This window comes from Kribbella sp. NPDC005582, assembly GCF_040605415.1.
GTDB lineage: Bacteria > Actinomycetota > Actinomycetes > Propionibacteriales > Kribbellaceae > Kribbella.
This window is the reverse complement of sequence record NZ_JBEXCU010000001.1, coordinates 112,842-224,447: the sequence shown is the minus strand read 5'-3', so window position 1 is coordinate 224,447 and position 111,606 is coordinate 112,842. Positions and strand designations below refer to the sequence as shown.

Here is a 111,606-nt window from a genome sequence, read left to right as displayed (position 1 = left end):
GATCGAGACGCGCTGACGCTGACCACCGGACAGCTCGTGCGGGAACTTGTCCAGGTAGCGCTCCGGGGGAGTGAGCTGGACACGCAGCAGCAGGTCGCGCAGGTTCTCCTCGAGCTCGGCGGCGTTCTTGCCGGCCCGGCCGTGGATCTTCAGCGCGCGGGTCAGGTGGTAGCGGATCGTGTGCGTCGGGTTGAGCGACGCGAACGGGTCCTGGAAGATCATCTGCACCCGGCGGCAATACGCGCGGAACGCGCGGCCACCGTGGACCTCGACCGACTCACCGCGCAGCCGGATGTCCCCGCCGGTACGGCGGTAGAGCTGGGCGAGCAGGCGGGCCACCGTGGACTTGCCCGAGCCGGACTCGCCGACCAGCGCGGTCACGCGACCGCGGCGCAGCGTCAGGTTGAGATCGTCCACCGCGTGAACGACCTTGCGGTCACGGGTCAGCAGGTCGCGCAGGCCGCGCCGTACGGGGAAATGCTTGGTGAGGCCTTCGGCCTCGAGAACGACATCAGGGACCACCGCTGGCTCGGTCACCGTCATGATGGGAAGACTCCTCGTCTCGTGGCACCGCGGCGCCGGGAGCACGGAGAGGCTCCCGGCGCCGCGGTCCGTCTCACTGAGAGCCGGCAGGCTTCAGGTTCAGGACGATCTGCAGCGCGTTCTGCTGGGTCGGCTGCCCGGGCGCGTACGAGTTCGCGTCGTCCGGCCAACCGGTCCAGTTCTTCGTGCTGTAGAGGCCGCCGATGTTCGAGGCCGAGGTCGGGATGACCGGCATCTGCTCGACCATGATCTTCTGCAGCGTGTTCAGCGCCGTGGTGCGGGTCGCGTCGTCGGCCGCGTTGGCGTACTCCTCGAGCGCCTTGGTCGCCTCGGGCGAGTTGAAGCGGCCGTAGTTGCCGCTGACGCCGCCCTTGCCGACGGGCTTCAGGATCTTGCCGTCCATGATGTTCTGGTAGATGTCGTACGGCGTCGCGCCGCCGTTGGTCCAGTGCATCGCGGCGTCGAAGTTGCCCTCGTCGATGTTCTTGAACCACGCGTCCTGGTTGGCCTTGTCGACGGTCGCCTTGATGCCGATCGTGGACAGGTTGTCCTTGATGATCTCCAGGTCGGTGACGTAGTCCGACCAGCCGGCCGGGTCGGTCAGCGTGATCGTGACCGGCTTGCCGGTCTTGTCCTTGAGGACGTCACCCTCGAGCTTGTAGCCCGCGGCGGCCAGGTCGCTCTTGGCGCCCTCGACGTCGACGACGTGCTTCTTGTCCTTGAACTCCGGGGCGATGAACGACTCACCGGCCGGGGTCGGGATGCCGGTGACGGACTCGACCTTCGGGTAGAAGTAGCCGGCCTCACCCTGCTGGAAGATGTCGTCGCGGTTGATCACCTTGTCCATCGCGCGCCGCAGAGCCGGGTCGTCGAAGGGCTTCTTGGTGGTGTTGATCCACAGCCCGTGGATGCCCAGGTTCGCCGGGAAGAACAGCTTGTGGTTCTTCGGGTCCTTGTCCTGGAAGACGGCCTTCACGTTCGGGACGAAGACGAAGCTCCACTCCGAGGCGCCGTTGGCCAGCGCGGTGGTCTGCGCGTTGTTGTCGTTGTAGGAGGTGTACCGCAGCTCCTTGACCTTCGGCAGGTCCTGCCAGTACGAGTCGCGCAGCTCCAGCGTGGTGGTCTGCGGGGTGAACGACTTGATCTTGTACGGGCCGGTGCCGACCGGGTTCTTCAGCGTGTCCTGGCTCGGGTCCTTGATCGTGGACCACTGCGCCTTCTGGATCACGAAGACGGTGAGGATCTTGTTCTGGTTGACGAACTGCGAGCGGGCGAAGGTCAGGTCGACCTTGTTGCCGGTCTGGGTGACCGTCTTGTACGGGATGGCGTCCGAGTTCAGCCCTTCGTTCTTCTGCCGCAGCTGGAACGTGTACGCCACGTCCTCCGCGGTCATCGGCGTACCGTCGGACCACTTCACGCCGTCGCGGATGGTGAACGACAGCTTGGTGAAGTTGGCGTCCCACTTCCACTCGGTGGCCAGCCAGGGCTTGCCGGGCTCGGTCGGCTTGATGCCGTTGATCATCACCAGCGGCTCGAAGATCATCCAGCGGTACCCGAGCGAGGCGCCCGAGGAGGAGCCGAGGAACGGGTTGTGGTTCTCGGTCTGCGGGCCGTTCGGCATGCCCACGTTGAGAACGGTGGCAGCGGTGCCGGAACCGCTTCCGGTGGTGCTCTTCCCGTCCCCGTTACTGCAGGCAGCCAGTGTGGCTGCCGCGAGCAAGCCCGTCAGGGCCAGCGCGACGCTCCGTCGTGCTCGCATCGGATTCCTCCTGTGTTTCTGTGTTGGCGGATGGTCCACCCCTGAGCCGGGTGGGCCAGTGCATAGTGGCGTGAAAGCGCTCTCATCGGAAGAGCAAACGCCTTAACGGATCGGTATCGAGGACTTCACCGGCGGCGGAGCAGGGGCAGCTGCCCCGCCGCCGGAGCCTCAGGAGTGGGACCGTGCAGCGGGGGCGGGCGCGCTGGTCCTCGGGGCGGGCTTGGGGGCAGTTGAACTGCGGACGATCAGCGTCGTCGGCAGCACTTGGGGTTCCTCGGGCAGCGGGGTCCCGCCGAAGTAGCCCATCAGCATCCGGGCCGCCGCCTGACCCATCTGGCGCATCGGCTGATGCACCGTGGTCAACGGCGGTTCGGTGTGCTGGGCGTACGGGATGTCGTCGAAACCGACGACCGACACGTCGTTCGGCACGTTCCGCCCGGTCTCCCGGACGGCCTGGATGGCGCCGCCGGCGGACAGGTCGTTGTGCGCGAACACCGCGTCGAACTCGAGCCGCTGGTCGAGCGCGTACTGGACGCCGCGACGGCCGCTCTCGTACGTGAAATCGCCTTCGAACACGAGTCTCGGGTCGAGCTCGATGCCGGCTTCGGCGTAGGTGTCGCGGAAGCCGTCCAGACGTTCGTGGGTGCAGCCGAACCGTTCGACGCCGGTGATCACCAGCGGCCGGTGCCGGCCGAGCTCGAGCAGGTGCCGGGCGGCGGACTGCCCGCCGGCGTAGTTGGTGGTGGCGACGGACGGGAACTGGGGGCGGTGGTCGCGGTCGTCGATCAGGACCACCGGGAGGCCGCGGGCGTGCAGCTGCTCGATGTAGGTGAGCGTGCCCTCGGGCTCGATCACCAGCAGGCCGTCGAACGACTGCGACGAGACCTGGGAGGCGAACTGGTGCATCGACTCCGCGCCGCGGTTGAACGTGAACAGCAGCAGGCCGTAGCCCTCGCTCTCGACCACGTCGACCGCGCCCTGCAGGACCTCGCCCATCCAGGGCCAGGTCAGCGACGGGACCAGCATGCCGACGACGCGCGTCCGGCCGCGGGCCAGGCCGACCGCCCGGGCGCTCGGCACGTAACCGAGCTCGGCGATCACGGCGCGGACCCGCTCGGCGGTGCGCAGGTCGAGCTCACCCTTGCCGTTCAGGACGCGTGACACGGTCGTCTTGCTGACGCCGGCACGGGCGGCGACGTCGGCGATGGTGATGGACACGCTGAATCTCCCCTCGGGCGGTGGGGTGGCGGATGTTACTTGCGTGTTGCGATGAAGTTCGGAACCGGTTTCGGAAGCGGTTCCGTAGAGTGAAGCCGAGTGACCCAGGTCTCGTCAATCACGGCGCGGTAACGAAACCGCACTTAATTCACATCTTGGAAAAAGTCTCCCCTTCCGGGTCGGCCGCCCGGCGTGATGAACTCTGGTTCAGCGGCCCACCGGAGGCCGGAGCAGGCAGGGGCTGGCAACGATGGAGTATCGGCGGACGACGGTGCGGGACATGCGCCGGTCCAACCGATCGGTGATTCTCACCGACATCTACCGCGACGGTCCGCTCAGCCGGCAGGAGCTGAGCGTGCGGACCTCGCTGAGTGCGGCCAGCGTCAGCAACCTGGTCACCGAGATGATTGCCGAAGGCATCGTCGAGGAGGCGGGCTCGGTCGAGTCCGAGGGCGGCCGGCCGCGCGTCCTGCTCCGGGTGGCTCCCGGCTTCCGGTACGTCGTCGGCGCCGAGGTCGGCGAGACGCTGGTCCGCGTCGAGCTGTTCGACCTCGCGCTGAAGGTGGTCGCCACGGTCGACCGTCCGATCGACGCCCCGGAGCCCGAGGTCGTCGTGCGGCACGTGCTGGAGGGACTGGCGAGTGTGCTCAGCACCTCCGGCGTACCGGCGGATCGTGTGCTGGGACTGGGCGTTGCGGTCTTCGGGATCGTCGACGCCAATGCCGTCGTCCACGCGCAGACGCTCGGGTGGGACGGCGTACCGCTCGGCCGAATGCTTGCCGAAGGCACCGACATCCCGATCCTGGTGGACAACGGCGCGAACACGCTCGGCCAGGCCGAGATGTGGTTCGGCGCCGGTCGTGGTGCGACGGACGCGGTGGTCGCGCTGGTCGGTTCCGGCGTCGGCGCCGCCCTGGTCGCCGGCGGATCCAGCTATCGCGGAACCCGCAGCAGTGCGGGCGAGTGGGGCCACACCACGATCATGTACGGCGGCCGCGAGTGCCGGTGTGGCGCGAAGGGCTGCCTGGAGGCGTACGTCGGCGCCGAGGACGTCCTCGACCGCTATCGCGAGGCGGGTGGCGCGGAGCTGACGGCCACCGACGAGGAGGCGGCGTTCGCCGAACTGCTGGTGGCGGCGGAGACGTCGGAGCCGGCGGCAACGATCATGGCCGACACCATCGGCTATCTCTCGGCGGGCTTCGCGAACCTGGTCAACCTGGTCAACCCCGAGCGGATCGTCCTCGGCGGCTGGGCCGGTCTGTTGCTGGGGGAGCGCTACCTGCCGCGCCTGCGCGAGGAGGTCGGCCGGCACGCGCTCCGGCAGCCGTACTCCCAGGTCTCGATCGTGCTGTGCGAACTGGGTCGCGACGCCGTCGCACTCGGCGCCGCGACCCTTCCGATTCTGCGGTTACTGCGGGACGGCGGCGTACTGCCGTCGGCCAGAGTCCTTACCTAGCTGACGTTCCACTTCTGGTTGCCGCCGCCGGTGCAGGTCCAGATCTGCGTCGGGGTGGCGTTCGCCGAATTGTTGCCGGTGACATCGAGACACTTGTTGCGGTTCACCAGGTCCTTGGCGCCGGTGTAGGTCCACTGCTGCGCCGTGTTGCCGTTGCAGGTGGCGATCTGGACTCTGGTGCCGTCCGCGGTTCCGGCGTTCGCGACGTCGAGACACTTGCCGAGGGCACGGATCGTCCCGTCGCCGGGACGGCTCCACGACTGGGCCGCCGTACCGTTGCAGTCGTAGAGCTGGACCGTCGTACCGTCGTTCGCGTTGGCGCCGGCGACGTCGAGACACTTGCCGGCCAGGCCGGTGATCTGTCCGTTGGTGCCGCTGCTGTCGAGGGTCGAGACCCGGACGTAGTCGATCGTCATCGTCTGCGGCATCACGGTGGAGCCGTCCGGGTAGCCCGGCCAGCTTCCGCCGACCGCGACGTTCATGATCATGAAGAACGGGTGGTTGAAGACCCACTGGTCGCCGCCGAGGTCGGCCGGCGTCCGGCGCTGGTACTGAACGCCGTCGACGAACCAGGTGATCGAGTCCGGCGCCCAGTCGACGCGGTAGGTGTGGAAGTCGTTGCGGAACGGCTGCCCGTTCGGCGAGTTGTACGCCGCGCCGATGCCCTCCGCACCGGAGTAGCCCGGGCCGTGGATCGTGCCGTGCACGGTGTTCGGCTCCCGGCCGATGTTCTCCATGATGTCGATCTCGCCGTTGTTCGGCCAGCCGCCGCCTTGGGCGCCGAGCATCCAGAACGCCGGCCAGACGCCTTGCGTGCCGGGGATCTTGATCCGGGCCTCGAAGCGGCCGTAGGTCTGGGTGAACGTCTGCGCGGTGAGCAGCCGGGCCGAGGTGTACTCACAGGTGCCGTAGTGGCACTGGAAGCCGCCGCTCTCACGGCGGGCGGTGATCACCAGGTTCCCGTTGCCGTCCTTGGCGGAGTTGCGGGTGCTGTTGGTGTAGTACTGGCGCTCGGCGTTGCCCCAGCCGGAGCCACCGATGTCGTAGCGCCACTTGTTCGAGTCCGGCGCCTGTCCGGCCGGACCGTCGAAGTTGTCCTCGAAGGTCGTCGCCAGGACCGCGGCGGCGGCCTGCGGAGCTTGTTGCTGAGCCTGTGCCGGTGCCTGCAGCAGGCTGGTGCCGATGATCGCGGCACCGGTCGCGACGACGGCCGCGACGCGGGAACGCTGGAACTTCATGCGTGCCTCAATTCTCACGGGGGCGGAGCAGGAAAAAGAGACCGGGATGTGGTCCCGCAGCTTGCTGTGAGAACGCTTTCACGTCAAGGCCGGGACTAAATAAAAGACCTGAAAAAAGTCCTGCCGTGGCGTTGACACGGGTCGGCACGGATGGTTCTCTCGTGCTGACACACCGTTGCGGCGCGGGCAGACGCCACAACACCGCCCCCTGTCTGAATTTCCTTGCGCACAAGGGAGACTGCCCATGCCCGCGAACGGGTTGTTCCGTCCTGCTCGCCGACGCCGCGCCGTACCGGTCGCGGTGGCCGCGCTGAGCGTGGTCGCCGCCGGCCTCGGCCTCGGTACGGCGACCGCCCCGGTGGCCCAGGCCGCCGGCGAACAGGTCAACGTCTATCTGACCACCACCAACGACTCGGCCGGCCAGAACGTGACCCGCGGTCTGCAGCAGCAGACGCCGGTCAACTTCGGCCCGGCCGGCGGTACGGCGAACCAGACGATCACGGTCAACGAGAACACGACGTACCAGTCCTGGGAGGGTGGCGGCGCGTCCTTCGCCGACAGCTCCGCGTGGCTGCTGAACAGCAGCAACACGATCTCGGCCACGACCCGCAATCAGGTGATGAAGGACCTGTTCGATCCGGTCAACGGGATCGGGCTGTCGTTCGTCCGGAACCCGATGGGCGCCTCCGACCTGGCCCGGTTCAACTACTCGTACGACGACACCTGCTGCGACCTGAACGACTTCACGATCAACCATGACCTAGCCGACGTCGTACCGCTGACCAAGCAGGCGCGGCAGCTGAACCCGTCGCTGAAGGTGATGGGGTCGCCGTGGAGCGCGCCGGCCTGGATGAAGGACAACAACAAGTTCACCAACCGCGGCTGGCTGAAGGCCGAGTACTACCCGATGTACGCGCAGTACTTCGTGAAGTACGTGCAGCAGAACGAGGCCCAGGGCAACCACATCGACTACGTCACGGTGCAGAACGAGCCGACCTGTTGCGGCACCGACGACACCGGCTACGCCTCGATGAACTGGAACGGCGCCGGTCTGCTGAACTTCACCAAGAACCACTTGTTCCCGGCGTTCCGGGCGGCCGGGATCACCACCAAGGTGATGGTGCTCGACTACAACTGGGGCAACTACAACGACCTCGGCTCGGTCCCGCTGGCCGACGCCGGCCTGCGCAACGATCCGCTGTTCGGCGGCATCGCCTGGCACGGGTACGGCGGTGACGTGAACCTGCAGACGCAGATCCACAACCAGTACCCGGCGGTCAACGCCTACATGACCGAGCACTCGGGAGGTACCTGGATCCCGAACCAGCAGGTCGAGGACATGAACAACCTGATCGACTACACCCGCAACTGGGACAAGTCATGGGTCAAGTGGGGGCTCGCCCTCGACCAGAATCACCTCCCGTACGTCGGTGCCGGGTGCAACGTGTGTACCGGCTTGGTGACGGTGCAGCGGGGCGGCAGCCGTGCGGGTCAGGTCGACAAGACGGTCGAGTACTACACGATGGGCCACCTGACGAAGTTCGTCCGGCCTGGTGCGCTGCGGATCGACTCGACGGCGAACAGTTCGGTGAAGAACGTGGCGTGGAAGAACCCGGACGGTTCGAAGGCCCTGATCGCCTTCAACACCACCGGTGGTTCGCAGTCGGTGCGGGTGAACTGGGGCTCGCAGTCCTTCGTCTACACGCTGCCCACGAAGACGTCGGCCACTTTCGTGTGGAGCGGTACGCAGGGTGGTGGCGGCACCGGCGGTCAGATCACCGGTCTGGCCGGGAAGTGCATCGACGTCGCCGGCGCGAACTCGGCCGACGGTACGGCGGTGCAGCTGTATGACTGCAACGGCACGGCCGCCCAGCAGTGGACGCGCTCGGGCAACACCCTCCAGGCGCTCGGCAAGTGCCTCGATGTGACCGGCGGCGGCACGGCTGACGGCACCCGGGTCCAGCTGTGGACCTGTGTCGCCGGGAGCCCGAATCAGCAATGGACGTACTCGAACAACGACCTGGTGAATCCACAGGCCGGGAAGTGTCTGGACGTGACCGGCAATACCTCGGCCAATGCGACCCCGCTGCAGATCTGGACTTGCAGTGGTGGAGCCAACCAGAAGTGGACGCTCTCCTGAGCTGAGGTCCTGCCAAGGCCCGCCCGGCCGCCCCCGGGCGGGCCTCGGTATTTGACCCTTGGCATTTGACCCTCCGGCTACCGGAGGGTCCAAGCTAGGTCGCATGACGGCGACAGTGACGGTCGGCGAGTTCTCTCGGATGACCTACCTCAGCGTGAAGACGCTGCACCACTACCACGAGATCGGGCTGCTCGCGCCCGCCTCGGTGGACCCGTCGACCGGGTACCGGCGCTACGGCACCGACCAGGTCGGCGTCGCGCTGCTGATCCGGCGGCTCCGCGATCTGCGGATGCCGATTCCCGACGTACGGGCTGTGGTGATGTCGACCGACGACACGCTGCGCGAGGAGACGCTGCGCGCGCACCTCGACCGGATGGAGCGTGAGCTCCAGGTGACGCGTGACGTGGTCACCTCACTGCGCAGTCTGCTGACGTCCGCGCCGGAGCCGTTGCAGGTCGAGTACCGGTATATCCCGCCGTTCCGGGCGTTCGGCGTACGGGATCGGGTCGAGCGGGAGGCGATCGGGCCGTGGTGCGTCGACGCGTTCGGCCGCCTGGACTCGTTGGCCGAACTGCATCAGATCCGCGCCACGGCGGGAGCGACGTACAGCGATCACTTCTTCACCGAGGACGCGGGTGAGGTGGTCGCGTTCCTGCCGGTCGCGCCGACCCAGGAGCCGGCCGACGGCTTCGAGTTGGTCGACCTGCCCGGCGGGTACTTCGCCATCGCCGTCCATGCCGGTGCGATGACCGACTTCGACCGCACGTACGGCGGACTCGGCTCGCATGTCGCCGAGCACTGCCAGGTCGCGCCCGGGCCGATCCGCGAGCTGTACGTCGTCGCGCCCGGGGACATCCCCGATGAGGCCGGCTACCGCACCGAGGTCTGCTGGCCGATCCAGCAGCTTCCTCCTTCCCTTGTATCGAAAGGCTGAACCATGTCCATCACGCTCGAGAACATCGCCTTCGACTGCGCCGACGCAGCCGGCCTGGCCGCCTTCTGGGCCGCCGTACTGTCGGCCGAAGTGGATGCCGACGGCAACCAGTTCTTCGCCACCGTCAACCGCGCCGCTGCCGGCCCGACGCTGATGTTCCTCCAGGTCCCCGAGCCGCGCACGGTCAAGAACCGCGTCCACCTCGACCTCGCCACCGCCGACTGGTCCACCGAACTCGACCGCCTGCTCAGCCTCGGCGCCCAGCGCCTCGAAGAGCACGACGAGTACGGCACGCACTGGATCACCCTCGCCGACCCCGAAGGCAACGTCTTCGACCTCGCCGAACACAAGCCCTAGTCGCCGGCCCACCTTGAGCACGGTTCAGCCAGCCGCGCAGCCGGAATGCGGTTGGTGGGTGCACAAAGCGCCCGGACCGGTGTTACTCGACGGGGTGCAGGTGGGTGGTCTCGTTGAGGGCGATGACCTGGTTGCTGTGGTGGGTGTCGTTGCGGCGAAGCGTGGTGATGCTGCCGGCCTTCAGGGGGAAGAAGCCCCGGTCGGTAGCGGTCATGGGCATGCCTAGCCAGGCGAGGATCAGGTAGCTCGTGGCGGAGCCGTGGGAGACGACGATCTGGGTCTCGGCGGGGCTGCTGAGGATGTCGTCGAGGGCCGGGTAGAGGCGTTCGACCAGAGCCAGCCGGGTCTCGGCGCCGGCCGGACCGTCGTGGTGGGCAAGGCGATCGCCGGACTCCGGGAGTGGGATCCGGCGATCGTCGAGCCACGACTGCGGGCGGCCGTCGGCTTCACCGTTGGTCCGCTCGCGCAGGCGCGGGTCGGTGTGGACGTCGACGCCAAATCTCTGCGCGAGGTGCTCCGCGGTCTGGGCGGTCCGGCGAAGGTCGGAGGAGTAGATCTCGACGGGGCGAGCGCCGATCCGGCTCGCCAGTACGTCGGCGATGCGCTCGGCCTGCTGGTGTCCGCGAGGCGTCAGCTCGGAGTCGTACCAGCCGCCGACGACCCCGTCGACGTGATGCTGCGCCTCAGGATGTGTCACGAGGTACAGGTGTCTCATAGCCCGACTCCTTCAACCGGCTGCGCGAGGTCCGAGCCTTTCATGCCTCGCACCACCAGCAGCCATCAGCACCAGCACCAACACCAGCGCCCAGCCGTCAGCTGCCGCACCAGCAGCCACCAGCACCAGCACCAGCCGTCAGCTGCCGCGACGCAGCCGCCGCCCCACACCTCCAGCCGCCCACCCCAGTGCGCATTTGAACGGATCTCCCCTGAAAGTGCTGGTTCTCCCCTCAATATTTGGGGGGGAGAACCAGCACAATGCGTGGATATCCCCTCAAATTGCGGGTGGGGGGCGGAGCGTGTGTGGGTGGTTAGAGGTGGGGGATTCGGGGGCGGTAGCGGGCGGCGGTTTGGGCGTTGTGGGTGTCGGCGCCGGGGGTGTAGGTGGAGCGCCAGACGGTGGTGGTTCGGGCTTGGTCGACCGCGGTGGCGAGGATCGCGTGCAGGGCGAAGGAGTTGAGGACGGTGGAGGCGCCGGCTACTCGGAGGGTGGGGGTGAGCTCGAGGAGGGCGTCGGCGGTGGGGACGTGGGTGTCGACGTGAATGTCGGCCAGGTCGGCGAGGGTGGTGGTGGGTTCGGCGCGGGCTGGGTGGTCGGCGGGGAGAGCGGCGGTGGCCGCGGGGGTGGTGAGGGCGATGACTTGGGCGCCTAGGGAGCGGGCGGTTCGAGCTGCGTTGAGGGCGGCCGCGTTGATGCCGAAGGCGTTGACGATGATGAGCGGGTCGCCGGGGGAGATGCCGGACGCGGCGATGACTGTGCTGCCGTGGTTGGTGGCGCGTTCGGCTTGTGTAGAGGCGAGTGCGCCGGCGGCGAGGGTGGTGCCGGTGTCACTGATCGGTACGACGTTCGCCGGGCAGCCTGCGCGATAGAACACGTCCTGTACGGCGATCGCCGAGTGAGCGCCGGGACCGTAGACGTAGATGAGTCCGTCGCGACGAAGCTGATCCGCGATGACGCCCGCCGCGCGGTTGATCGCCTCGGCCTCATCACGGGCGACAGCGTTGATCGCGGCAGTCAGCCGAGCGGCGTACTGCTCGAGCACCGTGCGGTCAGAGGAGGGCACGGTGGGTCCAATGGCCGGCGCGGAGGGTGGCTTGGACTGTTAGGTCGGGGGCGAGGACGGCTAGGTCGGCGTCGTAGCCGGGCGTCAGGCGGCCTTTGCGGTGGGCGAGGTTGAGGACTCGGGCTGGGCGGGTGCTGGTGGCGGCGACGGCTTCGGGGAGGGGCCAGCCGAGGTCTCGGTGGAGGTGGGCGAGCATGCCGTCGAGCGGAGTGGTGCTGCCGCCGAAGGCGTTGGCGCCGACGACCATGCCGACGCCGGCGGCGACTTCGCAGTCGATGATGCCGAGGCGGTATCGGTAGCCCTCGGGCATGCCGGCCCCGGCGGTGGCGTCGGAGACGGCGACCAGCCTGTCGCCGAGGCAGCGGCGGGCGATCTCGATCAAGGTCGGCGGGAGGTGGTGGCCGTCGGCAATGATCTCGCCGATCAGGTTGGTCGAGGCGAGGGACTCCTCGAGGAGACCGGGGACGCGCCATGGGCCTTCGCGGACGAGGCTGGACTGACAGCTCCACAGGTGGGTCAGGTGAGTCAGACCACTGTCGACGGCGGCGGCCAGCTCCGGGGCGCGGGCTTCACTGTGGCCGGCGGCAACTACTATCCCGGCCGCGGTGAGACGGCGAGTGAACTCCGGTACGCCGGGGAGCTCCGGCGCGACGGTGACCATGGTGATGAGACCGTTGCGGGCTAGCAGGCGGTCGGCCTCGTCCGTGGTGGGCGGGCGGAGAGCGGCCGGGTCGTGGGCGCCACATTGGGAGACTGCTAGGTACGGTCCCTCGAGGTGGACGCCGTACAGGGCTTCGTTGGTGTTGAGTGCGAGCGCGTCGAGCTGGCGGTCGAGTTCGTCGGGGTGAGCGGAGACGAGTGACGCCTGCAGGGTGGTGACGCCGTGCCGGGCGTGGAAGTCGAGCACCTGCTGATGGGCGGCCGGGTCGGGGTCATCGAAGGAGTGACCGCCGCCGCCATGGACGTGCAGATCGATCAGCCCGGGCACGATCGTGGAGCCGGTCAGGTCGTGCACCTCGGCACCGGCCGGTACGTCGGTCGCCGCGACGATCGCCTCGATCCGGCCATCGCGGATGAGCAGCGCCTTGCCCTCGACGAGATCGTCGTCGAGGACGAGGGTCGCTCCGGACAATGCGATCAACGGGGGTCCGACTCGTGGTCGAGGAAGAGGCGGACACGCGGGTGCGTGCGGAGCGCCGTACCGGGGTGGTGGGGGCCGATCGGGCGGGTGAGCGTGTCCTGGACGGCCTGGCGTTTCGCGGCGCCGGGGACGGAGGCGATCACGTCGCGCGCGTTCAGCAGACGGGGGATGGTGACGGTGACGGCATGCGTCGGTACGTCGGCGAGCCGGGCGAAGTGCCCTTCGTCGACCTGCTGGCGGCGACTGGTCTCGTCGAGCGCGACCACCTTGGCGGCGCGTGGGTCGTCGAGGTCGGCCGGCGGGTCGTTGAACGCGAGGTGACCGTTGACGCCGAGGCCGAGCAGGACGACGTCGAAGGGGGCGTCGCCCATCAGCTGCTCGTAGTGCTGGGCAGCTGCTTCCGGATCGGCGCCGGGAGCGACTGGGTGGAACGTTGCCTGAGACACCTTGTCGAGGAAGGTCTGATGCAGCCAGGTTCCGAATGCCTGCGGTGCTTCGGGCGCGAGGCCGACGTACTCGTCCATGTGGAAGAACTCGACCCGGCTCCAGTCGATCTCCGGTTCCGTGGCGAGCGCGACCAGCGTCTCGGCCTGGCTCGGCGCGGCGGCCAGCATCACCCGCGCACCGGACGTCCACTCGATCGCCTGCCGGATGCGCTCCGCCGCCCAAGCACCAGCGGCGCGCCCGAGCGCGGACCGGGTCGGGTGGGTGCTGATCTGCGGGGCATGGTCGATGCCGACGGTCATGCAGTTCTCCTCTGCGGGGTTCTCTCTAGCACAGTACGTCGAGTGCGGCGTGGACGGCGGCGTCGGTGACGATCTCGAACGCGTCCATGGCGGGGACGCTGATCACGCGGTCGGCCACATCGCCGAAGGTCTGGGCGGGGAGAGTCGAGTTCACGATCACCGCGGGGCAAGGGTGCGTGATTGCCGCTGCCACGTCTTTCCACTGCTGGGCCGCAGGGATCGGGCCCGGGCCGAAGATCGGGATCAGCTGTGCGCCGGGGTGGTGGGCGGCGACCCGATCTAGTACGCCGGGGGTGAGGGGCTCGGCGGCGAGCCGAATCGACAGCCCACGCTGGACTCCCAGCTCTGCGAATCGCCGTGCGAGCTGAGAATCCCCAACCACCACAAGAGATTCACCGAGACCGACCGCCGACCTGTTGGTGTGGAGGTCGACTGTGCTTGCGCGGTGGGGGTCGGTCCAGGGAGTGGGGATGTTGGGGAGGGAGGGGAGCGGGGGTTGCGGGAGGTGGAGGTTCAGGTGGGTTCGGGCGACGAGGAGGCGGCGGACGCTCGCGTTCAGCGCGGACTCGGTGAGGGCACCGTGCCGCAATGCTTCAACGAGGTGGTTGATGATGGGCGCGATCTCGTCAGGGGTGCACTTGACGTTGGCTACGTCGGCGCCGGCTTGGAGGGCCAGGAGCGCCGCGGCGGCGGGGGTGTGGTGGCGGGCGACGGCATCCATGTGGAGGGCGTCCGTGATGATGATGCCGTCGTAGCCCAGGTCTTGGCGGAGCCAGCTGCGGTTGACGGTGGGGGAGAGGCTGGCGGGGACGTCGATGCCCAGGGCGGGGTACGCGATGTGGGCGACCATGATGGAGGCGACGTCGGCGGCTACAGCGTCGGCGAAGGGTGGCAGGTGGATGGACTCGTGGTCGGCCGGGGTGCGGTTGACGACGGGTTGGGCGAGGTGGCTGTCGACGCTGCTGTCGCCGTGGCCGGGGTAGTGCTTGGCAGTCGCCAGTACGCCGTTCTCCTGGTAGCCGCGGATCTGGGCGGCACCGAGCTCACCGGTCGCCGCGGCCGGTACGCCGTACGCGCGGACACCGAGGATCGGGTCGTCGGGAACGCTGACGACATCGATGCACGGGCTGAAGGTCCAGTGGAAGCCGACGGCGCGGGCCTCGATCGCGGTCGCGGCGGCGACGCGGTAGGCGAGGTCGGGGTCGCCGGAGATGCCGATGCCGCGCGGGTAGGGGAAGTGGGTGCCGCTTCGACCCAGCGAGTACATGATCCCGGCCTCGAGGTTGCCGCTGATCAGCGCCGGCGGTAGGCCTGCGTCGGCGCAGATCCCGGCGACTCGCTCGTGGTAGGCGGTCGCCGTGGAGGCGGGGAGGTCGCGGACGCTGTGCAGGGTGCCGACGCCGAGCTCCAGCGCGCTCCGGGTCGCCGCATCCGGGAGGCCGTCCGGGCCGACAGCGGGCAAGACGAGCAGGCAGTGCGCGATCTTCCGGGCGGGGGTCAGCCGGTCGAGCCAGTCGTCGATCCAGCGGTCGGCGGTGGCGCTCAGCGGTGCGGGCATTCAGGTCACCTCGTGTCAAAGGTTTGCACAGAACCATGATCACGGAATGAATTCATGGGCGACTATCCGTTGACCAGTGGAGATCCCGAGCCTACTGTACGGCTACGGTTTGTCAAAGGTTTGCACAGACCGGCCATCCCGAGAGGAGTTGCCATGGCAGTGCGGGGACGAAACGCGCGGTTCGCAGCGATCACGGCCGGAGCCGCGCTGCTGCTCGCCGGCTGCGGTCTCGGTGGGTCCGCCCAGCCTGAGGCCGACACGTCGGGCGCGGTGACGGGGTCGATTACGTTCCAGACCATTCAGTTGTCGCCGACCTTCGACGACTACATCCACGGCCTGATCGCCGGCTTCGAGAAGGCGCATCCGGGCGCGAAGGTCGAGTGGACCGACATCCCGAGCGATGCCGCCGCCCGCAAGGTCAGCGCGGACTCCGTCACTCAGAAGCTGCCGGACGTGATGGACCTCGACGTCGCCACGCTCGCGCCGCTCGGTCGCCGGGAACTGGTCGTCGACATGGCAACCGCGGCCAACGACGTCAAGGACAGCTACGTTCCCTCGGCCTGGAACTCGTTCGCCTACACGGGCACCGCGATCGCCGCCCTGCCGTGGTACCTGAACACTCCGGTCCTCATCTCCAACCAGTCCGTGCTGAAGAAGGCCGGCCTCGACGGCCGACCGGCCCCGGCGAACTACGACGAACTGATCGAGCGCTCCCGGCAGATCGCCGCGAAGGCGAAGGTCGCCGGCTTCCAGCCGACCGAGAGCGCACTCACGAGTTCGTTGCTGACGATCGGCGTACCGCTGGTCAGCGAGGACGCGACGCAGGCGAAGGTGAACACGCCCGAGGCGCAGAAGTTCGTCGCGGCGCTGGCCGAGCTGTACCAGGTCGGCGGCATCCCGCAGGACAGCGTCAACGCCAAGGAGCGCAGCGAGATCGAGACCTTCTCCGACGCCAAGACGGCGTACCTGGAGGCGGGCGGCTCGCGCCTCAAGATCATCAAGCAGAACTCACCCGCCGTGTACGGCGAGGTTGCGGTCGGCAAACCGCTGGGCGACGCGGCGAAGCGGACCTGGGTCGTCGCGCACGGACTCGCCGTACCGAAGAAGTCGGCGAACCCGGCGACCGCCCTGGCGTTCGCGAAGTTCGTCACCTCGGCGGAGAATCAGCTTGCTCTGGGCAAACAGTCGAGTGTCTTCCCGAGCACGCTTGCCTCGCTCAACGATCCGTACTTCACCTCCGGCGACGACAAGGACCTGACGGTGGCGGCCCGCAAGATCGCGGCCGACAGCCTGCACAGCGACCGGACGATCGTGAAGTCGGCGGCCGTCGACACGGAGTACTCGAAGGCGCTGTGGGCGGCAGTCCAGCCGGCGATCATCGGCAAGGCCGATCCTGCTGCGGCACTGGCTGACGCCGAGACCAAGCTGACGAAGATTCTCAAGGACCGTCGCCAGTGACCGCCGTGGCGACCGGAGTCCGGGTGCAGGTGAGTCGCAAGGTGAAGACGCCGCGCAAGTACCGCTGGTACGTGCCGCTGTTCTTCGTCGGGCCCGCACTCGTCCTGCAGATCACGTTCTTGTTCGTACCGCTGGCGAACACGTTTATCCTGGCGTTCACCAACGCCAGCACGATCGGCGGTGGCACGTTCACCGGGCTCGCGAACTTCTCCGAGCTGATCGCGGACCCGGCGTTCTGGAATGCGGTCGGCCGGACGTTCCTCTACATGCTGATCGCGGTGCCGGCGCTCACGATCCTGTCGACGTGTCTCGCCGTACTGGTGAACACCCGGCTCCGCGGCTCAGGCGTCGTACGGTCGCTGTTGTTCTCGCCGATGGTGTTGCCGCTGGCCGTGATCGCGGTGGTGTTCCAGTACCTGTTGAACTCCGACGGCCTGGTCAACGAGGTCCTGCAGGGGCTGCACCTCGTCAGCGCGCCGGTGCCGTTCCTGAACGATCCGACGTTGGCGCTGATCAGCCTGACCATGGTGACGGTCTGGAAGGGCTGCGCGCTCTACACCCTGATCACCGTCGCCGCACTGCAGAACGTCTCACCCGAACTGGACGAAGCCGGCCAACTGGATGGCGCCGGCTGGCTGCGCCGAACGATCAGCGTGACGCTGCCGCAGATCCGCGGTACGACGATCATGATCGCGATCCTGGCCTCGGTCGCCACCCTGCGCGTCTTCACTGAGCCGTTCGTGATCACCGGCGGCGGGCCGGGCAACGCGACCGAGACGATCGTGGTCTACCTGTTCCAGAAGGGCATCGCGCCCGGCACGGACGCCGGCTACGCCTCCGCGATCAGCCTGGTGCTGTTCGCCTTCGTCCTGTCGGTCTCCGGGATCAGCTGGCTCATCTCGCGGAAGGGACGCGCATGACCAAGGAGAAGCTGATCCGTTGGCCGCTGATGATCCTTGCCGCCGGCACCGTTCTCGCGCCGTTGCTGTGGCAGGTGACGATGTCGCTGAAGAGCTCCGGCGAATCCGCGGTCGGCTTCCCCGGGACGTTGCTGCCGAAGCATCCGACGTTGGACAACTTCGCGACCGCCTTCACCGAGATCCCCCTGCTCCGGTACGTCGGGAACTCGCTGCAGATCGCGGGATTCGGGATGGTCACGAACCTCGTGCTCGCCACGCTGACCGGCTACGCGCTGGCCCGGATCCCGTTCCGCGGCCGGACGCTGTACACAACCTTGCTGTTGGCAACGGCTGCCTTGCCGTTCGAGGTGATCCTGGTCTCGACCCTGCTGGTGTCCCGCGGGCTGCACCTGAACGACACCTTGATCGGTGTCGTCCTGCCGCAGGCGGTCTCGATCGTGTCGATCTTCGTGATGCGCCAGGCGTTCGTGCGGATTCCCGGCGAGCTCGCCGAGGCCGCTGACATGGACGGTGCGGGACCGTTGCAGGTGTTCTGGCACATCATGCTGCCGTCGGTCCGCGGCTCGCTCGCGGTCATCGCCGTACTCGGGTTCCTCGACTCCTGGGACCACTTCATCTGGCCGCTGGTCTCGCTCAGCGATCCGTCGAAGTACCCGGTGAATGTCGGGGTGCAGTACCTGTCCGGGACGTTCTCGGCCGATCAGCGGGTGATCTCGGCCGCGGCGATCGTAGTGATGCTGCCGCCGCTGCTCGTGTACTTCGTGATGCAGAAGCAAGTCTTCCGCGGTCTGGCCGAAGGAGCGCTGAAGGGATGAGCGTCGACCTGAGCTTCGATGCCGGAACGCGGAGACTTGTCGACAAAGCGCAGGCGGATCAGGCCGGCTTTCAAGCGGCGACGACGCATCCGTTGCGCAAGGCACTCAAGGACGTCGACCGGGTCGTCGACACTGGTAGCCTCTTCGCCGAGCTGGGGTCCGGCTGGGCCCGTCGGGAGGCAAGCGCATGACACCCAGAACCAAGCCAGCGACTCTGAAGGACGTAGCGGAGGCAGCCGGGGTCTCGATCTCCACTGTGTCCCGCGTCTTCTCCAGTCCCGGCCGCATCTCTCCGGAGACGTCGGACCGGGTCCGCGAGGTCGCCCGTCGCCTGCGGTTCACCCCGAACGTAATGGCTCGCTCGCTGATCACCGGTACGTCGCCCAACATCGGACTGGTCGTCCCGGACATCTCCAACCCGTACATGACCACCCTGCTCAAGGCAGCGCAGAAGGTGTCGCGCGGGCACCAGACCGGCATCTTCGTCGCGGACACCGACGACGACGCTGACATCGAGCGTGAGGTGTGCGAGCAGTTCGCTCAGCAGAGCCGCGGAGTGATCCTGTGCGCGCCACGGATGACCGCCTCACACATCCGCGAGCTCAGCGGCATTGTGCCGCTGGTGCTGGTCAACCGGATCGTCGAAGGCATTCCGAGCGTCTACACCGACTCCCGGTCGGCACTGCGCGAGTTGCTGGACGAGTTGGTCGAGCAGGGTCACCGCCGGGTCGGGTACCTGCCGGGGCCGGCCGGTTCGTGGTCGAACAAGCAGCGGGCGCGCACAGTTGCCGACCGGGCCCGGGCGCTCGACATCGAGCTGGTGCGGCTGGATCCGACCGACGGTACGCACGCGGACGGCGTACTGGCTGCTGAGCAGGTACTCGCGCTCGGGATCACGGCGGTGATGGCGTTCGACGACGTACTGGCGGCCGGTCTGGTCGAGGGACTGCGTCGGCGCGGCAAGTCGGTGCCCGAGGACGTCAGTGTCACCGGGCACGACGACATCCTCTCCGAGCTCGTGCACCCCGGGCTCACCACTGTGACCGGGCAGAGCGCCCGGGTCGGTCAGCTGGCGATCTTGCGGCTGCTCGACAGTTCGGGACCGGTCGCGGGGTCGGGCCCGGAGCCGGGCGTGCTGTCGGACGAGTCGGTCGGCGTCAAAGCCACGGTCGTCCGCCGGCACTCGACGGCCGCACCGCGGACGCGTTCCGACTAGTCAGCGCTTTTGGGAGGCAACCATGTACCGACTCGCAGTTGCGGTGATCGCCTTGGTGTCGTTGCTCTCGCCCGGCACTGCTCATCCCACGCATCGCCCATGCGTCTCCGCCTACGACACCGCTGTGCTGCAGGACGGTCCGGTCGCCTTCTGGCGGTTGGCGCAGCCGGGATCGAGCAGTGAAGCCTCGGCCGTGGGTGGCTCCGCGCTGACCGGCACGTACGGCGGGACGCGGTCGGCGACCACCTTGCCGAACGGCGACCCGGCGACCGCCTTCGACGGTGCCACCGGGTACTTCCAGGTTGCGGACAACGCGAAACTCAGTCCGGCGACGACTGGCGTGTTCACGCTGGAGGCGTGGATGCGGCCGGACACGCTCGAGTTCCCGCATGTGCAGGGCAGTGGGTATGTGCACTGGATGGGCAAGGGCGAGGCGGGTCAGCACGAGTACGTGTCGCGGATGTACTCGCTGACCAACACGGAGAACCGGCCGAACCGGATCTCGGGCTACTTGTTCAACCACACCGGCGGGCTCGGCGCCGGCTCCTACTTCCAGGACGCGATCAGCGCCGGTACCTGGATCCACTATGTGCTCGTCATCAACGCTAACGCGAAGAGCGCGACGTACCCGAACGGCTACACCAAGATCTACCGGGACGGCGTACTGCGCGACACCGATGACCTGAGCATCTCCGGCACGGTGATCGTGCCGAGTGACGGTATGGCGCCGTTCCGGGTCGGGACGCGTGACTTCCTGTCCTACTTCCAGGGTGCGGTCGGCAAGGTCGCGGCCTATAACAAGGAGCTGACCGCAGCCCAGGTCGCTGCACACCACAGCGCGATGTGAGGTGACTCAGGGTTGTCCCTGATGGGTACTTTGGCCGCATGACTGCACTCCAAGCGGCTGAGGAACCGACCGGTATCGCGGGCTGGGCCATCGACCTGATGGAGAAGCTGGGCGCACCCGGCGCCGGTCTGGCAGTCGCTGCGGAGAACCTTTTTCCGCCTCTGCCCAGTGAAGTGATCCTCCCGCTGGCCGGGTTCGCGGCCAGCCGCGGCGGCCTCGGCCTCGCCGCCGCGATCGTCTTCACCACGCTCGGCTCGGTGGTCGGCGCCCTCGCCCTGTACGGCGTGGGCGCCGGCCTCGGCCGCAGCCGCACCCGCGCGCTGGCCGCGAAACTGCCGCTGGTGAAGGTCGAGGACGTCGACAAGGCCGAGGACTGGTTCAACCGTCATGGCGCGAAGGCGGTGCTGATCGGCCGTTTGGTCCCGGTCGTCCGCAGTCTGATCTCAGTGCCGGCCGGGGTCGAGCGACTCTCGGTGCCACTGTTCGTGCTGCTGACCACGATCGGCAGCGGTATCTGGAACACCTTGCTGATCGTCGCCGGCTATCAACTCGGCGAGCGCTGGCACGTGGTCGAGTCCTCGGTCGGCGTCCTCCAGTGGGCCGTGCTGGGTGGTGCGGTCGCCGCGGTGGCCTGGTTCGTGATTGTCAAGCTTCGGGCCCGTAGTTCAGCATCTGAGAAAGTCAAGTAGCGGGCCCGACTTTGATTACGCTCGCCCCATGCCCTCCATCGCGTTCGAACCCCAGGTTGTCCCGGATCCGCCGGTCTGGCCGCAGTCGGTAGTCACCGTCGTCGGCAACCCCAAACCCGCTTCCCGCACCGCAGCTGCCGCTGCCTCGGTCGCTGAATTGCTGGCCTCCGAGCTGGGAACGCCGTACCGGATCGACGAGCTGGTCGATCTGGTGACGATCGCCCCCGCGATCTTCCAAGGCGACGCTGCCAGCGAGGAGGATCGCGCTGCGCTGGAGAGCGCGATTGAACTCGCCGCCTCGGCGTCGGTGATCGTGGTCGCGACACCTGTCTACAAAGGCAGCTACACCGGATTGCTCAAGAGCTTCCTCGATGTGCTGCCCGCCCGCGCGCTGGCCGGGGCGGTCGTCGTACCGGTGACTGTGTCGGCTGCGCTCAGTCACAAGCTCCTCGCTGATCAGCACCTGCGCCCGGTGCTGGCCGAGCTGGGTGCGAGCGTCCCGGTCCCCGGCGTGATCCTCGAAGAGCGTGATCTGGAAGACCTCCAGGTAGTCCTGGCCACCTGGCTCCGCACCAACGCCAGCATCATCCAAGCCACCACCACCGCGCTTCAGCCCGTCGCCGAACCGACGCCGCTGCACTAACGGCAGTGCTCGGCCTACCGTGCAGGTATGGATGAGCGGGTGGAACGCAACCGGGCCGGGTGGGATCTGCGAGCCGCGGCGCACGCGGTCGGCACCTCTGACTTGTACGACGTGGACGGGTTTCGGGCCGGCGGGAGTTCGCTGCGACCGTTCGAGCTGGAGGCACTCGGCGACGTGCGCGGTTGGCGGTCGAGGTGGGATTGGCCGCACGGTTCGTCCAGGCCGACGTGTACGACGCGGCCACATCACCCGCCTCGACGAGTTCCCGGTGGACCTTCGCCAACGCCGCCCCACCATTCGCCCAACCCCCGAAGGCTTCTGGCGCCTCCCCGGCGACCCCATCCCCCTCCTCCTAACCTGCCAAGCCAAACGCTAGTCGTGAGTCTCTAGGGTCCATCCGACGAAAAACTGCCGACTAACGCACTCGCCTACTCAAACCGCAACCAAAGCCCGGCGACCCCAAGCAACGGCCACGCGATCGCCACCTAGCCACCCCCTCAGCCACCGCCCTGCTCAGCCACCCAGCCCTTTCAATCGGCCGGACGCGGCGGCCAGCCCGGCGCGGCCATAGCCGGCCGAGTCCCGCCCCAGCCCAAGTGGCGCTCAACCGAACCACCGGGAGGCCCACGCGCAGGGCTGCGAATGCGTTAGTCGTGAGTTTTTAGGGTCCAGGTGACGAAAAAGTACCGACTAGCGGGTGATTGGGCAGCTCGGGGAGCACGGGCGGGCAGGTAGGTCGGGGACTGTGCGGCGAAGGACGCTGAGGACCTGTACGGCGGCTTGGCACGGGCGGTTGGTGATGTCGAACCAGCCGTAGCGGAGGGTGGTTTCGGCGCGGAGGGTGGCGCGGTTGTCGCGGTCGAGGTCTCGCCAGCGTTGGTAGGGGACGAGGTGCAGGCGGCCGTCGAGTTCTACATCCAGGCCGAAGCCGTTGTAGTACACGTCGGTGAACTCGCGGTCGATGGCGCGTTGGCGGCGGCCGGTGGGGAGCGCGTGGCGGCGTTCGACGTCGCGGAGGTAGCGGAGTTCGAGGAGCGAGTGCGATCCGGCGGCGACGTCGGTGAGGATCGGGCGGAGTGAACGGCCGTGGCGCAGGCGGCCTCGGGTGGTGAGCGCGGCGAGGATTTCGGTGGGGTTGATTCGGCCGGTTTGGCAGGCTTCGGCGATGACGGCGGCGGCGTGGTCCAGGGTTGGGGCGATACCGACGATGTCGAGGATTGCTTGAGCCGGAGTACGGCGTGGTGGGACGGCTCGCGCGAGGCGGTCGGCCCAGTGGACATCGCGGTGAATCACCAGCCCGGGGCGTCGCCGTACTTGGCGGTGGTCCGGGATCGTCACGTGGACGGGACGGTCGGAGGAGGGTTTGAGCAGGCCGAGTTGTTCGGCGGCTGTGTAGTGGCTCCACGCGGCATCCGGGCCGGCGTACAGGAGGGCGGCGATCAGACGTTCGTCGTAGCCGAGGGGACCGGTGTGGGTGGAGTAAACGCCGGGATGGATGGTTCGCCAGCGACGGTTGCGGATCTGTTGGCGCACGCGGTCGCTGGACCAGCCTGCGGCGAGTAGCTGGACGCGCGAGACGATCCGGTCCTGAGACCGGATCAGCTCCTGGATGCCTTCGTCGGCCAGCTGTCGGTGCCACCACATCCACCCCAGCATGAGGCAGTTGGACGCCTCGTGCTGGAGGGGTTGTGGATAACCGCTTCAGTCGGCGTGGGTCGGTTGGGTGGGGGAGTGGCGGAGGGAGGCGACGGCGGGGACGAGGGTTGAGGCGAAGGTGAGCAGGCCGGCGGCGCCGATGACTACGAGGTAGATCCAGATCGGGCCGGTGGGGAGGGAGCCGGCGACTTTGGCGGCGAAGGGGAGGAGCGAGGCCAGGGCTACCAAGGTGCCGAGGGTGATGCCGGACAACGTGATGAGGGTGCTTTCGGTGGTGAGCATGCGGAGGACTTGGTTGCGGGTGGAGCCGGTGAGGCGTTGAAGGGCGAACTCGCGGCGGCGGCGCAGAGTCGTGGAGACGAGGGTGTTGACGACCGAGACTGCGGTGTAGGCGATGAGCATGCCGACGAGCATGTAGTTGACCCAGGCTTGGGTTTTCTGGTCTTCGGCGTTGGCGGCTACGAGGGCCTCGCGATCAGCAACCCGTACGCCGGGATGCGTCGCCGCGAGCTTGGTGAGCGCGGGACCGGGATCGGTGCCGGGCGTGGTGCGGACCAGGAGTTGGCGGACGAGGCGATCGGTGGTGTGGGCGGTCAGCAGGGCTGCGGGGAGCACGATGGACTCGTAGCCGCGTTCGGCGGCGAAGGTTGCGACCACTCGGAGCGGGATCGATGCGCCGTCGCCCAAGGTGACCGTGATGGTTGAGCCGACGCCGCGGTTGATCTTCTGTGCGACGTAGTCGGGGAGTGCCACGGTCGAGCCGGTCAGCCCGGACAGTGAGCCTGTGGTGAGGCGGACCGGAGCCGGGCCGTTCGCGGCTTGAGCGTCGACGCCGACCAGTGGGGCGCCGTCGTCGTCGAGCGGTGCGTTCCGCGGTTCGTCGATGACGCCGGTACTGCGAACGTACGCCGACGCTCCGGCCACACCGGGTACCGATCGAACCTGCTGCACGAGTTGCGGCGAAAGGCCAGTCTCGGAGGTGAGGACGATGTCAGCGGTGAGGTCGCGGGTGAAGGCGTGGGACGCGGCGTCGACCTGCGTTGTCTGCATGTAGAGGTTGGAGGTGGAGATGCCGACGGCAAGCATCACCGGCATCACGGCGGCCGACATCGCCACCGAACGGACGGAGACGTTGCGGATCGCCAGCCGGCCGTTGACCCGGCTCAGCGCCTGGACGGGCCAGCGCCACAACAGCAGTGCGGCCTTCGTCCAGAACGGACCCAGCAGTGCGACCCCGATCGCCCAGCAGAGGACGGACGGACCGGCGGTGGCACCGGCCAGCGGGCCGACCATCACCGTCGCGGTCACGATCATCAGCGCCATGCCGCCGCCGAGGAACAGCAGACCGGCGATCAGCCGCACCCAGCTGAACCACTTCCGCTGCAGCGAGGATTCCATCAGCGCCTGGACAGGCTTGATCTTGGCCGACTTGCGGGCCGCGATCAGGGCCGCACCGATCACTGCCAGGACCGCTGCGCCCGCACCAGCGGCGAACGGAATCAGCCCCTGATAAAAAGTGATCACCGACGAGGCGACACCGTGCGCAGCCAGCTGATCGAACAGGAACCGACCGAGCAGCATGCCAGGAATGATGCCGACGGCAACGGCCGGGAGGGCGACGAGCAGACCCTCGCCGAGGATCATCCGCCGGACCTGACCAGGCGTGGTGCCGATTCCGCGCAGCAGCGCGAACTCGCGCTCACGATGCTGAGCCGACAGCGCCAACGTCGACGCGACCACGAACATCATCGTCATCACCGCGATCCCGCCGAACGAACCGGCGATCGCGATCAGCGCCTCGCGCTGCACTCCGGTCCCGGCGTGCTCGGCCAGGCCGCGGTCGACCCCGGACGAGGCGGTCAGGTTCCCGAGTGCCTCGATCCGCTTCTTGACCGCGTCCAGATCAGTGCCCGGAGCAACGAGTACGCCGACATCGGCGTACCGGCCGGGCATCCGGCTGAGCCGGGTGGCGTCGGACTCGCTGAAGAAGGTGTGACCAGCCGGAGCGGCGGCGATCCCGCTCACGGTGAAGCTCTGCGCGACTCCGTTGACCAGCACTCGCACCTGGTCGCCGGTGCGGCCGCTGGTGGTGACAACTTCACCGACCGCGGGCGCGCGTCCCGCCGTCAGCTTGTACGGCGCCAGCGCGGCGCCGGCCCAGTTATGGCCTTGGGCAACGACTGCGCCGGTCCCGCCAACGATCGGCGCGGTGAACGTGCGGTCGCCGACCACTCCGGTGACGCCCTCGACGCCGCGGATCTTGGCGACCATCGCAGCCGGTACGCCGACGAGTTCGGGCAGCGGAAACGCATCGGTGTCCTCGTCGGCGCCGGCCGGTTTGTGGGACTGCTGGCCGGTGACGACGATCGGGGCGGCGGCCAGTCGCTGGGGTTCGACGTTCGAGCGGATACCGGTCTCCATCAGACCGCCGCAGGCCATCACGATCGCCGTACCGAAGACGACCGCGACGAAGGTGGCGACGAACCCGCCCTTGCGGAAGCGCAAGGTGCGGATAGCGAGTCGCATCATCCGGCCACCGCCAGCTTGCCGCGCGCACCGAGGTGCGTCATCCGGTCGGCGACCTGCTCGGCGGTCGGGGCGATCAGACTGCCCGCGAGCCGGCCGTCGGCGAGGAACACGACCTGATCGGCGTACGACGCCGCCACCGGGTCGTGGGTGACCATCACAACGGTCTGGCCCTGGGTGCGCACCGGTTCGCGGAGCAGCTCCAGGACGTCGGCCGCGGTCTGGGTGTCGAGGGCGCCGGTGGGCTCGTCGGCGAAGATCACCGCCGGGCGGGCGACCAGCGCGCGGGCGATCGCGACGCGCTGCTGCTGTCCGCCGGAGAGTTCGCCCGGACGGCTCTTCTGCTTGTCGCCGAGACCGACCCGCTCGAGCACCTCGCGGACCGCGGCCTTGTTCGGCCGGCGACCGTCGAGCTCCTGCGGCAGTACGACGTTCTGCCAGACAGTCAGCGCGGGGAGCAGGTTGAACGACTGGAAGACGAAGCCGATCCGCTCACGCCGGAGCTCGGTGAGCTCACGCTCCTTCATTCCGGCCAGCGGCTGACCGTCGATCAGCACCGAACCCGAGGTCGGCCGGTCCAGCCCCGCCGCACAGTGCAGGAACGTGCTCTTCCCGGAGCCCGACGGACCCATCACCGCGGTGAACGTGCCGCGACCGAAACCGATGCTCACCCCGTCGAGCGCGGCCACCGTGTTGGCGCCGCGGCCGTAGACCCGGCGTACGTCCTGGAGAACCACAGAATGCTCGCTGCGGAGCACGGCGTCCTGCCGCTTCTTCGTCATGCTCAGGACGCTACGGATCCGGCGCCCGTCCTCCCAGGGTGCTGAGTCGCGCTCAATGGTGGTGCAAACCCCACCCTCAGGGCAGGAGGTGGTTGCGCATGCCGGCGCACAGCTGTGACACCAGGGGCTCGGTCCAGTCGGTGCCGTCGCCGCTGAAGTGTCCGGTGAGGGCGTTGTCGGTGGTGGGGCGGAGGCGGATGCCGAGGATGTCGGCCAGGCCGGTGTCCTTGGGACCGGCGACGGCAGCGACGGTGGCGTGGACCGGCCCGAAGTGGTAGCCGAGCGGCCACTGCTGGGGGACATACTCGAAGAACGGAGATCTGCTGGGCACCTGTGCTTCAAGGATGGGGAAGCGGGCGTGGCGGCTACAGCCGACGACTGCTTCGCGGACCGCGGCGAGGTCGGCGTCGCGTGGGACGGCCAGGACCGATGGGACGATGCAAGGGCCGAGCACTCGCTGCCATTGCGGGCGGTCACGTTTGCTGAACAGGGTGTTGAACAGCAGGGTGTCGCCAGGGCCGACATGTGGTGCCATGCCAGCTGCCAACGCGGCCAGCAGGGTGACGAGCGGCGTACTGCGTTGTTGCAGGGTGCGCTGATTGACGGCTGCGAGCTCATCGGTGCTGAGGAGTTGAGCGCGGTAGGCGAACTGCTTGGCCGGTTGGGGAGGTGGTTGCGGGCAGGATTTGGCGTCGGTGATCCGGGCCTGCCACCAGTCACCGGCCGCACCGCGCTGGCGCTCGACCAGTTCGGCTTCGTTGCGCGTGTAGTCGGCGTACTGCGCTACTGGCGGCGGTACGTCGGTGCTGGAGTACAGCGCGGCCAATTCGTCCAGTGTGGTCCAGAGCGTCACCGGGTCGGCGATCATATGGTGCAGATGGAGTGCGAGCCGGTTGCCGGCCAAGCGCAGCCGGACCGGTGCTGCGAGTGGTACCTCGGCGTGCGTCTCGACCGCCTCCATCAACTCCAGCTCGGCCGTCGGGTTCGGGTGGATCAGCTGACTCTGGTCAACGATCTCAGTACGTAGTGCTTCATGGCGTTGCTGTAGCTCATGGAAGGCGCTGGCAAGCCTGCTGTGGTCGACGGGACCGTCCAGCTCGAGTACGGCGTTCATGGTGAACCATGGGCCGCGCGCGAACCCCGGACGGTTGTCGTCGAGGTGCAGTGCGAACGTCTGCCAGAGCGAGGTCGGGAGCGTCATAGCAGCGCCTCCGAGTACTCAGGCACCTCCGCCGTGAGCAGTGCTTCGTGGAGCTCTTGCAGTACCTCGACTGCGAAGTCCTTGCGAGCCCAGTCCTCGAAGGCGATGCCGTAGCCGAGTGAGATCCAGAGGTCGGCGTTGCGTTGCTCGTGAGCGCCGAAAGGTTCCAGTAGCACGAGCGGAGTCGCAGACCAGAGCGAGTCCAGCAGTGTGCCGCCGCCGGGCTTGCTCACGGTCGCCAGTGCCTGACGGCACAGGTCGAACGAGCCATGGTGGCCGGTGCGCTGCTCGTACGCCTCTCCGGCTAGTCCGAACGGCGGATAGCCGTCATCCAGCCAGGGATGCCAGTCCGGGTCGATCATGAAGTAGCGGACGCCGTCCGAGGTCAGGTCCTGCTTCTCGTAGGCGACCACGTCGAGAGCGAAGCCCACAGTGCCCAGCTCAGCGGCGTACTCGCGGTAGGTGCCCATGCCCCAGCCGCCGCCGTGCACGAGCAGTCTGCGCTCACGGTCCTTCCAGGAGATCGGTGCGTCGCGGCTGACCGGAATGCTGCACGGAATGGTCCCTGCGTCCGCATCCGCCAGTTTGACGTGCCGCACCGGGTACGGCGGCGTGCCTACCTTCTGGAAGGAGGGCGAGACGACGGAGTCGACGTGGCAGATGTCCACCTCGACCGGTCCGTGCTGTTCGAGGTAGTCGGTGAGCAGGGTGAGCCAGAAGCCGGAGAAGACGATGAAGCGGGTGACACCACGGCTCCGCCAGTCCGCGTAGAGCGCGGAGACTGCTGCGGGGTCTGCGGCACGAGAGGCGTTGCCCGCGAGCTTCTGGCCGGCCATAGCTACGCGGAAGTCGCGGTGGAACGCCAGCTTGGACTGCGCAGTGGTTTCCAGCGTCTTGGCCGGCATCAGCCGCTCCAGGACCGAGACGGAGACTTGGCCGCGCTGTTCACGGATGCGGTCAGCCAAGAGCAGCCCGGGGACATGGACGCCGAGCGCGACGCCGGACGTCAGGATCTCGATCACAGCGCCGCCAGCTCTTTGGCCAGGTGCCGCTCGACCAGCTTGACCAGACCTGCGTGCTCTGGACCGGTGTAACCACGCGGAGTGCCCTCGACCAGCATGATCAGGTAGAGGTAGACGCGGTAGAGCGACAGGCGTTCGCGATTGACGTCGGCGCCGTACCCGGCGATCAGGTCGGCGTCCACATCGCTGAACAGGGTCAGTGAGACGAACTCCGCGACCGGATCGCCCCAGAACGCGCGCTCGCCGTCGATGAGTCCGGTCACGCGGCCGTCCTCGACGAGGATGTTGCCGTCCCACAGGTCGAAGTGCACCAGCCGCGGCACGCGGACAGAGTCGAGTAGCGCGGTCCGGTCGGTCACCAGTTGCCGGGAGACCTTCGGCGGCAGCGGTACGTCGTACCGAGCGGCGTCGGCGAGGATGTCGTCGAACATGCCGAGGAAGGCCGCGCTCCACGAGCTCTTGAGGCCGCGCTGCGGGTAACCGAAGCCGTCGGTGCCGGTGACCTCGTGCAGGCTCGAGACGATCGCACCGAGCTCCCGCCGGTACTGCGCTCGGTCGGCGGGAGTGCTGTGGATCGTCACGCCGGGGAGTGCGGTCATCAGCAGGTGATCGGTGCCGGAGTGAACGACCTCTGGGACCGGGGCTTTGCCCAGTGCGGCCTGGTAGAACATGGCCTCGGTCTGGATGAGGTGCTGCTCATGGGTGAGGCCCGGGCCGGTCGGGGCGATCTTCAGCACCAGGTCGCCGGCAGTGTGGTTGAGCAGGTAGACGTGGTTGTAGGTGCCGTCAGCGAGCGGTGTCACCGCGGTGAGTGCTGACGGGTCCCAACCCGCTTGGGTGAGCAGGGTGGTGACGTAGGCGGGGTCCAGTGCGTGGGGCGGGGGCTGCTTCACGAGGTGGCCTTTCGGCGGCGGGCATCGGCGTAGATCGCTTCCATCAACTCGATCCGGGCCGCAGCCTCGGTCAGGCCTGGGCAGCCGTGTGCCGACGTGCTGTGGACGAAGTCGGCTAGCTGACGCTGGTAGTAGGCGACCGGGGCGAAACTGATGACCTCGCGCTCGCCGTCGGCCGGAGTGACGACAAGGTTGAGCGGCAGTGCGGCGACAACAGGGCGCAGGAAGTTGCGGAGCTTCACCGTGGCGCCGTCGAACTCAAAGAGATGCTCGCTGACGTGGTCGGGACCAGTGCTGCACTCCAGAGTGGCTGTCGTGTCCGGCCAGTGCAAGGTGGCCAGGAAGGACCGGTCCACGCCGTTGGGCCCGTCAAAAGCCGACTCGCCGGACACCTCGGTGACGTCCAGCCCTACTGTCGCCTGCAACGCCTGCAGCCAGTAGCTGGCGCAGTCGTAGAAGATCCCGCCGCCGAGCTCGGGGTGATCGCGGTACCCACCAGGAGTCGGCTCCGCGAACGTCATCCGGGTCCGCACCGACCGCAGTACGCCGTAGCGTCCCTCAGAGACGAAGGAGCGCACCGCGTGCTGCCACTCGTGGTGCGCGGTCGCGACCGCCTCGGTCACCTGCACAGCACCGTCGGCTGCGAACTCGAGCTCGGCGACCTCCTCGGCCGTGAGGCACAAGGGCTTCTCGACGATCACGTGTTTGCCGGCCACCGCCGCGCGGACCGCCCAGCGGTGGTGCGCCGAGTTGTGCAGCGAGATGTACACGGCGTCAACCAAGGGGTCCGCGAGCAGCGCCGCGTAGCTCTCGTGCACCACCTCGATGCCGTACTGGTTGGCGTACTCCTTCGCCCGTACGGCGTCGCTCGCGGCGACGGCGCGGACATGGGCGTTCGTCATGGCGGCCGGGGCCAGCATGGTGCGGCCGGCGATGCCGGTGGCTCCGATCAGCCCGATCTCAAGCGGCATCGGTCATTCCTCGCGGTGTCAGGCCGGCGGCGTTGACCGCGGCGGTGAGACGACGCTGCCACGGCCCGAGATCGTCGGGGTGGCAATAGATCGCCAGATACACCCGGCCGCCGGGCGCGGCGAGCGTGCTGCCGTTCAGCACCTGGATGCCCGGCTGGTCGCCGGTCGTGAGCAGACCGTCGAAGGCGGTCAGCACATCGGCAATTCCCTTGCCTGGAGCAATGTTCAGCTCGAGCTGCCACAGGTGTGCGGTCAGCTCGGTCCGTTGATCCAGATGCAGAGTGAGCAGGCCGAGCGACTGCCGGGCGTTGATCTCCAGGACCGGTACGACGGTGCCGTCGGCAAGCACCATCGCATCGACGCCGACCGGTCCCCAGTAGCCGGCCCGCGCGAGTGCGTCGACCACGCCGGCCAGGGAGTCGGCGTACCGGCTCTCGTCGATCAGTGCCGCGGGTGCACGGCGCGAGCCGAGGTGGCGGAAGCCCTTGTTGGTCATCTGCTGGATTCCGAGGAACTCCGCCGTACCGTCGCGGTTGAGCAGTAGATGGCCGGAGAAGTCATGGAGCTTCGGCAGCTTCTCCTGCACGAGCAGCTCGACCCGGCGGTCTTGTTTGCGCAGCACGCGCTCGACCGCGCGCAGTACGCCGGGTGTGGAGATTTCGAGCAGTGCGCGGCCGGAGACGCCGTACGGGTCCTTGACCAGTGCTCGGAACTCGAGTGCGGTAACCGCTTCGACGAGCTCCTCTGGTGAGCGCACTACGCGGCCCGCGCCGGGCAGACCGAGCTCGACCACGAGGTCGTTGGACCAGGTCTTGGAGTTGACGAGGGCAACGACCTCGCTCGGTGGCAGGCTCGCGCCGACCAGGCGTGCGGTGTCCGGAAGGACGGCGTACGGCGCAACTGAAGCGCCGCGCACCAGCTCGGGATCGATGTACCGCTCGATCGGTCCAGGTCCCGGGTCGTCCACCGAAATCGCGTGACAGGTGAGGAGGTCCGGGTGGATCGGATACCGGGTGATCAGCAGGTCGTCCGGTGCGCAGAAGCCCAGCAGCAGCTCGTCCATCGCGCCGACGGCCACGTCGCTGCCGCCGACCGACGGCAGCTCGGCCAGGTCGGCCGGCCGCCACCAGGCCTCCGCGTCGAAGGTGCCGAAGCGGACCGTCATTGCACGGGTGCGGCCAGCCGCTCCACGAAGGTGCTGAACTGCCGCACCGATCGCAGGTCGTCCAGCTGAAGGTTGGGGTAGTCGAGCTCCAGGTCGAACTCGTCCTCGATCGCGAGCAGGAACGTGATCGTCTGCAGCGAGTCCAGACCGTACTCCTCGACCAGGTCGGCGCCGGAGCCGATCTCCTCGGCGGTCGTGCCGTTGTCGAGCACCTTGGCCAGCACGAGCTTCACGCGGTCTTCGATGGTCACCTCAGACTCCGTTCAGGTAGAGAAGGATGCACTTGGAGCAGACCGGCATCATTCCGTTCTCGGACATGATCCGGCGGACCTCGCGGAACGGCCGGCTCTGCCAGAGCTCTTCGACCGACTGCTCGTAGAGGTTGCCGACGACGAACTCCGGGAAGAACTTGCACGAGCTGACCGCACCGTCGGCGTGGACCTCCATCCGGTTCGAGACCGCCAGGCACTTGCTGCGGTGCTGTGCCGGGCGCGACGTACCGAGGATGAAGTCGGTGACCTCGTCGTCCTCGAGTTGCGGCTGGTAGCGCAGACGGACGTTCCAGGCGCGGGACGCGAGCCGGGCCATCGACTCACGCAGCGCGGGCAGCTCCTCCTCGGGCAGCTGGTAGGTGTACGAGTGCCAGGTGGGCTTCTTCGTGTCGGTGTTCGGCTCCAGCCACGCGAACGACTTCTCGTACAGGCGGTCCATGGCCTCGGCGACCGACGGGCTGATGTACCAGGGGAACTGGAAGTAGACGGTGTTGACGCCAAGCTCCTCGGCCCACTCCATGAACTCGTACATCTTGTGCACGGTGACGTGCGAGACCATGCAGGACAGGGACAGCTCGCCGTCCCACTTGCCCTCGCGCTTGAGGTCCAGCATCAGCTGGATGTTCTCCATGGTGCGCTTGAACGTGCCGCGGCCGCGCAGTGCCTCGTGGTCCTCGCCGAGACCGTCCAGGCTGACCAGCAAGTTGAGGTTCTCGCCGATCCGCAGCAGGTCGTCCAGCTTGCGCTTGAACAGCAGTCCGTTGGTGCACATGTTGACGGTCCGCGGATACTTCTCCAGCAGCTTCGCCACCTCGTCGAACTTCGTGTGCATCAAGGGCTCGCCGCCCCAGAGGAACAGCTTGGACCGGACCTCGGCGGTCGTCTTCAGCACGTCCTCGATGACCGACAGGTCCAGCTCGGTGCGCTGCCGCTCGGAACTGAAGTCGCGGAAGAAGCCCTGCTCGTTCCACTGGTAGCAGTGTGTGCAGCGCAGGTTGCAGCGGTAGGTCAGTTGCAGACTGACCTCCTGCGGCAGCGGAGCGGCGTACTCGGGGTCGGTGAGCAGGTTCTTGCGAGCCTTGGACCGGATCGAGACGGTGTGCAGGATGTCGGCGAACTCTTTGCTGTTCAGGGTGCGGGTCGTGGTGGGGCGCATCAGACCTCCCGTGGAGTGGTTGCGACGAGCAGGGCACTGCTTCCGGCGATCACACCTCCCGTCGCCAGGACGAGGACGAGACCGGTCGCGGCCCCGAGCTGACTACTCAGTACGCCGCCGGCGAAGCCGCCGGTGAGCGCACCGAGTGGAACTGTCGACGAGGTGAGCGTGCGGGCGGTCGCATGCACTGTGCTCTGCAGTGCGGACGGAGTGACCTGCTGACGGACACTGGTCGTCACGACGTTCCACACCGGCAGCCAGCCGCCTGCCAGCACTCGGATCAGCACCAGCGTGATCGCGGGCTGAGTGACGAGACAGAGTGGAATCGCCAACCAGCACAGGGCTTCCACACTGGTCAGCAGCAGCACGCGGCGAGTGCCGAGCTTGCCGGCTAGGCGGTTGGCCAGGAACGCACCCAGTAGTCCGCCGACCGAGCCTGCCGCGATCAGCAGACCGCCGGCGAGGCTGGAGAGCCCGAGAACGCGGTACGCGAACAGGAGCAGGACAGCGTCGACCATGCCGGAGCCGAAACTCCGTACTGCTGCTGCGCTGACTTGGCGACGCAGTACTGGATGGCTTTGCACGAAGGCGAGACCGGTCCGGATGCGTTGCACGAACGGCGCTTGGGCGGGGTCTGCGGGAGGTTCGACCGCGGTGATCCGGGTGCGTCCGTACGCCGAGGCCAGGAACGGCAGGGCGCTCAGGAACAGGCCGATGGTCGATCCGGTGGTCCGCAGCAGCAGACCGGCCAGCGCGGGACCCACGAGTTTGGAGGCGCTGTCCGAGCTCTGGAGCTTGGCGTTGGCGCCGACAAGAGTGCCCGGGGCAACAATCGCGGGTAGATAGGTTTGGCCGGCGACATCGACGAACACCATCGCCACGCCCGCGACGGCGACGACCACGAACAGTTGCTCGATGCCGGCACCACCGAGTACGGCGGCCGCCGGAACAGTCGCGAAGGCGGCACAGCGAACCAGCTCGCCGCCGATCATCACGCGGCGCCGCGGGAGATGGGGGAGTGCTGCTCCGGCGACCAGGCCGAACGCCGGATAGGCGAACCAGCCGAGGGCGGACAGGACGCCGACTTCGGCGCTCGAGGCGTTCAGCGTCAGGATCGCGATGCTGGGAACGGCGAAACCGGTCAGCCGGTCGCCGACGAAGCTCGCCGTCTGGCTGCCCCAGTACCAGGACAGATCGGCGCTAGGCCGTGCCTGTGTCGTCGTTCGTCCGCGCACCCGTCGACTCCCCAGCGTCGTTGGCTGATTCCCCGGTCGAGCTCTCTTTCTTCAAGTCCTGAATGAAGTGCTCGGACAACTTAACCGGGTAGGTCGCGGGACTCAAGCCCTCCGTAGTGAATTCGTCGCTGAGAGAGACAAGTGGGACGAACTCTCAGTTTTGGGAGGTCTGATGACTTGCTCAGCGAAGGATCGCGCGCAGTCCGGCGGTGTAGGACTCCGGTGTCACGTCGCCGATCAGCAGGCGCTGGACCATGAAGCCGGGCACGAAACCGAACAGGGCTTGGGCGATGTGGTCGGGGTCGACAGCGGCGTCGATGGTGCCGTCGGCCTGGGCGCGGCGAGCGACCTCGGCGAAGCGGCTGCGCAACCTCCGGTACTTGTCGCCGGCAATCTCCAGCATGGCCGGATTGCGCAACGCCTCGGCCCAGGCCTGTAAGGCGATCCGGGTGACGTCGCCGCCGGGGCGCTCGGCGATCACGATGATGTGGTGGAGGACGCGCTCCAGCACCGCCACCGGCTGCAGTGGCTCTGAGGTGTCGTCGTCCAGGATCGACTCGAACAACTCGTCGACGTTGCTCAGGGCGTCCTCGGCGATCGCCCCGATGATTTCTTCCTTGCTCTTGAAGTAGCCGTAGACGGCGCCCGCGGACAGGCGGGAGGCGGCGATCACGTCGGCCATCGTCGTCTTGTGGAAACCCTGCTCGAGCACGCAGGACCGGGCGGCCGCGACGATCTGGGCGCGGCGGGCCACGCGATGTTCCTCGGTCACCTTCGGCATGGCTGGAACCTAAAACGAATGTCCGTTCTTGACAAGGCGACGCTCCTGCGCCACGCTCGAATCAATAAAGAACGGTCATTCGGTTTACTTGGAGAAGGGGTCCCCGCTCATGACTGCTGAGGCCGAGCGCCGCCAACCACCCCTGGTGGCAGTCGTTCTGCTGCTCACCGCCGTGCTCACCGTGTTGCTGATCGCGTTCGCGTGGCCCGCGGCCCGGTCCGCGCCGCGCGACGTACCGATCGCGGTCGCCGGCCCGAGTCAGACGGTCGGCCAGGTTCAGGCCGGTCTCGAGCAGGCCATGCCGGGCGGGTTCGAGATCACGCCGGTGGCAGACCGGGCGGCCGCTGTGCAGAAGATCAATGACCGCGACGTGTACGGCGCGATCGTGCTCGACCCGGCGCAGCCTGAGGTGCTGACCGCGTCGGCCGGCGGTCCGGTGATCGCTCAGCTGCTGACCCAGTTGGCCACCCGCTTGTCGCCGGATCACCCCGCGAAGGTGACCGACGTCGTACCGCTGCCTGCGGACGACCCACGTGGGTCGGGGCTCGCCGCCGGTTCGCTGCCGTTGGTGATCGGTGGCATCGCGGCCGCTTCGGTGCTGACCATGCAGATCCGGTCCGGTGCGCGGCGGATGGTCGGGGCCGTCGGGCTGGCGATCACTGGTGGGCTCGCGCTGACCGCCGTACTGCAGTTCTGGCTCGGGTCCTTCGAAGGTAACTACCTCGCGAACTCCGGCGTGGTCGCGCTGTCGATCGCTGCGATCAGTCTGACGTTGCTCGGGCTGGAGTGGCTGTTCGGACTGCCCGGGCTGGGTGCTGGCGCTGCGCTGATGATGCTGCTGGGCAATCCGCTGTCGGGGCTGACCAGTGCGCCGGAGATGCTGCCGAGCGGTTGGGGTGCGTTCGGTCAGCTCCTGCCGCCGGGAGCCGCCGGTACGGCGTTGCGCTCGGTGAGCTTCTTCGACGGAGCCGGGGCGGGGCCGGCCTTCGTCGTACTGAGTGCTTGGCTGGCGCTGGGACTGTTCCTCTGTGGTCTGGGCGCGATGCGGTCGCAACGTGTCGTCCCTGGCCGTCACCAGGTGGAAGCCGTTACGGTCTGAAGAAAGTCCCGGACGCGGTGACCTGATTGTTATGACAAGGCCACCGCGTCCGGGCGTTCCACCACGGACAACGTTGTCTCTCAACCATTGACTTCACGGCCGTCAGCCTCCTAAGTTCGCCAAAAGCCCGCTGTGTTTGGGTCGTGGTACCGGGATGACAACGATTGCCCGAAGGTGGACCTGATGGTGACAAGGAAACGTTTCAAGGCGGTTGGCGCGCTGGCCGCGTCCGCGCTGCTCCTGGCGGTCTCGGCCTGTAGTCAGGGCTCGACGACCAAACAGCCGGAGTCCGGTGGTGGTCAGAGCAGTGGCCCGGCGAACATCAAGATCGCCTACCAGCAATGGGGCCCGGGCACGACCATGAAGACCTTCCTCGGCGGCGTGAAGGCCGAGTACGAGGCGGCCAACCCCGGGTCGACGGTCGAGATCCTGCCGATCGTGGCGAGTGAGAACGACTACTACACCAAGCTGCAGCTGATGATGCGGTCGCCGAACACGGCGCCGGACGTGGTCTACGAGGACACCTTCCTGATCAACTCCGACATCACCGCGGGCTACCTGCGGCCGCTCGACGAGTACATCTCGAAGTGGGACCAGTGGAGCCAGTTCGAGGACACCGCCAAGGGCGCCGCGAAGGCGCTGGACGGCAAGACGTACGGCATTCCGGACGGCACGGACACTCGTGCCTTGTGGTACAACCGGGACATTTTCAAGAAGGCGGGACTGCCGGCCGATTGGCAGCCGAAGACGTGGGACGACGTCCTCAGCGCGGCCCGGACCATCAAGCAGAAGGTCCCCGGCGTGATGCCGTTCAACATCTACTCGGGCAAGCCGATGGGTGAGGCCTCGGCCATGCAGGGCTTCGAGATGCTGCTCTACGGCACGAAGGACACGCTCTACAACAACGAGCAGCAGAAGTGGGTCGTCGGCAGCAAGGGCTTCAAGGACTCGCTGAACTTCATCAAGACCGTCTTCTCCGAGGGCATCGGCCCGTCCCCCAAGCAGGCCCTGGACCCGAACATGGGCTCCAAGGTCGGCACCGAACTGCTCCCCGAGGGCAAGCTCGGAATCGCGCTGGACGGCTCCTGGATCTACGGCAACTGGCAGAAGACCGGCGCCAAGCCGTGGCCGCAGTGGACCGAGGTGATGGGCCAGACCGCGATGCCGACCCAGGACGGCGGCGGTAAGGGCAAGGTCAGCCTCTCCGGCGGCTGGACCTGGGCCATCCCGGCCAAGGCGAAGAACCCGGACGCGGCCTGGAACCTGATCAAGACCCTGCAGACGCAGAAGAACGCGGCGAAGTACGCGACCGACGGCGCGCAGATCGCCGTACGGAAGGACGTCGCGGCGGACGAGGGCTACAAGAGCTCGTCGAAGAGCACGCAGTTCTTCACCGACCTGGTGTCGGTCACCGTCTACCGGCCGGCCTACGCGGAGTACCCGAAGGTCTCCAACGAGCTGATCACCGCGATGGAGGCGGTGATGACCGGGCAGTCCTCGGTCGACGAGGCGGCGAAGAACTACGACGAAGCCGTCGAAGGCATTGTCGGCAAGGACAAGACGACCTCCGGCCAGTAGTCCCTCGGCGAAGGAACCCTCCCTGTGACGACGACTGTCGCCCCGACTCCCGTTGCGTCCGGCCGCAAGCCCGGACGCAACGGGAAGCCGCGGGCCGCGAACCTGTTCAAGATGCTGCCGCTCACCCCGGCCATCGGACTCATGCTGGTCTTCCTGGCCGGCCCGATCGTGTACTGCGTCTACGCCGCGTTCACGAACATGGCGCTGACCGGCAACGGCGCGGCGAACGTGACCTTCGTCGGCCTGGACAACTTCCGGAAGGCCTTCGGCAGCGGCGCGTTCACCAACGCGATCTGGCTGACCCTGCTGTTCACGCTGATCTCCGCGATCATCGGCCAGAACACACTCGGGCTCGGCCTGTCGCTGCTGATGCGCAGGTCCACGAAGGTGGTCCGCAACTTCGTCGGTACGGCGGTCATCGGGGCGTGGGTGCTGCCCGAGGTCGTCGCGGCGTACCTGCTGTCGGCCTTCTTCAACGACGAAGGCACGCTGAACGTGATGCTGCACGCGGTCGGCCTGCCCGGCCAGGACTGGTTGTACGCGGCACCGATCATCGCGGTGTCGCTGGCCAACATCTGGCGCGGTACGGCGTTCTCGATGCTGGTGTACTCGGCCGCGCTGAGTGAGGTGCCGAAGGAGATCGAGGAGTCGGCCGAGATGGACGGCGCCGGCGGCTGGCGGCGACTCGTCTTCGTCACGCTGCCGATGATCAGCCGGGCGATCATGACCAACCTGATGCTGATCACGCTGCAGACGCTGAGTGTGTTCGGTCTGATCTATGCGATGACTCGCGGTGGGCCCGGGACGAAGTCCCAGACGCTGCCGCTGTACATGTACGAGCAGGCGTTCAGCTTCTCCCAGATCGGCTACGGCACGGCGATCGCCTTGGTGATGCTGGCGATCGGCGCGGTCTTCTCGCTGATCTACCTGCGTGGACTCAACTCGGAGGCAGCGTGATTGCCCGCGACCGGATCAGCAAGCTGGCACAGAACCTGATCCTGCTGGCCATCGGCATCTTGTTCGTGCTGCCGTTGTTGTGGGTGCTGTTCGCGTCGATCAACCGGACCGCGGGACTGCGGGTCGAGTTCCCGACGCACCCGACGCTCGGCAACTTCAAAGCGGTGCTGAACACGGACACGACGTACCGGCCGGTGCTGAACGGCATCGTGCTGTGCGGCGGCTCGGCGTTGCTCACGATGGTGTGTGCGGTGCTGGCGGCGTACCCGTTGTCGCGGTTCAAGTCGCGGTTCAACCGGCCGTTCTTGCTGACTGTGCTGTTTTGTACGGGGTTGCCGATCACTGCGGTGATGGTGCCGGTCTACGGGTTGTTCGTGCAGCTGAACCTGGTGGACACGCTGGGCGGGACGATCATGTTCATGGCAACCAGTTCGTTGCCGTTCGCGATCTGGCTGACGAAGACGTTCATGGACGGCGTACCGATCTCGCTGGAAGAGGCGGCGTGGGTTGACGGCGCGAGCAACATGCGCGCGCTGAAGAGCATCGTGCTCCCGCTGATGTGGCCCGGGATCGCGGTCGTGCTGATCTTCACCTTCATCGGCATGTGGGGCAACTTCTTCGTTCCGTTCATGCTGTTGCTCTCGCCGGAACGCCTCCCGGCGTCGGTCAGCATCTTCACCTTCTTCGGTCAGTACGGCGAACCGAACTACGGCCAGCTGGCGGCGTACTCGCTGATCTACACGATGCCCGTGCTGCTGCTGTACCTGCTGCTGAGCAAGAAGCTCGGTGGTGCCTTCGCCCTCGGCGGCGCCATCAAGGGCTGACGCTCACATGCCGCCGCGCACGGAAAGGACACCGCTGCGCGGCGGCTCTTCTTTTGCCGCCTTCGGCGGGTGCATCTGTGGTTCGGTGGAGGGTTGTCCGGTGCACGGGCGGTTCAGCCGGCGTGCCCGGGCGGCGCACGGTGGCTTGGGGATGGGATTGGGCCGGGCGGGCCTAACATCCACCCCACCTTGCTGCCGACTCGGCCGGGGACGTTGGGCTGTGGCTGAGCTTGCGCGGCGGCCGATGAACAGCAGGGTGGCTCGGCTACGCACGGGGCTGAGGGGGATGGCGGGGTCGGCGGTCGCGTTGCCGTGGTCTGGGCTTCCGGGCTTCGGTTGGGGTTCGGGAGGCTGCTTCGTTGGTCGGGGATTTTTCGTCGCCTGGAGCCTCAAGATCCACGACTAACGACCTGTGGCGACTCGCCGGGGTGATTGCGGGGGGCAAGCGGTCGTTTTAGGCTCGCCGGAGGAGGCATGATGAAGGGGATTGTGCTCGCCGGTGGGTCGGGGACTCGCCTTTACCCGATGGCTCGGGGGATCTCGAAGCACCTGATGCCGATCTACGACAAGCCGATGATCTACTACCCGCTGGCGACGTTGATGAGTGCGGGGATCGACGAGATCCTGATCATCACGACGCCTGAGGACGAGGCGAGTTTCGAGCGGCTGCTGGGGGATGGGGCGCAGTTCGGGTGCACCTTCAGTTATGCGGTGCAGGCGCGGCCGAACGGGATCGCGGAGGCGTTCCTGGTGGGGGAGGAGTTCATCGGGGGCGGGAAGGTTGCGCTGATTCTGGGGGACAACCTGTTCTACGGGGACGGGTTCGGGGACGAGTTGAAGGCTTGTGCGGATCCCGACGGGGGAGTGGTTTTCGCTTACACCGTGGCGGATCCGCGGCGGTACGGCGTGGTGGAGTTCGATGCGGATCGACGGGCGATCGGGATCGAGGAGAAGCCGGCTGAGCCGCGGTCGAACTACGCGGTGGTCGGGTTGTACTTCTACGACAACGACGTGGTGGAGATCGCGCGGTCGTTGCGACCGAGCGCTCGCGGGGAGCTCGAGATCACCGACGTGAACCGGGAGTACCTGCGACGCGGCAAACTCCAGGTGGAGAAGCTGGATCGCGGGTCGGTCTGGCTGGACACCGGGACGATCGAGTCGCTCGCGGATGCGTCCGACTTCGTGCGGGTGCTGGAGAATCGCACCGGGCTCAAGGTCGGTTCCGTCGAGGAGGCGGCGTGGCGGCAGGGGTTCATCAGCGATGACGACCTTCGGCTGCTCGCCGAACCACTGCGCAACTCCGGGTACGGCGAGTATCTGCTGGGGTTGTTGAGCGGCCCGAGCCTGGTACGGCGCTAGATGAACCGGATCCTGGTCACCGGAGGAGCCGGCTTCATCGGCGCCAACTTCGTGCAGAGCGCCGTCCGGACGAGCCGGGTCACGGTGCTCGACGCGCTCACGTACGCCGGTGATCGACGCAACCTCGAGACGGTTGCCGATGACATCGAGTTCGTCCACGGCGACATCGGTGATGCTCAACTCGTGGATCGGCTCATCAAGCAGGTCGATACGGTGGTGCACTTCGCCGCCGAGTCGCACGTCGACAACTCGCTGACCGGTCCGGCGCCTTTCATCCGCACCAATATCCTCGGCACGTTCAATCTCCTCGAGGCAGTACGCCGGTACGACGTCCGCCTGCACCACATCTCCACCGACGAAGTGTTCGGCGCGCTGCCACTCGACACGGAGACCCGGTTCACCGAAGAGACGCGGTACGACCCCTCGTCGCCGTACTCGGCCAGTAAGGCGAGCTCCGATCATCTGGTCCGCGCGTGGACCCGTTCGTACGGGATCGCGGCCACGATCTCCAACTGCGCCAACAACTACGGCGCGTACCAGCATGTCGAGAAGCTCATTCCGCGGCACATCACCAGCGTGCTCACCGGCATCCGACCCAAGGTGTACGGCGCCGGCGCGAACGTGCGGGAGTGGACGCACGTCGACGACCACAATGCCGCCGTACAGCTGATCCTGGAGAAGGGCCGGCTGGGCGACACCTACCTGATCGGCTCCGCCCAGGAACGCTCCAACAAGCAAGTCACCGAAGCGATTCTGCGCCTTCTGGACCAACCGGAAGACGCGTACGACCTGGTCGCGGATCGCCCCGGCCACGACCTCCGCTACGCCACCGACTCCACCAAGCTGCGCACCGAGCTCGGCTGGACCCCGCAGTACGACGACTTCGAGTCAGGCCTGGCCGACACCATCACCTGGTACCGCGAACACCGCCCCTGGTGGGAAGCCGCGAAGGCCGTCACCGAGGCCCGCTACGCCGACAGCTGATCCCCGTTTGGTGGGTCAGCCCACCGCGTTGTGGGTGGGCCAGCCGCATCCAGTTGGCCCACCCCACTGAAGGCTCCTCTGCTCGATGTGTGGCTGGTACGACGCGGGTGGCGCCGCACGGTGGCTTCACTGGCGCGCCACCACGAGCAGTCCATCGCGACTGTGGCGAGTGTGCCGCCGGTAATCGATGGAGAGCAGCACACAGGCCACAGTCGAGCGCAGACTCATCGCACTCGGCACGGTGGCTTCGGTCGCGCTGGTACCGGCTCACCCGGCAGGCGCCCGGACAGCACACGAGCCCCATGTGGGGCTTGGTAGTCAGTTGGTGGTTAGGCGAGGTCTTCGTAGGTCTCTTGCCAGAACTCGAGTTTCTCGGCGAAGGGTTCGTCGACCTGCGGGTCGGGAGTGCCGTCGGCGAAGGCTTCGAGGGCGGCGGGGATGAGGGCGGCTGCCTCGGGGGCCTGGGTGAGGATGACGGCCAGGCGGACGATGAAGGTGACCAGGCGGGTGAGTTTGGCGTGGTCGATGGGGATGACGCGGGCCAGCGGGTCGGGGTGGCGTTCCTGGGACTTGAGTTGTTCGCGGATCGCCTTGAGGGTGCGGGCGGCTTCCTTGTGCTCGGCGCGGCCGGGGGTGGCGGAGACGGCGTCAGTGGGGAGGCCCAGCAGTTCGGCGAGGTCGGTGGAGGGCGGCTCGGTGGGAGCGCTCTTGCCGAAGAGGCCGGGTTTGGTGGACTGCAGGTGAGTGTCGATCTGGTCGACCAGTTCGGTCAGCGCCTGGAGAAGCGCTGGGACCTGGCGGTCGGCGGTCTTGGTGCGGTTGGTGGTGAGAGCGGTCGTCCGCTCGTAGTCCGCCTCGACCGCGGAGCGCAGGGCATCCGGCCAGTCGTCGAGCCCGGTCAGCCCGGCGTGCTGCGGCGCGGTGGGGTTCAAGTCCCCGGCCGACAACGGTTTGGCGCCGGAACGGGCGGCGTCGATCTCTTGTTCGAGCTTCTTCTGCGGACCCGGCACGATTGAACTCACGCGGTCAGCTTAGTGCTGTCCTGTTCCAGTCGCCGGAGGTTCCAGATCGACGGTACGACGAGAGTCGCGACGATGATCAGGACGTAGAGCGTGAGGCCGTAGAGTTCGACGGCCTTGATGGAGATGGCGGCGGCGACGTAGCCGACGGTGAGCTGGCCGACGGGGCTGGCGATGAACGAGCCGAGCATGTCGTACGACGAGACGCGGGACAGCTTGTCGAGGGGGACGTGCTGGCCGAGCGCGGTCTCCCAGCCGATGCCGAAGACCTCGAACCCTAGGCCCATCACGAACGCGGCGACGGCGACCGCGACGGCGTTGGGGAACAGAGCCAGGCAGAGGATCATCGGGGCCGCGAGCAACATGCCGGCCATGCCGGCGCGGAGCGGGTAGCGCGGTTTGAGGCGGAGCATGAGCAGACCGCCGACGATCAGTCCGGCGCCGAAGCAGGCGCTCACCACACCCCAGGCGGTGCGGCCGAAGGTGCGGTCGGCGATGACTGGGCCGAGGGTCTGGTAGCAGGCGACGTAGAGCACGTTGAGCAGACCGAACGCCAGGACGACGACCCACACCCATTGCCGGGAGGCGAACTCGGTCCAGCCTTCGCGGAGATCGGTGATCATCGAGGACGCCTCACGGACGACCGGTGGCAGCTTGAGCCGGGAGATCAGCAGCCCCGCGATCAGGAACGTCACGCCGTCGACCGCCAGCCCGACGCCTGGACCGGTCAGCCCGACGATGACACCGGCGATCGCACCGCCGCCGATCATCGCCACCGACCGCGCGAACCCGGAGATCGCCATCGCCTGTGGCAGGTCGGACTTGCTGACGATCGCGGGCAGGACACCGGCCATCGCCGGCATCACGAAGGCTGAGGCGGCGCCGTTGACCGCCTCGATCGCAGCCAGCTGCCAGATCGTCGCGTGGCCTGTCAGCACCAGGACGGCGGCGAGCGCCTGCGTGAGGCCGCTGATCGTGTTCGCGACCAGGATGACGAGGTGCCGGGGCAGCCGGTCGGAGATGACGCCGCCGACCAGCAGGAAGACGATGTTCGGGATGCTCCGGGCGGCGAGCACGAGACCGACCGAGCTCGGCGACGGTGACACGTCCAGTACGGCGAACACCAGCGCCACCGGAGCGATCGTCGACCCGAGGATCGAGATGAACCGCGACGTGACGAACAGCCGTACGTCGCGCTGCCGCAGTACGGCGAGATCCTGCCGCCAGCCCATCGTTCTCCCTCGCTCGTGCCGAACCCGGAGAGCTTACGGGCCGGGCGGCTCGCGCGCCCCTGAATATGTGAAGAGCTTCACCAACAGTCGGTGACAACGTCGTCACCCACGGTTTCTGAGATGAGACCTGCCGCGCAAGTGGTCTTTTCGCTACCTTGGGGTATTGGTCCCCCTCGATCTGCAGGAGGCTCCGTGAAGATCAACGACGTACTGCGCGGCAAGGGTCACGAGGTCGTCACCATCTCGCCAGAGGCGACGGTGACGGAACTGCTCGCTTTGCTTGCCGAGCGCAACATCGGTGCGGTGGTGGTGAGTTCCGACGGGACCTCCGTCGACGGCATCGTCTCTGAGCGCGACGTGGTCCGGCTCTGGAACGGGACACCGGAGGCCGGTGACGTCCGGGTCAGCGCGATCATGACGTCCGAGGTCCACACCTGTACGCCGGACGACCTGATCGACAACCTGATGCGGCTGATGACCGACCGCCGGATCCGGCACGTGCCGGTTGTCGTGGACGGTGGCCTGACCGGACTGGTCAGCATCGGTGACGTGGTCAAGTCGCGGATCGGCGAACTGGAGTTCGAGAAGGAGCAGCTGTCGAACTACATCTCCAGTTAATACCGGTCAGGCCATCATCCCGGCGGGACCGGTCGGCGGGGTTTACAGTCCGACCATGAGTCAGACACCACCCCCGGCCGGGCCTCCCGGTCCGCCCCCGGGCGGTCAGCCGCCCTACCCCGGTCCGCAGCAGCCCCCGCAGTACGGCGGCCAACCGCCGTACGGGCAGCAGGCGCCGTACGGGCAACCGCAGTACGGGCAACCGCAGTACGGCGCGCCGTACGGGCAACCGCCGATGCACGGCAACCCGTACCAGCAGGGGCCGCCGCAGGGCACCAACGGGCTCGCGATCGCGTCGCTGATCCTCGGCATCCTGAGCATGATCCTGTTCAGCGTCATCCTCGGGGTGATCGCGCTGAAGCAGATCAAGCAGCGCAACCAGAACGGCCGTGGCCTCGCGATCGCCGGCATCGCGATCTCTGGTGCCTGGGTGCTGTTGTTCGGCATCGGGATCGTGATCGCGCTGACCACCGACAACGAGCCGGACCGGGACGCGTCCGGCCAGGTGACCACGACGACGAACGTCCGGCCGAACAGGCTGAAGGTCGGTGACTGCGTCGAGAGCATCGACGAGGAGAACGTCATCCGCGGCATGAAGCTGGTGCCGTGCAGCGGGCCGAACGGCGGCGAGGTGTACGCCAACTACGAACTGCCGGCCGGCAAGTGGCCGGGCCTGACGTCGGTCCAGATCTCGGCCGAGACCGGCTGCACCGACCGCTGGAAGACCTCGAAGCGCGTGCTGGACGAGAAGTCGTCGATCTTCTACCTGCACCCGATCGAGAGCAGCTGGCGCCTGGGCGACCGCGGCGTCACCTGCCTGGTGGTGCCGCAGAAGTAGCTCAGACGGCCACGAAGGTGGTCAGCATGAGCACGAAGAAGAGCAGAGCGGCGGCCATCAGCGCCGTACCGATGATGCCGAGGATGCGGCCGGCCTGCGCCATGCCGCGGTTGTTGTAGACGCCAGGCGTCGCGTCGATCTGGGCCAGCGACTGGCTGCCGAGCCACCAGGCGACCGGGGACAGGAAGAGCAGGCCGGTGCAGAGGGCGATCGCTCCCAGGACGACCGCGACGGTCGCCTGGGAGTGGTCCTGAAGGATGCCGTACGCCGGCTGGTACGGCGAGCCGGGCTGGACCGGGTAGAACGTGTGCGTCCGGTCAGTGGCGTCGGTGTACGACATCGGGACTCCTCAGGTCAGTTCGATCAGGTCCCCCAGTCCGAGCCCGGTGAGCTGCGGCCTGACGTCCTTGGCTTCCCCTACGACGACGACCAGTAGCCCGTTGGTTCCCACCCACTCGCGGTACGCCGCGGTCGCCTGCTCGGCGGTGGTGGCGGCGATCCGCTGCATGTAGGTGTCGGCGAAGTCGATCGGGACGCCGTTGGCGATGTTGCTGCCCACCTGCTGGATGATCGAGTCCGCCTGCTCGTAGCGCAGCGGAGCGGTCAGCGTGAGGCTGTCCTTGGCCTCCTGGACCTCCTGCTCGGTCAGCCCGTCACGGGCCTCCCGGAGGATCCGCAGTGCGTCGGTGATCGCCGCACCGGTCACCTCGGTGCGCACTGCGCCGCCCAGCGTGAACGTGCCGCCCTTGCGCGGCGCGGAGAAGCTGCTGCGCGTGCCGTAGGTGTAGCCCTTCTCCTCGCGCAGCACAGTGTCGACGCGGGAGGTGATGGTGCCGCCGACCACGTGGTTCGCCACTGCGGCCGGACCCCAGGCCAGACTGCGCCGGTCCGGACCCGCGCAGCCGATCACCAGTTGGCTCTGCACCGAACCCGGCCGGTCGACCAGCACCAGGCGGTCACCCGGCAGGTAGATCGGCTCGGGAGCCTCCGGCGCCGGACCGACCTCGGCCCGCCAGTCGCCGAACGCATCGTCGACGATTGCGGCCACGTCCACACCGGTGGCGTCACCGGCGAACAGGATCTGCGCGCGCGCCGGACCGATGTTGCTGCGGTAGAACTCGGCCACCTGCACGTTGGTCAACGGCCGGATCGTGTCCGGCGTCCCCGCGGTCGGCCGCGAGCGCCGGGTCGAGGCGTCGAACAGATGTGCGGCGAAAGCCTCGCGGGCCCGGTAGCCGGCGTTCGCCTTCTCCTGGTTGATCTCACCGAGCCGGATCGTCACGTGCCGCCCGACATCGGCGACGTTGAACGCCGGCCGGGTGACTGCCTCGGCCAGCAGCTTCACGGCCGGGGCCAGGTGCGACACCGGGACCGAGATCTCCACGTGCAGCGCGTCCGAGCTGACATCCACCCCGTACGCCGCTCCGTGCCGCTCCAGCGCCGCAGCGAAGTCGTTCGCCGAGTGTAGCTCGGTGCCCTCGTCGAGGGTGCGCGACATGATCGTCGCGACGCCCTCGAGCTCCCGGGGCTCCGCGAACAGCGGCATCGCGACGGTGACCCGGACGGTGGCGACGTACTGGCCCGGGCGGTCGAAGATGTGCACCGGCGTACCGGCGCTGGTGGTCGTGGTGGTCGACTCCGGGAACTTCCACGGGCCCGGCGGGCTGACCGGCGGCGGAGTGGTGAGTTGGGTCATGCGTCCGCTCCAGCTTCTTCGGTACGGCGGTACGTCACCTGGGCGCGTCCGGCGGCCCGGATCCACTCCCGGGCCGCGGCCTGGACCTGCTCGGCCGTGACCGCGCGGATCTGGTCGATCCGGGTGTTGATCCGGTTCGGATCGCCGAACAGCAGCGCGTGGTGCGAGATCTCGTCGGCGCGACCGGCGCAGGTCGCCAGCTGCTCCAGCCAGTCCCGCTCGGCCTGTGCCTGCACGGTGGCCAGCTCGTCGGCGGTGATCCCGCCCTCGACCAGCTTCTCTACCTCTTCGAGCAGGGCGTCCTCGACCTTCTGCAGGTCGATGCCGTCGGAGGCGATGCCGGTCAGAGTGCCGAAAGAGACCCCGCCGATCAGGGGCAGCGCGCCACCGGAGACGGACTGGGCGATCTGCTCGTCGCGGACCAGCCGCCGGTTCAGCCGGCCACTCTGGCCGCCGGCCAGCACGTCGAGCGCCAGCGAGGCCGCATCCAGCTCGGGTGTCCCATCCGGCGGCAGCCGGAACATCATCGTGATCAGGTCGGACGGTACGTCGTCCAGCACGTCGTCGCGCAGCACCTCGGTGAGCGGCCCGATCGTGCCGTCCGGGGCGGGCGGCGGCGTCGGAATCGCCGGCAGGTGGCCGAAGTACCGCTTGGCGGCGTCGAAGGCGTCGTCGACCGACACGTCACCGACGATCGTCAGGACGGCGTTGTTCGGGCCGTAGTACGTGCGGAAGAACGCGTGCACGTCCTCCAGCGAGGCCGCGTCCAGGTCGGCCATCGAGCCGATCGTCATGTGCGCGTAGGGGTGGTTCTCGGGGAACAGCAGCCGGACCAGTCGCTCGTACGAATCGCCGTACGGGCGGTTGTCGTAGCTCTGCCGCTTCTCCTCCTTCACCACGTCGCGCTGGTTGTCCAGGTTCTCCTGATTGAGCGCGTCGAGCAGGTAACCCATCCGGTCGGCCTCCAGCCACAGGGCCAGGTCCAGACCGCCGCTCGGCAGCGACTCGAAGTAGTTGGTGCGGTCGAAGAACGTGCTCGCGTTCAGACTCGCGCCCACCGTCTCCAGCAGGCTGAAGTGCTGACCGGACTGGACGTTGCGCGACCCCTGGAACATCAAGTGCTCGAAGAGGTGGGCGAAACCGGTCAGGCCGGGCGGTTCGTGACGCGAACCCACGTCGTACCAGAGGTTGACGGCGACGATCGGCACGGCGCGGTCGGAGCTGACCACGACCCGCAGGCCGTTGTCGAGCGTCTGCTCCGCGAGGGGGTAGTTCAAGGGCATGCCGCCACCCTACGTGGTCACGCGAGGCGCTTCAGGACCTCGTCGTGCAGACGGCCGTTGGTGGCGAGGGCGTTCGGGCCGTTGGGGCCCGGAGTGCCGTCGACGGAGGTGAACGTGCCGCCGGCCTCCTCGACGATGATCGACAGGGCGGCCATGTCCCAGAGGTTGAGCTCGGGCTCGGCGGCGATGTCCACCGCGCCTTCGGCGACCAGCATGTAGGACCAGAAGTCGCCGTAGGCGCGAGTGCGCCAGCAGTCGTCCATCAAACTGTCGAACTGCGCGGACTTCTCGAGCTTGTCCCAGCCTTTGAGGGAGGAGTACGACAGCGAGGCGTCCTCGATCTTGCTCACGTCGCTGACCCGGCAGGGCTGCGACGAGTGCAGCGAGCGGCCGGTCCACGCGCCATCGCCGTACGACGCCCACCAGCGCCGGCCGAGTGCCGGAGCGGAGACCACGCCGACGACGACCTGGTCCTCGATCATCAGGCTGATCAGCGATGCCCAGACGGGAACGCCGCGGATGTAGTTCTTGGTTCCGTCGATCGGGTCGACGACCCAGCGCCGGGCGCCCCAGCCGCTGGTGCCCTCCTCCTCGCCCACGAACGCATCCCGCGGCCGCGCCCGGGACAGCGTCTTGCGCATCACGTCCTCGACCTTTTTGTCCGACTCGCTCACCGGCGTCAGGTCCGGCTTGGTGGCGACATGCAGGTCCAGCGCCTTGTAGCGGTCCATAGTGGTCGAGTCCGCATCATCGGCCAGGATGTGGGCGAGCCGCAGGTCATCCGTGTGCGAGGGCATAGCCGGAAGGCTAGCCTGCGCTCAGGGTGAACCGAATAGGGGTTCTGATCGTGTTGTGGATATCAGAAGTCCCATGACCGCCTGGAGGCGTCAATGTTCGAGCGCTTGGGGGATCTGCCCCTGCACGTGCTGGTGATCCACGCCGCTGTGCTGGTGCTCCCGGTATCCGCCCTGACCGCGATCGTCTTCGCACTGGTACCGCGCTGGCGGTGGTTGCTGCGGTGGCCGGTGCTGCTGCTCGGTCTGGGCTCAGTGGTGCTCGCGTTCGTCGCCAAGGAGAGTGGCGAGGCGTTCGTCGCAGCGGTGCCCACACTGGAGAAGGCCGTTGCACTGCACCAGGAGCGGGGTGACCTGCTCTTCTGGTTCTGCCTGATCTTCGCTGTGGTGGCGGTGGCCGCGTTCCTGCTGCTCGGCGGGCCCTCGGCCCTGGCCAGCGGCAAGGGCGCCAAGGAAGGACGCGGTCGGCCGCTGGAGCTGGTGACCAGCGCTGCTGTGGTCGTGATCGGCGTACTGGTGATCTACCAGACCATTCGCACCGGTGACGCGGGAGCGAAGGCGGTCTGGGACGGGCAGCTGCCTAAGTAGTTGCCTCAGGGTCCTTCTGCTCGCGGCCCTCGCGACTGGCGAGCAAGCGGCGGAAGGACGTCACCCGGTCGGCGTCGGCGCGGCCGGCTGCTACCGCCTCGTCGAGCGCGCAGTCAGGTGCCAGCTCGGTGTGGGTGCAGCCGCGCGGGCAGTCCACGGTGATGTCGGCCAGGTCCGGGAAGGCGTTGATGAGCTTGTCGGGCGAGACATGCGCCAGACCGAACGAGCGGATGCCCGGGGTGTCGATGATCCAGCCGCCCTCAGGCAGCCGCAGTACGACGGTGTTCGTGGAGGTGTGGCGGCCGCGGCCGGTGACGTCGTTGACGACACCGATGGCCCGGTTCGCCCCCTCGATGAGCCCGTTGACCAGAGTGGACTTGCCGACACCGGAGTGACCGACCAGAACGCTGGTGCGGTCGTCCAGCTGCTCCCGGAGCGCGTCCAGGTTGCCGCCCTGCTGGGTGGCAACCGACTCGACGCCCAAGGGGCGGTAGATCTCCAGGAGCGGTGTCGGGTCGGCTAGGTCGGTCTTGGTGAGACAGAGCAGCGGCCGCATGCCGGCGTCGTACGCGGCGACCAGGAAGCGGTCGATGAGGCCGGTGCGTGGTTCTGGGTTCGCCACGGCGACCACGATGACCAGCTGGTCGGCGTTGGCGACCAGGGGGCGCTCCACCGGGTCGTCGTCATCGGCGGAGCGGCGGAGGAGCGTCGTACGGGGGACTACCTCGACGATGCGGGCCAGCGTGCCTTCGTCACCGGTGGCGTTGCCGTCGAGCTTCACCTGGTCGCCGACGATCACTCCGGTGCGGCCGAGCTGCCGGGCCTTCATGGCGGTGACCTGACGGTCGCCCACCCAGCAGGTGTAGCGACCGCGGTCCCGCGTGGTGACGAAGCCGAGCACGGCGTCGTCGTACGACGGGCGGTCCTTGGTGCGGGGCCGGGTCCGTCGCTTGGGCCGGTCGTACTTGGCCTCCTCGTCGTACCGCGACATCAGCCGACGAGCCCCGACCAGAGCTCGGGGAACTCCGGCAGTGTCTTCGCCGTGGTCCCGATGTTCTCGATCAGCAGCCCGTCCACGAGCAGCCCGACCACAGCGGCCGCGTGCGCCATCCGGTGGTCGTTGTAGGTCGCGAAAAGCCCACCCTGCAAGGGCTTCGGGCGAATCTCCAACCCATCGGCCGTCTGGGTGACGTCACCGCCCAGCGCGTTGAACTCGCGCTCCAGTGCGGCCAGCCGGTCGGTCTCGTGACCGCGCAGGTGCGCGATGCCCCGCAGGTACGACGGTCCGTCCGCGAAGGCCGCGATGGCCAGCAGAGCCGGCGTGAGCTCGCCTACCTCGCTAAGGTCGAGGTCACAGCCGTTGACTCGCCCAGTGCCGCGCACCGTGAGGCCGTCTTCGGTGCGAGTCACCTCGGCGCCGAAGCGGGTGAAGATGTCGGGCAGCTGACCACCAGGCTGGGTGGTGTGCTCCGGCCAGCCGGTCACGGTCACCTCGCCGCCGGTCAGCACTGCCGCGGCCAGGAACGGCGCAGCGTTCGACAGGTCGGGCTCGATCGCGGTGTCCAGGGCCTGGATGGGGCCGGGGGCAACCACCCAGCGGTTCGGCTCGGAGTCGTCGACCTGGACGCCGCGCTCGCGCAGCATCGCCACCGACATGTCCAGGTGCGGCTGTGACGGCACCGGCTTGCCGTCGTGGCGGATGTCCACGCCCTCGTCGTACCGGGCGCCGGCCAGGAGTAGTGCGGAGACGAACTGGCTCGAGCCGGACGCGTCCAGCGTGACCTTGCCGCCACGCACCGCACCGGTGCCGGAAACGGCGTACGGCATCCGTCCGGTGCCACCGTCGTCGATCTGTACGCCGAGTGCCCGCAACGCGTCCAGGATGACGCTCATCGGGCGCTCCCGCGCGTACTCGTCGCCGTCGAACTCGACGACGCCGTCGGCCAGTGCGGCCACCGGTGGCACGAATCGCATCACCGTGCCGGCCAGCCCGCAGTCCACACGCGCCGGACCCTTGAGCGAGCCCGGGGTGACGGTGACGGTCGACCCGTTGTCGGTGATGCCGACGCCCAGCGCGGTGAGCGCCGAGCGCATCAGCGTGGTGTCACGAGCGGCGAGCAGACCCGTCAGGTGCGACGGGCCGTCCGCAATCGCCGCGAGGATCAGTGCGCGGTTGCTGATCGACTTGGATCCCGGCACCGTGATCCGGCCGCTGACCGGCCCTTCGGCCCGCGGTGCCGCCCAGCCCTGCTCCTGATTCATCCCACTCCCTACGCTCGTTCTGCCTGCCTTGAGCCTAGGGCATGTCGGCTACGGGACCTTCCAGCCTTCCGGCAGGGAGATCGTCAGCGTGCCGGCCCCCTTGGGCATCGTCGGCTGCGGCAGGGCCGGCGGGTAGCTGTAGTTGACCACCTGGATCGTGGTGCGCTTGACCGCCGGTTCGCCGTTGCCCGCCGGGGTGTCGATACCGCTCTGGAAGGCCGCGACCGGCAGCAGCGTCGCCGGGTCGAGGTAGTACACCATGTGGATGCCTTCGGTCAGGTTGAACGGGTTCGACCACGGCCAGGTCACCGGATCGAGGCCGGCCTCGCGCAGTCCCCACATCGCGATCGCCGAGCCCCAGTAGTTCTCGTCGGACAAGACGATCGGCTTGAAGTCGACCACCTGCTTGACATAGGTCTTCCCGCCGGCCGTCAGCAGCGTCGGCTGGGCGGCGTTCACGAAACCCTTGTTGGTGCGGAAGTAGGCGATCACCTTGTCGGCCTGCTCGGGGGTGAGGCCGGAGGAGACGATGGAGTCGGTGCCGCCCTGCGGGATCTTCGTGCAGGCGAGTTCGTCGAACGTGCTGCGCTGCCACGCCTGGTTGAACTTCGACCAGCGCATCGGCTTCGGTTCGCCGGTGCAGATCTGGTTGGTCGGCTCTTGGTCCGTCCGGCCGTCCAGGATGCTTTCGGCCAAGTAGTACTTGCCGCTCTGGTGGTCGACCGCGAGATCGTGGATGGACCAGATCGGCCGGCCGGTGCTGAACACCTTGGCGTCCCCGAAGACCGACGTCTTGAGCCGGGCGATCGGAGTCGTCATCTGACGCTTCATGACACTCTCGTGGAACGCCTGCGGGTTCACCTCGCTCAGCGCCTGCTCGGTGACCGGCTGGCCGGGCTCGATGATCTTGGCGTCCTTGGGCGGCGCACCGGCGGACGTACCGCCGCCACCGTCGCCGGAGGTGTTCTTCCAGATCACCACACCGCCGATGGCCAGGATCAGTACCAGGACGACGGCACCGGAGATGATCAGCGGGAGCGCACGGCTCTTCTTCCGCGGCTGCTGCGGCTGCTGGTAGAAGCCCTGCGGCCCACCCTGGTACGGCGGTTGTCCGCCGCCGTACTGCGGTTGCTGCGGGTACTGCTGACCCGGGTACTGCTGCTGCGGCGGAGCGACGTACTGCTGCTGCTGCTGCTGGGTGACGGGCTGCCAGCTACGGCCGTCCCACCACCACTGCCCGTCGTCACTGTAAGTAGGCACGGCTCCCAGATTAGAGCCGGGTCAGGTCAGCCGAGGTGCAATTCGGCCTTCGCGAGTCGAGCGGCCGCCTTCGCGTCCCGCGCCAGCTGCCGGGCCTCGCGCTTGGCCGCCTTGGTGCCGCGCTTGGTCTCCCGCTTCGCTGCCTTCGCGCCGTGGCTGGCCCGCCAGGCCACACCCGGCTTGCCCTCGGTGTCGACGGCCGCGAGCAGCAGACCGCCCATCAGACCCAGGTTCTTCATGAACTGGATCCGCTGCTGGGCCTTGGCGCCCTTCTCGTCCTCCTGCCAGAACGCATGTCCGGCCAGAGTCGTCGGGACCAGTGATGCGGCCAGCAGGGTCGCACCGAGGCGGCGGCCCTTGCCGGTGGCCAGGGCGAGACCGCCGAGCACCTGCGCGGCGCCGTTCAGCCGGATCAGGTTGACCGTCGTCTCCGGAAGCCGGTCGCCGAGCTGGGCCGGCGCGGCCTTCTTGAGCACCGGCACCAGCCGGTCGGTCACGGGCTGCGCCTTCGCCACCAGCGGCTCGGGGTTGCGCACCGAGTTCGCACCTTGGACGACGAAAATGACGGACAGCAACGGCCTGGCCAGTGCACGCACGACAGTCATGCCTCCTTCATACACCACGACTTGTGATGGCTCCGGTACCCCAGGCCTAACCCCGGATCAGATCGGGCAGCCGTCCGGTCCGCACGTGGCGTCGTCGGCGGCGGCACCCGGTGCCGTGATCAGCGTGACCGGCTTACGGTCGGCGTTCGCGCGCTTGAGCGCCTCGCGGAACACCTCGGTCGGCTGGGCGCCGCTCACGCCGTACTTCTCGTCGATGACGAAGAACGGCACGCCGTTGGCGCCGTACGCGAGGGCTTGCGCCTGGTCGGCGGCCACCTCTTCGGCGTACTCCGTTCCGGCCAGCACCTCAGCTACGCGGTCGGCGGGGAGGCCTACCTCGGCGGCCAGCGCGGTCAGGGTTGTGTGGTCGCCGACCGGGAGACCGTCGGTGAAGTATGCCTTCAGCAACCGTTCCTTGAGCCGGCCCTGCGTCTCCGGGCCCTGCTCCAGTGCCAGGTGCAGCAGCCGGTGCGCGTCGACGGTGTTGACCGACTTCGCCTGGTCCAGGTGGTACTCCAGACCGAGCTCCGCGGCCACCTCGGTCACGTGCTGGTTCGCCTGCACGCCCCACGCCCGGTCGCGACCGTACTTCTCGCCCAGTCGGGTCGGCAGGTCCCGCGGATCGTCGTTCGTCGACGACGGGTCCAGCTGGAAGCTGTGCCAAACGATTTCAGCGGTGTCGCCGCTCTCGGTCAGCGCCTCCTCGAGGCGGCGCTTCCCGATGTAGCACCACGGACAGACGACATCGGACCAGACATCAATACGCATGCTCTGGAGAACCTGTCCCAGTCCGAACCCATTCCCGGTGTGACGCGTCTGACGCCACATGGAGATCACTGACGACCTCGTCCGGAGTCTGCTGCGCGACCAGTTCCCCGACCTGGCCGAGCTGCCGCTGCGGGAAGTCATCGGCGGCTGGGGCAACCAGATGTGGCGTCTGGGCGACGAGTTGGCGGTCCGCATGCCCCGCCAGCCCGGTGCGGCGGTGCTGCAGGAGGTCGAGTACCGGTGGCTCCCGACCTTGGCTGACCTGCTCCCACTGCCAGTGCCGAGGCCGGTACGGCGGGGTGTGCCGTCGGAGCGGTTCCCGAACCACTGGCTGATCACCCAGTGGGTGCCCGGCGAACCAGCGGACCGGGAGTTCATCACGGCCGACGAGTCCGGGACCACTCTGGCGACCTTCCTGCGCGCACTGCATCAGCCCGCACCGGACGGCGTACCGGCGAGCTACCGCACCGGACCGCTGCAGCTGAGCCACATCGACCACTTCGCCGCGAGCATCGCTCCGGGCGACGACGTACGAGAGATCTGGGCGGACGCCGTCGCCGCACCGGCTTGGGACGGGCCGCCGGTGGTGGTGCACACCGACCTGCACCCGGCGAACATTGTGGTCGCCGACGGCCGGTTGGCCGGCGTGATCGACTTCGAGGACCTGGGGAGCGGTGACCCGGCCATCGACATCTCCACAGCCTGGGTGCTGCTGCCGGATGGCGCTGCCAAGCGGTTCTTCGAGAGCTATCCGATGGATGACGCGACCTTCCGGCGGGCTCGGGGCCACGCTGCGATGAAGGCGCTGTTCGTCCTCGCTATGGCGGTCAACGGTGAGCGGGGGCTGCCGGGCGGGAAGCCGACGTGGCGAGCGGCCGGGGAGCTGGCCCTGGAACGCGTCGTCGGCCGGTCCACCCGGTGAAGGGTGGCCCGGCCGCCAGGTGACTCAGTGAGCGGCCTGCTCGATGGTGCGGGTGACCAGGCTGGGCTCCGACAGCATCACGAGGTGTGAAGCGCCAGGTGCGTCGACGATCTTGGCGTGCGCCCGCTCGGCCATGAACCGCTCGGCCGCCGGCGGGATGGCGCGGTCCTTGCCCGGGATGACGGCGTACTTCGGGAGTCCGGCCGGGGCGCTGGCCTCAACCTCCTCGGCGAAGACCGAGGCGGAGACCGGGCGCTGCGACGAAGCGAGTACGGCGGCCTGCCGGCTGGGTAGGTCGGCGGCGAAGACCCACCGGAACGCGTCCGGCTTCATCACCAGGTCCACTCCACCCGGGTAGGTGATGGCGTTGGTGGTGTCCGGACCGATCTCGCTCCCGGGGTACTGCGCGTTCAGTGCGCCGATCGTCTCACCGGCCTGCGGGATGAACGCTGCCACGTAGACCAGCGACTTCACATCGGCCGCTCCGGCGAGCTGGGTGATCAGAGCGCCGCCGTACGAGTGGCCGACGAGGACCTTCGGTCCGGAGATGCCGGCCAGGACACCGTTGAGGTACGACGTGTCAGTGGCGATGCTGCGCAGCGGTACGGCCGGGGTGACGACGGTGTAGCCGTCGCGCTGCAGCTTCTTGGTCACCTCGGACCAGCTGCCACCGTCGGCGAACGCGCCGTGCACGAGGACGATGGTGGGCTTGGGCTTCGGCTGGTGGGTCGCGGCGGCTGTGGTGGCGCCGGTGACGGTGAGCAGGACGGTGGCGACTGCGGCGGTGAGGCGACGGATCTTCATTACTTCGCACCACCCTCGACTGCGGTCGCAATGAAGGCGGCAACGGCCTTGGGCTGGGAGACGGCGACCGCGTGCGAGCCGTCGACCTCGATCGTGGTGGCCTTGGCGCGGGCCGCCATGGTGCGCTGGCCCTCCGGGTGGATGGCCTGGTCGCCGGTGGCGATCAGCTGGTAGACGGGCAGCCGGGTCCAGCTGGCCGGACCGGACTTCTCCTCGAAGGCCGCGGCGGCGATCGGCCGCTGAGTGCGGCCCAGCAGCTCGGCGTCGGCGACGTCAGCGGCGAACAGGTCGCGGAACTTGGCCTGGTCGATGCTGAGGAAGGTCTCCTCGCCACCGTCGCCGGTCGGCAGCTGATGCGGGACCAGGCCGGAGCCGAAGTCGTTGGCGGGGAAGCTGCCGAGCAGGTCCTGCAGGCTCTCGCCCTCGTCCGGGGTGAACGCGGCGACGTACACGAGGGCGGTCACGTTGTCGGCGGCGTTGGCCACGTTGGTGATCACCGCGCCGCCGTACGAGTGCCCGACCAGGACGACCGGGCCGTCGATCTCCCGGACCTGAGCGGCGATCCGGCCGGCGTCGTACGCGATGCCGTGCAGCTCGTTGGACAGCGCCACCGCGGGGATGCCGCGGCCGGTCAGCTCGGCGATCACGCCGTTCCAGGACGAGTTCTCGGCGAACGCTCCGTGGACCAGGACGACGGTCGGGGTCTTGTCGGTCATCTGTCTCGCACTCCTTCAGTCGGTTCAGTAGGTGATGACTGAAGATTGCCGCGAGCAGCCGCTCCGCCGGATCGACCGATCATCTGAACTTCTGCGGAGCACATGAGGCCAGCTGGGGTGCCGGTGCACCCAAAACTCATGCGTTCGGGGGAGGCGCGAACCGCTCGAGCACCAGACGGGTCAGTTGGACCCGCGAATTGACCTCCAGCTTGCCGAAGACCGACCGCAGGTGTGTACCGACCGTGCTGGCCGAGATGACCAGCTCCTCGGCGGCCGACCGGTTGGTGTGCCCCTCCGCGACCAGCAGTGCGACCCGGCGCTCCATCGGAGTCAGCGCCTCCCACCCAGCCTCAGCACGTGGCTGTACGGCGGCCCAGCGGCGGCGCCGTACCCCGGCAGCTTGGAGCACTGCCTGGATCCGTGCGGCTGGTGCGGTGGCTCCTAGCTTGGTGAGTGACTCCAGCGCTCGCTCCAGCGTGGCTACCCCCGTTGCGCGGTCGCCTGTCTCCAGCTCCGCTCGGCCGTAGCGGTCCTCGGCCAGGGCCAGCAGCAGCGGCCGGTCCGCGGTTCGGAGCTGCTCGGTGGCCGCGGCGAGCCGCTTCAGGTCGTTGCCTGCGGCGACGAGCTCGTGCGCACCCAGTGCGGCGACTGACGGGCTGGCGGTCACCCGAGCAGCCAGGAGGTCCTCAGCATCTGCCCGCACCAGCAGATCGATCCGCTCCGGAAACCCCTGCGGTACGTCGCGCAGCCGGGCCACCGCCTTGTCGTCGCCATCGGCGATCGCCAGCAGCGTGTTGATGGTCGGGTCGGCTCCGGCCAGCTCTCGCGCCTTCGTGGGCTGATTACGCAGCAGTGCGATCAGTGCGAGCACCTGATGCATGCCCGGCGCCAGTCTGGTGTCGTGGAACTCGTTCATCCACCGCAGTCCGGTTCGCGCCTCTTCCTCAGCCGCTTCGAGGTTGCCTGCGGCAAATTCCATCCGGGCGTGCAGAACACTCAGGTGTGCAGCGGACTGCCAGTCACCTGCGGTCATGAGCTCACGACTGCGGTTCAGTGCGTCGAGGAGCTCGTCGGCCTCTGCGCGGCAGTAGAGCTCGCCGACCTCGAGCCGTGTGTTCGGAAGGCTGCCCAGATCACGGGGTGTTTGCCGAGCCTCGACGTAGTAGTCGCGAGCTGCGGTGTAGCGGCCTTCGGCCCGCGCGGTCTCGCCTGCTGCCGCCAGGACGATCGCACGGGCGACCGGGTCGGTCATGCGGGGGAGGAAATCTGTGGGTGGCAATTCGTCCGGGCTCAGCAGCGCGCGGTAGGCGGTGAGTCGTTCGGTCAGGTGCGGGGCGGCGCCCGGAGCGAACAGGTCCTGCCGCTCCAGCCGGCCGGCCACCCACTGCCTCGGTGCGAGGTGCAGCCGGATGGTCGCGCGCAGGTCCGGGGTGATCGGTCCGTGGTAGAGCGCCGTACCGCTGAGGAGGTCGTCGGCGAAGCTCTTCGCCCGGTCGTACTGGTAGGCGGTGAGCAGGACGGCGACCACATCGACGCCGACCTCGGCCCGTAGCGGGTCGTCAATACCGGTCAGGTCGAACGCGTGCTGAATCACCTCGGCCGCTGTCGTCGACATGGTGGCGAGCAGCTCCTGCGCCGCCTGCCGCAGAGTGGCGACCGCTGCGGTGTCGCCGGGCTGTGCGACCGCCAGAACGTGCGGCGCGGCGACAGCGGCGCCTCGACCGGCGGCGATCAGTTGCGCAGCGATTGCACCGTGCAGAGCCCGCTGCGCTGACGGCGGTACGTCGGCCAGCGTTGCGGAGCGCAGTAGCTCGTGCTGGAACCGCAGTGCCGACCCGGCGTCGGTGAGCAGACCAGCCTGAATGGCCTCATCCAGTGCGGTCGCCAGCTTGGCCACGGGCTCCGCCATCAGCGCTGCGACGTCCTCGAGCCGGAACTCGCTGCCGAACACTGCCGCTGTCCGGACCAGCGTCCGTGCGCTCTCCGACAAGCCAGTACTGCGGCGTCGAACGCCCTCGACCAGTCCGGGCGGCAGCGGGCCAGTGGGTGCTGGGGTCGTGAGCAGTGGGCCGACTGGTGTCGCTGACGCCTGAGTGCCCGGCAGTGCGTTGTCGAGATAGAGCCCGGCGATCAGCTGCTCGGCCAGGAACGGACTGCCCTGGACACCGGCCAACTGGAGAGCGAGTGCTGACTCGACCGGACCGTTCAGCCGGTCTCTCGCTATGTCTTGGATCGCTTCGGCGCTGAGCGGTCCCAGCTCGATGGTGTGCACCGGGACTTGAGTCTGGACTGCATTGACCAGCTGGTCGGCGACCCCGCCCGGAGCCGGCCGAGTAGCGACCAGCCACAGCACTTGGTGGCTGGCGAGCCGGGCGATCATAACGCGCAGCGCGAAGGCGGTCAGCGGGTCGGACCACTGCGCGTCGTCCAGGACGATCAGCGCTTTGATGCCGTCCAGTCGGCGTCCGACAAAGTCGGCCAGGCGCTCAGCCAGCCAGAGCGGCTGCGTGTTGAGCGCTGCCAGCTCCATGAAGTGCTCGGTGTCGATCAGCGGCTCGCGTCCGGCCCGCAGCGCTGGTGCAAGTGACGAGAGCGGGCTGATGTCGTCTGTCTGCTGAGCAGTCGCCTGCGCGACCAAGAAGCCGTGCCGCTCCGCCTGTTCGACGGCTGCGGCCAGCAACGCCGATTTCCCTAGTCCTGGTTCAGCGCTCACGACTGCTAGGGACGCCGTACCGGACTCAGCTGTGCGCAGTGCATCGAGCAGCCGCCCGAGCTCCTCCGAACGCCCCCGCAACGGCTGCATGCTGCTTTCTACCATTCAGGCGCAACGGCGGACGGCTAGGAGGGCGTAGGTGCGGGCTGTGTGGAGCACTTCGGCCAGGGGGACGTGTTCGTCGGCGGCGTGGGCGTAGCGGACGTCGCCAGGGCCGTACTGGAGGGTGGGGATGCCTGCCGCGGAGTACTGACGTAGGTCGGAGCCGTACGGCGCACCGTTGACCGCTGGGGTGGACACTCCGGCGTCAGTGGCGGCCTGGAGCGTGTCTCCGAGCAGCGGATCGTTGTCGGGAAGCAGGCCGGAGGCGAACTCACCACCGGGCCAGGTGACGACGACCGGGTGGTCGCGCAGCCAGTCATCCTTGGCACACGCTTCTGCGATCGCTGCCTCGAACGCCGTGCGCGCGGTGACGACGGACTCGCCCAGGCGGACGCCGTATCGGCCTTCGGCGATGAGCAGGTCGGGCACTGTGCTCGCCCAGTCGCCGGCGTGGATGGTGCCGACGGACAGTGGGTTCGCAAGGTCGAGGTGAGCGAGCAGCGGGTGCGGGTCTCGGTTGCGCTCTGCTTCCAGAGCCAGCAACGCGTTCTGCAGCACGGTGAACTTCTCGATCGCGCTCACGCCGCGGCTGCGGGTCGAGCCGTGCGTTGCGAGGCCAGGTACTTCCAGGCGGAAGGTGAGTGAGCCTGCGTTGGCCGGGATGACCGCACCGGCTGTCGGCTCGGCGATCAGACACGCCTCGCCGGTGTGCCCCCGCTGCAGCGTCGCGAACGCTCCTGCGCCGCCGTCCTCCTCGCCGAACACGGTGTGCACGGCCAGCGGCTTGCGCAGCTGCACACCAGCCGCAGCGATCGCCGCCACCGCACCCAGGATCGCTGCGACGCCACCCTTCATGTCACACGTCCCACGGCCCCACATCACGCCGTCCTCGATCCGCGCCGAGTACGGATCGCGGTCCGGCCACTGCGCCAGGTCACCAGGCGGTACGACGTCCACGTGGCCGTTGAAGATCAGTCCCGGCGTACCGTCTCCGCCCAGCACGCCCACACAGCCCCAGGCACGCTCCCGCTCCACCTCCCACCCCGGAAAGGCCGGATCCGCGGTCAGAGCCGGCAGATCGATCTCCCAGTGGTCGACCGTCAGCCCGAGTGCCCGGAGTCGCTCCGCGCACCACGACTGGATCTCGCCCTCGGCCGCCGTACCGTCAACACTCGGGATCTGGACCAGCTCCCGCAGCTCCGCGACCACGCGCTCGTCGTCAACAGCCGCCAGCACCTTCTGCTCGACCTCACTCAGCATGCGCCCATCATGCACCGAGCAACTCGAGCACGCGCCGTCCACCGACAGCGACCAGCTCCTCCATGCCCTCCTGCAGCTTGGCGCTGAACTCGGCGATGGTGATGTACGCCGTCGCCGCGCAGACCGCGACCGTCGCCCGGCCACCGGCTCGGAGGGCGGCCTCGAGGAACAACTCATCGATCCCGTGCGGTGCGCCGTCCCGCGCCGCCGAGGTGGCCAGCGAGACGAGGTCATACGCTCGCGATCCTGATCCGGCTGCCTCGAAGTCGATGATCCCGGTGACTTGTCCGTCCGCGACCAGCAGGTTGCCGATGTTCAGGTCGCCGTGCACGAGGTCATCGCTCGGCAGTACAACGTCACGGTACGGGCGGCAGAGGGCGTCGTACCGCTGGACCAGGTCGGCCGCTTCACCGCCGTACGCCAGCACTCGCTCGCGGGCACCGTCCCAGCCCTCGAAGACGACGCCGTGGACGTAGCCCGACCAGTTGATGATGTCCTCGGGCACGAGATCACGTTGCAGTTCGCAGATGCCGATCAAGTGCCGTGCGAGTTGCTCGTCCACCAGGGCGCCGCCGCGGATCGGCGTACCGGGGACGAATTCTTGAAGCTGGTATGGCGATCCGGCCGCAGTCGTGCCGACCGCCAGCCACTCGGGCGTGGGGTATCCGACGGCACGAGCACGGCGGACGAGCTCCGCCGCCCGCTGGACGCGGGGTGCCCAGTCGGGGTTGGCGGTCCACTTCAGCACGACGCCTTCGGTCAGTTCGAAGGCGCCGGACTGGAGACCACCGGTCAGTCGCCGCACGATCCTGTAGTCGGTGCCTAGGGCAACGTTCAGTTCGGCGACGACCGACTCGGTGGTGTCCGTCATTACGGCGTCAGCCGGTGCAGGTCGCGCGGGAAGAGCGTGACCTCACGGACGTTCTCGGCTCCGGTCAGCCGTGCGACGAAGCGCTCGAGACCGATTGCGAAACCGCCGTGCGGTGGCATGCCGTGCTTGAACGCCTGCAGGTACGAGCTGTACGCCGGTGCGTCCGCGGACTCGCCTCGTGCCTCCAGCGCGGCCGCATAGTCGCTGTAGCGATGCAAGCGCTGACCACCGGTGACCAGCTCGACGCCCCGGAACAGCAGGTCGAACGAGTTGGACCACCGCGGGTCCGACGGCTGTGAATGCGTGTAGAACGGCCGCTTCACCATCGGATAGCCCTCGACCGCGACGAACGCGCTGCCGTGCTCCCGCAGTGCCCACTCGCCGATCGCACGCTCGTCGGCCGGTGCCAGGTCCGGCTCGTCCGGGTTCGCACCGGCGAGCTTGAGCGCCTCGGTGAAGTGCAGAACAGGCACCTCCGACGGGATCTCCGGTAGCTCCACTCCGAGCCGCTCCAGCGCACCGGACGCCCGCTCACCCACGGTCGACAGCATGGTGGCCAGCACAGAACGCAGTACGGCGAGAACGTCGCGGTGGTCCTGAATGAACCCGAACTCCGCGTCGAGTGACACGTACTCGGCCAGGTGCCGCACAGTGTCGTGCGGCTCGGCCCGGAAGACCGGACCGACCTCGTAGACCCGTTCGAACACTCCGACCATCGTCTGCTTGTAGAACTGCGGTGACTGCGCCAGGTACGCCGGTCCGCCGAAGTAGTCCAGTGCGAACACGTTGGCCCCGGACTCGGTCGCCGTACCGACGATCTTCGGCGTCTGGATCTCCGTGAAGCCCTGACTGTCCAGAGCCGACCGGAAACCGTGCAGCGCCGCCGCAGCGATCTCCCAGCCCGCCCGCACCGCAGGGTGCCGCAGCGCGACCGGTGCGTTGTCCAGTACGACGGGCAGTCCGGCACCGACTGTGGGACGCCAGAGCTCGATCGGCGGGGTCACGGCCGGTTCGGTGAGCGGCTCGATCACCGGGTCGACCAGCTCCGCACCACCGGGCGCCTGTGCGTTCGCGGCGACCGTACCGGTCACCTGAACCACCGTCTCCTCGCCGAGTTCGTCCAGCTGGGCTTGGGTTTCCGGTGCCTTCACGACGATCTGGCTGAGGCCGGACCGGTCGCGCAGGATCAGGAAACTGACGGCCGCCAGCCGTCGTCTTCGGTGCACCCAGCCGGCCACCGTCACGGTCTGGCCTACTGCTGAGGGGATCTCTTGGTTGAGAATTCGCATCACTGTTTCACCTCCAGGTCTGTACTCGAACCCCGGAGGTGTGGGCGAAGGGGAATCTCGCGGTGCCACCACACCTTCACCAGGACGCGACGTCCTGGCCTCTTGCCGTGCAGTCGCTCGGGAGTGTCTTCACGACCGCTCCACGTGCCGCCTTCACAGCTACCGGCGACTCTCTCGGACGTGGCGTACGGCGCTACTTGGTTCCGTCAGCGCGAACAAGACCAGACTAAGGCAGGTGGCAACCAGATTTATCAGCGGCTTCCGCCGGCCGGCGGGATCTGCACCGAGTCGGTGTCCTGGCGGCCACCGACCCGGGCGTGCACGGTGACCGTGTTCGCCGCGCCGGTACCGGGCCACGCACTCCACTCCGAGTTGAACGCCTTGCGGTAGTTGTCCGTCCAGCACGTCGCCCGCCGTACGTCGGTCGACCGGGAGCACGTCCAGCCGCGGTCCAGCGCGTTCAGGAACGACAGGTTGCGGCCCCAGGAGATGTCCAGGGTGACCCGGCGGTCGGTGACGCCGTTGACCTTCAGGAACCGGTTGTAGACGAACGGGTTCGGGTCCTCGTGCGGTGAGGGCGTGAGGATCTGCAGCAGTCCCTCGTCGTTCCGCACGCCCGGGAGCGTCTCGGAGTCGACGTCGCTGACCAGTCCGGCCGTGGCACTCACCGTGTACGTCCGGTCGGCCACAGAGCCGCCCTCAGGCACGTTGAACACGGCAGGCAACGGCACTGGCTTCAGCGGAGTGAGCGACGTACAGGTCTTGGTGGTGGGTGAGCACTTCCAGCCCAGCGGGTTCTTGGCGAACGGCCACTGCAGGCTCGAGCCATAGCTGATCTTCAGCGTGACCGAGGGCCGGTCCAGGCCGGGCATGACGGTGAGCACCCGGTGGTGGACATCCGCGTCGCGCGGGCCGTTGAGGATCTTCAGCAGGTTCTCGTCGGTCCGCGGTGGCGCTTCGAGCGTCCGCGAGTCGTCGTCGTAGAACCGGCCCGCCTTGGCGGAGACGGTGAAGGTGCGGTCCGGGGCGGTGCCTCCGGTCGGGTTCGTGAACGAGACCGTCATCGGCTCCGGCTTGGCCGGGTTGGTCGCCGTACAGGTCCCGGCGGCCTTGTCACAGGTCCAGCCGCGCGGGTTGCCGCTGAGCGGCCACTGCAGCGACTTGCCGAACTTGAGGCCGACCACGACCGGCTCCTTGTTGCCGGACGGACTCTTGATGGTGATCACGAAGCTCATGCCACCGGCTGCGTCGGCTGCGGCGGCTGGTGCGCTGCCGCCGTTCCCGCCGATCCGCTTGGCCGGCGGGATGCTGATCGTCAGCAGTCCCTCATCCAGCACCGGTGTCGTCGGTACCGGCGGAGTGGGAGTCGGCTTGGTCGGAATCGGTGTCGTCGGCTGTGTGGTGGTCGGTGCCGTCGTCGGAGCTGTCGTAGGAGCCGTGGTCGGCGCAGTCGTCGGCTTGGGAGGCGGCGGCTGCGTCGGAGGCTTCACAGGTGGGACTGTGGGCGGCTTGGCTGGTGGCTGGGTCGGCTGAGACACCGAGGGCTTGTCGATTGCTGCCGGAGGAGTCTCATTGCCGGTCAGAGCCATGGCTGCGATCACCGCGGCCACTGCTACCACCACGACCGCACCGGCACCGACTGCCGTCCGCGTGCTGTTCTCCGTGGCCTTGCGCCACACGGTGACGAACAGACCGGCCAGTCCGACCTTGGTGCCCGAGGCTGCGGCCAGGTAGCCAAGGCCTGCGGTGCCCAGCAGAGCCGGGGCGAGCAGTGCCGGCAGTGCGCTGTTGACCTCGACCAGCTCGAGGTAGACCGCGGTGCACTTGGCGCAGTCGTCCAGGTGCTCGCGGACGTTGCGGTTCTCCCGCTTGGTGAGACCGCCACGGACGTAGGCGCCCAGACGCTCGGTGGTCCAGCGGCAACGGTCGCCGGCCACATCTGCCAGGTGCTGCTGCAGGTAGGCCTGCCGTAGCCCCTCACGGGCCCGGTAGGCGAGGGCGGACACGCCGTTGGCCGTCAGCCCGAGCAGGGGAGCGATGGCGGCCGGCTTCTCACCCTCGACCTCGGTGTGCCACAGCACTGCCTGCCAGCGCTCCGGCAGGCTGGCGAACGCCTTGGCCGCCGCACCGCTCTCGAAGCCGGTCACGGTCGGGTCGTCGAAGGTCTCCGGCTCCCGCTCGTACGCCGCGATGTCGTCGGTGGTCTGCACCTTCTTGCCGGAGCGGATCCGGTCGACGTGCACCCGCCGTACCGTGGTGAGCAGGTAGGCGCGGAAGGAGATGTCGGGACCACCGCCGGCGCGCAGCGCGTCCAGGACCTTGGCGAACGCATCACTGGCCAGGTCGTCGGCGTCCCCGGCCGGAACCAGCTGGCGCGCCATCCGCTCCGCTGCGTGGTGGTGCCGGCCGAACAGCTCGCCGTACGCCTCCAGGTCCCCGTTGCGGACGCGCGCGATCAGCTCGCCGTCGCTCGGCCCTTCCGGCGTCTCCATGGTGCCCCCGTGCTCTCGTTCACTGTACTGACCTGCGTTGTCACCGTGTGTCACATCGTTGCCGGAGACAAGGCTCCCACGAGAGACGCGTCCACGCATCTGTTCTCACGCGGACTGTGCCTCTTTCCTGACGAGATGACCAGCCCGGAAGTTACGCGAAAAAAGTTTTGCGAATCCGCGTCATGAACTCCGCCCCCGGCTGTCTCACTGCTGGAACGACGCTTCCGGCCACCCGGTCGGGAGACTGAAGGGACGCCTTGAGGAGGGCCATGTCACTGTTCGCGGACATCCGCCGACGGTTCGACCTGCGTCCGCCGAAGTCCCTCAACCTGGCGGGGTCGCTCGCCCGGAGTACGCCGGAGGCGTCGTCCCCTGATCTGGGGTCATCAGGTGGACCGCGCGGGAGGAGGGACCCGCACGGGGCACAAGAGCACGGGGGAATTCACGGGGGCTTGGGTATCGACCGCAGCGCCTATCTCGCGATCGCCGAGGCGCTGCACGACGGTACCGATGTCGTGCCTGCGAGTGACGAGGTCGGACGCCGGTTGGCGGCCGACGGAGTCTCACTGCTCGAGGCACTCGATGGGCTGAGTGCGCTGTACCGCTCGATCGCCGGGGGCGAGCCGGCTTTCGCCGCGGTACGCGCACTCAGTTCCAGCTGGGCCGAGGCCTCGCTGATCTATCTCCACACGCTGTCCTGCGAGGACCCGCTGACCGGGCTGTCCAGCCTGGCGCACCTGCGGTCCCGGCTGGGCGAGCTCTATCGAGAGGCGGAGTTCCGTGGAACTTCCGTACCGCAGACCCACGCACTGGTGGTTGTCGAACCGCTCAATCCCCCGGGCACGTCGCCGTTCGAGCGCGAACTCCGCCTCGTCGACGTCGCGGAGTGCCTGCGGATCGTCTTCTGCGGCGGTGACGTACTGGGCCGCGTCGGCACACGCCGCGCGGCGGCGCTCGTCGGCCGCGACCCGAACCTGCCGGAGCAGGTCGAGACGGTACGAGCCCTGATCACCCAGTGGCGGCTGGACACCGACGTACCGCAGCTGGCCCGCGTCTGGATCGAGGGCCTGCCCGGCTCCGAGGCGATGGGTGAGCGGGTGCTCGACGAACTGGCCAGACCTTAGAACTCGCGTCCGGGCGCAAACAGGGGAGTGCCCGGACGCCTCAGCCGGCGGCGGATCGCTCATCACGGGGTGAGCGATCCGCCGTCGCTTGTCCGCTCGTTTTGTCGGCGGCCTTGTCTAGGCTGGTCCCATGTGCGGTAGGTATGCGTCCAGCCGGAACCCGTCCGATCTCGTCGAGGAGTTCGAGATCGAGATCGGTAACGTCCGCGAGTCGGTCCAGGAGGCCGAGCCGAACTACAACGTTGCCCCGACCAACGAGGTGATCGCGGTCGTCGAGCGGAAGAACCGCGAGGTCCCCGACGAGACGATCCGTAAGCTCACCACGGTCAAATGGGGCCTGGTCCCGTCCTGGGCCAAGGACACGTCGATCGGCTCCCGCCTGATCAACGCCCGGATGGAGACCGTCGCCGAGAAGCCCGCCTTCAAGAAGGCGTTCGCCTCTCGCCGCTGCATCCTCCCGGCCGACGGCTACTACGAGTGGTACACGGCCGAGGAGAAGAAGGACGGCAAGCCGGTCAAACAGCCCTACTTCATCCATCCCGCCGACGGCGGCATCCTCGCCATGGCCGGCCTCTACGAGATCTGGCGCGACAAGTCCGTCGCCGACCCCGAATCCGACGAAGCCTGGCTCTGGACCTGCACAGTCCTCACCACCTCCGCCACCGACGACCTGGGCCGCATCCACGACCGCATGCCCCTCCTCGTCGAGCGCGACCGCTACAACGCCTGGCTCGACCCGCTGTCCTCCGACCCCGACGACCTCCTCAGCCTCCTGGTCCCCGCCGCCCCCGGCCGGTTGGAGGCGTACGCCGTCTCCACCGCCGTCGGATCGGTCCGCAATAACGGCCCCCACCTGCTCGACCCGCTCCCGCCCGACGGCTCCCCGCCAGTCGGCGGCGAAGACGGTACGACGCTGTTCTAACGCCGGCGCCGGCATCACGCCGTACCGGCTCCCAGCTCCCAGCCGCCCGGTGCCGCCGCACGCCCGTACGCCGCCGCTCCGTGCCCGCGCGCATTTGATGGGTTCACCCATGGGCTTGTGGGTTCCCTACCCGCATGCGGTGGGGGAACCCACCACCGCATGGGTCCACCCACCAGATGGCGGGCGCCCGCGAGTGAACCCACTGTGCGCACGCTGCGGGTCGCAGATGCGCGGCGGGTTCAGCGGGGCGAGGACGGCACCACGCTCTTCTGACCACCCGTACTGCGGCCATCCGCGATCACGGCCGATCGCCGAAGCTGATCCGCATCAGCCGGCTGTCGGCCCAGTCTTCGAGCCGGGTCGGCCGGATGGTGCCGGGGTCGTGCGGTTGATTGAGATCCGCGACGATCTCCGCCAGCACGGCCTGACGTTTAGCTGGGTCGGTGACAGGTGTGGCCCATGCAGGCAGATCCGCGACGATCCCGTTCTTGAGGTGGAAGGTGAAGCCGGCATTGGCGAGAAGGTTCGCATGCCAGTCGGTCGCGGCGCCGCCGGCACCGCTGCACAGGTAAGTGGCACCCGCGGCTCGGTAGAAGAAGATCTCGATGCGGCGTGCTCGCCCGGTACGGCGCCCTACCGTCGTGATGTCGATGATCCGTTCCCTGGTGCCTGCGGCGGGGGTGATCTCGATGGCTTTCCGGATGTGGTCGGGCAGGTGGGACAAAGAGTCCGGGGTGCTCATGCGGCGTCGGCTTGAAGGGCGGGGCCGAGCAGGAGTCCACCGTCGATCACGTACTCCGCTCCAGTGATGAACGACGCGTCCGATGAGGTGAGGAACAGGAGCAGTCGGCTGACGTCGATCGGCTCGCCGAGCCGTGGGATGGCGAACGGCTCGGGGGAGTAGAAGTCGGCGATCGCCGCGACTGCGCCGGCTGCTGGTTCGTGGATGAAAGGGGTCGCGATCACGCCAGGGTGGATGGTGTTCACCCGGATGTGGTCGCGGCCGAGCTCGAGTGCCGCCGTTCGCGTGAGGCCCCGGACGGCCCACTTGCTGGCGACGTACGGCGCGTAGTGAGCCGTGCCGCCAACGCCCATCGTCGAGGCGATGTTGACGATGGCTCCTCCTGCCGCGCGGCGCAGAGCGGGTACGGCGGCCTTGATACCGAGGAAGGTCCCGGTGAGGTTGATGTCGAGGATGCGGGACCACGTGGCCTGGTCCGTGGTCTCGATCGTTGCCGGCGGATTCTGCACGCCCGCGTTGTTGACGAGCACGTTCAGGGCACCGAACGCGCTCTCGGCGGCCTGAACGGCGGCGGACCACGAACTCTCGTCGGCAACGTCGAGGCGGACGAAGCGAGCGCGGGACCCGAGCTCGTCCGCGAGAGCGGCGCCGCGGTGCGCGTCGATGTCGCCGATCACCACGTTGGCTCCCTCCGCGTGAAAGGCGCGGACGTGGCTCGAGCCCTGCCCGCCGGTTCCACCGGTCACGAGCACGGTCTGGTCGTCGAAGTGAGGCATCAGCTGTTCCTTCGGTCTGGCGATCGATGGTGAGTCGGTCGACTCACCACTCCGTCGACAGTAGGTCGGCCTCGATGGTGAGTCAAGCCACTCACCTCGTATGCTCGGCTCATGAGCAAGGTCGTCACGACGTACCACCAGCGCGTCGCCCAGGAGAAGCGCGCGCTGATCGTGACGGCCGCGACCGCACTGTTTCTCGAGCTGGGCTACGACCGGACGTCGCTCGCGCGGATCGCCGAGTCCTCGGGAGTTTCGCGCGCCACCTTGTTCAAGCAGTTTCCGACCAAAGCCGCGCTGTTCGACGCCATCGTCACCGAGTCCTGGTCGACCGGTGACGAGGAACATCCGCCGCCGCCGGGCAATCTCGTCGACGGGCTCACCAGCATCGGTCGCCGGTACGCCGAACTGCTGGGCCGCCCCCAGATGACCGACCTGTTCCGGATCGTCATCGCCGAACTGCCGCGGTTTCCCGAGCTGGCCCATGCGCAGTTCGCGCACGGGAAGATGCCCTACTTCGAGTCCGTCCGCAGCTACCTCCTGGCTGAGCACGAGGCGGGAACTGTGCAGGTCGAGGACGTGGACCTCGCAGCCACCCAGTTCCTGGGCATGATCTCCAACTACATCTTCTGGCCGACACTCCTGGTCCCGGGCTGGGAGGTCAGCCCCGACCGCGTCACTCAGGTGGTCGACGAGGCCGTCCGCACCACCGCCGCCCGGTACGCCGCACCAGCGGCCTCCCGCACCGACTAAGCCCGCCGCCGTCAGCCACAGCTCGTGCCGCCCCACGCGGCCGCTCTCGCCTTCGTCGGCAACTTTTCGGGTCCAGGCGACGAAAAGTTGCCGCTCAGCGCACCAGCCACCCCGGCAGCGCCCACCTTGGGCTCCCACCAACCACCGTCCGGCCGCCCACATGACTGACCGGTGCACAACGTCGTACCGGCTTGCGGGCCGAACCTCCCGCCCGCTTCGCCCTGAGCATTTGAGGGGATATCCCATCGAAGTGCTGGTTATCTGCTCGTTTTTTGGACGGAGAAGGGGCGAACTGCGGGGATCTCCCCTGAAATTGGCGGGTGGGGGGCGTGCGGATGACAGGATGGGGCGGGTGACCGACGAACGGATTGTGGGGACGCCGCACGGGGAAGCGCGGATCGTGGCGCATCGGGCTCGGCGGCCGGTGGCGACGCTGGCGCTCGGTCATGGGGCCGGCGGAGGGATCGAAGCGCCGGACCTGGCCGCGTTGGCGGCGCGGTTGCCGAAGCAGGACATCAATGTGTTCCTGATCGAGCAGCCCTGGAAGCGAGCCGGCAAGAAGCTCGCGCCGGCGCCGAAGACGCTCGACGAAGCGTGGATCGCGATCGTCGGCCAACTACGCATCCGTACGCCGCTCGTGATCGGCGGCCGGAGTGCGGGCGCCCGGGTCGCGTGCCGGACCGCGAGCAGTTTGGGGGCATCCGGCGTACTGGCTCTGGCGTTTCCGCTGCATGCGCCGGGCAAGCCGGAGAAGTCGCGGGTCGCCGAGCTGCAGGGCGCCGGGCTGCCGACACTCGTCGTCCAGGGTGAGCGGGACACCTTCGGGACGCCCGAGGAGTTCCCGCCGCTGACCGAGATGGCCGTCGTACCGGACGCCGACCACTCCTTCAAGGTCCCGAAGAAGGCGGAGCTCAGCCAGGACGAGTCCTACGACCTCCTCGTCGAAGCTGTGTTCGAGTGGGTCGTCCGGGAAGTGTCCGGATAGTGGTCGCCGGCTGAGCTGCCGGAGCCGGGAATTACCCAGCGTGCGGGCGTGTTGTGATGAGCATGACGGCAACGAGTCTGGCTCCGGCGCGGAACACTGGACTGAGCATTGGGCGGGGCCCGGTATTCTCGATCACGATGCCGACACCGACGACCACCGAGACACCCGAGCAGCGGACCGCGCGCTTCGAGCGCGAGGCGCTGCCGTTCCTCGATCAGATGTACGCCGCCGCGATGCGGATGACCCGGAATCCGGCCGACGCCGAGGACCTGGTCCAGGACACCTTCGCGAAGGCGTACAGCTCATTCCACCAGTTCACGCCCGGTACCAACCTGAAGGCGTGGCTGTACCGGATCCTGACCAACACGTTCATCAACGGGTACCGCAAGCGGCAGCGTCAGCCCACGCAGTCGCCGACCGAGGAGATCGAGGACTGGCAGCTCACCGCCGCCGAGTCCCACACCCCGGGTGGCCTGAAGTCGGCCGAGGCAGTGGCTCTCGAGCACCTGCCCGACTCCGACGTGAAGTCGGCCCTGCAGTCGATCCCCGAAGACTTCCGCCTGGCCGTCTACCTGGCCGACGTCGAAGGCTTTGCCTACAAGGAGATCGCCGACATCATGGGTACGCCGGTCGGCACCGTGATGTCACGGCTGCACCGTGGCCGGCGCCAGCTGCGCGAGCTGCTGGCCGACTACGCCCGCGACCGCGGCCTGATCGCGGGCTCGGACGACGACGCGACCGCCAAGAAGGAGGAGTCGTGAGCTGCGGCGAGGACCACGACGTCGACTGCAACGAGATCCTCCAACGGGTCTACGTCTTCATCGACAACGAGATCGAAGGCGCCAGCACCGAGGAGATCCGTCAGCACCTCGAGGAATGCGCCCCCTGCCTCGACGAGTACGACCTCGAGCGCTGCATCAAGAAGCTGGTCCACCGCTCCTGCGGTTCCGACCACGCCCCCGACGCCCTGCGCCAGAAGATCCTCCTCCGCCTCACCCAGGTCCAGGTCGAAACCACCATCACCACCACCGACTGAACCGGTCCGTAGACCGGTTCAGATGGCGTGGTCGGTAAAGGAGTAGATGTAGGGGTCTCCGCGGCGCAATTGGTCGAGCAGTTGCCGAGCGAATTGTTCGTGCACCGGTGAGATGCGAGCGAGCTTGGAGACGGCCTGAGCCGCATTGGCGATGGCCGCGGTACGGTCGCCGGCGGCGGCCTGAATACGAGCGAGTTCCAGGTACAGACGGCCTTCACGAATGCTGTCGGCGGACCGTCTGGCGAAATGGATCCCCATCTCGGCCTCCTGGATAGCCTCGGCGTACTTGCCCTGCGCGGCGAAGATGAGCGTGCGCGTCTGATAGGACTCGGTGCGATTGACATCGTCGCCGGTCTCTTCGGCGACGCGATCGGCCTCGAGGTTGTATTTCCGGGCATCCTCCCAGCGACCGGCCACGAGATGCGAGAACGCTGCGTTGGCATTTCGCTTGTAGACCGAGCGGCTGTCCCCGACCTGCTGAGCGAGCTCGATGCCGCGATCGAAGTTGAGATCGGCCTGAGCGTGATCGCCGACCCGGTTGTACAGAACACCCAGGGCTGTGTGGGCGACACCTTCCAGGACCAGATCACCGATCTTCTCACTGAGCTCGAGGGACAGCTTGCCGAACTCGAGTGCCTCGTCGATGCGGTCGACGCCCGAGAGTGCATAGGTCAGCGATGAGCAGCATCGCGACTGCCCGGTCAGGTCGCCGGCCTCCTGGAACATGCGCAGCGCCTTGGACAAGTCGGGAACGGCCGCCTCGAGTCGCCCGTTCTCGACAGTGGGAATCGCCCGATCGTGCTGCAGCCACGCTGCCACCAGGGGAAGATCGAGCTTCGTCGCCAGCTCGACCGCTCCGCGGGACATCTCCTCCATCTCCATCCAGCGTCGGCGTGACTCGTGATAGCCGAACATCGCGAGCGCCAGCTCAGGCAACAGGGTGGAGCCGGCCAGGACAGTTGTGGCCTGGGCGAAGCGGTCCATGAGGTTTCGTTGCTCCGCATCGAACCATTGGAGCGCTGAATGCCGACTGGCCATCTGGGGGATCCGGAGCGGCGGGACACTGGCAAGAGCGATGCGTGGGCTGGACGTGTGTGTCAACGTTTGGCACTGCCAGGCACAGCCGATGTAGAAGCGCAGCAGACGCTCCAGGGCGGCATTCGTGGCGGAGATCGTCAGGGTCTCGTCGGCGAGCTCGCGGCCGTACGCGCGAATCAGGTCGTGGAACCGATAACGCTCGGGAGCGATCGGTTCCATCAGATTGAGGTCGGCGAGCCGCTCGAGGATCGCGTTCGCCTTCCTCGTCGGTACGTCGAGCAGGTGAGCTGCCACGCTGGTCAGCAGATCTGCGCCGTCCGGGATGCTCAACAGTGGCAGAGCCCTGGCGGCTTCGCGGTCGAGGGAGCGCTCGCTGGTCCGGAGGAAGTCGACTGAGCTCGCGATGTTGGCCCGCACCCCGGTCTCGTCGGAGCCGAGCGTGTCGAGCCGGCGGTCCTCGTCTTCGAGCAGCTCGACGAGGTGCTGGATCGGCCAGCTCGGTCGCGCAGCGAGACGGCCGCCGATCAGCCGGACGGCCAATGGCAGTCGGCCGGTGAACGACGCCAGTGCTTCGGCCGCGGCCGGCTCGGCTGCGATGCGCGACTGACCGATGACACCTGACAGCAATTCGACCGACTCGGACTGCGACAACGCGTCGAGCCGCACCTGCCGCGCACCGGGAAGGTGTGCCAACGACCCGCGGCTGGTGATGATTGCGGCCGATCCCGGGTTACCGGGCAGCAACGGCACGACATGAGCAGCATCGGCAGCATTGTCGAGGAACAACAGCACGCGTCGCCCAGCCAGCTGGGAGCGCAGAAGCCCCGCCGCCTCCTCGACGTCGTCAGGAATGAGCTGTGGCTCGGTCCCCAACGACCGAAGAAGCTGTCGCAACGCATCTGCGACTGACACGGGCTTACCGGGGCCGTATCCGCGGAGATTCAGATACAGGTGGCCGTCTGGATAGCTGTCGACCAGCTTGTGGGCGGCCTGAACGGCGAGCGTCGTCTTGCCGATCCCGCCCATACCGGTCACCGCGACGAGGCCGACCGTCGTCGTGGCCGTGCCCTCGGCAACCCGAAGTACGTCGAGGATCGCCTCGATCTGCGCAGTTCGGCCGGTGAAGTCCGACACAGCCGGCGGCAGTTGCCAGGGCATGGGGAGGGCTTCGGCGGCGGGCGCGTCCTCCTGGTCAGGGGCCTCGGCCGGCAGGCTCTTGCCTCGTGCAACGGCGAGGAACTCGTCGGCTTCGGCTTTGTCCAGGCGAAGCACCTTGATCAGGGCGCGGACCGTGTCGATGCGGGGGCGGGTGCGGGTGCCGCGTTCGAGGACGCTGATGGCCTGGTCGCTCAATCCGGCCTTGGCCGCAAGTGCGGCCTGGGTCAGCCCGGCCCGTCCGCGGTACTTGCGCAGCAAGTCGCTCAAGCTCTCGCCGGTCAGCTGACCCACCTCCCTCCTGCAATCAGCCGCGCCTGGGGGACGGCCAGGGCGGGTGGTCCGGAGCTAACAATAGGAGGCTCCGCCGACGGACGGCGGAAGTTATCCACACCCGGGTCGCTGAGCAGTCCGCTGCGGGTCCGCTGCGGGCGACGGACCTCCCGCACGAGTTCGTGCAAAGAATAACCCAACGAGCGTTTGAAGATCGCATTCAGTGGTCATTCGGAGACGCTCTGATTACAGAACCTGTGCGAATGCTGGTCTGGTCGGCGTTGTGACCAAATTGCAAAGACCCCGGCTTTTGGCCGGGGTCCTCGCTTTGCGTAGTCGCCTGGGGTCAGGCGTTGGGGCGCTTACCGTGGTTCGCGCCCTTCTTCTTGCGCGCACGACGCTTGCGGCCGGTCTTGCCCATTTCAAAGCCTCCTAGAAACAACTGCAAAGAGTCACAGTCTCTCATACCATGCCGAGTTGCTCGCGTCCGGCGGTGGGTCACGGTCTGGCTTACAGTGTTTCGGCGCACCGGGTACGAGCAAAATTCAGTCGAGTCAGCGACGCGCTGTCTAGCCCCCCTGAACCCGCATCGGGTTCGAGACTTCGCCGCTGATCGGAGGTGACTTATCATGGGCACGTCTATCTGGGAGTGGTGACACTTAATCTGAAGGCGCGTGATGACGACGAAGTTGCACCGCTCGGCGCTCCGCCTTCTGGTGACAGCAGCTTCGGTCATCGCGCTCGCAGTCTGGCTGATCGCGATCCGCAAGGTCGACGACGTAGCAGCTGCCGCGCAGCTTTGCGTTGTGGCTCTCGTCGCAAGCACTCTGAGGTTTCCGCACGGCCCTGCACGTGGCGCCAGCATGGCGACCATCGTCATCATGTCGGTCTACGTGATCTGTGGGCCCGCGACCGCCATCGTCGTGGCCGGCGTGGCATCGCTGGCGCAGCCTCGCAGTGTCCCGCCGATGAAGCGTTTCTACAACAGCTCGCAATGGATCCTGACTGCCGCGGCCGGCGCTCTGGGGTACACGTTGCTGGACGGGCCGACCGGAGACGCCGCGCTCGAGCATGCGCCCAAAGCCATCCTGGCCGTGGTTGTGGCCGGCGTGCTGCACCAAGGCGCCAACGCCCTCATGATGGCCGCTGTGCTGGGTCTGGAGCGTGGCGCCAAGGTTGTGGTGTTCTTCTTCCGCGACGTCGTCGGATCCACAGCCTTACCGATGCTCGGCTACAGCTTCCTCGGTGTGCTGATGGCGATGGCCTGGATCGGCGGGCTACGTGTCGTTGCGGGTCTGCTGGTCATGGTGCCGCTGATCGTGGCTCGCTGGGCGCTGACTCAGGACGAGGCGGAGCGGCGGGCGCAGGAGGCCGCGATGCGGGCCTTCATCCAGGTGATCGAGACCAAGGATCTCTACACTCGCGGCCATTCCGAGCGGGTCAGCCAGGGCGTCGGCATGGTGGGCCGGTTCCTCAAGCTGCCGGAGGACCGGCAGCAGGCACTGGAGCACGCGGGTCTGCTGCATGACGTCGGCAAGGTCGGCGTACCGACGAGCATCATTCGTAAACCGGGACGGCTGGACGATTCCGAGATGGACGCCGTACGGCTGCATCCGGCCCGGGGCGTCGAACTGATCGGGAACATTCCTTTTCTGGAGGAAGTGAAGTCGGCAGTTCTTCACCATCATGAAAAGTACGACGGGACGGGATACCCGGCCGGGCTCAGCGGGACGAACATTCCGTACTTCGCCCGGATCATCGGGATCGTGGACGCCTTCGACGCGTTGACGTCGACCCGCTCGTACCGGCCGGCGCGCAGCGTCGAGGAGACGTTGGCGATTCTCGACAAGGATCGGACGACCCATTTCGACCCGCAGCTCGTCGACGCGTTCCTGACGGTGATCCGCACGCAGGGGTGGACGGCAGCGCGCAAGGAGCAGCCGGCTCCCGACGAGACGGTCGAGGCGGGCGTGGACCACGACGATCTCAGCCTGGACAGCGGCGGCGGCGCGTCCGGCTCGGCGGCGGGTCCCGCATGAGCTTGGTCACCGACGAGAGCTTCGACCCCCGGAAGCTCGGCAGTGGTGCTGTGATCCTCTGCGCCGGATCGGTCATCGGCGTGGCCGGGCTGCTGATCACTGTGCGGCACGGTGTCACGGAGTGGGCTTTTGCGGTCGTCTTCGGATTGCTGATCGCGATCGGCGAGATGGTGCAGTTCCGGGTCGACCGCAGCAAGAACCGGGCGCCGATCGCCACCAGCGCCGCCCTCGCGTACGCGATGCTGCGTGGGCCGTCGCTGGCGGAACCGCCGGAGATGGCTCAGATCATCGCCGTCACCTGGCTGGCCACGCTGGCCGGTATCGCGCCGCTGGCGATCGCCGGCCTCCGGTGGGACCTGGTGGTCTCGAATCGACGCGTCATCTCGGTCTGGTGCGCGGCTGCGGTGTTCACGGCGGTGACGCCGAGCGATCTGGACTGGGACAGCTCCTGGCGCCACGGGATTCCGTTGATCGGAGCCATGGTTCTCGGCGTACTGGCAGCAGGTTTCGTTGACGCCTTGGTGGGCGCGGGTCAGGCGACCGAGCGGCTCAACATCCCCTTCCCCGCGGCGCTGCGCGACGAGCTCGGCGTCATGGGGCGGATCGGCATGGCGATGGGGCTGAGCGGTGTGATGCTGGCCGCTGGTACGTCGTTGATCGGGTTGTGGGCGGTTCCGTTGGTGGTGGTGCCGTTGCTGCTGACGCAGTTCGCGTTCCGGCGGTTCGCTTCGGCGCAGCGGACTTATCGGGCGACGGTTCGGTCGATGGCACGCAGTACGGAGATTGCGGGGTTCAGCAGTCCGGGGCAGAACGCCAGGACGGCGCAGCTGGCTGTTGCCATGGGCTATGACTTGGGGCTGACGCCGGGGCGGATGGAAGCTTTGGAGTACGCCGCTCTGTTGTCGGGCGTGGGGCAGTTGGCGCTGGCGGATCCTTCGCCGGGTGGGGCGTCGCTGCTGCGGACGCGGGAGGAGCGGCAGCGAGCGGCGGAGATCGGGGCTTCCGTGATCGAGCGGTCGGGGGTGCTGGATCATGTGGCGGAGATTGTGCGGCACTCCAACGATCCTTATCGGCAGGGGCGGGCGAACAATGCCGAGATTCCGGTGGAGAGCGGGATCGTGAATGTGGCGCTGGCTTATGAGCAGTTGGTGGGGGAGAGCGGCGGGCAGTCGCCGGGCAAGGCGATGGAGTCGATCGGGTTGGGGATCGGGGCGGAGTACGACCCGGTGGTGGTGGATTCGCTGCGGCGGGTGATCGGGCGCGGCTTCAGGTTCTGAGGTCGTCCCAGGACGGTGCTGAGTCGGCGGGGATGCGGCCGGAGCCGCCGATGCCGACGTACAGGAGCAGGCCGGCGCCGGCGGCGATCAGGACGTCGCCGGGGCTGACGGCTTGACCGAGGCCGGGCAGGGCGACCGGTACGACGTCGCCCAGCCACGGCCACGTGGCGGCCGCTGTGATGAGTTCGTGGCGCGGGTCGTCGACCAGAGCCGGGGAGAGGCCGGCGCGGGCCAGGGCGGCCGCTGAGACGGGCATGGCGCCGTTCAGGGCGACGACGGCGGCGTTGGAGAAGAAGCCGAGGGCGAGCAGGGCGACGCCGGGGCGGCGGAGGTTCTCGCGGAGGAAGACGGCGATGCAGACCGCGGAGCCGATCAGGCCGACCGGGTACGCCGTACCGCCGAACAGCGAGCCGAGGAGCTGGCCGATGGCGGCCGCGGCGAGCCAGTGCAGGCCGGACAGGGGCTGGTCGGCGAGGCGGCCGAGGCGGCCGCCGGTGGCGAGCGCCGCGAGGGCGGCGAGCGCCATGACGAGGAGGACCAGCAACACCCTCGCGATTCTGCCGCTCTGGTGGCCCGAATTCGGGCAAGCTGACCGCGCAGCGTGTCAATACGGTGGCAAACTGTAACGTCAGAACAAAGAAAGGCGGCGGCCCCCGAAGGGACCGCCGCCGAAACCAGCTAGGACTTCGCTGCTGCCGCGCCGCCCTCGTCGAGCAGTTCGGGCAGGTCGTGCACGCCGGGGTCGCCGCGGTCCGCGGTGTAGTCCGACGGGTGGGTGACGTCGTCGCCGGCCGCGACCTTGAGGGCGCGGAAGATCAGCGTCAGCACGATCACGATCACCAGGTTGAGGCTGAAGGCGATCAGGCCGATGTAGGCCTGGGTGTCGGTGAACGGGATGTTCGTGACCGATCCGCCGAAGTGCTTCTTGGTCGCCGGGTTGACCACGTTGTAGGCCTCGATGGTGCCGTAGACCATCGCGACCGCCCAGCCGGCCAGCAGCGCCCACTTGTGGAACCAGCGGGTGAACAGGCCGACCACGATCGCCGGGAACGTCTGCAGGATCCAGATGCCGCCCAGCAGTTGCAGGTTGAGCGAGATCGTCTTGTCCATCCCCAGCACGAAGACCAGCGCCCCGAACTTCACCAGCAGCGAGGCCAGCTTGGAGACCTTGGCCTCCTGGCCCGGGGTCGCGTCCTTCTTCAGGAACTCCTTGTAGATGTTGCGGGTGAACAGGTTCGCGGCCGCGATCGACATGATCGCCGCCGGCACCAGCGCACCGACCGCGATCGCCGCGAACGCGATGCCCGCGAACCAGGAGGGGAACTCCTGGTCGAACAGCCGCGGGATCGCCAGCTGCGGGTTCGGCAGCCCGTCGAGACCCTTGATGTTGACGTTCGCCTTGATCGCCATGAAGCCGAGCAGGGCCAGCAGACCGAGGAGCAGCGAGTACGCCGGCAGGATCGCCGCGTTCCGCCGTACGACGTTCCGGCTCTTCGTGGACAGCACCGCGGTCACCGAGTGCGGGTACATGAACAGCGCCAGCGCCGAACCCAGCGCCAGCGTCCAGTACGCCGAATGCCCGGTCGCGCCCGGGATGAAGGAGCCGGCGGGTTTGCCGGTGGCCGGGTTGGGCTTGGCCAGCTTCTCCTGAGCGGCGCCGAAGATCGCGTCCCAGCCGCCGAGTGCGTGCGGCAGGTAGATGACCGCGACGCCGATCACCAGGTAGATCAGGCCGTCCTTGACGAACGCGATCATCGCCGGCGCGCGCAGCCCCGAGGAGTACGTGTACGCCGCGAGTACGGCGAACGCGATCAGCAGCGGCAGGTCCTTGGCCAGCAGGTTGTCGCCGCCGAGACCCATCGTCTCGAAGACGGCCTGCATGCCGACCAGCTGCAGCGCGATGTACGGCATCGTGGCGAGGATGCCGGTCAGGGCGACCGCCAGCGACAGCCAGCGGCTGCCGTAGCGACCGCGGACGAAGTCGGCCGGCGTCACGTAGCCGTGCCGGTGCGAGACCGACCAGAGCCGCGCCATGAAGACGAAGATCAGTGGGTAGACCACGATCGTGTACGGCACCGCGAAGAAGCCGGTGACGGCGCCGGTGGCGTACATCGCGGCCGGTACCGCGATGAACGTGTACGCCGTGTAGAGGTCGCCGCCGAGCAGGAACCAGGTGATGAAGGTGCCGAAGCCCCGACCGCCCAGACCCCACTCGTCGAGGTTGTCCATCGAGCCGGTGGCCCGCCAGCGGGACGCCATGAAGCCCATCACCGTGACGGCGACGAAGATCACGACGACGACGATCAACTGCACCCAGTCGACTGAGTGGTTCACCCTTCGGCTCCCTTCGCCGGCTTGTCCGGGTCACCGAGACCCTGGGCAGCTCGTCGCTTACGTTCCTCGCCCATCACCAGCTTGTACGCGATACCGACGGTGAAGACCGACAGCACGACCCAGAGCAGCTGGTACCAGTAGAAGAACGGGAAGCCCCACAGCCGGGGCTCGGCCTTGGCGTAGGTCGAGACGATCAGTGGTGCGATGACTGTGGCCGCCAGCAGGACGCCGGCAATCCAGTACGCGGGTTTGACCGCGGACAATCGGGACACTGCGAACCTCCTCGGGACAGTGCAGGCGCAACCGAGCACGCTACCGTTTCGTCCGGACAAGCGACTAGACCTTCAAGGTGCTGCATGGATAACGAAAAGGCATGGCTGGTACGCCGGGTCGTGTTGTCCGTGCTCTTCGTGGTGATCGTTGCCCTCCCGCTCTATCCGGAGCTCTACGGGCTGGACGAGGTCACGCCCTTCACCCAGCTGGTCGCGTTCCGTCCGCAGGGGCTCGTCCTGGTGTTCGGACTGGCGCTGCTGATGCTCCTCCGCAAGGGCTGGCGGATAGCGGCCGGACTGGTCGCCGTACTGGCTCTGATCGGCGCTGGGCTGACCCTGCCCCGGCTGATGAGTGATCCCAAGCCTCCGGCGGCTGACACTCGGGTGCTGACCATCATGGTCGCCAATGTGCTGGGCGGCGGCGCCAACGCCGGTGCGGTCGCGGAGCTCATCCGGAAGCACAAACCGGACCTGGTCTCGTTGCCGGAGGCACAGGTCGATGTGCGCGAGGAGATCCGCGCACAGCTCCAGGACCTCCCGTACGCCGGTTATACCGAACAGCCCGCGAAAGCCGTCGAAAGCGCGACTAGCGTGCTCGTAGCCGGCACTCTGGGCGCAGTGCAGGTCAAGGCCGACCTGCCGACCCGCTTCGGCAATCTGATGGTCACCGGCGGCAACTTGGGCTCCCTGCGGCTGGTGGCCTATCACGGCTTCCCGCCGCTTCCGGACGACGTACCGCCGTGGAAGCAGGACCTGACGCAGCTGCGGCGGTGGTGTGCCCAGGACCCGCCGACGATCGTGGCCGGTGACTTCAATGCGACGTTGGATCACGCGGACTTCCGCTGGGCGCTTGCATCGAACTGTCACAGTGTCGGGCCGTCGGTGGGCGGCGGGCTGAAGGGCACCTGGCCGTCGGACCAGCCGGCGATCGCTCGGACCCAGATCGATCATGTGCTGGCAACTCGGACGATCCGTCCGCTCCGCTTCGATACCTACAAGGTCGAGGGCACTGACCATCTGGCCGTGATCGCGACCGTCGCGGTCCCTAAGGAGTAGCGAACAGGTTGACGAGGTTGCCGTCGGGGTCGCGGAGGAGCGCGGACCTGTTGCCCCACGGCATCGTGGTCGGCTTCTGAACGAACTCCAGCTCGGACAGCCGGGCGAATTCGGCGTCGACGTCGGGGACCTGGAACTCCAGGAATGTCGAGTGGTTGGCCGCCGGTCGGACGACGTCTGCGCCGTACAACTGGTTGGTTAGTTGGTTGCTGGAGATTGCGAGGGTTCCCGCGGTGGTGCGGAGCTCGGCGAAGACCGGTGCCGGGCGCGTCGCGGTCAGGCCGGTGACGAGTTCGTAGAAGGCGACCAGGCGGTCGACGTTCTCGGTGACGATGCGGATCGAAGCAAACGTTGTGGTCATACTCCGACCGTAGAGCCAATACCGGGCAGGTTCCGCCCGGTATTCTTGGTGAATGTCCACAGCACGGGTTCTCGCGCTGCTCGAACTGCTCCAAGCGGGCGGCACTCGGCGCGTAGGAGACCTTGCCGAGCGGCTTGGCGTCGACGAGCGCACCGTCCGGCGATACGCCGAGCACCTGGCCGAGCTCGACATCCCCGTCCGCTCGGTCCGGGGCCGGTACGGCGGTTATCGCCTCGCGCCGGGGTTCCGGATGCCGCCGCTGATGCTCACCGACGACGAGGCCGTCGCCGTGGCTATCGGGCTGCACGCCGGCCCTGATTCCCTTGCCGCCGACAACGCGTTGTCCAAGCTCCGCCGGGTACTCCCCGCGCAACTGGCCGACCGCCTCGGTGCGTTCCTCGAGACCGCCTCGTTCACCACGCCCCAGCGTCCCGCTCCCGCTGACACCGGCGTACTCCTCACCATCGCCCAAGCCGCCCGCGACCAGCTATCCGTCGACATCACGTACACAGATCGCCTGGGGCAGACCACCAGCCGGAGGATCAAGCCGTACGGCGTGGTCGGTCACGGCGACCGCTGGTACGTCGCCACCGCCGACCGCACCTTCCGCCTGGACCGGATAGCTAAGGCATCGTTGCCGAAGGCCACAGCCTCCGGGAGGGGAGGCAAGCCTGCACCTGCCGAACAAGGGGCGGAAGCCGGACGAGGGCCAGAGGCGCGGGATGGCGACCCGGCTGGTGCGGTCCTGCATGCGCTCGCGACCACTCCATGGGCTCACCACGTCTCCGTCCGCGTGCAGGCGACGGTGGAGGTGCTGCAGCGGCGGCTGCCACCTGGTCTGGCCGTGCTCACTCCGCTGAAGAACGAAGTACGGGTCGAGCTCAGAGCCGAGCGGCTCGATTGGGTGCCTGCTCTGCTCGCCGGGCTCGACCTGCCGTTCGTGATCGAAGCACCCGACGAGCTACATGAGCACGTGCGTCAATTGGCCGAGCGGCTACGACGGATTGCTGGCGGGCCGGTAGATGTAGGGCTGTGAGCCCTGCACTGCCTCAGTGAGCATCAGCAGCAAGTCGGCACGAGCTTCGATCGGCCGTCCGAACAGTTCGTCGTCACCGGGGATCGGGAAGCCCTTGACGCCGATCGCCAGCTGGCTCAGCAGCACGTGGAGCACGCCGCGGGCGTTGAAGACCGGGGGAGTCGGCCACTCGGGCAGTGTCTCGTGCATCAGGGGCTGCTGGGCCGCAGTCGTCGCGATCGGCTTCAGCCAGCGCTCCAGCTCGTCGCTGGTGAGCATGTTGCGGTGCAGGATCGTCATGACCGCATGCGCCACGCGGTCGTGCTCCTCGTGCACCCAGCGGTACGGGGTGTCCTTGACGATCCGGTCCGCCAGTACGTCGAGCAGTGCGCGGAGCACTCCGACGTCGCAGTGCCGGGACCGGGCCAGCGCGCCGATCGCGTCGGCGCCGTGGGCAACTGCATGGGCCCAGCCGCAGTCCGGCACGTAGCCGCGCAGGTCGCGCTCGCGGAGCAGCCAGGTGGCCAGCCGGTCGCCCCAGCGCATCACCACCTCGTCGTGGACGAGGAACTCGGCGTTGTCGCGGTGGATGACCTCAGCCAGCGTCAGTGCGGTGAAGGAGCGCCGGAAGACGCTGTCGGTCCCGTCCTCGCCCAGCCCGTAGGACAGACCGGCGCAGAGGCCGTCACCGAAGCCCGGCAGCAGGTCGTCGTACACACCGCGCTCGAGCCAGGTCGCCAAAGTGGGATAGGCCAGTGCGTCCCGGACGTGCGGGTTCGTCGACGCCAGCCCGCGGACGAGCTCTTCGGTGAGGTCGGTCAGCGCACGATCGTGGGGTACCGCGTAGTCCGCGGCCATCACGTCCCGCCAGTACGTCGACTCCACCAAAACGTCCTTCCTTCCGTCTGAGATCAAACACCTGTCCGTACCCAAATGTCGAGCGGTACGACGTCAGTACTATCAGGGCTGTGCCGTCTTTGAGCGACGTGGCCAGAAACCACACGACCCTCGACCAGGCCGACCTGGATCGCCTGCAGCTGCTCGTCTCGGACTGGCAGATGCTGGCGGACCTGTCGTTCGCCGATCTGGTCCTCTGGCTGCCCGACACCGAGGGCCTCGGCTTCTGGGCCGGCGCCCAGATGCGGCCGACCACCGGACCGACGGCGTACCTGGACGACATCGTCGGCAGCTTCATCCCGCGCGGCCGTCGGCACCTGCTCGACCAGGCGTACGACGGCGGCCGGATCTGCCGCGAAGGCGACCCGGAGTGGCGCGACGACGTACCGGTGCGGGTCGAGACCATCCCCGTCCGGCGTGGCTCCCGGGTGATCGCGGTGATCGCCCGGAACACGAACCTGCTCGGCGTCCGGACCCCGTCCCGGCTCGAGATCGCCTACCTGCAAAGCGCCACCGACCTGGCCCGGATGATCACCGACGGCATCTTCCCGTACGGCGGGGAGCGGCTGCTGTCCACGTCGCCCCGCGTCGGGGACGGGTGTATCCGGGTCGATCGGCACGCCATGGTGACGTTCGCGAGCCCGAACGCGTTGTCGGCGTACCGGCGGATGGGTCTGGTCACCGACCTGGTCGGCAGCCGGCTGAAGGAGGTCACGGCCGAGCTGCTGCACGCCGGGACGAAGGTCGACGACGTCCTGGCGACCGTGCTGACCGGACGCGCGGCGCAGGAGATCGAGATCGAGAACGCCGACGCGACGCTGTTCCTGCGCGCGATCCCGTTGCGGGCCGACGGTCAGCATGTTGGTGCTCTCATCCTGCTCCGGGACGTGACGGAGCTGCGCAGCCGGGAACGGGAACTGGTCACCAAAGAGGCGACCATCCGGGAGATTCATCATCGCGTCAAGAACAACTTGCAGACCGTCGCCGCGTTACTGCGGATGCAGGGCCGGCGGATCACCGTGCCGGAAGCGCAGGAGGCACTGGCCGAAGCGGTCCGGCGGGTGGGCTCGATCGCGATCGTCCACGAGACGCTGTCGGAGTCGTTCGACGAGCACGTGGACTTCGACGATGTGGCCGACCGGGTCGCGGCGATGGTGGCCGATGTGTCGACCGTCGCGACCGCCGTACAGATCCGGCGGACCGGGAGTTTCGGCATCCTGGACTCGGACGAGGCGACTCCGCTGGCGATGGTGCTGACGGAGCTGATGCAGAACTCGGTGGAGCACGCCTTCGGGGTCCGCGACGACGAAGCGGCGTCCGGAACCATTGAGCTGCTGGCCGAACGCTCGGTCGGCCGGCTCCGGGTCGACGTGATCGACGACGGTCAGGGCCTGCCGGCGAACTTCGACTCCGAGCTGTCCGGGAACCTGGGGCTCTCGATCGTCCGCACCCTGGTGATCGGGGAGCTGGACGGGACGCTGGAGTTCGGGTCGCGTCATGACGGTAAGGCCGGAACCCAGGTCACCCTGGACATTCCGGTCCCCGATTAGAAGAACCGCCTGAAAAGCAAAGGCCCCGCGGATCCCGCGGGGCCTCGACGAAGTTCTCTCAGGCGGTGCGGATGCGCTGGCGGGCGTTACGGCGCTTCAGCGCACGTCGCTCGTCCTCGCTCAGGCCGCCCCAGACACCGTGGTCCTGGCCGGCTTCCAGTGCCCACGCAAGGCACTGCTCACGCACGTCACACCGGCGGCACACCTGCTTGGCCTCTTCGATCTGCATGATCGCGGGCCCGGTGTTGCCGATGGGGAAGAACAGTTCCGGGTCCTCATCGAGGCAAATGGCCCGGTGGCGCCAATCCATGGCGAATCCCATCTCTCTCAGTAGTGGAAATACGCTGTCGGTTAGGTCTGTGCCCGATCAGCGGGTGCTGTACTCGTCGTACTTCTCGCGACGGAGGGGTCCGTCCTGCGAGGTCTCACTGTTCGCGGCAAGTTGTGAACGCTTTCACGAACGTCTCCATGTTCCCAATCTCAGGCGTGTGAAACAAGGGTTCTGGAGTTGTCGATCAGATCACAACACTTCCTTAACACTCCGAACCGGTGCGTGACGGTGCCCGGCGTCCGTTTACCGGACTGAGGCGCCCTGTCGCAATCACCCGTTCACTGCAAGTAACCGATCGGCGAACGCTTTGGTTACGCACAACCTCGAATCCCTGTAGGGCCGGGGTTCTGCGCCCAAGACACCGGCACAACGCGCACTAAGCTGACGGAGTGCCGACCGACTCCCCAGCTGCCGTAGTACCGAGACCACTGAAGCTAGCCGCGGCGGTGGTCGCAGCGGAAGGGCTTGCGCTCCTCGTTCTCGGAATTGCCGAAGCATTTACGATTCAGGGCTCACGCCTCGTGCTCGGGCTGACCACGACCGTGTTCTTCCTGCTGTACGGCGTGGGTCTGGGCGCCGTCGCGCGCGGATTGTCCCGCGCGTCGACGTGGAGCCGGGGGCCGGCCGTGTTCAGCCAGTTGATCCAGTTGCTGATCGCCTACAGCTTCTGGGGCGGCGGAACCAAGGCCGTCGCGATCGCGCTCGTGGTGGCAGCGATCGCCGTACTGGTTGGGGTTTTCCGTAAAGAATCCACCGAAGCACTGGCGGACAACCCCGAAAAAGACCACCCGGTTCTTTAGGCGTTATTCCTTGAGTAAACCGGCGCGGAGTTCGGTCAGCGTGCGGGCGAGCAGCCGGGAGACGTGCATCTGCGAGATGCCGATCTCCTCGGCGATCTGGGACTGCGTCATGCCGCGGAAGAACCGCAGCGTGAGGATTCGCTTCTCCCGCGTGTCCAGCTGGGCCAGGAGCGGTTTGAGCGACTCGCGGTACTCCACGCTCTCCAGCGCCTCGTCTTCGCCTCCCAGCCCGTCCAGGACGGTGGTCGCGTCCGACTCGTTCTGATCGGGAGCGTCCAGAGACAAGGTGTTGTAGGCGTTCGCGGACTCGAGCCCCTCGATCACCAGGTCGGTCGGCAGGCTCAGACGCACGGACAGCTCGGCCACCGTGGGCGCCCGGCCCAGCTCCTGGGTCAGCTCGGCGGTGGCCGCGGTCAGCGACAACCGCAACTCCTGCAGCCGCCGCGGCACCCGGATCGCCCAGCCCTTGTCCCGGAAGTACCGCTTGATCTCGCCGAGAATCGTCGGGGTCGCGTACGTCGAGAACTCCACCCCGCGGTCCGAGTCGAACCGGTCGATCGCCTTGATCAGCCCGATCGTGGCGACCTGGACCAGATCGTCGTACGGCTCACCGCGGTTCCGGAAGCGGCGGGCCAGGTGCTCGACCAGCGGCATGTGCAGCGACACCAGGCCGTCCCGAGCCGCGTTGTGCTCCGGACTCCCGGGCTCGGCCGCCGCCATCGCGGCGAAGAAGGTGGCTGTCCGCGTGCGTAGATCAGGATGTTCCTGGGAGCCACCGCCCAGGGTTCTCTCGTCCGTCACGCGTTCTCCGTGGCGGTGGCGGTCGCCGTCACGGTGATGGTGAGCCGGCCGTCGACGGTCTCGACGGCGGCGGTCTCGACCAGAGCGGTCAGCACGGTCCAGCCGAACGACGTCGTGTCCGGCGTCCAGCCATCCGGTACGACGGCGCTCGTGCGGACCGTCAGTTGCGGCGGATCCAGCTGGAAGACGCACTCCAGCAGGCCGTCGGTGGCCTGCGGCAGCAGCAGCGAACACGCCTCGTCGACGGCGATCCGCAGATCGTCGATGGCGTCGACGGTGAAGTCGTTGCGGGCCGCGAGGTTGCCCACCACCGACCGCGGTACGGCGATGTACGCACCGTCGGCCGGGATACTCAGGCGGACCTCGGCGGAATGCCCCGTGCTGCTCACTTCGTCTCCCTTTGTTGGCCTGACGCCGTACTTCTACCACTCTCACCGCATTTGAAGCACGGCGCCAACCCTCAGGCCCCCTCAGGAGTCTTCGGACCTCAACCGAGACAAGAAGCTCTTGGTGCGCTGGTGTTGCGGGTTGCCGATCACGTCGGCCGGGGAGCCGGCCTCGACGACGACGCCGGCGTCCATGAAGACGACGGTGTCGGCGACCTCGCGGGCGAACGACATCTCGTGGGTGACCACGATCATCGTCATCCCGTCGGCCGCGAGCTCGCGCATCACGGCCAGCACCTCGCCGACCAGTTCCGGGTCGAGGGCGGAGGTCGGCTCGTCGAAGAGCATCAGCTTCGGCTGCATGGCCAGGGCCCGGGCGATCGCGACTCGTTGCTGCTGGCCACCGGACAACTGCGCCGGGTACGCCGCGCAGCGGTCACCCAGTCCGACCCGGTCGAGCAGCGCCCGGGCACGCTCGCGGGCGGCCTTCTTCGACTCGCCCTTGACCTGGATCGGTGCCTCGGCGACGTTGTCGATCGCGGTCATGTGCGGGAACAGGTTGAACCGCTGGAAGACCATGCCGATCTCACGGCGCTGAGCTGCGATCTCCTTGTCCTTCAGGCGATACAGCTTGCCGCCGCGGTCGGCGTACCCCATCAGATCGCCGTCGACCCAGATCCGGCCGCCGTCGATCGTCTCGAGCTGGTTGATACAGCGCAGGAACGTCGTCTTCCCGGAACCGGACGGCCCGAGCAGGCAGACCACCTGGCCGGCGTCGACATCGAGGTCGATGCCCTTCAGTACTTCGTTGTGGTGGAACGACTTGGTCACGTTGACCGCATGGACGAGTGGCATCACGCACCCCCTGCCCCGGCCGGACGAGCGGCGCGCGGCGCCGTCGTACCGAAGCCCTTGCCGAAGTGCCGTTCGAGGAAGTACTGCCCGACCATCAGCACGCTGGTCGCGGCCAGGTAGTACAGCGTCGCGGCGACCGCGATCGGGAACGTCTTGTAGTACGTGCTGCCGATCGACTGCAGCTGGTAGAACAGCTCGCCGATCACCGGCACCGCCAGCAGCAGCGAGGTGTCTTTCAGCATCGCGATCGTCTCGTTGCCGGTCGGCGGCACGATCACCCGCATCGCCTGCGGCAGCACGACCCGGCGCATCGCCTTGCCCTTGTTCATCCCGAGCGCCTCGGCGGCCTCGGCCTGGCCCTTGTCGACCGACATGATCCCGGCCCGGGCGATCTCGGCCATGTACGCCGCCTCGGACAGTCCGAGACCGATGACACCGGCAACGAGTCCGGTGAACACCTGGTTGGCGTCCAGGGTCAGGAACCGCCAGTCACCCGACATCCCCAGCCAGTCGATGATCTTCCAGTCGAACGGGATGCCGAGGGAGACACCGGTCGGGAAGAGCACGCCGAGCGTGCCCATCGTGAACAGCAGCAGGTACCGCGGGATGCTGCGGAAGAACCACGTGAACGCCCAGGACACCCCGGACAGGATCGGGTTGTCCGACAGCCGCATCACCGCCAGCACGACCCCGCCGCCGACACCGACCACCATCGCCAGCACCGTGACCAGCAGCGTGCCCTTGAGGAAGCCGCTGATCACCGGCTTCTGGTTCATCGCCTGGAAGACGAAGCTCCAGTCGAACGCCTTGTTGGTGACCAGGAGGTGCACCAGCATCGCGACCAGGACCGCGATCACCGCGATCGCGACCCACCGGCCGGGATGCCGCACCGGTACGGCGTGGATCGCGCCCGGCCGATCGCTCGTCGTACCGGCTGGTGTGGTCTCCGCACTCATCAGGGGTTGACCGCGAAGTCGGTGATCGCTCCCGACTCGTTGCCCCACTTGGCCAGCGCCGCCTTGTAGGAGCCGTCGGCGGCGGCCGACTTCAGCGCCTCGACGACGGCGTTCGCGAACTCGGTCTGGGCCTTCGGGATCACGTACCCGTACGGCGCGGCGTCGTAGATCTCACCGAGCTGCTCGAGAGCGCCGTTGGTCTGCTTGACGGCGTACAGCGAGATGGGGGAGTCGGCCAGCATCGCGTCGGCCTTACCGGCCACCAGGTCCGCGGTCGCCTGGTCCTGCTTCTCGCGAACGACCAGCTTGATCTCCGGCTTGCCCTCGGACTTGCACTTGGCCTGCCGCTTCGGCAGGTCGTCCTCGAGCTGCGTGGTGCCCTTCTGGACTGCGACCGTCTTGCCGCAGGCGTCGTCGGCGTTGACGCCCTTCGGGTTGCCCTTGGCGGTCACCCACAGGGTGCCGGCGCTGAAGTAGCTGACCATGTTGACCTGCTGCTTGCGCTTGTCGTTGATCGTGAACGACGAGATGCCCATGTCGTACTTGCCGCCCTGGACACCGGTGATGATGGTGTCGAAGCCGGCCGGCTGCCAGTCGACGGTGACGCCGAACTTGGCCGCGACGGCGTTGAACAGGTCGACGTCCATGCCGACCACGGTCTTGCCGCCCTGGAGCGACTCGTTCGGCGGGTAGCTCGCGTCGACGCCGACGACGATCTTTCCTGCCGACTTGATCTTCGGCGGCAGAGCGCCGCTCAGGTCCGGCCCGCCACTGGACGGCACGCTCGAGGGTGCACTACTGGGTGCACTCGGGCTCGAGCCGGATCCGAGCGAGTCCGAACCGCAACCCGCCGCCGCCAGAACCAGGACACCCGACAGGACGAGCGTCCTCCGCAGGACAGACATCTAGTCCTCCAAGACCGAGCGCCGGCCGTTCCGGCGCATTCGTCCGCATCTTGACACAGAGCGACACCCGGTACGCAGCGGCAACTCCCGAATGGAGACTCATTCGTAGCCGATGAGAACCGCACGCGTGCGGCCCGTCCGGGGACGGGCACGCAGCGTGACGAAGACAGGCTCAGACGTCCTGGACGTGGGTCGGGTCGAGGACCCGGCGCAGGAACAGCTTGGTGCGCTCCTCCTGCGGATTGCCGATCACCTCGGCCGGCGGGCCCTGCTCGACGATGACGCCGCCGTCCATGAAGACGACCCGATCCGCGACCTCCCGGGCGAACGCCATCTCGTGCGTGACGACGAGCATCGTCATGCCCTCGAGCGCCAGTTTGCGCATCACCGTCAGGACGTCGCCGACCAGCTCGGGGTCGAGTGCGGACGTCGGCTCGTCGAACAGCATCAGCGCCGGGTCCATCGACAGCGCTCGCGCGATCGCGACCCGTTGCTGCTGACCGCCGGAGAGCTGGGCCGGGAAGGCATGGACCTTGTCGTTGAGGCCGACCCGGTCGAGGTTGGCCCGGGCGATCCGGTCCGCTTCGGCGGCCGGCCGCTTCAGGACGGTGGTCTGGGCGACCGTGCAGTTGGTCAGCACGCTCAGGTGCGGGAACAGGTTGAACTGCTGGAACACCATCCCGATACTCGCCCGGGCGGCGTCCAGGTGACAGTCGGGGTCGGTGATGTCCTCACCGCGGACGATCACCTGACCCTCCTGCGGCACCTCGAGCAGGTTCACACAGCGCAGCAGGGTGGACTTGCCCGAGCCGGACGGCCCGATCACGCAGACGACCTCGCCCTGCTCGACGGTGAAGTCGATGCCGCGCAGGACGTGGTTGCTGCCGAACGACTTGTGCAGGTTCTTGATCTCTACAAGTGCCATCTCAGCGGCTCTTCTCTGCGCGCGCCTCGAGCCGGCGGACCAGGATGCCGAGCGGGAGGGTGATGATCAGGTAGCAGAAGCCACAGACCACGATCGGGGTCAGGTTCGAGTAGGTGTTGGCCAGGTCCCGGCCGAAGCCGGTCAGCTCGTAGCCGTCGGCGGCGACGCCGATCATGAAGACCAGCGACGAGTCCTTGACCAGCAGGATCAGGTCGTTGGTCAACGGCGGCAGCACGATCCGGAAGGCCTGCGGCAGGACGATCTTGCGCAGCGCCAGCCCGGGCGGCATGCCGAGCGAGCGGGCCGCCTCGATCTGGCCCTTCGGCACCGCCTGGATCCCGGCCCGGATCACCTCGGCCATGTACGCCGCCGCGACGATCCCGAGCGCGAGCCAGACCACGCCGTACGGGTCCCAGGGGATCGTCATGCCCTCGAACGCCAGCGGCAGCAGACTGAACGCGATGAAGACGACAATCGCCGGCAGCCCACGGAAGAACTCGATGTAGGCGGTCGCGATCCACCGGTACGGACCGACGCTGCTGAGTCGCATCAGCGCCAGCACCGTGCCACCGGCGAGGCCGATCACGAACGCACCAGCCGTGTATTCGAGCGTCTTGACCAGCGCCTGCAGTACGCCGTCGGAGAACGTCGACTTGATGAACTCCGGCTTGAAGAACACGGAGCCGATCTGGCCCCAGTCGGCGCTGAACAGCGCGACCACGACCACGACGACGAGTACGGCGTACTGGATCAGGCGGGAGCGCTGAGCCCGCTTGCGCGGGCTCAGCCCCTTACGGACGACGGTGTCGGAAGAAGTAGTACTCACTTCTTCGGCTCAACCCCGAACCAGGTCTTGTAGATCTCGTTGTACTTGCCGTCGGACTTCGCCTTGGCCAGCAACTCGTTGAACTTCTTCACGATCGCCGGGCCGCTGCCGTCCTTCAGCGCGGCGAAACCGTACTGCTCGCCGGTGTCGAACTCGGTCACCACGGCCATGTCCGGGTTCTCCTTGACGAAGTCGTAGAGGACGCCGTTGTCGTTGATCGCGGCGGCGACCCGGCCGGACTTCACGTTGTTCTCCTGCAGCGCCAGGTCGTTGAACGGGATCACCGTGTAGCCGTTGGCGGCCGCGTTCTTGTCGGCGTAGTCCTTACCGGTGGTGTCCGCCTGGGCGCCGAGCTTCTTGCCCTTGAGGTCGGCCAGGCCCTTGATGCCGGAGTCCTTCTTAGCCATCAGCACCTGGGTGGCGTCCATGTACGGATCGGTGATGCTGATCGCGGCCTTGCGGGCGTCGGTGATCGTCATCGCGCCCATGCCGACATCGCACTTCTTCGCCTTGAAGGCGGCGCCCGAGGTGACCTGGGCCCATTCGATGTTGACCACGTCGGTCTTCAGGCCGAGGTCCTCGGCGAGCAGGTTCAGCAGATCGACATCGAAGCCGACGACCTTGGTGCCGTCCTTGTACTGGAACGGCTTGTACGGCAGGTGCGTGCAGATCGTCAGCGTGCCGGACTTCACCAGCGTGATGCCGGCCGCCTTGGCCTTGTCCTCGGATCCACCGCTGCCGGAGTCACTGCCGCAGGCGGCCAGTGAGAACGCGAGGACGGCGGCCGATGCAGCTGCCACGGTCCGGCGATGCGTACGGAGAGTGCGGACGATGTTCATCGCGATTACTCCTCGACAGGGGTCTGGATTCCCGCATCCTGGCACAGCGGGCAGTTCGTGGCCCGGACCTCGCGGCGATCGTTATCTGTGTGGGGCCGCTCACAGCAGACCAGTGAGCGCTGTGGTTTACTCGATCCGCACGGGTGACCCCCTGGAAACAGCGCCGTTTCGACGCATCAACGTCGGGCGCACTCAGTTCTGTACGCACACTCTTCTGAGGGGCTTTGTCATGGTCGCCCAACCTGTTTCTGCTGCCGTCTCCGATCGTTATGAAGGCGATCCGGTCTTCGACCTGCATCGCGGCGGCAAGATCGAGGTGACGTCCTCGATCCACGTCACCGACGCCGCCGAGCTGTCCAAGGCCTACACGCCCGGCGTCGCCCGCGTCTGTACGGCGATCGCCGAGGACCCGTCCCTGGCCCGGCGCTACACGTGGCGGTCCAACGTCGTCGCGGTCGTCACCGACGGCACCGCCGTACTGGGACTCGGGGACATCGGCCCGACCGCGTCGCTGCCGGTGATGGAGGGCAAGGCGCTGCTGTTCAAGGAGTTCGGCGGCGTCGACTCGGTGCCGATCGCGCTCGACTGCACCGACGTGGACGAGTTCGTCGAGACGGTCGCGCGGATGGCGCCGTCGTTCGGCGGGATCAACCTCGAGGACATCTCCGCACCGCGCTGCTTCGAGATCGAGCGCCGGCTGAAGGAGCGCCTCGACATCCCGGTCTTCCACGACGACCAGCACGGTACGGCGGTCGTCGTACTGGCGGCGTTGCGGAACGCGCTCCGGGTGACGTCGAAGTCGATCGGGGAGATCCGCGTGGTGATCTCGGGCGCCGGGGCTGCCGGGGTGGCATGTGCTCGGATCCTGCTGCAGGCCGGTGTCGGCGATCTTGCCGTGGTGGACAGCAAGGGCGTCCTGCACGAGGACCGCGCCGACCTGAACCCGGTCAAGTTGTCGCTGGCGCGTGACACCAACACCGGCGGGCTGTCCGGCCGGTTGGTGGACGCTCTCGACGGCGCTGATGTCTTCATCGGTGTTTCCGGCGGGACTGTTCCCGAGGAGGCGATCGCCCGGATGGCTCCCGGCGCGATGATCTTCGCCCTCGCCAACCCGAACCCCGAGGTGCACCCGGACATCGCCCACCGGCACGCCGCGGTGGTCGCGACCGGCCGCTCGGACTTCCCGAACCAGATCAACAACGTCCTCGCGTTCCCCGGCATCTTCCGCGGCGCCTTCGACTCCAACGCCTCCCGGATCACCGAAGGCATGAAGCTGGCCGCCGCCGACGCGCTGGCCGCCTTGATCAGTCCCGCCGACCTGCGCCCCGACTACATCATCGCCTCGCCCTTCGACGAGCGCGTCGCCCCTGCCGTTGCCGGTGCAGTCGCCGAAGCAGCCCGCCGCGACGGCGTAGCCCGCCCATAACCCCCTAACCACCCCACCACCGAAGCCACCGTTGCCCCGCCACCGAAGCCACCGTGGCGAGTGTGGGATGTGTGCTGCCGAGTGTGGGGAATATGTTGCTGGTAAGGGTTCTCCGGCGGCATTCTCCTCACATTCGCGGCTCGGTGCTCAAGGTGCGGCCACTGAAGCCACTGTGCCCCGCCACTGAAGCCACCGTGGCTCGCGACCGAAGCCACCGTGCGAGTGTGGGAGTAGGTCGTCGACAAGCGCTTTCCGGCGACTCACCTCTCACAGTGGGGGATGGACGGAGGCGGTGGCGACCTGGTTTGCGCCGCGGCGCGACCCGGTGGTCCAGCGGGTACGACGACCTCGGCTGGATCCAGGTATCGACCGACGGATCCAACGGGAACACCCCGTACGGCGATGCCGCGGCCAGCGGTGGACTCGACGACCTGACTGGCCTCGCGGGCTCCGGCCGCGATGTGCGCACGCTCGGCACCGCTACATGTTGTGGTCGGTCGAGGTGTATTCGTGAGACGCGTGTCCTACTGACCAACACATTGCGCGTCCTAACCTGGTTTCATGCTTGCCGCGTATGCCGCCAGGTTCGATCCGGACAACCCTGTGGACGCTCTCGAGGTGGGGGAGCGGCCGGAGCCGGAGGCGCGGGAGGGGTGGGTGACGGTCGACGTGAAGGCGTCGGCACTCAACCACCACGACCTGTGGTCGCTGAAGGGCGTGGGACTGGCCGAGGCGAACCTGCCGATGATCCTCGGCTGCGACGCGGCCGGAGTCGACCCGGACGGCAACGAGGTGGTCGTGCATGCGGTTGTGTCCGATCCGGAGTGGCGCGGTGACGAGACGCTGGACCCGAAGCGGTCGCTGCTGAGTGAGCGGTACGACGGGACGCTGGCCGCGAAGGTGTCCGTGCCGGCGCGGAACGTCGTCCCGAAGCCGGCTGGGATGAGCTTCGAGCAGGCTGCGTGCCTGCCGACCGCGTGGCTGACGGCGTACCGGATGTTGTTCACGCAGTCGGACCTCAAGCCTGGAGACACCGTGCTCGTGCAGGGTGCGGGCGGTGGCGTGGCGACGTCACTGATCACGCTGGCGCGGGCGGCCGGGATCCGGGTCTGGGCGACCAGCCGGGACGAGGCCAAGCGGGCCAAGGCGCTGGAGATCGGTGCGCACGAGGTCTTCGGGTCCGGGGCGCGGTTGCCGGAGCGGGTCGACGCCGTGATGGAGACGGTCGGGCAGGCCACCTGGTCGCACTCGCTGAAGTCGCTGAAGCAGGGCGGGACCGTGGTGATCTCGGGGGCGACGAGTGGGCAGGCGCCGAAGTCGGCCGAGCTGAACCGGATCTTCTTCCTGCAGCTTCGGGTGCAGGGTTCGACGATGGGCACCCGGACCGAGCTGGCCGAGCTGCTGCAGTTCATGGCGAACGCCGGAATCGAGCCGCACATCGACACCGTGCTGCCGCTGGCGGACGCGCGCGAGGGCTTCGCGAAGATGAATGCGGGTGACGTGTTCGGGAAGATCGTCTTCACTGTCTGACATGACTCCCGAGATCCGCCTCGCAACGGTCGAGGATGCCGAAGCCGCCGCCTGGTGTCACCTGCAGTGCTGGCAGGAGGCGTACGCCGGCCTCGCGCCGGCCGACCTGCTCGCTCAACGCACCGCCAATGTGGAGCAGCGCATCGAGCGCTGGACGCAGGCGATCGAGGCGGGGTCGACGCGCTGGCTCGCGATCGATCCGGCAGCCGAGTCGGTGCGGGAGCGGGTGGCCGGGTTCGCGAACAGCAGCTCGGGCCGGGACGAGGACTCGCCGGTGCCGCTGGAGCTGCAGGCGATCTACACCCGTGCGTCCTGGTGGGGGACCGGGCTCGGCCGCCGGTTGCTGGAGGTTGCCGTCGGCAAGGATCCGGCGTACCTGTGGGTGTTCGAGGACAACGAGCGGGCGCTGGGCTTCTACCGCCGGCACGGCTTCGCGCCGGACGGGACCCGCAAGCACGACGACTTCTTCGACCTGTGGGAGATCCGCCTGCTCCGGACATGACGTTTCATGCCGGAAACATTCGCGTCGCACCGGGGCAACGCACGTGACGCACGCTGTTCCTACCGCCAGGAAACCCCTAGTGGATTCGATCCGCCCGATCGATGAGGAGCAGGAGTGCCCATGAGGCCGCTTTTGACGGTGATCGTCGACCCCGCCGACAACTGGATGACCCGTGCCGCGTGCGTCGGCCAGGCCCCGTCGTACGACGAGAGCGCCAGCCAGTGGGAGCAGCGCAAGGCGCAGGCGATCTGCCTGACCGCGTGCCCGGTAGTCGACGAGTGCCGCGAATGGGCCCGCCGGACCAAGTTCACCGGTACCGCCGCCGGCGAGAAGTTCCTCTCCGGTCGCCGCCGCGGCCGCCCCGGCCCGCAGGAACGCCGTACCCGCATCGTCACCGTCGAAGAGCAGCAGGCCAGCTAACCTCCCGCCGCCCCCATCTCATGGGTGGACCCACGAGCTTGTGGGTTCCCCACCCGCATGCGGGTACAGAACCCACCATCTGATGGGTGAACCCAGCAGATGAGGTCGGGCGTGGCGGGGTGGTCAGGCGTTGACTAGTTCGCGCTCGGCTTCCGCGGGGGCCGCCGGCTTGTGGAAGCGTGCTCGCAGGGTGGCGGCGACGTGGTGGCGGTTGCGGATGACGGCGATGATCGCCAGCACCAGGTAGAGCGCGCTCAGGATGTAGCGACCGGTCTGACCCGGTACGGCGAACTGGATCGCGAACAGCCCGAGCAGCGTCCACGCGGCCCAGCGGGGGAAGCGCAGGCTGAGCAGGACCGCGATGCCGAGCAGGGTCTGGGTGGCGGTGAGCAGGAACTCCTCGATCTGCCGGCCGTCGAGGTGCAGCGCGGCCGGGCCGCCACCGAGGCCGTAGGCGATCGGCAGGCTGCCGATCAGCAGGGTCCACTGGTTCACCTTGGCCGAGATCAGCAGGCCGAGGGCCGCCGCGCCCTTGCCGCGCCAGGCGAACAGGATCGCGATGATGAACTCCGGCGCCTCGGAGGCCAGCGGCGCCAGCCACTGGACGAGCAGGAACTGGTCGATTCCGAGCGCCCGGCCGCCCTCGACGAGCGAGTCGGCGAAGGGCTCGGCGGAGGCCAGGATGATGCCGGCCGCGACCAGAAACATGCTGACCACCGTGATCCGCCGCTGGACGGTCGGCAGCCCGCCGATCTTCGCCGCCGGACCGATCAGCTCCGGCTCCTCGTCGTGTCCGGAGACGGCGGCGCGATACAGGTAGAAGGCGAAGAACCCGAGCAGTGCGGCGCCCAGCAGGAGGTGAATCTGGCCGGTCAGCGGGATCACGAACGCGACCACACCGGCGATCGCCAGGAAGCCCAGCTCACGGCGGTAGCCCGACTCGAGGACGAGCTCTTTGACCGTCCGCCCGCTTCGCCGGGAGGCGACGTACAGGCTGATCAGTACGACGCTGGACCAGCCGAGGCCGAGCAGCAGCCGGTTGGAACCGGTCATGTTGGCGGCGGCGTACTGGACGTAGTCGGGGTTGCTGCCTGCCGTGTGCGCGAAGTAGAGGTCAACCGCGTACTCCGGCAGGACGGCGATGACCGCGAGCAACGCGATCGCCAGGCCGCCGGAAATGTCCACCTCCGCGGCCTCGGCCGCCCAGGCCAGCACGAACGACGCGGCCACCACGGCGATCCCGAACACCAGGATCGACGCGAGGGCCGGCGGGTGGGTGCCGGTGAGGCGCAGCGCCACGGCGGGAACCGCCAGCGGCAGCAGCATCAGCACTGGGCGAAGCGCTCTGAACATACCTCCAGGCTGCCACCGTTTTGATACTTTCGCAATTGCGAAAGTGTGAGACCGTCCTCACTCCGGCCCGGCGGGCTGCCTCACGGCCCGTTCAGCGGTCACAATGACTGCGCGATGACGACGTATCCCGAACCGACGAAGGCCCAGCTGGAATCCGCCGCCGGCACCTTCGCGATGCTCTCCGCCCCGGTGCGGCTGCATCTGGTCTCCCTGGCGGCCCAAGGCGAGTACGACGTCGGCACGCTCGCCGACCGCGTCGGCGTCAGCATCGCCACCGCCAGCCAGCACCTCGGCAAACTCCGCCTGGCCGGCATCATCACCGCCCGCCGCGAGGGCCGCCGGCACATCTACACCGTCGACGACCCGCACGTCCTCAACCTCGTCGACCAGATCTTCGAACACATCGCCCCGGACGGCTCGCTCGCGCCCGACCCACCCCGCCGTACGAGGCCGCCGCACACGGACTGAAGCTGGTCTGAAGGCTGGGTGAAGGTTCCGCCGGAGCATCGGTGGCATGAACAGAGGACGCATCGCAGGAATCGTCGTGGCCGTCGGGCTGATCGGAGCCGGCAGCATCGCGTACGCCGCCATCCCGGATCCGGCCGGCGTGATCCACGGCTGCTACAACAAGGGCGGTCTGCTCCAGGACAAGGGCAACCTCCGCGTGGTCGAGGCCGGTGAGAAGTGTCGCGCCACCGAGCTCGCGATGACCTGGAACCACACCGGACCGCAAGGCCCGGCCGGGCCGGTCGGAGCCACCGGGGAACCCGGCGCCACGGGGGCGCCGGGTCAGCAGGGAGCCACCGGGCCGGCGGGGCCTAGTGATTCCTACGAGGTGAAGGTCACCCAGGTTCTGCTGACGACCACGACGCAGGTTGCCGAACTCGACCTGCCGGCGGGTACCTACCTGCTGATGGGCAAGGCGGATCTGATCAACCGCGACGACACGGTCCAGCCGGCGTCGTGCTCCATCGAATACGACTACAGCTACACGTACCTGCCGAGCGGCAAGGCACTCGGCTCGGAGTCGCTGACCGTCACCAGTCAGACGCGGCTGGAAGTACCACAGAAGGTCAGGATGCTGTGTGACGGCTACAACGTCGCAGCGGAACAGGTGAAGTTCACCGCGCTGAAGGTCGGACAGATCCACTTCCAATAACGTGCCGCGGATCACCGGACAGACCGATGCCCTCCGCCGCGGCGGAGGGCATCTGGGGTCAGTCGTCTTCGTCGTCCAGGCGGGCGAGCCAGGTGGCGAAGCGCTCGATCGGGGTCTCGAAGTCGGGGTTCAGGTCGACGAACTCGCGGAGCCGCTCGGCGACCCAGGCCAGCGAGACGTCTTCCTCGCCTCGCCGGCCCTCGAGTTCCTCGATCCCTCGGTCGGTGAAGTACACGTCAGCTGAAGGCCTGCTTCAGCAGGGTCTGCTGCTCCGCCGTGTGGGCGCCCATCGAGCCGACCGAGGTGGCCGACATGGCCGGGCGGGAGACCCGGTAGAAGGGCTTGCCGCCGAGGTGCTCGGTCAGGTTGAGCGCCATGAACGGCCACGGGCCCTGGTTCGCGGGCTCGTCCTGGACCCAGCGGATCTCGGTCGCGTTCGGGTACTTGGCCAGCTCGGCGACGATCTCCTCCGCGGGCAGCGGGTAGAGCTGCTCGACCCGGACGACCGCCGTACCGAGCTTGTCCGGCTCGGCCTTCTTGCGCTCGGCCAGCAGGTCGTAGCAGATCCGGCCAGAGGCCAGGATGACGCGCTCGACTCCTGCCGCGCTGGCCTCCGCCTCGGCGTCGCCCAGGACCGGACGGAAGGTGCCGTGGGTGAGCTCCTCCGGCTGCGACACCGCCTCCTTGCGCCGCAGCAGCTGCTTCGGCGTGAAGACGATCATCGGGTTGTGCTCCTCGCCGAGCGTGTGCCGGCGCAGGAGGTGGAAGTACGACGCCGGCGTCGACGGCTGGGCCACGGTCATCGCGTCCTCGGCGCAGAGCGCCAGGAACCGCTCGATCCGCGCGGACGAGTGGTCCGGGCCCTGACCCTCGTAGCCGTGTGGCAGCAGCAGCACGACACCCGACTTCTGGCCCCACTTCGCCTCACCGGCCGAGATGTACTCGTCGATGATCGACTGGGCGCCGTTCACGAAGTCACCGAACTGCGCCTCCCACAGGGTCAGCGCGTCCGGCCGTGCCACCGAGTAGCCGTACTCGAAGCCGAGGGCGGCGTACTCGCTGAGCAGTGAGTCGTAGACGTAGAAGTTCGCCTGGTTCTCGTCCAGGTTCTGCAGCGGGACGTAGTCCTGCCCGTTGACCCGGTCGATGATCGCGGCGAACCGCTGGACGAACGTGCCCCGGCGGCTGTCCTGGCCCGCGAGCCGGACAGGCCGGCCGGCCAGCAGCAGCGAACCGAGCGCGGTGATCTCCGCGGAGGCCCAGTCGATCGGGCCCTGGGTGATCGCGGTGGCCCGGCGCTGCAGCTGCGGCAGCACCTTCGGGTGCACGGTGAAGCCCTCCGGCAGCGTGGTGTACGCGTCGGCGATCTTCTTCAGCACCTCGGGCGTGGTCGCGGTCGCGTCCGGGCCTTCCGGCTTGTCCGGGTAGACCGGGACGGTGACGTACGGCGCGGGGGTGTCCGGCTGGCTCTTCGCCTCGCGGACCTCGGTGAAGACCCGCTCGAGGCGCTGCTGGAAGTCCCGCATCGCCTGCTCGGCCTCTTCGACCGTGATGTCGCCACGGCCGATCAGGGCCTCGGTGTAGAGCTTGCGCACCGAGCGCTTCTGCTCGATCAGGTCGTACATCAGCGGCTGGGTGAACGACGGGTCGTCGCCCTCGTTGTGACCGCGGCGGCGGTAGCAGACCAGGTCGATCACGACGTCCTTGTTGAACGCCTGGCGGTACTCGAAGGCCAGGTCGGCGACCCGGACACAGGCCTCGGGGTCATCGCCGTTCACGTGGAAGATCGGCGCCTGGACCATCCGGGCGACGTCGGTGCAGTACATCGACGAGCGCGACGAGGCCGGCGAGGTGGTGAAGCCGACCTGGTTGTTGACGATCACGTGCACGGTGCCGCCGGTGCGGTAGCCGCGCAGCTGGGACAGGTTCAGCGTCTCGGCCACCACGCCCTGACCGGCGAAGGCCGCGTCACCGTGGACCAGGACCGGGAGCACCGGGAAGGCCGCACCGCGGTCGAGGATGTCCTGCTTGGCCCGGACGATGCCCTCGAGCACCGGGTCGACGGTCTCCAGGTGCGACGGGTTGGCCGCCACCGAGACCTTGATCTTGTCGCCGAACTCGGAGACGAACTCGCCCTCGGCGCCCAGGTGGTACTTGACGTCACCGGAGCCCTGCACGGTCCGCGGGTCGATGTTGCCGTCGAACTCGCGGAAGATCTGGCCGTAGGACTTGCCGACGATGTTGGCCAGCACGTTCAGCCGGCCGCGGTGCGCCATCCCGATCACGACCTCGTCCAGACCGGCGCCGGCCGCCTCCTCGCAGAGCTCGTCGAGCAGCGGGATCGTGGTCTCGCCACCCTCGAGCGAGAAGCGCTTCTGGCCGACGTACTTGGTCTGCAGGAAGGTCTCGAACGCCTCGGCCTCGTTCAGCTTGGCCAGGATCCGGAGCTGCTCCTCGCGCGGCGGCTTGGTGTGCGGCCGCTCGATCCGCTCCTGCAGCCACTTGCGCTGCTCGGGGTCCTGGATGTGCATGTACTCGATACCGGTGGTCCGGCAGTACGAGTCGCGCAGGATGCCGAGGATCTCGCGCAGCTTCATGAACCGCCGGTCGCCGCCGAACGAGCCGGTGGCGAACTCGCGGTCCAGGTCCCACAGCGTCAGGCCGTGGGTGGCGACGTCGAGGTCGGGGTGGCTGCGCTGCTTGTACTCCAGCGGGTCGGTGTCGGCCATGATGTGGCCGCGGACCCGGAAGGCGTGGATCAGCTCGAGGATCCGGGCCTGCTTGTTGATGTCCTCTTCGTGGCTGTGCGGCAGGTCCGTGGCCCAGCGGATCGGCTCGTACGGAATCCGCAGGCTCTGGAAGATCTCGTCGTAGAAACCCTCCTGGCCGAGCAGCAGCTGGTGGATCCGGCGCAGGAACTCACCCGACTGGGCGCCCTGGATGATCCGGTGGTCGTACGTCGAGGTCAGCGTCATGACCTTGCTCACCGCGAGCTTGGCCATCGTCTCCTCGGCCGCGCCCTGGTACTCGGTCGGGTACTCCATCGCGCCGACGCCGATGATGCAGCCCTGCCCGGTCATCAGCCGCGGCACCGAGTGCTGGGTGCCGATCGTGCCCGGGTTGGTCAGGCTGATCGTGGTGCCCTGGAAGTCCGGCAGCGCGAGCTTGTTGTCGCGGGCCCGCCGGACGACGTCCTCGTAGGCCATCCAGAAGTCGGCGAACGTCATCGTCTCGGTCGCCTTGATGGAGGGCACCAGCAGCTGCCGGGTGCCGTCCGGCTTCGCCATGTCGATGGCCAGGCCCAGGTTGATGTGGGCCGGCTGGACGTGCGTCGGCTTGCCGTCGGTCTCGTCGTACGACGCGTTCATCTCGGGCAGCGTCTTGAGCGCCTTCACCAGCGCCCACCCGATCAGGTGGGTGAAGGAGATCTTGCCGCCGCGAGCGCGCTTGAGGTGGTTGTTGATGACGATGCGGTTGTCGATCAGCAGCTTGACCGGCACCTGGCGGACGCTGGTCGCAGTCGGGACCGTGAGGCTGGTCTCCATGTTCTGCGCGGTCCGGGCCGGCGCGCCGCGGAGGATCTGCCGCTCGGCGTCGGTGCTGGTGGCGGGCGCGGGCTTGGCCTGCGCCTTCGGCGGCTGGTTCACCGTTCCTCCGGTGGGGGCGGCGGGCGCGGCCGGAGCCGGCGCGGGCTGCGTGGCCGGCTTGGCCACCGGCGCGGAGGCCTGGGCAGCCGCTGCCGCGGGCTGGTTCGAGGCGGGCACGGTCGGCGCGGAGCCGCGGCTCGGGGCCTCAGGGGTCTTGTTGTCCGACACGGCATCCGGCCTCGGAGCGTCGGCCGGGGTCGTCGTCACCGGCTTCGCTTCTGCCTCAGGCTTGTACGTCTTGAAGAAGTCCAGCCACGCGGGATCCACCGACTTCGGGTCCTGGAGGTACTTCTCGTACAGCTCGTCGACCAGCCATTCGTTAGCACCGAAGGCTGCAAGGGGATTTGAGTCTGATGGCTCGGTGGCCACTGGGCAGTTCGCCTCTTCCGATCTCGGGTCAGATACCGCGGGTTATGACTTGTGAAGCTATGGGTTGGTTCCCGAGGGCAAGGCTAATAGCACGGCGGTAAGTTCCACAGCCCGGGATCACCGGACCAGTGTGCCAAGTGGTCGGGACCCGGCACCCCGATCGGCCGATGGCTGGAACACAGTGCACGCAGGTGTTTCAGCGGTGCCCGTACTCCGCTTCCTCTGGACGGCCGGGCCGATGCTGTGATCAACTGCGGGACCCGTTGTACAGGTGGGATTCCGGCCGTCGGGCCGGTCACTTCCGGTGACGCCGGTGAGCCTGAATGGCCACTGTATGCAACCGCGACGGTGCTCGGGGTGAATGTTTACTTCTGATGAAAATGTGGTGAAGCTCACCCTCCGCGTCAGTCCACTTGGGCCCTATTGGCCTTCCGCCGGACCAGCTTCAGCCCCGACCAGATCGCGTCGATCGCGCACACCTTCACGTCGACGACCCCGAGCGGCAGCGCCAGTTCGCGGATCCCGTTCTCGTCCAGATCCGTCGGTACGCCGGACGACCGCTTCGGCCACGCGATCCAGATCATCCCGGCCGTCTCGGTCCGCTCCAGCAACACCGGCAACCGCTTCGCCAGTCGCGCCCGATCCGGGCAGAAGCTCACCACCACCGGGTACGCCGTTCGCCCGGCCCGCCGCACGATCGCCGTACCGGCGGGGAGGCCCTCGATCGCGAACCCCTCGGGCGCGTTGTCCAGGAGCACGGTGTGGTCCGGCTTGAGGCCGAGCTTGGCGGCGAGTGGCTTGCCGGAGTACCCAGGGGTGGTCATACCGGCATACTGACGCAATGGCATTGACGGACGAGGCGATCGTCAAGATCAAAGGCATGATCACCTCGGGGGAGCTCGGGCCGGGGGACCGGTTGCCGAAAGAGGCGGATCTGGCCGCGCGGCTGGGGTTGTCGCGGAACTCGTTGCGCGAGGCGGTCAAGGCGCTGACGCTGGTCAACGTGCTCGACGTGCGGCACGGCGACGGGACGTACGTGACGAGTCTGGACTCGGCGCACCTGCTGGACGCGCTGAACTTCATGGTCGACCTGCACCGCGACGACTCGGTCCTGCAGTTCTTCGAGGTACGGCGGTTGCTCGAGCCCGGCGTGGCCGCGTTGGCAGCGGCTCGGATCGGGGCAGAGCAGTTGTCGGCCCTGCGGCAGTTGTGTGCGGACCTGCCAGCGGATGCGGGTGTCGAGGAGTTGGTCGCGAACGACCTCAAGTTCCACCGGGGGATCGCGGAGGCGACCGGCAATCAGGTCGTCTGCTCGTTGCTCGACGGCATCTCGGGTGCGACCCAGCGAGCGCGGATCTGGCGCGGTGTCACCCAGGCCGGTGCGGTCGAACGCACTCTCGCCGAACACTCCGCCATCCTCGACGCGATCGAGCTTCGCGACGCCGAGGCGGCCCGCGCCTGGATGACCGCGCACATCGCGGGCGTCGAGACCTGGCTCCGGCAGGCGCCGTAAATAGAGTTGAGTACTCTCCGGAGTCGCTTTAAAGTGGTGTTGTCACATTGTCGGCGGCAGGAGTGCGGGTTGCTCGTCTGAGGTCTTCCTTCTGAAGTAGCTGACCGCTGCCCGGATCCCGGGATGGTGCGGTCTCCTCGAAGATCTCTTGGAGTACACCTGATGAGCCATTCCCTGACCTGTACTGACCTTTTCTTCGCCTGGCCTGACGGCGACGTGCTCTTCGACGGGCTCGGCTTCGTCGCCGGACCGGTGCGATCCGGCCTCGTCGGACGCAACGGCACCGGCAAGTCCACGCTGCTCCGGCTGATCGCCGGCCGGCTCACCCCGCAGCGCGGGACGATCCGGGTCAACGGCGAGCTCGGCTACCTGCCGCAGGACCTCACGCTGGACATCTCGCTGCGCGTCGACCAGGCGCTCGGCATCGACGGGATCCGGCGGGCGATCACGGCGATCGAGTCCGGCGACGCGTCGGAGGAGAACTTCGCGATCGTCGGTGACGAGTGGGACGCCGAGGAGCGGGCCGAGGCGTTGCTCGGCAAGCTCGGGCTCGGCTCGATCGGCCTCGACCGGTCGGTCGGCGAGTTGTCCGGTGGCGAGACCATCCTGCTGGGGCTGGCCGCGGAGCTGCTGCGACGTCCCGACGTGCTGCTGCTCGACGAGCCGACGAACAACCTCGACCTGCGCGCCCGACGGCACCTGTACGACGCCGTCGAACAGTTCCGCGGGTCGCTGCTGATCGTCAGCCATGACCGCGATCTGCTCGACCGGGTCGATCAGATCGGCGACCTCCGCAAGGGCGACATCACCTGGTACGGCGGCAACCTGTCGGCGTACGAGGAGGCGGTCGCGATCGAGCAGGAGGCGGCCGAGCGGATGGTGCGGGCGGCCGAGTCGGATCTGCGCAAGCAGAAGAAGGACCTGATCGAGGCCCGGATGAAGTCCGACCAGCGGATGGCCCGCGGCCAGCGGGCCTTCGAGAAGGGCGGCATCCCGAAGATCATGGCCGGCAACCTGAAGCGCGGCGCCCAGGTGTCGGCGGCCAAGCACGTCGGTATGCACACCGACCGGCTGGAGTCGGCGCAGGACGCGTTGGCCGATGCGGAGGCGAAGGTCCACGACGACGAGACGATTCGCGTCGATCTGCCGAAGACCGCCGTACCGGCCGGGCGCGTCGTACTGCGGCTCGAGGAGCACGAACTGCGCACCGGTGCGCTGGTGGATCTGGAGATCCGCGGGCCGGAGCGGATCGCGCTGACCGGGCCGAACGGTGCGGGCAAGACGACGTTGCTGCAGTCGATCACTAGTGGGTCGTTGCCGGCGGTGCCGTTCCGGTACCTGCCGCAGCGGCTGGACTTGCTGCGCGACGACCTGTCGATCGTGGACAACGTCGCATTGCTTGCCCCCGGCCACGAAAACCAGGAGCGGCGGTCGCGGTTGGCCCGGTTCCTGTTCCGGGGCCGGGCGGCGGATCAGCTGGTCAGCACGCTGTCCGGTGGTGAGCGCTTCCGCGCAACGCTGGCTGCGCTACTGCTGGCCGAGCCGCCACCGCAGTTGCTGATGCTCGACGAGCCCACCAACAACCTGGACCTCGCCAGCGTCGCGCAACTCAAGGACGCGCTCGCGTCGTACCAGGGCGCCTTGGTCATCGCGAGTCACGACCTGCCGTTCCTCCGCGACATCGGCATCACCCGCTGGCTCGAGCTGACGCCGGAGTCGCTGGAAACCATCGATCCGCTGTAGTCCCAGCTGCACCCGAGCCCCCTGGCGCCTGACCGCCAGGGGGCTTTCTCTTGTTGTTTTCGATACCCCTTGGGGGTATGTTGACGCCATGGAGATGGAACATGGGCATGCCGGGCACGGGGATCATGCGGCGCAGTTCAAGGACCGGTTCTGGATCAGTACGGCGCTGGCGGTGCCGGTGGTCTACTTCAGCGCGATGTTCGCCGACCTGCTCGGCTACCCGCGCCCGGACTTCACCGGTGCGAACTGGATCGCGCCGGTGCTCGGTACCGCGATCTTCCTGTACGGCGGCCGCCCGTTCCTGACCGGCGGGTGGGGCGAACTGCGGTCGCGGCGGCCGGGGATGATGCTGCTGATCTCGATGGCGATCACGGTCGCGTTCGTGGCGTCGTGGATCACCACCCTGGAGATCGGCGGCTTCGACCTCGACTTCTGGTGGGAGCTCGCGCTGCTGATCGTGATCATGCTGCTCGGGCACTGGCTGGAGATGCGAGCGCTCGGCGCCGCGTCGGGTGCGCTCGATGCGCTGGCCGCGCTGCTGCCGGACGAGGCCGAGAAGGTGACCGACGACGGTGTGGTCGCGGTGGCGCTGCACGAGCTGCAGGCGGGCGACGTCGTACTGGTTCGGTCGGGTGGGCGGGTGCCGGCGGACGGCACCGTGGTCGACGGCCAGGCCGAGGTCGACGAGTCGATGATCACCGGGGAGTCGCGACCGGTGTCACGCGCGGTCGGTGACTCGGTGGTGGCCGGGACGGTGGCGACGGACAACGCGCTCCGGGTCGAGATCACCGCGGTCGGGGACGACACCGCGTTGGCCGGGATTCAGCGGTTGGTCGCGGAGGCGCAGGCTTCGTCGTCTCGCGCGCAGGCGCTGGCCGATCGGGCTGCGGCGTTTCTGTTCTACTTCGCGTCGATCGCCGGGCTGATCACGTTCGTCGTGTGGACTCTGCTGGGGGAGCTCGATCAGGCCGTCACTCGCACGGTGACCGTGCTCGTCATCGCCTGCCCGCACGCGCTCGGTCTCGCGATTCCGCTCGTGATCGCGATCTCCACCGAGCGCGCCGCGAAGGCCGGCGTACTGGTGAAGAGCCGGCTGGCGCTCGAGCGGATGCGTACGGTCGATGTCGTGCTGTTCGACAAGACCGGCACGCTGACCAAGGGCGAGCCTGCGGTCATCGGCGTCGCTGTGGTGGACGGCGTCACGGAGGCGCAGCTGCTGGAGTTGGCCGCGGCGGTCGAGGCGGACAGCGAACACCCGCTGGCCAGGGCCATCGTGCGGGCGCACGCGGAGCGGGGACATGAGGTGGTCGCGAGCGGTGGTCGCGGCGAGGGCGGGGTGGATCCGGCGCAGCGCCGTCTGCTCGCCTCCGACTTCCGATCGCTGACCGGCCGCGGCGTACAGGCTGTTGTCGACGGCAACGAGGTGGCGGTCGGCGGTCCCGCCCTCCTCCGCGAGTACGGCGCGGCTGAGCCGGCCGAGCTCGAGTCGCACGTCGCGGAGTGGAAGTCCCAGGGTGCGGCCGTCTTGCAGGTCCTGAAGGATCGGCAGGTCGTCGGAGCGATCGCGCTCGCGGACGCCGTGCGAGAGGAGTCCCGGCAGGCCGTGGATGCGTTGCATCGGCGCGGCGTCCGGGTCGCGATGATCACCGGCGACGCGCACCAGGTCGCCGAGGCGGTGGCCGCCGAGCTGGGCATCGACGAGGTGTTCGCGGAGGTGCTGCCCGGCGACAAGGACGCCAAGGTGAGCGAGCTGCAAGCGCGCGGACTGAAGGTCGCCATGGTCGGTGACGGCGTGAACGACGCCCCCGCCCTCGCCCGAGCCGAGGTCGGCATCGCGATCGGAGCCGGCACCGATGTGGCCATCGAGTCGGCCGGCGTCGTCCTCGCCGCCGACGACCCTCGCGCCGTCCTCTCGGTGATCGACCTGTCCCGCGCGAGCTACCGCAAGATGTGGCAGAACCTCATCTGGGCAACGGGGTACAACGTGATCACGGTCCCCCTGGCCGCCGGCGTACTGGCCTTCGCCGGCGTCCTCGTCTCACCCGCCGTCGGCGCCCTCCTGATGTCGATCTCCACCATCGTGGTCGCCCTCAACGCCCAACTCCTCCGCCGCCTCGACCTCAACCCCAACCGCCTAGCGCGGGGCGGTGAGTAGTTCGGGGCGGCCGATTTGGAGGAGCAGGGAGGCGGTGTCGAAGTAGACGCGTTCCAGGGTGATGCGGTCGCCGGTGAAGAAGAAGACGGCGATCACCGGGACGCGGAACGACTTGCCGGTCGGCGGCAGGCTGTAGAACTCGCCGAGGTTGGTGCCGAGCAGGTCGAACTCGACGATGACCGAGTCGGCGGCCGCGTGGAAGCGGACGTTGTCGTGGCGCTGGTCGGGGAAGGCGGTTCGGGTGAGCGTGTAGTACGCCATCACCTCCTCGGCGCCGTCGAAGCGCTGACCGGTCGGCACGATCTCGTACAACGGATGCCCGTCGAACGTGGCCAGGGTCAGCTCGAACTCCTGGGTCACCTCGGTGTCCATGTGCTCCTGGATCACCGCGATCCGGCGCGCTGCCAGCTCCTCGTCAACCATTCGGGCAACTTATCCGATCTGCCATGTCATGAACCGGCCGCCGGCTCCGACGTACTGCGTGAAGGCCTTCGCCGAAGGCTCTGAGCAAGGAGCAGGAACCGTGGAAGCATTGAGCGTCATGATCGCCACCAAGCAGGTCGCCGACGACGTCCGGAACTCGATCGACGGCCGGTTCACCCAACCGCACCTCGACACCGTCCCGAAGCGTCGCCGGACCCGCACGGTACTGCGATGGATCCGGCGTCAGGCGGTCGGCGCGTCCGCCCGCAACAATCCGGTCGACTTCAAATCTGACCAGAGTCCGGCCGGAATCTCCTGCTGATCGAGGGCCGCGTTGGTGCGGACCTCATCGGCGTTCCGGCAACCGACGGCAATGCCCGCGACGGCCGGGTGGAAGCGCGGAAACGCCATCGCAGCAGCCGGCAAAGTGACGCCATGCGACTCGCACACGTCAGCCAACCGGTGAGCCTTCGCGATCAGCTCCGCGTCAGCCGGCGCGTAGTTGAAGGTGGCATCCACCGCCGGACGCGGCTGCGAGAGCAGCCCCGAGTTGAAAACCCCAACAGCAACAACCTGTACGTCGTTCGCCACGCAAGCCGGCAGTACGTCGTCCAGACCGTCCGGATCGATGAGCGAGTAGCGCCCGGCCAGCATGATCACGTCGATGTCGACCTCGGTGACGAACCGGGTGAGCATCGCGGTCTGGTTCATGCCGGAGCCGATCGCGCCGATCACCCCTTGGTCGCGCAGCTCGATCAGCGTCGGGAAGGCAGTCGCGACGGCCTCGTCGTAGTGGTCGTCGGGGTCGTGCACGAAGACGATGTCGAGCCGGTCGGTACCGATCCGGCGCAGCGAGTCCTCGATGCTGCGCAGTACGCCGTCCCGGCTGAAGTCCCAGCGCCGACGACGCTTGGTGACGACCGCGAACCCTTCGTTGTCCGCGGCCTCGGTGTCGGCCTCGTAGATGATCCGGCCGACCTTCGACGACAGCACGTACTCGTCCCGCGGCTTGCCCGCGAGCCCCAGCCCGAGGCGCTCCTCGGCGAGCCCGAGCCCGTAGTGCGGCGCGGTGTCGAAGAACCGCCAGCCCGCGTCCCAGGCCGCGTTCACGGTGGCGACCGCGTCGTCCTCGGCCACCTCGGTCAGCAGACCGGCCAGCGGTGCGCCGCCCAGTCCGATCGTGGGGTGGTCGCCGAAGATGTTCACGAGCGCACCGCCGGGAGGCGCAGGTTCTGCATGCCGCCGTCGACGGCGATCGCCGTACCGGTGGTGGATCCGGCCAGCGGGCTGGCCAGGTAGGCGATCGCGAGGGCGACCTCGTCCGCCGAGACCAGACGGCCCATCGGCTGCCGGGCCTCGAGCGCCGCGCGCTCGGCCTCCGGGTCGGTGGCCGCGTCGAGCAGCCGGCCGACCCACGGCGTGTCCGCGGTGCCCGGGTTCACGCAGTTCACGCGGATGCCTTCGCGGACGTGGTCGGCGGCCATCGCCATCGTCAGAGCCAGTACGGCGCCCTTGCTGGCGGAGTACACGGCGCGGTTCGGCAGACCCGCGGTGGCGGCGATCGAGCAGGTGTTGACGATCGCGGCCGCGGACGACTTGCGCAGGTATGGCAGGGCGGCACGGGTGACGCGGGCGATCCCGACCACGTTCACGTCCAGCACGCGGTGCCACTCGTCGTCGTCGTTCGCCGCGACGTTGCCCTGGGCGCCGATCCCGGCGTTGTTCACCACGATGTCGATCCCGCCGAGCTTCAGCGCGGCCGCGGCGACCGCGGATCGCACCGAGGCGTCGTCGGTGACATCGGCGGCGATCCCGGTCAGCGGCTCGGACACATCGGGCTTGAGGTCGAACACGACCACCCGCGCGCCCCGAGCGGCCAGCAGGTTGGCGGCCGCGAGCCCGAGACCCGACGCACCGCCGGTCACCACGGCCCGCAGGCCGTCAAAGTCGCTCACTGGTTCTCCTTCGTCAAGTCGTTCCAGATCTTGCCACCCGGGAAGCGGAAGCCGGCCAGCGTCTCGGCATCCATCTCGGCGCCGAAGCCGGGCTTCACCGGTGCCACGTAGTGCCCGTCCCGGATCACCACCG

At 67.9% G+C, this 111,606-nt stretch carries 108 protein-coding genes (2 of these 108 running past the window's edge); 44 read left to right on the top strand and 64 right to left on the bottom strand.

Annotation, left to right across the window (positions count from 1 at the left end; all coding sequences use genetic code 11):
* The 3 genes from ABZS29_RS01080 to ABZS29_RS01070 all read right to left on the bottom strand — a co-directional run.
* A protein-coding gene (locus ABZS29_RS01080) for an ABC transporter ATP-binding protein (protein WP_355457356.1) crosses the window boundary here: on the bottom strand, positions 1-543 show its 5' portion. The gene continues 516 nt to the left of window position 1, outside the view; the window shows 543 of its 1,059 coding nt (coding positions 1-543); the start codon lies at positions 541-543; the stop codon falls past the left edge of the window.
* Positions 544-616: 73 nt separating this feature from the next.
* Positions 617-2,302, bottom strand: coding sequence for an ABC transporter substrate-binding protein (locus ABZS29_RS01075; RefSeq protein WP_355457354.1), 1,686 nt, complete (start codon positions 2,300-2,302; stop codon positions 617-619).
* A 168-nt stretch (positions 2,303-2,470) separates the two neighbouring features.
* Positions 2,471-3,520, bottom strand: a complete 1,050-nt coding sequence (locus ABZS29_RS01070) for a LacI family DNA-binding transcriptional regulator (protein WP_355457352.1) — start codon at positions 3,518-3,520, stop codon at positions 2,471-2,473.
* A 250-nt stretch (positions 3,521-3,770) separates the two neighbouring features.
* On the opposite strand from ABZS29_RS01070, the gene ABZS29_RS01065 reads away from it, so the two are divergent.
* Positions 3,771-4,976 carry an ROK family transcriptional regulator gene (locus tag ABZS29_RS01065; protein ID WP_355457351.1) on the top strand — a complete coding sequence of 402 codons (1,206 nt, stop codon included), beginning with the start codon at positions 3,771-3,773 and terminating at the stop codon, positions 4,974-4,976.
* Here the strand turns inward: ABZS29_RS01065 and ABZS29_RS01060 are convergent.
* Positions 4,973-6,214: a family 16 glycosylhydrolase gene (locus ABZS29_RS01060; RefSeq protein WP_355457349.1), complete on the bottom strand. Its 1,242-nt coding sequence runs from the start codon at positions 6,212-6,214 to the stop codon at positions 4,973-4,975. The genes ABZS29_RS01065 and ABZS29_RS01060 overlap by 4 nt on opposite strands.
* Before the next feature lie 244 nt (positions 6,215-6,458).
* Between ABZS29_RS01060 and ABZS29_RS01055 the strand changes: the two genes are divergently transcribed.
* From ABZS29_RS01055 to ABZS29_RS01045, 3 genes are all read left to right on the top strand, one after another.
* Positions 6,459-8,354, top strand: coding sequence for a ricin-type beta-trefoil lectin domain protein (locus ABZS29_RS01055; RefSeq protein WP_355457348.1), 1,896 nt, complete (start codon positions 6,459-6,461; stop codon positions 8,352-8,354).
* Between the two features lie 103 nt (positions 8,355-8,457).
* A complete protein-coding gene (locus ABZS29_RS01050; protein WP_355457346.1) occupies positions 8,458-9,288 on the top strand; it encodes a MerR family transcriptional regulator in 831 nt (276 codons plus the stop codon).
* Positions 9,289-9,291: 3 nt separating this feature from the next.
* Positions 9,292-9,645 carry a VOC family protein gene (locus ABZS29_RS01045; protein WP_355457345.1) on the top strand — a complete coding sequence of 118 codons (354 nt, stop codon included), beginning with the start codon at positions 9,292-9,294 and terminating at the stop codon, positions 9,643-9,645.
* Positions 9,646-9,727: 82 nt separating this feature from the next.
* Here the strand turns inward: ABZS29_RS01045 and ABZS29_RS01040 are convergent, their stop codons facing one another.
* The 5 genes from ABZS29_RS01040 to ABZS29_RS01020 form a co-directional block, all read right to left on the bottom strand.
* Entirely contained in the window at positions 9,728-10,360 is a 633-nt protein-coding gene (locus tag ABZS29_RS01040) for a histidine phosphatase family protein (protein ID WP_355457344.1), read from the bottom strand.
* Positions 10,361-10,673: 313 nt separating this feature from the next.
* Positions 10,674-11,426, bottom strand: a complete 753-nt coding sequence (locus ABZS29_RS01035) for a sugar isomerase domain-containing protein (RefSeq protein WP_355457342.1) — start codon at positions 11,424-11,426, stop codon at positions 10,674-10,676.
* Positions 11,413-12,567 carry an amidohydrolase family protein gene (locus ABZS29_RS01030; RefSeq protein ID WP_355457341.1) on the bottom strand — a complete coding sequence of 385 codons (1,155 nt, stop codon included), beginning with the start codon at positions 12,565-12,567 and terminating at the stop codon, positions 11,413-11,415. Before ABZS29_RS01030 ends, ABZS29_RS01035 begins: the two co-directional genes overlap by 14 nt.
* The gene (locus ABZS29_RS01025) at positions 12,564-13,313 is read right to left on the bottom strand and encodes a 6-phosphogluconolactonase (protein ID WP_355457339.1); all 750 of its coding nucleotides are present in this window, start codon (positions 13,311-13,313) and stop codon (positions 12,564-12,566) included. The genes ABZS29_RS01030 and ABZS29_RS01025 overlap by 4 nt, the downstream gene beginning before the upstream one ends.
* 25 nt (positions 13,314-13,338) lie before the next feature.
* Positions 13,339-14,871, bottom strand: coding sequence for a glycoside hydrolase family 3 N-terminal domain-containing protein (locus ABZS29_RS01020; protein ID WP_355457338.1), 1,533 nt, complete (start codon positions 14,869-14,871; stop codon positions 13,339-13,341).
* 153 nt (positions 14,872-15,024) lie between these two features.
* Here ABZS29_RS01020 and ABZS29_RS01015 point away from each other — a divergent pair, with 153 nt between their 5' ends.
* From ABZS29_RS01015 to ABZS29_RS00980, 8 genes are read left to right on the top strand one after another with little or no spacing between them, the layout of a single operon-like run.
* A complete protein-coding gene (locus ABZS29_RS01015; protein ID WP_355457336.1) occupies positions 15,025-16,329 on the top strand; it encodes an extracellular solute-binding protein in 1,305 nt (434 codons plus the stop codon).
* Positions 16,326-17,249 carry a sugar ABC transporter permease gene (locus ABZS29_RS01010; protein WP_355457335.1) on the top strand — a complete coding sequence of 308 codons (924 nt, stop codon included), beginning with the start codon at positions 16,326-16,328 and terminating at the stop codon, positions 17,247-17,249. The genes ABZS29_RS01015 and ABZS29_RS01010 overlap by 4 nt, the downstream gene beginning before the upstream one ends.
* A complete protein-coding gene (locus tag ABZS29_RS01005) occupies positions 17,246-18,064 on the top strand; it encodes a carbohydrate ABC transporter permease (RefSeq protein WP_355457333.1) in 819 nt (272 codons plus the stop codon). The genes ABZS29_RS01010 and ABZS29_RS01005 overlap by 4 nt, the downstream gene beginning before the upstream one ends.
* A complete protein-coding gene (locus ABZS29_RS01000; RefSeq protein ID WP_355457331.1) occupies positions 18,061-18,255 on the top strand; it encodes a hypothetical protein in 195 nt (64 codons plus the stop codon). The genes ABZS29_RS01005 and ABZS29_RS01000 overlap by 4 nt, the downstream gene beginning before the upstream one ends.
* Positions 18,252-19,280 (top strand): LacI family DNA-binding transcriptional regulator, encoded by a 1,029-nt coding sequence (locus ABZS29_RS00995; RefSeq protein WP_355457330.1) that lies wholly within the window; start codon positions 18,252-18,254, stop codon positions 19,278-19,280. The genes ABZS29_RS01000 and ABZS29_RS00995 overlap by 4 nt, the downstream gene beginning before the upstream one ends.
* 22 nt (positions 19,281-19,302) lie before the next feature.
* Positions 19,303-20,127, top strand: a complete 825-nt coding sequence (locus ABZS29_RS00990) for a LamG-like jellyroll fold domain-containing protein (RefSeq protein ID WP_355457328.1) — start codon at positions 19,303-19,305, stop codon at positions 20,125-20,127.
* Positions 20,128-20,165: 38 nt separating this feature from the next.
* A complete protein-coding gene (locus ABZS29_RS00985) occupies positions 20,166-20,816 on the top strand; it encodes a DedA family protein (protein ID WP_355457326.1) in 651 nt (216 codons plus the stop codon).
* A gap of 28 nt (positions 20,817-20,844) precedes the next feature.
* Positions 20,845-21,459 (top strand): NAD(P)H-dependent oxidoreductase, encoded by a 615-nt coding sequence (locus tag ABZS29_RS00980; RefSeq protein ID WP_355457325.1) that lies wholly within the window; start codon positions 20,845-20,847, stop codon positions 21,457-21,459.
* A gap of 690 nt (positions 21,460-22,149) precedes the next feature.
* Here ABZS29_RS00980 and ABZS29_RS00975 read toward each other — a convergent pair.
* The 12 genes from ABZS29_RS00975 to ABZS29_RS00920 all read right to left on the bottom strand — a co-directional run bounded on the left by ABZS29_RS00975 (position 22,150) and on the right by ABZS29_RS00920 (position 35,119).
* The gene (locus ABZS29_RS00975; RefSeq protein ID WP_355457323.1) at positions 22,150-23,103 is read right to left on the bottom strand and encodes a hypothetical protein; all 954 of its coding nucleotides are present in this window, start codon (positions 23,101-23,103) and stop codon (positions 22,150-22,152) included.
* A gap of 57 nt (positions 23,104-23,160) precedes the next feature.
* A complete protein-coding gene (locus tag ABZS29_RS00970) occupies positions 23,161-25,644 on the bottom strand; it encodes an FtsX-like permease family protein (protein ID WP_355457322.1) in 2,484 nt (827 codons plus the stop codon).
* Positions 25,641-26,423 carry an ABC transporter ATP-binding protein gene (locus tag ABZS29_RS00965; protein ID WP_355457320.1) on the bottom strand — a complete coding sequence of 261 codons (783 nt, stop codon included), beginning with the start codon at positions 26,421-26,423 and terminating at the stop codon, positions 25,641-25,643. The genes ABZS29_RS00970 and ABZS29_RS00965 overlap by 4 nt, the downstream gene beginning before the upstream one ends.
* A gap of 76 nt (positions 26,424-26,499) precedes the next feature.
* The gene (locus tag ABZS29_RS00960) at positions 26,500-27,624 is read right to left on the bottom strand and encodes a condensation domain-containing protein (RefSeq protein ID WP_355457319.1); all 1,125 of its coding nucleotides are present in this window, start codon (positions 27,622-27,624) and stop codon (positions 26,500-26,502) included.
* Positions 27,621-28,646, bottom strand: coding sequence for a hypothetical protein (locus tag ABZS29_RS00955; protein WP_355457317.1), 1,026 nt, complete (start codon positions 28,644-28,646; stop codon positions 27,621-27,623). The genes ABZS29_RS00960 and ABZS29_RS00955 overlap by 4 nt, the downstream gene beginning before the upstream one ends.
* Complete coding sequence (locus ABZS29_RS00950; RefSeq protein WP_355457315.1) at positions 28,643-29,539, bottom strand: aminoglycoside phosphotransferase family protein; 897 nt, start codon at positions 29,537-29,539, stop codon at positions 28,643-28,645. Before ABZS29_RS00950 ends, ABZS29_RS00955 begins: the two co-directional genes overlap by 4 nt.
* Positions 29,536-30,510: a Gfo/Idh/MocA family oxidoreductase gene (locus ABZS29_RS00945; protein ID WP_355457313.1), complete on the bottom strand. Its 975-nt coding sequence runs from the start codon at positions 30,508-30,510 to the stop codon at positions 29,536-29,538. Before ABZS29_RS00945 ends, ABZS29_RS00950 begins: the two co-directional genes overlap by 4 nt.
* Entirely contained in the window at positions 30,500-31,675 is a 1,176-nt protein-coding gene (locus ABZS29_RS00940) for a hypothetical protein (RefSeq protein WP_355457311.1), read from the bottom strand. Before ABZS29_RS00940 ends, ABZS29_RS00945 begins: the two co-directional genes overlap by 11 nt.
* Positions 31,672-31,926, bottom strand: coding sequence for an acyl carrier protein (locus ABZS29_RS00935; protein ID WP_355457309.1), 255 nt, complete (start codon positions 31,924-31,926; stop codon positions 31,672-31,674). Before ABZS29_RS00935 ends, ABZS29_RS00940 begins: the two co-directional genes overlap by 4 nt.
* Before the next feature lies 1 nt (position 31,927).
* Complete coding sequence (locus ABZS29_RS00930; RefSeq protein WP_355457307.1) at positions 31,928-33,103, bottom strand: radical SAM protein; 1,176 nt, start codon at positions 33,101-33,103, stop codon at positions 31,928-31,930.
* Positions 33,103-34,338 (bottom strand): MFS transporter, encoded by a 1,236-nt coding sequence (locus ABZS29_RS00925; RefSeq protein ID WP_355457305.1) that lies wholly within the window; start codon positions 34,336-34,338, stop codon positions 33,103-33,105. The genes ABZS29_RS00930 and ABZS29_RS00925 overlap by 1 nt, the downstream gene beginning before the upstream one ends.
* Before the next feature lie 181 nt (positions 34,339-34,519).
* Complete coding sequence (locus ABZS29_RS00920; protein WP_355457303.1) at positions 34,520-35,119, bottom strand: TetR/AcrR family transcriptional regulator; 600 nt, start codon at positions 35,117-35,119, stop codon at positions 34,520-34,522.
* Positions 35,120-35,228: 109 nt separating this feature from the next.
* Between ABZS29_RS00920 and ABZS29_RS00915 the strand changes: the two genes are divergently transcribed.
* From ABZS29_RS00915 to rfbB, 6 genes are all read left to right on the top strand, one after another.
* On the top strand, positions 35,229-36,218 hold the full coding sequence (locus ABZS29_RS00915; protein WP_355457302.1) for a hypothetical protein: 990 nt from the start codon (positions 35,229-35,231) through the stop codon (positions 36,216-36,218).
* A 183-nt stretch (positions 36,219-36,401) separates the two neighbouring features.
* Entirely contained in the window at positions 36,402-37,796 is a 1,395-nt protein-coding gene (locus tag ABZS29_RS00910; protein WP_355457299.1) for an extracellular solute-binding protein, read from the top strand.
* A 24-nt stretch (positions 37,797-37,820) separates the two neighbouring features.
* Entirely contained in the window at positions 37,821-38,753 is a 933-nt protein-coding gene (locus tag ABZS29_RS00905) for a sugar ABC transporter permease (RefSeq protein WP_355457297.1), read from the top strand.
* The gene (locus ABZS29_RS00900; RefSeq protein WP_355457295.1) at positions 38,750-39,577 is read left to right on the top strand and encodes a carbohydrate ABC transporter permease; all 828 of its coding nucleotides are present in this window, start codon (positions 38,750-38,752) and stop codon (positions 39,575-39,577) included. The genes ABZS29_RS00905 and ABZS29_RS00900 overlap by 4 nt, the downstream gene beginning before the upstream one ends.
* 477 nt (positions 39,578-40,054) lie before the next feature.
* Complete coding sequence (rfbA, locus tag ABZS29_RS00895) at positions 40,055-40,936, top strand: glucose-1-phosphate thymidylyltransferase RfbA (RefSeq protein WP_355457293.1); 882 nt, start codon at positions 40,055-40,057, stop codon at positions 40,934-40,936.
* Entirely contained in the window at positions 40,937-41,920 is a 984-nt protein-coding gene (gene rfbB, locus ABZS29_RS00890) for a dTDP-glucose 4,6-dehydratase (RefSeq protein WP_355457291.1), read from the top strand. It abuts the gene before it with no gap.
* 329 nt (positions 41,921-42,249) lie between these two features.
* On the opposite strand, the gene ABZS29_RS00885 is transcribed toward rfbB, so the two are convergent.
* A complete protein-coding gene (locus ABZS29_RS00885) occupies positions 42,250-42,942 on the bottom strand; it encodes a hypothetical protein (RefSeq protein ID WP_355457289.1) in 693 nt (230 codons plus the stop codon).
* Complete coding sequence (locus ABZS29_RS00880) at positions 42,939-44,171, bottom strand: MFS transporter (RefSeq protein WP_355457287.1); 1,233 nt, start codon at positions 44,169-44,171, stop codon at positions 42,939-42,941. The genes ABZS29_RS00885 and ABZS29_RS00880 overlap by 4 nt, the downstream gene beginning before the upstream one ends.
* A 192-nt stretch (positions 44,172-44,363) precedes the next feature.
* On the opposite strand from ABZS29_RS00880, the gene ABZS29_RS00875 reads away from it, so the two are divergent.
* Positions 44,364-44,789, top strand: a complete 426-nt coding sequence (locus ABZS29_RS00875; protein WP_355457285.1) for a CBS domain-containing protein — start codon at positions 44,364-44,366, stop codon at positions 44,787-44,789.
* A gap of 55 nt (positions 44,790-44,844) precedes the next feature.
* The gene (locus tag ABZS29_RS00870) at positions 44,845-45,627 is read left to right on the top strand and encodes a DUF4190 domain-containing protein (RefSeq protein WP_355457284.1); all 783 of its coding nucleotides are present in this window, start codon (positions 44,845-44,847) and stop codon (positions 45,625-45,627) included.
* Between the two features lies 1 nt (position 45,628).
* On the opposite strand, the gene ABZS29_RS00865 is transcribed toward ABZS29_RS00870, so the two are convergent.
* Genes ABZS29_RS00865 through hisN form a run of 4 tightly spaced genes read right to left on the bottom strand, consistent with a single transcriptional unit; the run spans position 45,629 to position 49,403 of the window.
* Positions 45,629-45,967 carry a DUF4190 domain-containing protein gene (locus ABZS29_RS00865; RefSeq protein ID WP_355457282.1) on the bottom strand — a complete coding sequence of 113 codons (339 nt, stop codon included), beginning with the start codon at positions 45,965-45,967 and terminating at the stop codon, positions 45,629-45,631.
* A gap of 9 nt (positions 45,968-45,976) precedes the next feature.
* Positions 45,977-47,323 (bottom strand): pitrilysin family protein, encoded by a 1,347-nt coding sequence (locus ABZS29_RS00860; RefSeq protein WP_355457280.1) that lies wholly within the window; start codon positions 47,321-47,323, stop codon positions 45,977-45,979.
* The gene (locus ABZS29_RS00855; RefSeq protein WP_355457279.1) at positions 47,320-48,606 is read right to left on the bottom strand and encodes a pitrilysin family protein; all 1,287 of its coding nucleotides are present in this window, start codon (positions 48,604-48,606) and stop codon (positions 47,320-47,322) included. Before ABZS29_RS00855 ends, ABZS29_RS00860 begins: the two co-directional genes overlap by 4 nt.
* Before the next feature lie 17 nt (positions 48,607-48,623).
* Positions 48,624-49,403: a histidinol-phosphatase gene (gene hisN / locus ABZS29_RS00850; RefSeq protein ID WP_355457277.1), complete on the bottom strand. Its 780-nt coding sequence runs from the start codon at positions 49,401-49,403 to the stop codon at positions 48,624-48,626.
* 93 nt (positions 49,404-49,496) lie between these two features.
* On the opposite strand from hisN, the gene ABZS29_RS00845 reads away from it, so the two are divergent.
* Complete coding sequence (locus tag ABZS29_RS00845; protein WP_355457275.1) at positions 49,497-49,988, top strand: DUF2231 domain-containing protein; 492 nt, start codon at positions 49,497-49,499, stop codon at positions 49,986-49,988.
* On the opposite strand, the gene rsgA is transcribed toward ABZS29_RS00845, so the two are convergent.
* The 5 genes from rsgA to ABZS29_RS00820 are packed head-to-tail and all read right to left on the bottom strand — an operon-like array spanning position 49,981 to position 54,883.
* The gene (gene rsgA, locus ABZS29_RS00840) at positions 49,981-50,979 is read right to left on the bottom strand and encodes a ribosome small subunit-dependent GTPase A (RefSeq protein WP_355457274.1); all 999 of its coding nucleotides are present in this window, start codon (positions 50,977-50,979) and stop codon (positions 49,981-49,983) included. The genes ABZS29_RS00845 and rsgA overlap by 8 nt on opposite strands.
* The gene (gene aroA / locus ABZS29_RS00835; protein ID WP_355457272.1) at positions 50,979-52,250 is read right to left on the bottom strand and encodes a 3-phosphoshikimate 1-carboxyvinyltransferase; all 1,272 of its coding nucleotides are present in this window, start codon (positions 52,248-52,250) and stop codon (positions 50,979-50,981) included. The genes rsgA and aroA overlap by 1 nt, the downstream gene beginning before the upstream one ends.
* 48 nt (positions 52,251-52,298) lie before the next feature.
* Positions 52,299-53,510 (bottom strand): hypothetical protein, encoded by a 1,212-nt coding sequence (locus tag ABZS29_RS00830; RefSeq protein WP_355457270.1) that lies wholly within the window; start codon positions 53,508-53,510, stop codon positions 52,299-52,301.
* 26 nt (positions 53,511-53,536) lie between these two features.
* On the bottom strand, positions 53,537-54,115 hold the full coding sequence (locus ABZS29_RS00825; protein ID WP_355457269.1) for a DoxX family protein: 579 nt from the start codon (positions 54,113-54,115) through the stop codon (positions 53,537-53,539).
* 57 nt (positions 54,116-54,172) lie between these two features.
* Positions 54,173-54,883: a DsbA family oxidoreductase gene (locus ABZS29_RS00820; protein ID WP_355457267.1), complete on the bottom strand. Its 711-nt coding sequence runs from the start codon at positions 54,881-54,883 to the stop codon at positions 54,173-54,175.
* 58 nt (positions 54,884-54,941) lie between these two features.
* Here ABZS29_RS00820 and ABZS29_RS00815 point away from each other — a divergent pair, with 58 nt between their 5' ends.
* The gene (locus tag ABZS29_RS00815; RefSeq protein WP_355457266.1) at positions 54,942-55,805 is read left to right on the top strand and encodes an aminoglycoside phosphotransferase family protein; all 864 of its coding nucleotides are present in this window, start codon (positions 54,942-54,944) and stop codon (positions 55,803-55,805) included.
* A gap of 24 nt (positions 55,806-55,829) precedes the next feature.
* Here ABZS29_RS00815 and ABZS29_RS00810 read toward each other — a convergent pair whose 3' ends face one another.
* The 7 genes from ABZS29_RS00810 to ABZS29_RS00780 form a co-directional block, all read right to left on the bottom strand.
* Positions 55,830-56,609, bottom strand: a complete 780-nt coding sequence (locus ABZS29_RS00810; RefSeq protein ID WP_355457264.1) for an alpha/beta hydrolase — start codon at positions 56,607-56,609, stop codon at positions 55,830-55,832.
* The gene (locus tag ABZS29_RS00805; RefSeq protein ID WP_355457262.1) at positions 56,609-57,325 is read right to left on the bottom strand and encodes an alpha/beta hydrolase; all 717 of its coding nucleotides are present in this window, start codon (positions 57,323-57,325) and stop codon (positions 56,609-56,611) included. The genes ABZS29_RS00810 and ABZS29_RS00805 overlap by 1 nt, the downstream gene beginning before the upstream one ends.
* A 136-nt stretch (positions 57,326-57,461) precedes the next feature.
* Positions 57,462-60,128, bottom strand: a complete 2,667-nt coding sequence (locus tag ABZS29_RS00800) for an AAA family ATPase (protein ID WP_355457261.1) — start codon at positions 60,126-60,128, stop codon at positions 57,462-57,464.
* Positions 60,129-60,143: 15 nt separating this feature from the next.
* A complete protein-coding gene (locus ABZS29_RS00795) occupies positions 60,144-61,400 on the bottom strand; it encodes an ArgE/DapE family deacylase (protein ID WP_355457259.1) in 1,257 nt (418 codons plus the stop codon).
* 7 nt (positions 61,401-61,407) lie between these two features.
* A complete protein-coding gene (locus ABZS29_RS00790) occupies positions 61,408-62,271 on the bottom strand; it encodes an aminoglycoside phosphotransferase family protein (protein ID WP_355457258.1) in 864 nt (287 codons plus the stop codon).
* The gene (gene aspS / locus ABZS29_RS00785) at positions 62,271-63,560 is read right to left on the bottom strand and encodes an aspartate--tRNA(Asn) ligase (RefSeq protein WP_355457257.1); all 1,290 of its coding nucleotides are present in this window, start codon (positions 63,558-63,560) and stop codon (positions 62,271-62,273) included. Before aspS ends, ABZS29_RS00790 begins: the two co-directional genes overlap by 1 nt.
* Before the next feature lie 251 nt (positions 63,561-63,811).
* Positions 63,812-66,052 (bottom strand): sigma-70 family RNA polymerase sigma factor, encoded by a 2,241-nt coding sequence (locus ABZS29_RS00780; protein WP_355457255.1) that lies wholly within the window; start codon positions 66,050-66,052, stop codon positions 63,812-63,814.
* Positions 66,053-66,321: 269 nt separating this feature from the next.
* Here ABZS29_RS00780 and ABZS29_RS00775 point away from each other — a divergent pair, with 269 nt between their 5' ends.
* Positions 66,322-67,176: a hypothetical protein gene (locus ABZS29_RS00775; RefSeq protein WP_355457253.1), complete on the top strand. Its 855-nt coding sequence runs from the start codon at positions 66,322-66,324 to the stop codon at positions 67,174-67,176.
* A gap of 130 nt (positions 67,177-67,306) precedes the next feature.
* Positions 67,307-68,098 (top strand): SOS response-associated peptidase, encoded by a 792-nt coding sequence (locus ABZS29_RS00770; protein WP_355457251.1) that lies wholly within the window; start codon positions 67,307-67,309, stop codon positions 68,096-68,098.
* Between the two features lie 298 nt (positions 68,099-68,396).
* On the opposite strand, the gene ABZS29_RS00765 is transcribed toward ABZS29_RS00770, so the two are convergent.
* Positions 68,397-68,840, bottom strand: coding sequence for a nitroreductase/quinone reductase family protein (locus ABZS29_RS00765; protein ID WP_355457249.1), 444 nt, complete (start codon positions 68,838-68,840; stop codon positions 68,397-68,399).
* The gene (locus tag ABZS29_RS00760; RefSeq protein ID WP_355457247.1) at positions 68,837-69,616 is read right to left on the bottom strand and encodes a glucose 1-dehydrogenase; all 780 of its coding nucleotides are present in this window, start codon (positions 69,614-69,616) and stop codon (positions 68,837-68,839) included. The genes ABZS29_RS00765 and ABZS29_RS00760 overlap by 4 nt, the downstream gene beginning before the upstream one ends.
* A gap of 111 nt (positions 69,617-69,727) precedes the next feature.
* Here ABZS29_RS00760 and ABZS29_RS00755 point away from each other — a divergent pair, with 111 nt between their 5' ends.
* From ABZS29_RS00755 to rsrA, 4 genes are all read left to right on the top strand, one after another.
* Positions 69,728-70,366 (top strand): TetR/AcrR family transcriptional regulator, encoded by a 639-nt coding sequence (locus ABZS29_RS00755; RefSeq protein ID WP_355457245.1) that lies wholly within the window; start codon positions 69,728-69,730, stop codon positions 70,364-70,366.
* 343 nt (positions 70,367-70,709) lie between these two features.
* Complete coding sequence (locus ABZS29_RS00750) at positions 70,710-71,351, top strand: alpha/beta family hydrolase (RefSeq protein ID WP_355457243.1); 642 nt, start codon at positions 70,710-70,712, stop codon at positions 71,349-71,351.
* Between the two features lie 137 nt (positions 71,352-71,488).
* The gene (locus tag ABZS29_RS00745; protein ID WP_355457241.1) at positions 71,489-72,112 is read left to right on the top strand and encodes a sigma-70 family RNA polymerase sigma factor; all 624 of its coding nucleotides are present in this window, start codon (positions 71,489-71,491) and stop codon (positions 72,110-72,112) included.
* Positions 72,109-72,387: a mycothiol system anti-sigma-R factor gene (gene rsrA, locus ABZS29_RS00740; RefSeq protein WP_355457240.1), complete on the top strand. Its 279-nt coding sequence runs from the start codon at positions 72,109-72,111 to the stop codon at positions 72,385-72,387. The genes ABZS29_RS00745 and rsrA overlap by 4 nt, the downstream gene beginning before the upstream one ends.
* Positions 72,388-72,405: 18 nt before the next feature.
* Here rsrA and ABZS29_RS00735 read toward each other — a convergent pair whose 3' ends face one another.
* Positions 72,406-74,874, bottom strand: a complete 2,469-nt coding sequence (locus tag ABZS29_RS00735; RefSeq protein ID WP_355457238.1) for a helix-turn-helix domain-containing protein — start codon at positions 74,872-74,874, stop codon at positions 72,406-72,408.
* Between the two features lie 656 nt (positions 74,875-75,530).
* On the opposite strand from ABZS29_RS00735, the gene ABZS29_RS00730 reads away from it, so the two are divergent.
* Both ABZS29_RS00730 and ABZS29_RS00725 read left to right on the top strand, forming a co-directional pair.
* Entirely contained in the window at positions 75,531-76,892 is a 1,362-nt protein-coding gene (locus tag ABZS29_RS00730; RefSeq protein ID WP_355457236.1) for an HD-GYP domain-containing protein, read from the top strand.
* Positions 76,889-78,169: an HD domain-containing phosphohydrolase gene (locus ABZS29_RS00725; protein WP_355457234.1), complete on the top strand. Its 1,281-nt coding sequence runs from the start codon at positions 76,889-76,891 to the stop codon at positions 78,167-78,169. Before ABZS29_RS00730 ends, ABZS29_RS00725 begins: the two co-directional genes overlap by 4 nt.
* On the opposite strand, the gene ABZS29_RS00720 is transcribed toward ABZS29_RS00725, so the two are convergent.
* The 3 genes from ABZS29_RS00720 to ABZS29_RS00710 all read right to left on the bottom strand — a co-directional run bounded on the left by ABZS29_RS00720 (position 78,159) and on the right by ABZS29_RS00710 (position 80,775).
* Positions 78,159-78,716: a DUF5317 domain-containing protein gene (locus tag ABZS29_RS00720; RefSeq protein ID WP_355457233.1), complete on the bottom strand. Its 558-nt coding sequence runs from the start codon at positions 78,714-78,716 to the stop codon at positions 78,159-78,161. The two genes, ABZS29_RS00725 and ABZS29_RS00720, sit on opposite strands and share 11 nt — an antisense overlap.
* 131 nt (positions 78,717-78,847) lie before the next feature.
* Positions 78,848-80,503 carry a monocarboxylate uptake permease MctP gene (gene mctP / locus ABZS29_RS00715; protein WP_355457231.1) on the bottom strand — a complete coding sequence of 552 codons (1,656 nt, stop codon included), beginning with the start codon at positions 80,501-80,503 and terminating at the stop codon, positions 78,848-78,850.
* Positions 80,500-80,775 (bottom strand): DUF3311 domain-containing protein, encoded by a 276-nt coding sequence (locus tag ABZS29_RS00710; protein ID WP_355457229.1) that lies wholly within the window; start codon positions 80,773-80,775, stop codon positions 80,500-80,502. The genes mctP and ABZS29_RS00710 overlap by 4 nt, the downstream gene beginning before the upstream one ends.
* A gap of 84 nt (positions 80,776-80,859) precedes the next feature.
* Between ABZS29_RS00710 and ABZS29_RS00705 the strand changes: the two genes are divergently transcribed.
* Positions 80,860-81,831 (top strand): endonuclease/exonuclease/phosphatase family protein, encoded by a 972-nt coding sequence (locus tag ABZS29_RS00705; RefSeq protein ID WP_355457227.1) that lies wholly within the window; start codon positions 80,860-80,862, stop codon positions 81,829-81,831.
* Here the strand turns inward: ABZS29_RS00705 and ABZS29_RS00700 are convergent.
* Positions 81,821-82,192 (bottom strand): VOC family protein, encoded by a 372-nt coding sequence (locus ABZS29_RS00700; RefSeq protein WP_355457225.1) that lies wholly within the window; start codon positions 82,190-82,192, stop codon positions 81,821-81,823. The two genes, ABZS29_RS00705 and ABZS29_RS00700, sit on opposite strands and share 11 nt — an antisense overlap.
* 52 nt (positions 82,193-82,244) lie before the next feature.
* Here ABZS29_RS00700 and ABZS29_RS00695 point away from each other — a divergent pair, with 52 nt between their 5' ends.
* On the top strand, positions 82,245-83,228 hold the full coding sequence (locus tag ABZS29_RS00695) for a YafY family protein (protein WP_355457223.1): 984 nt from the start codon (positions 82,245-82,247) through the stop codon (positions 83,226-83,228).
* On the opposite strand, the gene ABZS29_RS00690 is transcribed toward ABZS29_RS00695, so the two are convergent.
* A complete protein-coding gene (locus tag ABZS29_RS00690; RefSeq protein ID WP_355457221.1) occupies positions 83,187-84,092 on the bottom strand; it encodes a DUF2785 domain-containing protein in 906 nt (301 codons plus the stop codon). The genes ABZS29_RS00695 and ABZS29_RS00690 overlap by 42 nt on opposite strands.
* 83 nt (positions 84,093-84,175) lie before the next feature.
* Here ABZS29_RS00690 and ABZS29_RS00685 point away from each other — a divergent pair, with 83 nt between their 5' ends.
* Complete coding sequence (locus tag ABZS29_RS00685; protein ID WP_355457220.1) at positions 84,176-85,654, top strand: histidine kinase N-terminal domain-containing protein; 1,479 nt, start codon at positions 84,176-84,178, stop codon at positions 85,652-85,654.
* Between the two features lie 58 nt (positions 85,655-85,712).
* Here ABZS29_RS00685 and ABZS29_RS00680 read toward each other — a convergent pair whose 3' ends face one another.
* Positions 85,713-85,964, bottom strand: a complete 252-nt coding sequence (locus ABZS29_RS00680) for a WhiB family transcriptional regulator (protein ID WP_132169366.1) — start codon at positions 85,962-85,964, stop codon at positions 85,713-85,715.
* A 410-nt stretch (positions 85,965-86,374) separates the two neighbouring features.
* Here ABZS29_RS00680 and ABZS29_RS00675 point away from each other — a divergent pair, with 410 nt between their 5' ends.
* Positions 86,375-86,785 (top strand): hypothetical protein, encoded by a 411-nt coding sequence (locus ABZS29_RS00675; RefSeq protein WP_355457217.1) that lies wholly within the window; start codon positions 86,375-86,377, stop codon positions 86,783-86,785.
* Between the two features lie 3 nt (positions 86,786-86,788).
* On the opposite strand, the gene ABZS29_RS00670 is transcribed toward ABZS29_RS00675, so the two are convergent.
* The 8 genes from ABZS29_RS00670 to ABZS29_RS00635 all read right to left on the bottom strand — a co-directional run bounded on the left by ABZS29_RS00670 (position 86,789) and on the right by ABZS29_RS00635 (position 93,278).
* Complete coding sequence (locus tag ABZS29_RS00670; RefSeq protein ID WP_355457215.1) at positions 86,789-87,586, bottom strand: RNA polymerase sigma factor SigF; 798 nt, start codon at positions 87,584-87,586, stop codon at positions 86,789-86,791.
* Complete coding sequence (locus tag ABZS29_RS00665; protein ID WP_355457213.1) at positions 87,583-87,975, bottom strand: anti-sigma regulatory factor; 393 nt, start codon at positions 87,973-87,975, stop codon at positions 87,583-87,585. The genes ABZS29_RS00670 and ABZS29_RS00665 overlap by 4 nt, the downstream gene beginning before the upstream one ends.
* Before the next feature lie 81 nt (positions 87,976-88,056).
* Positions 88,057-88,827: an amino acid ABC transporter ATP-binding protein gene (locus ABZS29_RS00660; protein WP_355457212.1), complete on the bottom strand. Its 771-nt coding sequence runs from the start codon at positions 88,825-88,827 to the stop codon at positions 88,057-88,059.
* The gene (locus ABZS29_RS00655) at positions 88,827-89,783 is read right to left on the bottom strand and encodes an amino acid ABC transporter permease (protein WP_355457209.1); all 957 of its coding nucleotides are present in this window, start codon (positions 89,781-89,783) and stop codon (positions 88,827-88,829) included. The genes ABZS29_RS00660 and ABZS29_RS00655 overlap by 1 nt, the downstream gene beginning before the upstream one ends.
* Positions 89,783-90,688, bottom strand: a complete 906-nt coding sequence (locus tag ABZS29_RS00650) for an ABC transporter substrate-binding protein (protein WP_355457207.1) — start codon at positions 90,686-90,688, stop codon at positions 89,783-89,785. The genes ABZS29_RS00655 and ABZS29_RS00650 overlap by 1 nt, the downstream gene beginning before the upstream one ends.
* Before the next feature lie 172 nt (positions 90,689-90,860).
* Positions 90,861-91,613, bottom strand: coding sequence for an amino acid ABC transporter ATP-binding protein (locus ABZS29_RS00645; RefSeq protein WP_355457205.1), 753 nt, complete (start codon positions 91,611-91,613; stop codon positions 90,861-90,863).
* Position 91,614: 1 nt separating this feature from the next.
* On the bottom strand, positions 91,615-92,439 hold the full coding sequence (locus ABZS29_RS00640) for an amino acid ABC transporter permease (RefSeq protein WP_355457203.1): 825 nt from the start codon (positions 92,437-92,439) through the stop codon (positions 91,615-91,617).
* The gene (locus ABZS29_RS00635; RefSeq protein WP_355457202.1) at positions 92,436-93,278 is read right to left on the bottom strand and encodes an ABC transporter substrate-binding protein; all 843 of its coding nucleotides are present in this window, start codon (positions 93,276-93,278) and stop codon (positions 92,436-92,438) included. Before ABZS29_RS00635 ends, ABZS29_RS00640 begins: the two co-directional genes overlap by 4 nt.
* Positions 93,279-93,507: 229 nt before the next feature.
* On the opposite strand from ABZS29_RS00635, the gene ABZS29_RS00630 reads away from it, so the two are divergent.
* From ABZS29_RS00630 to ABZS29_RS00615, 4 genes are all read left to right on the top strand, one after another.
* On the top strand, positions 93,508-94,704 hold the full coding sequence (locus ABZS29_RS00630; RefSeq protein ID WP_355457201.1) for an NADP-dependent malic enzyme: 1,197 nt from the start codon (positions 93,508-93,510) through the stop codon (positions 94,702-94,704).
* Positions 94,705-95,265: 561 nt separating this feature from the next.
* Entirely contained in the window at positions 95,266-96,234 is a 969-nt protein-coding gene (locus ABZS29_RS00625; protein ID WP_355457200.1) for a zinc-binding dehydrogenase, read from the top strand.
* Between the two features lies 1 nt (position 96,235).
* Positions 96,236-96,736 (top strand): GNAT family N-acetyltransferase, encoded by a 501-nt coding sequence (locus tag ABZS29_RS00620; RefSeq protein ID WP_355457199.1) that lies wholly within the window; start codon positions 96,236-96,238, stop codon positions 96,734-96,736.
* A 120-nt stretch (positions 96,737-96,856) separates the two neighbouring features.
* Entirely contained in the window at positions 96,857-97,156 is a 300-nt protein-coding gene (locus ABZS29_RS00615) for a WhiB family transcriptional regulator (RefSeq protein WP_355457197.1), read from the top strand.
* A gap of 123 nt (positions 97,157-97,279) precedes the next feature.
* On the opposite strand, the gene ABZS29_RS00610 is transcribed toward ABZS29_RS00615, so the two are convergent.
* On the bottom strand, positions 97,280-98,509 hold the full coding sequence (locus ABZS29_RS00610) for a sodium:proton exchanger (protein ID WP_355457195.1): 1,230 nt from the start codon (positions 98,507-98,509) through the stop codon (positions 97,280-97,282).
* A gap of 114 nt (positions 98,510-98,623) precedes the next feature.
* Here ABZS29_RS00610 and ABZS29_RS00605 point away from each other — a divergent pair, with 114 nt between their 5' ends.
* Entirely contained in the window at positions 98,624-98,977 is a 354-nt protein-coding gene (locus ABZS29_RS00605; RefSeq protein ID WP_355457193.1) for a metalloregulator ArsR/SmtB family transcription factor, read from the top strand.
* Between the two features lie 46 nt (positions 98,978-99,023).
* The gene (locus ABZS29_RS00600; protein ID WP_355457192.1) at positions 99,024-99,668 is read left to right on the top strand and encodes a collagen-like protein; all 645 of its coding nucleotides are present in this window, start codon (positions 99,024-99,026) and stop codon (positions 99,666-99,668) included.
* A 58-nt stretch (positions 99,669-99,726) separates the two neighbouring features.
* Here ABZS29_RS00600 and ABZS29_RS00595 read toward each other — a convergent pair whose 3' ends face one another.
* From ABZS29_RS00595 to ABZS29_RS00585, 3 genes are all read right to left on the bottom strand, one after another.
* Positions 99,727-99,903: a DUF6104 family protein gene (locus ABZS29_RS00595; protein WP_355457191.1), complete on the bottom strand. Its 177-nt coding sequence runs from the start codon at positions 99,901-99,903 to the stop codon at positions 99,727-99,729.
* A gap of 1 nt (position 99,904) precedes the next feature.
* Entirely contained in the window at positions 99,905-103,684 is a 3,780-nt protein-coding gene (locus ABZS29_RS00590) for a multifunctional oxoglutarate decarboxylase/oxoglutarate dehydrogenase thiamine pyrophosphate-binding subunit/dihydrolipoyllysine-residue succinyltransferase subunit (protein ID WP_355457189.1), read from the bottom strand.
* 404 nt (positions 103,685-104,088) lie between these two features.
* Entirely contained in the window at positions 104,089-104,508 is a 420-nt protein-coding gene (locus tag ABZS29_RS00585) for a DUF3052 domain-containing protein (RefSeq protein ID WP_355457187.1), read from the bottom strand.
* Between the two features lie 17 nt (positions 104,509-104,525).
* Between ABZS29_RS00585 and ABZS29_RS00580 the strand changes: the two genes are divergently transcribed.
* From ABZS29_RS00580 to ABZS29_RS00570, 3 genes are all read left to right on the top strand, one after another.
* On the top strand, positions 104,526-105,197 hold the full coding sequence (locus ABZS29_RS00580; protein WP_355457185.1) for a FadR/GntR family transcriptional regulator: 672 nt from the start codon (positions 104,526-104,528) through the stop codon (positions 105,195-105,197).
* 162 nt (positions 105,198-105,359) lie between these two features.
* Positions 105,360-106,940 carry an ATP-binding cassette domain-containing protein gene (locus tag ABZS29_RS00575; RefSeq protein WP_355457184.1) on the top strand — a complete coding sequence of 527 codons (1,581 nt, stop codon included), beginning with the start codon at positions 105,360-105,362 and terminating at the stop codon, positions 106,938-106,940.
* A gap of 88 nt (positions 106,941-107,028) precedes the next feature.
* On the top strand, positions 107,029-109,095 hold the full coding sequence (locus ABZS29_RS00570) for a heavy metal translocating P-type ATPase (RefSeq protein WP_355457182.1): 2,067 nt from the start codon (positions 107,029-107,031) through the stop codon (positions 109,093-109,095).
* On the opposite strand, the gene ABZS29_RS00565 is transcribed toward ABZS29_RS00570, so the two are convergent.
* Positions 109,075-109,518: an ester cyclase gene (locus ABZS29_RS00565; protein WP_355457180.1), complete on the bottom strand. Its 444-nt coding sequence runs from the start codon at positions 109,516-109,518 to the stop codon at positions 109,075-109,077. The genes ABZS29_RS00570 and ABZS29_RS00565 overlap by 21 nt on opposite strands.
* Before the next feature lie 28 nt (positions 109,519-109,546).
* On the opposite strand from ABZS29_RS00565, the gene ABZS29_RS00560 reads away from it, so the two are divergent.
* A complete protein-coding gene (locus ABZS29_RS00560) occupies positions 109,547-109,840 on the top strand; it encodes a hypothetical protein (protein ID WP_355457179.1) in 294 nt (97 codons plus the stop codon).
* Here the strand turns inward: ABZS29_RS00560 and ABZS29_RS00555 are convergent.
* The 3 genes in view from ABZS29_RS00555 to ABZS29_RS00545 are tightly spaced (each overlapping or abutting the next) and all read right to left on the bottom strand, a layout consistent with a single transcriptional unit that may run on beyond the window.
* Positions 109,762-110,724 (bottom strand): aldo/keto reductase, encoded by a 963-nt coding sequence (locus ABZS29_RS00555; RefSeq protein WP_355457177.1) that lies wholly within the window; start codon positions 110,722-110,724, stop codon positions 109,762-109,764. The genes ABZS29_RS00560 and ABZS29_RS00555 overlap by 79 nt on opposite strands.
* Positions 110,721-111,473: an SDR family oxidoreductase gene (locus tag ABZS29_RS00550; protein WP_355457175.1), complete on the bottom strand. Its 753-nt coding sequence runs from the start codon at positions 111,471-111,473 to the stop codon at positions 110,721-110,723. Before ABZS29_RS00550 ends, ABZS29_RS00555 begins: the two co-directional genes overlap by 4 nt.
* Positions 111,470-111,606, bottom strand: the 3' portion of a protein-coding gene (locus tag ABZS29_RS00545) for an L-fuconate dehydratase (protein WP_355457173.1). The gene runs 1,180 nt beyond the window's last position; 137 of the gene's 1,317 nt are visible here — the last part of the coding sequence; its start codon lies beyond the right edge, outside the window; its stop codon occupies positions 111,470-111,472. Before ABZS29_RS00545 ends, ABZS29_RS00550 begins: the two co-directional genes overlap by 4 nt.

Coding starts and splice junctions, on each gene's coding strand:
- ABZS29_RS01075 (WP_355457354.1), bottom strand. CDS start 2,302: ATGCGAGCACGACGGAGCGTCGCGCTGGCCCTGACGGGCTTGCTCGCG.
- ABZS29_RS01065 (WP_355457351.1), top strand. CDS start 3,771: ATGGAGTATCGGCGGACGACGGTGCGGGACATGCGCCGGTCCAACCGA.
- ABZS29_RS01060 (WP_355457349.1), bottom strand. CDS start 6,214: ATGAAGTTCCAGCGTTCCCGCGTCGCGGCCGTCGTCGCGACCGGTGCC.
- ABZS29_RS01055 (WP_355457348.1), top strand. CDS start 6,459: ATGCCCGCGAACGGGTTGTTCCGTCCTGCTCGCCGACGCCGCGCCGTA.
- ABZS29_RS01050 (WP_355457346.1), top strand. CDS start 8,458: ATGACGGCGACAGTGACGGTCGGCGAGTTCTCTCGGATGACCTACCTC.
- ABZS29_RS01045 (WP_355457345.1), top strand. CDS start 9,292: ATGTCCATCACGCTCGAGAACATCGCCTTCGACTGCGCCGACGCAGCC.
- ABZS29_RS01040 (WP_355457344.1), bottom strand. CDS start 10,360: ATGAGACACCTGTACCTCGTGACACATCCTGAGGCGCAGCATCACGTC.
- ABZS29_RS01025 (WP_355457339.1), bottom strand. CDS start 13,313: ATGACCGTCGGCATCGACCATGCCCCGCAGATCAGCACCCACCCGACC.
- ABZS29_RS01020 (WP_355457338.1), bottom strand. CDS start 14,871: ATGCCCGCACCGCTGAGCGCCACCGCCGACCGCTGGATCGACGACTGG.
- ABZS29_RS01015 (WP_355457336.1), top strand. CDS start 15,025: ATGGCAGTGCGGGGACGAAACGCGCGGTTCGCAGCGATCACGGCCGGA.
- ABZS29_RS01005 (WP_355457333.1), top strand. CDS start 17,246: ATGACCAAGGAGAAGCTGATCCGTTGGCCGCTGATGATCCTTGCCGCC.
- ABZS29_RS01000 (WP_355457331.1), top strand. CDS start 18,061: ATGAGCGTCGACCTGAGCTTCGATGCCGGAACGCGGAGACTTGTCGAC.
- ABZS29_RS00995 (WP_355457330.1), top strand. CDS start 18,252: ATGACACCCAGAACCAAGCCAGCGACTCTGAAGGACGTAGCGGAGGCA.
- ABZS29_RS00990 (WP_355457328.1), top strand. CDS start 19,303: ATGTACCGACTCGCAGTTGCGGTGATCGCCTTGGTGTCGTTGCTCTCG.
- ABZS29_RS00985 (WP_355457326.1), top strand. CDS start 20,166: ATGACTGCACTCCAAGCGGCTGAGGAACCGACCGGTATCGCGGGCTGG.
- ABZS29_RS00980 (WP_355457325.1), top strand. CDS start 20,845: ATGCCCTCCATCGCGTTCGAACCCCAGGTTGTCCCGGATCCGCCGGTC.
- ABZS29_RS00975 (WP_355457323.1), bottom strand. CDS start 23,103: ATGTGGTGGCACCGACAGCTGGCCGACGAAGGCATCCAGGAGCTGATC.
- ABZS29_RS00970 (WP_355457322.1), bottom strand. CDS start 25,644: ATGATGCGACTCGCTATCCGCACCTTGCGCTTCCGCAAGGGCGGGTTC.
- ABZS29_RS00965 (WP_355457320.1), bottom strand. CDS start 26,423: ATGACGAAGAAGCGGCAGGACGCCGTGCTCCGCAGCGAGCATTCTGTG.
- ABZS29_RS00960 (WP_355457319.1), bottom strand. CDS start 27,624: ATGACGCTCCCGACCTCGCTCTGGCAGACGTTCGCACTGCACCTCGAC.
- ABZS29_RS00945 (WP_355457313.1), bottom strand. CDS start 30,510: ATGCCGCTTGAGATCGGGCTGATCGGAGCCACCGGCATCGCCGGCCGC.
- ABZS29_RS00940 (WP_355457311.1), bottom strand. CDS start 31,675: ATGACGGTCCGCTTCGGCACCTTCGACGCGGAGGCCTGGTGGCGGCCG.
- ABZS29_RS00930 (WP_355457307.1), bottom strand. CDS start 33,103: ATGCGCCCCACCACGACCCGCACCCTGAACAGCAAAGAGTTCGCCGAC.
- ABZS29_RS00920 (WP_355457303.1), bottom strand. CDS start 35,119: ATGCCGAAGGTGACCGAGGAACATCGCGTGGCCCGCCGCGCCCAGATC.
- ABZS29_RS00915 (WP_355457302.1), top strand. CDS start 35,229: ATGACTGCTGAGGCCGAGCGCCGCCAACCACCCCTGGTGGCAGTCGTT.
- ABZS29_RS00910 (WP_355457299.1), top strand. CDS start 36,402: ATGGTGACAAGGAAACGTTTCAAGGCGGTTGGCGCGCTGGCCGCGTCC.
- rfbA (WP_355457293.1), top strand. CDS start 40,055: ATGAAGGGGATTGTGCTCGCCGGTGGGTCGGGGACTCGCCTTTACCCG.
- rfbB (WP_355457291.1), top strand. CDS start 40,937: ATGAACCGGATCCTGGTCACCGGAGGAGCCGGCTTCATCGGCGCCAAC.
- ABZS29_RS00880 (WP_355457287.1), bottom strand. CDS start 44,171: ATGGGCTGGCGGCAGGATCTCGCCGTACTGCGGCAGCGCGACGTACGG.
- ABZS29_RS00870 (WP_355457284.1), top strand. CDS start 44,845: ATGAGTCAGACACCACCCCCGGCCGGGCCTCCCGGTCCGCCCCCGGGC.
- ABZS29_RS00865 (WP_355457282.1), bottom strand. CDS start 45,967: ATGTCGTACACCGACGCCACTGACCGGACGCACACGTTCTACCCGGTC.
- ABZS29_RS00860 (WP_355457280.1), bottom strand. CDS start 47,323: ATGACCCAACTCACCACTCCGCCGCCGGTCAGCCCGCCGGGCCCGTGG.
- ABZS29_RS00855 (WP_355457279.1), bottom strand. CDS start 48,606: ATGCCCTTGAACTACCCCCTCGCGGAGCAGACGCTCGACAACGGCCTG.
- hisN (WP_355457277.1), bottom strand. CDS start 49,403: ATGCCCTCGCACACGGATGACCTGCGGCTCGCCCACATCCTGGCCGAT.
- ABZS29_RS00845 (WP_355457275.1), top strand. CDS start 49,497: ATGTTCGAGCGCTTGGGGGATCTGCCCCTGCACGTGCTGGTGATCCAC.
- rsgA (WP_355457274.1), bottom strand. CDS start 50,979: ATGTCGCGGTACGACGAGGAGGCCAAGTACGACCGGCCCAAGCGACGG.
- aroA (WP_355457272.1), bottom strand. CDS start 52,250: ATGAATCAGGAGCAGGGCTGGGCGGCACCGCGGGCCGAAGGGCCGGTC.
- ABZS29_RS00825 (WP_355457269.1), bottom strand. CDS start 54,115: ATGACTGTCGTGCGTGCACTGGCCAGGCCGTTGCTGTCCGTCATTTTC.
- ABZS29_RS00820 (WP_355457267.1), bottom strand. CDS start 54,883: ATGCGTATTGATGTCTGGTCCGATGTCGTCTGTCCGTGGTGCTACATC.
- ABZS29_RS00815 (WP_355457266.1), top strand. CDS start 54,942: ATGGAGATCACTGACGACCTCGTCCGGAGTCTGCTGCGCGACCAGTTC.
- ABZS29_RS00810 (WP_355457264.1), bottom strand. CDS start 56,609: ATGAAGATCCGTCGCCTCACCGCCGCAGTCGCCACCGTCCTGCTCACC.
- ABZS29_RS00805 (WP_355457262.1), bottom strand. CDS start 57,325: ATGACCGACAAGACCCCGACCGTCGTCCTGGTCCACGGAGCGTTCGCC.
- ABZS29_RS00800 (WP_355457261.1), bottom strand. CDS start 60,128: ATGCAGCCGTTGCGGGGGCGTTCGGAGGAGCTCGGGCGGCTGCTCGAT.
- ABZS29_RS00795 (WP_355457259.1), bottom strand. CDS start 61,400: ATGCTGAGTGAGGTCGAGCAGAAGGTGCTGGCGGCTGTTGACGACGAG.
- ABZS29_RS00790 (WP_355457258.1), bottom strand. CDS start 62,271: ATGACGGACACCACCGAGTCGGTCGTCGCCGAACTGAACGTTGCCCTA.
- aspS (WP_355457257.1), bottom strand. CDS start 63,560: ATGCGAATTCTCAACCAAGAGATCCCCTCAGCAGTAGGCCAGACCGTG.
- ABZS29_RS00780 (WP_355457255.1), bottom strand. CDS start 66,052: ATGGAGACGCCGGAAGGGCCGAGCGACGGCGAGCTGATCGCGCGCGTC.
- ABZS29_RS00775 (WP_355457253.1), top strand. CDS start 66,322: ATGTCACTGTTCGCGGACATCCGCCGACGGTTCGACCTGCGTCCGCCG.
- ABZS29_RS00770 (WP_355457251.1), top strand. CDS start 67,307: ATGTGCGGTAGGTATGCGTCCAGCCGGAACCCGTCCGATCTCGTCGAG.
- ABZS29_RS00765 (WP_355457249.1), bottom strand. CDS start 68,840: ATGAGCACCCCGGACTCTTTGTCCCACCTGCCCGACCACATCCGGAAA.
- ABZS29_RS00760 (WP_355457247.1), bottom strand. CDS start 69,616: ATGCCTCACTTCGACGACCAGACCGTGCTCGTGACCGGTGGAACCGGC.
- ABZS29_RS00755 (WP_355457245.1), top strand. CDS start 69,728: ATGAGCAAGGTCGTCACGACGTACCACCAGCGCGTCGCCCAGGAGAAG.
- ABZS29_RS00750 (WP_355457243.1), top strand. CDS start 70,710: ATGGGGCGGGTGACCGACGAACGGATTGTGGGGACGCCGCACGGGGAA.
- ABZS29_RS00745 (WP_355457241.1), top strand. CDS start 71,489: ATGCCGACACCGACGACCACCGAGACACCCGAGCAGCGGACCGCGCGC.
- ABZS29_RS00730 (WP_355457236.1), top strand. CDS start 75,531: ATGACGACGAAGTTGCACCGCTCGGCGCTCCGCCTTCTGGTGACAGCA.
- ABZS29_RS00725 (WP_355457234.1), top strand. CDS start 76,889: ATGAGCTTGGTCACCGACGAGAGCTTCGACCCCCGGAAGCTCGGCAGT.
- ABZS29_RS00705 (WP_355457227.1), top strand. CDS start 80,860: ATGGATAACGAAAAGGCATGGCTGGTACGCCGGGTCGTGTTGTCCGTG.
- ABZS29_RS00700 (WP_355457225.1), bottom strand. CDS start 82,192: ATGACCACAACGTTTGCTTCGATCCGCATCGTCACCGAGAACGTCGAC.
- ABZS29_RS00695 (WP_355457223.1), top strand. CDS start 82,245: ATGTCCACAGCACGGGTTCTCGCGCTGCTCGAACTGCTCCAAGCGGGC.
- ABZS29_RS00680 (WP_132169366.1), bottom strand. CDS start 85,964: ATGGATTGGCGCCACCGGGCCATTTGCCTCGATGAGGACCCGGAACTG.
- ABZS29_RS00660 (WP_355457212.1), bottom strand. CDS start 88,827: ATGCCACTCGTCCATGCGGTCAACGTGACCAAGTCGTTCCACCACAAC.
- ABZS29_RS00655 (WP_355457209.1), bottom strand. CDS start 89,783: ATGAGTGCGGAGACCACACCAGCCGGTACGACGAGCGATCGGCCGGGC.
- ABZS29_RS00650 (WP_355457207.1), bottom strand. CDS start 90,688: ATGTCTGTCCTGCGGAGGACGCTCGTCCTGTCGGGTGTCCTGGTTCTG.
- ABZS29_RS00645 (WP_355457205.1), bottom strand. CDS start 91,613: ATGGCACTTGTAGAGATCAAGAACCTGCACAAGTCGTTCGGCAGCAAC.
- ABZS29_RS00635 (WP_355457202.1), bottom strand. CDS start 93,278: ATGAACATCGTCCGCACTCTCCGTACGCATCGCCGGACCGTGGCAGCT.
- ABZS29_RS00630 (WP_355457201.1), top strand. CDS start 93,508: ATGGTCGCCCAACCTGTTTCTGCTGCCGTCTCCGATCGTTATGAAGGC.
- ABZS29_RS00625 (WP_355457200.1), top strand. CDS start 95,266: ATGCTTGCCGCGTATGCCGCCAGGTTCGATCCGGACAACCCTGTGGAC.
- ABZS29_RS00620 (WP_355457199.1), top strand. CDS start 96,236: ATGACTCCCGAGATCCGCCTCGCAACGGTCGAGGATGCCGAAGCCGCC.
- ABZS29_RS00615 (WP_355457197.1), top strand. CDS start 96,857: ATGAGGCCGCTTTTGACGGTGATCGTCGACCCCGCCGACAACTGGATG.
- ABZS29_RS00610 (WP_355457195.1), bottom strand. CDS start 98,509: ATGTTCAGAGCGCTTCGCCCAGTGCTGATGCTGCTGCCGCTGGCGGTT.
- ABZS29_RS00605 (WP_355457193.1), top strand. CDS start 98,624: ATGACGACGTATCCCGAACCGACGAAGGCCCAGCTGGAATCCGCCGCC.
- ABZS29_RS00600 (WP_355457192.1), top strand. CDS start 99,024: ATGAACAGAGGACGCATCGCAGGAATCGTCGTGGCCGTCGGGCTGATC.
- ABZS29_RS00585 (WP_355457187.1), bottom strand. CDS start 104,508: ATGACCACCCCTGGGTACTCCGGCAAGCCACTCGCCGCCAAGCTCGGC.
- ABZS29_RS00580 (WP_355457185.1), top strand. CDS start 104,526: ATGGCATTGACGGACGAGGCGATCGTCAAGATCAAAGGCATGATCACC.
- ABZS29_RS00575 (WP_355457184.1), top strand. CDS start 105,360: ATGAGCCATTCCCTGACCTGTACTGACCTTTTCTTCGCCTGGCCTGAC.
- ABZS29_RS00570 (WP_355457182.1), top strand. CDS start 107,029: ATGGAGATGGAACATGGGCATGCCGGGCACGGGGATCATGCGGCGCAG.
- ABZS29_RS00565 (WP_355457180.1), bottom strand. CDS start 109,518: ATGGTTGACGAGGAGCTGGCAGCGCGCCGGATCGCGGTGATCCAGGAG.
- ABZS29_RS00560 (WP_355457179.1), top strand. CDS start 109,547: ATGAACCGGCCGCCGGCTCCGACGTACTGCGTGAAGGCCTTCGCCGAA.